Origin of the sequence: Nonomuraea sp. NPDC001636 (assembly GCF_040298265.1) — a bacterium.
Taxonomy (GTDB): domain Bacteria; phylum Actinomycetota; class Actinomycetes; order Streptosporangiales; family Streptosporangiaceae; genus Nonomuraea.
In genome coordinates this window covers 166,521-281,863 of record NZ_JBEOZT010000008.1, presented here as the reverse complement: position 1 = coordinate 281,863, position 115,343 = coordinate 166,521, and the positions used below count along the sequence as shown (strand labels likewise).

General features: G+C 73.4%; 83 protein-coding genes (2 of these 83 cut by a window edge). 38 read left to right on the top strand and 45 right to left on the bottom strand.

The window, feature by feature from the left end; translation table 11 throughout:
• A protein-coding gene (locus ABT158_RS18490) for an MFS transporter (RefSeq protein WP_352354718.1) crosses the window boundary here: on the bottom strand, nucleotides 1–900 show its 5' portion. It extends 363 nt beyond the left edge of the window; only the first 900 of its 1,263 coding nucleotides appear in the window; it begins with the start codon at nucleotides 898–900; its stop codon lies beyond the left edge, outside the window.
• Nucleotides 901–1,083: 183 nt separating this feature from the next.
• On the opposite strand from ABT158_RS18490, the gene ABT158_RS18485 reads away from it, so the two are divergent.
• From ABT158_RS18485 to ABT158_RS18475, 3 genes are all read left to right on the top strand, one after another.
• Nucleotides 1,084–2,472 (top strand): MBL fold metallo-hydrolase, encoded by a 1,389-nt coding sequence (locus ABT158_RS18485; RefSeq protein ID WP_352354716.1) that lies wholly within the window; start codon nucleotides 1,084–1,086, stop codon nucleotides 2,470–2,472.
• A gap of 74 nt (nucleotides 2,473–2,546) precedes the next feature.
• Nucleotides 2,547–3,119 (top strand): rhodanese-like domain-containing protein, encoded by a 573-nt coding sequence (locus tag ABT158_RS18480; RefSeq protein ID WP_352323725.1) that lies wholly within the window; start codon nucleotides 2,547–2,549, stop codon nucleotides 3,117–3,119.
• A complete protein-coding gene (locus ABT158_RS18475) occupies nucleotides 3,116–3,964 on the top strand; it encodes a sulfite exporter TauE/SafE family protein (RefSeq protein ID WP_352354714.1) in 849 nt (282 codons plus the stop codon). Before ABT158_RS18480 ends, ABT158_RS18475 begins: the two co-directional genes overlap by 4 nt.
• On the opposite strand, the gene pta is transcribed toward ABT158_RS18475, so the two are convergent.
• Nucleotides 3,950–6,010: a phosphate acetyltransferase gene (pta, locus tag ABT158_RS18470; protein WP_352354712.1), complete on the bottom strand. Its 2,061-nt coding sequence runs from the start codon at nucleotides 6,008–6,010 to the stop codon at nucleotides 3,950–3,952. The two genes, ABT158_RS18475 and pta, sit on opposite strands and share 15 nt — an antisense overlap.
• 109 nt (nucleotides 6,011–6,119) lie before the next feature.
• On the opposite strand from pta, the gene ABT158_RS18465 reads away from it, so the two are divergent.
• Complete coding sequence (locus ABT158_RS18465; RefSeq protein WP_352354710.1) at nucleotides 6,120–9,044, top strand: pyridoxamine 5'-phosphate oxidase family protein; 2,925 nt, start codon at nucleotides 6,120–6,122, stop codon at nucleotides 9,042–9,044.
• A 25-nt stretch (nucleotides 9,045–9,069) separates the two neighbouring features.
• Here the strand turns inward: ABT158_RS18465 and ABT158_RS18460 are convergent, their stop codons facing one another.
• From ABT158_RS18460 to ABT158_RS18450, 3 genes are read right to left on the bottom strand one after another with little or no spacing between them, the layout of a single operon-like run.
• Nucleotides 9,070–10,194, bottom strand: a complete 1,125-nt coding sequence (locus ABT158_RS18460) for a M50 family metallopeptidase (protein ID WP_352354708.1) — start codon at nucleotides 10,192–10,194, stop codon at nucleotides 9,070–9,072.
• Nucleotides 10,195–10,250: 56 nt separating this feature from the next.
• On the bottom strand, nucleotides 10,251–11,096 hold the full coding sequence (locus tag ABT158_RS18455) for a universal stress protein (protein WP_352354706.1): 846 nt from the start codon (nucleotides 11,094–11,096) through the stop codon (nucleotides 10,251–10,253).
• Between the two features lie 40 nt (nucleotides 11,097–11,136).
• Nucleotides 11,137–11,976 (bottom strand): universal stress protein, encoded by an 840-nt coding sequence (locus ABT158_RS18450; RefSeq protein ID WP_352354704.1) that lies wholly within the window; start codon nucleotides 11,974–11,976, stop codon nucleotides 11,137–11,139.
• 222 nt (nucleotides 11,977–12,198) lie between these two features.
• On the opposite strand from ABT158_RS18450, the gene ABT158_RS18445 reads away from it, so the two are divergent.
• Entirely contained in the window at nucleotides 12,199–13,110 is a 912-nt protein-coding gene (locus ABT158_RS18445) for a universal stress protein (protein WP_352354702.1), read from the top strand.
• A 10-nt stretch (nucleotides 13,111–13,120) separates the two neighbouring features.
• Here ABT158_RS18445 and ABT158_RS18440 read toward each other — a convergent pair whose 3' ends face one another.
• From ABT158_RS18440 to ABT158_RS18425, 4 genes are all read right to left on the bottom strand, one after another.
• Nucleotides 13,121–13,831: a universal stress protein gene (locus ABT158_RS18440; RefSeq protein ID WP_352354700.1), complete on the bottom strand. Its 711-nt coding sequence runs from the start codon at nucleotides 13,829–13,831 to the stop codon at nucleotides 13,121–13,123.
• Between the two features lie 131 nt (nucleotides 13,832–13,962).
• Entirely contained in the window at nucleotides 13,963–16,248 is a 2,286-nt protein-coding gene (locus ABT158_RS18435) for a phosphoketolase family protein (RefSeq protein ID WP_502911550.1), read from the bottom strand.
• A 42-nt stretch (nucleotides 16,249–16,290) separates the two neighbouring features.
• Nucleotides 16,291–19,041, bottom strand: a complete 2,751-nt coding sequence (mgtA, locus tag ABT158_RS18430; RefSeq protein WP_352354696.1) for a magnesium-translocating P-type ATPase — start codon at nucleotides 19,039–19,041, stop codon at nucleotides 16,291–16,293.
• A gap of 73 nt (nucleotides 19,042–19,114) precedes the next feature.
• Nucleotides 19,115–19,963, bottom strand: coding sequence for a universal stress protein (locus ABT158_RS18425; protein WP_352354694.1), 849 nt, complete (start codon nucleotides 19,961–19,963; stop codon nucleotides 19,115–19,117).
• Between the two features lie 313 nt (nucleotides 19,964–20,276).
• On the opposite strand from ABT158_RS18425, the gene ABT158_RS18420 reads away from it, so the two are divergent.
• Complete coding sequence (locus ABT158_RS18420; RefSeq protein ID WP_352354692.1) at nucleotides 20,277–22,790, top strand: cation-translocating P-type ATPase; 2,514 nt, start codon at nucleotides 20,277–20,279, stop codon at nucleotides 22,788–22,790.
• A 45-nt stretch (nucleotides 22,791–22,835) separates the two neighbouring features.
• Here ABT158_RS18420 and ABT158_RS18415 read toward each other — a convergent pair whose 3' ends face one another.
• From ABT158_RS18415 to ABT158_RS18405, 3 genes are read right to left on the bottom strand one after another with little or no spacing between them, the layout of a single operon-like run.
• Nucleotides 22,836–23,354, bottom strand: coding sequence for a flavodoxin family protein (locus ABT158_RS18415; protein ID WP_352354690.1), 519 nt, complete (start codon nucleotides 23,352–23,354; stop codon nucleotides 22,836–22,838).
• A gap of 1 nt (nucleotide 23,355) precedes the next feature.
• On the bottom strand, nucleotides 23,356–23,856 hold the full coding sequence (locus ABT158_RS18410; protein ID WP_352354688.1) for a CBS domain-containing protein: 501 nt from the start codon (nucleotides 23,854–23,856) through the stop codon (nucleotides 23,356–23,358).
• Nucleotides 23,853–24,695 carry a universal stress protein gene (locus ABT158_RS18405; RefSeq protein WP_352354686.1) on the bottom strand — a complete coding sequence of 281 codons (843 nt, stop codon included), beginning with the start codon at nucleotides 24,693–24,695 and terminating at the stop codon, nucleotides 23,853–23,855. Before ABT158_RS18405 ends, ABT158_RS18410 begins: the two co-directional genes overlap by 4 nt.
• A gap of 316 nt (nucleotides 24,696–25,011) precedes the next feature.
• Here ABT158_RS18405 and ABT158_RS18400 point away from each other — a divergent pair, with 316 nt between their 5' ends.
• A complete protein-coding gene (locus ABT158_RS18400; RefSeq protein ID WP_352354684.1) occupies nucleotides 25,012–26,178 on the top strand; it encodes a hypothetical protein in 1,167 nt (388 codons plus the stop codon).
• 14 nt (nucleotides 26,179–26,192) lie between these two features.
• On the opposite strand, the gene ABT158_RS18395 is transcribed toward ABT158_RS18400, so the two are convergent.
• Nucleotides 26,193–27,374 carry an acetate/propionate family kinase gene (locus ABT158_RS18395; protein WP_352354682.1) on the bottom strand — a complete coding sequence of 394 codons (1,182 nt, stop codon included), beginning with the start codon at nucleotides 27,372–27,374 and terminating at the stop codon, nucleotides 26,193–26,195.
• Nucleotides 27,375–27,577: 203 nt separating this feature from the next.
• On the opposite strand from ABT158_RS18395, the gene ABT158_RS18390 reads away from it, so the two are divergent.
• A complete protein-coding gene (locus ABT158_RS18390) occupies nucleotides 27,578–28,183 on the top strand; it encodes a CBS domain-containing protein (protein ID WP_352354680.1) in 606 nt (201 codons plus the stop codon).
• A 42-nt stretch (nucleotides 28,184–28,225) separates the two neighbouring features.
• On the opposite strand, the gene ABT158_RS18385 is transcribed toward ABT158_RS18390, so the two are convergent.
• Nucleotides 28,226–28,348: a hypothetical protein gene (locus ABT158_RS18385; protein WP_352354678.1), complete on the bottom strand. Its 123-nt coding sequence runs from the start codon at nucleotides 28,346–28,348 to the stop codon at nucleotides 28,226–28,228.
• Between the two features lie 411 nt (nucleotides 28,349–28,759).
• On the opposite strand from ABT158_RS18385, the gene ABT158_RS18380 reads away from it, so the two are divergent.
• The 4 genes from ABT158_RS18380 (at nucleotide 28,760) to ABT158_RS18365 (ending at nucleotide 36,911) form a co-directional block, all read left to right on the top strand.
• Entirely contained in the window at nucleotides 28,760–30,220 is a 1,461-nt protein-coding gene (locus ABT158_RS18380; RefSeq protein ID WP_352354676.1) for an endo-1,4-beta-xylanase, read from the top strand.
• Nucleotides 30,221–30,707: 487 nt separating this feature from the next.
• The gene (locus tag ABT158_RS18375) at nucleotides 30,708–33,431 is read left to right on the top strand and encodes a beta-L-arabinofuranosidase domain-containing protein (RefSeq protein ID WP_352354674.1); all 2,724 of its coding nucleotides are present in this window, start codon (nucleotides 30,708–30,710) and stop codon (nucleotides 33,429–33,431) included.
• The gene (locus ABT158_RS18370; protein WP_352354672.1) at nucleotides 33,428–35,446 is read left to right on the top strand and encodes a family 43 glycosylhydrolase; all 2,019 of its coding nucleotides are present in this window, start codon (nucleotides 33,428–33,430) and stop codon (nucleotides 35,444–35,446) included. Before ABT158_RS18375 ends, ABT158_RS18370 begins: the two co-directional genes overlap by 4 nt.
• A gap of 52 nt (nucleotides 35,447–35,498) precedes the next feature.
• Nucleotides 35,499–36,911: a non-reducing end alpha-L-arabinofuranosidase family hydrolase gene (locus tag ABT158_RS18365; protein ID WP_352354670.1), complete on the top strand. Its 1,413-nt coding sequence runs from the start codon at nucleotides 35,499–35,501 to the stop codon at nucleotides 36,909–36,911.
• Nucleotides 36,912–36,999: 88 nt separating this feature from the next.
• On the opposite strand, the gene ABT158_RS18360 is transcribed toward ABT158_RS18365, so the two are convergent.
• Complete coding sequence (locus tag ABT158_RS18360) at nucleotides 37,000–37,527, bottom strand: hypothetical protein (RefSeq protein ID WP_352354668.1); 528 nt, start codon at nucleotides 37,525–37,527, stop codon at nucleotides 37,000–37,002.
• Nucleotides 37,528–37,810: 283 nt separating this feature from the next.
• Here ABT158_RS18360 and ABT158_RS18355 point away from each other — a divergent pair, with 283 nt between their 5' ends.
• Nucleotides 37,811–38,143, top strand: a complete 333-nt coding sequence (locus ABT158_RS18355) for an STAS domain-containing protein (protein ID WP_352354666.1) — start codon at nucleotides 37,811–37,813, stop codon at nucleotides 38,141–38,143.
• Nucleotides 38,144–38,150: 7 nt separating this feature from the next.
• Here ABT158_RS18355 and ABT158_RS18350 read toward each other — a convergent pair whose 3' ends face one another.
• Complete coding sequence (locus tag ABT158_RS18350) at nucleotides 38,151–38,360, bottom strand: hypothetical protein (RefSeq protein WP_502911553.1); 210 nt, start codon at nucleotides 38,358–38,360, stop codon at nucleotides 38,151–38,153.
• A gap of 112 nt (nucleotides 38,361–38,472) precedes the next feature.
• Here ABT158_RS18350 and ABT158_RS18345 point away from each other — a divergent pair, with 112 nt between their 5' ends.
• A complete protein-coding gene (locus tag ABT158_RS18345) occupies nucleotides 38,473–39,057 on the top strand; it encodes a glycosyltransferase (RefSeq protein ID WP_352354662.1) in 585 nt (194 codons plus the stop codon).
• A 39-nt stretch (nucleotides 39,058–39,096) separates the two neighbouring features.
• Nucleotides 39,097–40,398 carry a cation:proton antiporter gene (locus ABT158_RS18340; RefSeq protein ID WP_352354660.1) on the top strand — a complete coding sequence of 434 codons (1,302 nt, stop codon included), beginning with the start codon at nucleotides 39,097–39,099 and terminating at the stop codon, nucleotides 40,396–40,398.
• A gap of 33 nt (nucleotides 40,399–40,431) precedes the next feature.
• Here the strand turns inward: ABT158_RS18340 and ABT158_RS18335 are convergent, their stop codons facing one another.
• Complete coding sequence (locus tag ABT158_RS18335; RefSeq protein ID WP_352354658.1) at nucleotides 40,432–40,980, bottom strand: TetR/AcrR family transcriptional regulator; 549 nt, start codon at nucleotides 40,978–40,980, stop codon at nucleotides 40,432–40,434.
• Between the two features lie 80 nt (nucleotides 40,981–41,060).
• On the opposite strand from ABT158_RS18335, the gene ABT158_RS18330 reads away from it, so the two are divergent.
• Nucleotides 41,061–41,795: an SDR family NAD(P)-dependent oxidoreductase gene (locus ABT158_RS18330; protein ID WP_352354656.1), complete on the top strand. Its 735-nt coding sequence runs from the start codon at nucleotides 41,061–41,063 to the stop codon at nucleotides 41,793–41,795.
• 34 nt (nucleotides 41,796–41,829) lie between these two features.
• Here the strand turns inward: ABT158_RS18330 and ABT158_RS18325 are convergent, their stop codons facing one another.
• Nucleotides 41,830–42,975 carry an alpha/beta hydrolase gene (locus tag ABT158_RS18325; RefSeq protein WP_352354654.1) on the bottom strand — a complete coding sequence of 382 codons (1,146 nt, stop codon included), beginning with the start codon at nucleotides 42,973–42,975 and terminating at the stop codon, nucleotides 41,830–41,832.
• A 151-nt stretch (nucleotides 42,976–43,126) separates the two neighbouring features.
• Here ABT158_RS18325 and ABT158_RS18320 point away from each other — a divergent pair, with 151 nt between their 5' ends.
• On the top strand, nucleotides 43,127–43,996 hold the full coding sequence (locus tag ABT158_RS18320) for a LysR family transcriptional regulator (protein ID WP_352354808.1): 870 nt from the start codon (nucleotides 43,127–43,129) through the stop codon (nucleotides 43,994–43,996).
• 13 nt (nucleotides 43,997–44,009) lie between these two features.
• Here ABT158_RS18320 and ABT158_RS18315 read toward each other — a convergent pair whose 3' ends face one another.
• The 3 genes from ABT158_RS18315 to ABT158_RS18305 all read right to left on the bottom strand — a co-directional run bounded on the left by ABT158_RS18315 (nucleotide 44,010) and on the right by ABT158_RS18305 (nucleotide 47,065).
• Entirely contained in the window at nucleotides 44,010–45,566 is a 1,557-nt protein-coding gene (locus tag ABT158_RS18315; protein WP_352354652.1) for an OmpA family protein, read from the bottom strand.
• Between the two features lie 122 nt (nucleotides 45,567–45,688).
• A complete protein-coding gene (locus ABT158_RS18310; protein WP_352354650.1) occupies nucleotides 45,689–46,345 on the bottom strand; it encodes a CBS domain-containing protein in 657 nt (218 codons plus the stop codon).
• A 192-nt stretch (nucleotides 46,346–46,537) separates the two neighbouring features.
• The gene (locus ABT158_RS18305; RefSeq protein ID WP_352354648.1) at nucleotides 46,538–47,065 is read right to left on the bottom strand and encodes a hypothetical protein; all 528 of its coding nucleotides are present in this window, start codon (nucleotides 47,063–47,065) and stop codon (nucleotides 46,538–46,540) included.
• A 340-nt stretch (nucleotides 47,066–47,405) separates the two neighbouring features.
• Here ABT158_RS18305 and ABT158_RS18300 point away from each other — a divergent pair, with 340 nt between their 5' ends.
• The 7 genes from ABT158_RS18300 (at nucleotide 47,406) to ABT158_RS18270 (ending at nucleotide 51,459) form a co-directional block, all read left to right on the top strand.
• A complete protein-coding gene (locus ABT158_RS18300; RefSeq protein WP_352354646.1) occupies nucleotides 47,406–48,155 on the top strand; it encodes a hypothetical protein in 750 nt (249 codons plus the stop codon).
• Between the two features lies 1 nt (nucleotide 48,156).
• Nucleotides 48,157–48,666, top strand: coding sequence for a hypothetical protein (locus ABT158_RS18295; RefSeq protein WP_352354644.1), 510 nt, complete (start codon nucleotides 48,157–48,159; stop codon nucleotides 48,664–48,666).
• Nucleotides 48,663–49,175 carry a hypothetical protein gene (locus ABT158_RS18290; RefSeq protein ID WP_352354642.1) on the top strand — a complete coding sequence of 171 codons (513 nt, stop codon included), beginning with the start codon at nucleotides 48,663–48,665 and terminating at the stop codon, nucleotides 49,173–49,175. The genes ABT158_RS18295 and ABT158_RS18290 overlap by 4 nt, the downstream gene beginning before the upstream one ends.
• Before the next feature lie 9 nt (nucleotides 49,176–49,184).
• Complete coding sequence (locus tag ABT158_RS18285; protein ID WP_352328893.1) at nucleotides 49,185–49,358, top strand: hypothetical protein; 174 nt, start codon at nucleotides 49,185–49,187, stop codon at nucleotides 49,356–49,358.
• Nucleotides 49,359–49,376: 18 nt separating this feature from the next.
• Entirely contained in the window at nucleotides 49,377–49,919 is a 543-nt protein-coding gene (locus tag ABT158_RS18280) for a hypothetical protein (protein ID WP_352354639.1), read from the top strand.
• The gene (locus ABT158_RS18275) at nucleotides 49,916–50,308 is read left to right on the top strand and encodes a MauE/DoxX family redox-associated membrane protein (RefSeq protein ID WP_352354637.1); all 393 of its coding nucleotides are present in this window, start codon (nucleotides 49,916–49,918) and stop codon (nucleotides 50,306–50,308) included. The genes ABT158_RS18280 and ABT158_RS18275 overlap by 4 nt, the downstream gene beginning before the upstream one ends.
• 71 nt (nucleotides 50,309–50,379) lie before the next feature.
• Complete coding sequence (locus ABT158_RS18270) at nucleotides 50,380–51,459, top strand: hypothetical protein (RefSeq protein ID WP_352354635.1); 1,080 nt, start codon at nucleotides 50,380–50,382, stop codon at nucleotides 51,457–51,459.
• Nucleotides 51,460–51,491: 32 nt separating this feature from the next.
• Here the strand turns inward: ABT158_RS18270 and selD are convergent, their stop codons facing one another.
• Nucleotides 51,492–52,484 carry a selenide, water dikinase SelD gene (gene selD / locus ABT158_RS18265; protein ID WP_352354633.1) on the bottom strand — a complete coding sequence of 331 codons (993 nt, stop codon included), beginning with the start codon at nucleotides 52,482–52,484 and terminating at the stop codon, nucleotides 51,492–51,494.
• 129 nt (nucleotides 52,485–52,613) lie between these two features.
• On the opposite strand from selD, the gene selA reads away from it, so the two are divergent.
• The 12 genes from selA (at nucleotide 52,614) to ABT158_RS18205 (ending at nucleotide 82,406) form a co-directional block, all read left to right on the top strand.
• Nucleotides 52,614–53,924 (top strand): L-seryl-tRNA(Sec) selenium transferase, encoded by a 1,311-nt coding sequence (selA, locus tag ABT158_RS18260; protein WP_352354631.1) that lies wholly within the window; start codon nucleotides 52,614–52,616, stop codon nucleotides 53,922–53,924.
• 78 nt (nucleotides 53,925–54,002) lie between these two features.
• Nucleotides 54,003–54,476: a DUF6463 family protein gene (locus tag ABT158_RS18255; RefSeq protein ID WP_352354629.1), complete on the top strand. Its 474-nt coding sequence runs from the start codon at nucleotides 54,003–54,005 to the stop codon at nucleotides 54,474–54,476.
• A 137-nt stretch (nucleotides 54,477–54,613) separates the two neighbouring features.
• Nucleotides 54,614–55,903 carry a vanadium-dependent haloperoxidase gene (locus ABT158_RS18250; protein ID WP_352354627.1) on the top strand — a complete coding sequence of 430 codons (1,290 nt, stop codon included), beginning with the start codon at nucleotides 54,614–54,616 and terminating at the stop codon, nucleotides 55,901–55,903.
• Between the two features lie 600 nt (nucleotides 55,904–56,503).
• Nucleotides 56,504–58,018 carry a thioesterase domain-containing protein gene (locus ABT158_RS18245; protein WP_352354625.1) on the top strand — a complete coding sequence of 505 codons (1,515 nt, stop codon included), beginning with the start codon at nucleotides 56,504–56,506 and terminating at the stop codon, nucleotides 58,016–58,018.
• Nucleotides 58,015–62,628, top strand: a complete 4,614-nt coding sequence (locus ABT158_RS18240) for a non-ribosomal peptide synthetase (protein ID WP_352354623.1) — start codon at nucleotides 58,015–58,017, stop codon at nucleotides 62,626–62,628. Before ABT158_RS18245 ends, ABT158_RS18240 begins: the two co-directional genes overlap by 4 nt.
• Nucleotides 62,625–68,045 (top strand): type I polyketide synthase, encoded by a 5,421-nt coding sequence (locus tag ABT158_RS18235; protein ID WP_352354621.1) that lies wholly within the window; start codon nucleotides 62,625–62,627, stop codon nucleotides 68,043–68,045. Before ABT158_RS18240 ends, ABT158_RS18235 begins: the two co-directional genes overlap by 4 nt.
• Complete coding sequence (locus ABT158_RS18230) at nucleotides 68,042–68,257, top strand: MbtH family protein (protein WP_352354619.1); 216 nt, start codon at nucleotides 68,042–68,044, stop codon at nucleotides 68,255–68,257. The genes ABT158_RS18235 and ABT158_RS18230 overlap by 4 nt, the downstream gene beginning before the upstream one ends.
• Complete coding sequence (locus ABT158_RS18225; protein ID WP_352354617.1) at nucleotides 68,250–71,390, top strand: non-ribosomal peptide synthetase; 3,141 nt, start codon at nucleotides 68,250–68,252, stop codon at nucleotides 71,388–71,390. The genes ABT158_RS18230 and ABT158_RS18225 overlap by 8 nt, the downstream gene beginning before the upstream one ends.
• Nucleotides 71,387–74,515: a non-ribosomal peptide synthetase gene (locus ABT158_RS18220; protein ID WP_352354615.1), complete on the top strand. Its 3,129-nt coding sequence runs from the start codon at nucleotides 71,387–71,389 to the stop codon at nucleotides 74,513–74,515. The genes ABT158_RS18225 and ABT158_RS18220 overlap by 4 nt, the downstream gene beginning before the upstream one ends.
• A complete protein-coding gene (locus ABT158_RS18215) occupies nucleotides 74,508–77,540 on the top strand; it encodes a non-ribosomal peptide synthetase (RefSeq protein WP_352354613.1) in 3,033 nt (1,010 codons plus the stop codon). The genes ABT158_RS18220 and ABT158_RS18215 overlap by 8 nt, the downstream gene beginning before the upstream one ends.
• Nucleotides 77,537–81,157, top strand: coding sequence for a non-ribosomal peptide synthetase (locus ABT158_RS18210; protein WP_352354611.1), 3,621 nt, complete (start codon nucleotides 77,537–77,539; stop codon nucleotides 81,155–81,157). The genes ABT158_RS18215 and ABT158_RS18210 overlap by 4 nt, the downstream gene beginning before the upstream one ends.
• Nucleotides 81,138–82,406, top strand: coding sequence for an MFS transporter (locus tag ABT158_RS18205; RefSeq protein WP_352354609.1), 1,269 nt, complete (start codon nucleotides 81,138–81,140; stop codon nucleotides 82,404–82,406). Before ABT158_RS18210 ends, ABT158_RS18205 begins: the two co-directional genes overlap by 20 nt.
• Here ABT158_RS18205 and ABT158_RS18200 read toward each other — a convergent pair.
• The 10 genes from ABT158_RS18200 to ABT158_RS18155 all read right to left on the bottom strand — a co-directional run bounded on the left by ABT158_RS18200 (nucleotide 82,375) and on the right by ABT158_RS18155 (nucleotide 97,469).
• Complete coding sequence (locus tag ABT158_RS18200) at nucleotides 82,375–83,394, bottom strand: LLM class F420-dependent oxidoreductase (RefSeq protein ID WP_352354607.1); 1,020 nt, start codon at nucleotides 83,392–83,394, stop codon at nucleotides 82,375–82,377. The genes ABT158_RS18205 and ABT158_RS18200 overlap by 32 nt on opposite strands.
• Complete coding sequence (locus tag ABT158_RS18195; protein WP_352354605.1) at nucleotides 83,373–84,107, bottom strand: thioesterase II family protein; 735 nt, start codon at nucleotides 84,105–84,107, stop codon at nucleotides 83,373–83,375. Before ABT158_RS18195 ends, ABT158_RS18200 begins: the two co-directional genes overlap by 22 nt.
• Nucleotides 84,104–88,063, bottom strand: a complete 3,960-nt coding sequence (locus tag ABT158_RS18190; protein WP_352354603.1) for a non-ribosomal peptide synthetase — start codon at nucleotides 88,061–88,063, stop codon at nucleotides 84,104–84,106. The genes ABT158_RS18195 and ABT158_RS18190 overlap by 4 nt, the downstream gene beginning before the upstream one ends.
• Nucleotides 88,060–88,371 (bottom strand): acyl carrier protein, encoded by a 312-nt coding sequence (locus ABT158_RS18185; RefSeq protein ID WP_352354601.1) that lies wholly within the window; start codon nucleotides 88,369–88,371, stop codon nucleotides 88,060–88,062. The genes ABT158_RS18190 and ABT158_RS18185 overlap by 4 nt, the downstream gene beginning before the upstream one ends.
• Nucleotides 88,372–88,597: 226 nt before the next feature.
• Nucleotides 88,598–90,274 carry a (2,3-dihydroxybenzoyl)adenylate synthase gene (locus tag ABT158_RS18180; RefSeq protein WP_352354599.1) on the bottom strand — a complete coding sequence of 559 codons (1,677 nt, stop codon included), beginning with the start codon at nucleotides 90,272–90,274 and terminating at the stop codon, nucleotides 88,598–88,600.
• Nucleotides 90,255–92,252, bottom strand: coding sequence for an acetate--CoA ligase family protein (locus tag ABT158_RS18175; protein ID WP_352354597.1), 1,998 nt, complete (start codon nucleotides 92,250–92,252; stop codon nucleotides 90,255–90,257). The genes ABT158_RS18180 and ABT158_RS18175 overlap by 20 nt, the downstream gene beginning before the upstream one ends.
• A 137-nt stretch (nucleotides 92,253–92,389) precedes the next feature.
• A complete protein-coding gene (locus ABT158_RS18170; RefSeq protein WP_352354595.1) occupies nucleotides 92,390–93,946 on the bottom strand; it encodes an FAD-dependent monooxygenase in 1,557 nt (518 codons plus the stop codon).
• A 6-nt stretch (nucleotides 93,947–93,952) separates the two neighbouring features.
• Nucleotides 93,953–95,722, bottom strand: coding sequence for an FAD-dependent oxidoreductase (locus tag ABT158_RS18165; RefSeq protein WP_352354593.1), 1,770 nt, complete (start codon nucleotides 95,720–95,722; stop codon nucleotides 93,953–93,955).
• Between the two features lie 27 nt (nucleotides 95,723–95,749).
• A complete protein-coding gene (locus ABT158_RS18160; RefSeq protein WP_352354591.1) occupies nucleotides 95,750–96,610 on the bottom strand; it encodes a VOC family protein in 861 nt (286 codons plus the stop codon).
• 25 nt (nucleotides 96,611–96,635) lie between these two features.
• Nucleotides 96,636–97,469: an alpha/beta fold hydrolase gene (locus ABT158_RS18155; RefSeq protein WP_352354589.1), complete on the bottom strand. Its 834-nt coding sequence runs from the start codon at nucleotides 97,467–97,469 to the stop codon at nucleotides 96,636–96,638.
• A gap of 237 nt (nucleotides 97,470–97,706) precedes the next feature.
• Between ABT158_RS18155 and ABT158_RS18150 the strand changes: the two genes are divergently transcribed.
• Complete coding sequence (locus tag ABT158_RS18150; protein WP_352354587.1) at nucleotides 97,707–98,867, top strand: PucR family transcriptional regulator; 1,161 nt, start codon at nucleotides 97,707–97,709, stop codon at nucleotides 98,865–98,867.
• Between the two features lie 206 nt (nucleotides 98,868–99,073).
• Here the strand turns inward: ABT158_RS18150 and ABT158_RS18145 are convergent, their stop codons facing one another.
• The 3 genes from ABT158_RS18145 to ABT158_RS18135 form a co-directional block, all read right to left on the bottom strand.
• A complete protein-coding gene (locus tag ABT158_RS18145; protein WP_352354585.1) occupies nucleotides 99,074–100,303 on the bottom strand; it encodes a serine hydrolase domain-containing protein in 1,230 nt (409 codons plus the stop codon).
• 168 nt (nucleotides 100,304–100,471) lie between these two features.
• A complete protein-coding gene (locus ABT158_RS18140; RefSeq protein ID WP_352354583.1) occupies nucleotides 100,472–101,731 on the bottom strand; it encodes a serine hydrolase domain-containing protein in 1,260 nt (419 codons plus the stop codon).
• A 97-nt stretch (nucleotides 101,732–101,828) separates the two neighbouring features.
• Nucleotides 101,829–102,992 carry a pyridoxal phosphate-dependent aminotransferase gene (locus ABT158_RS18135; RefSeq protein WP_352354581.1) on the bottom strand — a complete coding sequence of 388 codons (1,164 nt, stop codon included), beginning with the start codon at nucleotides 102,990–102,992 and terminating at the stop codon, nucleotides 101,829–101,831.
• 108 nt (nucleotides 102,993–103,100) lie between these two features.
• Between ABT158_RS18135 and ABT158_RS18130 the strand changes: the two genes are divergently transcribed.
• A complete protein-coding gene (locus ABT158_RS18130; RefSeq protein WP_352354579.1) occupies nucleotides 103,101–103,871 on the top strand; it encodes a GntR family transcriptional regulator in 771 nt (256 codons plus the stop codon).
• Nucleotides 103,872–103,977: 106 nt separating this feature from the next.
• On the opposite strand, the gene ABT158_RS18125 is transcribed toward ABT158_RS18130, so the two are convergent.
• The 10 genes from ABT158_RS18125 to ABT158_RS18080 all read right to left on the bottom strand — a co-directional run.
• Nucleotides 103,978–105,471 (bottom strand): CoA-acylating methylmalonate-semialdehyde dehydrogenase, encoded by a 1,494-nt coding sequence (locus tag ABT158_RS18125; RefSeq protein ID WP_352354806.1) that lies wholly within the window; start codon nucleotides 105,469–105,471, stop codon nucleotides 103,978–103,980.
• Nucleotides 105,472–105,545: 74 nt separating this feature from the next.
• Nucleotides 105,546–106,340 (bottom strand): SDR family NAD(P)-dependent oxidoreductase, encoded by a 795-nt coding sequence (locus ABT158_RS18120; protein WP_352354577.1) that lies wholly within the window; start codon nucleotides 106,338–106,340, stop codon nucleotides 105,546–105,548.
• Complete coding sequence (locus ABT158_RS18115) at nucleotides 106,337–107,521, bottom strand: glycine C-acetyltransferase (RefSeq protein WP_352354575.1); 1,185 nt, start codon at nucleotides 107,519–107,521, stop codon at nucleotides 106,337–106,339. The genes ABT158_RS18120 and ABT158_RS18115 overlap by 4 nt, the downstream gene beginning before the upstream one ends.
• Before the next feature lie 28 nt (nucleotides 107,522–107,549).
• Nucleotides 107,550–108,878, bottom strand: a complete 1,329-nt coding sequence (locus tag ABT158_RS18110; protein ID WP_352354573.1) for an MFS transporter — start codon at nucleotides 108,876–108,878, stop codon at nucleotides 107,550–107,552.
• 36 nt (nucleotides 108,879–108,914) lie between these two features.
• Entirely contained in the window at nucleotides 108,915–110,630 is a 1,716-nt protein-coding gene (locus ABT158_RS18105) for a hydantoinase B/oxoprolinase family protein (RefSeq protein ID WP_352354571.1), read from the bottom strand.
• The gene (locus ABT158_RS18100) at nucleotides 110,627–112,705 is read right to left on the bottom strand and encodes a hydantoinase/oxoprolinase family protein (protein ID WP_352354569.1); all 2,079 of its coding nucleotides are present in this window, start codon (nucleotides 112,703–112,705) and stop codon (nucleotides 110,627–110,629) included. Before ABT158_RS18100 ends, ABT158_RS18105 begins: the two co-directional genes overlap by 4 nt.
• A gap of 114 nt (nucleotides 112,706–112,819) precedes the next feature.
• Entirely contained in the window at nucleotides 112,820–113,689 is an 870-nt protein-coding gene (locus tag ABT158_RS18095) for a hypothetical protein (protein WP_352354567.1), read from the bottom strand.
• Between the two features lie 67 nt (nucleotides 113,690–113,756).
• Nucleotides 113,757–114,164, bottom strand: coding sequence for a hypothetical protein (locus ABT158_RS18090; protein ID WP_352354565.1), 408 nt, complete (start codon nucleotides 114,162–114,164; stop codon nucleotides 113,757–113,759).
• Nucleotides 114,161–115,087 carry an NAD-dependent epimerase/dehydratase family protein gene (locus tag ABT158_RS18085; protein ID WP_352354563.1) on the bottom strand — a complete coding sequence of 309 codons (927 nt, stop codon included), beginning with the start codon at nucleotides 115,085–115,087 and terminating at the stop codon, nucleotides 114,161–114,163. The genes ABT158_RS18090 and ABT158_RS18085 overlap by 4 nt, the downstream gene beginning before the upstream one ends.
• Nucleotides 115,088–115,227: 140 nt before the next feature.
• Nucleotides 115,228–115,343, bottom strand: the end of a protein-coding gene (locus ABT158_RS18080) for an ArsR/SmtB family transcription factor (RefSeq protein ID WP_352354561.1). It continues 241 nt past the right edge of the window; the window shows 116 of its 357 coding nt (coding positions 242–357); its start codon lies beyond the right edge, outside the window; it ends in the stop codon at nucleotides 115,228–115,230.

The window sequence follows — 115,343 nt, the reverse complement described above, 5'->3', positions numbered from 1 at the left end:
GCCCAGGCGGTCGGCGAGGTGCCCGGCGGGGATCTGGCCGACGCCCCACAGCAGCGGGTACAGGCCCTTGATCAGGCCGACGGCGGCCAGGCCCAGGCCGTGGTCGGTGAACAGGAGGGGGAAGACGCCCCAGGTGAGGCCGTCGTTGAGGTTGTTGACCAGCCCGGCCTGGCTGACGCCGCGCAGCGAGCGGTCGCGCCAGGACGTGCGGGCGAACGCGGCCGCCGGACCGGTGTTCCCGCCGGCCGGCCGGGGGTGCCGGTCGAGTTCGAGGGCCACGTGGGCGGCGGTGTCGCGGACGACCAGGGCCAGGGCCAGCCCGGCCGCGACGAAGACGACGCCGACGAGCTCGGGGACGGGCCGCAGGCCGTGCCGGGTGGCGAGATAGCCGGTGAGCAGCGCGGTGGCGCCGACGGCGGTGTACCCGGCGGCCTCGTTGAGGCCGGTGGCCAGCCCCCGCCGGGCTGGCCCGACCAGGTCGATCTTCATGTTGACGGTCATCGACCAGGTCAGGCCCTGGTTGAGGCCGAGCAGGACGTTCGCGGCCACGATCCACCCCCAGGAGGGCGCCCAGGCCAGGACGAACGGGACGGGGATCCCGGCCAGCCAGCCGGCGACCAGGAGCTGCTTGCGGCGGAACCGGGCCGTCAGGGCTCCGGCGGCCAGGTTGGTGACCGCCTTGGTGAGCCCGAAGGCGACGATGAAGGAGAAGACGGCGAGGTCGCTGGTCAGGCCGAAGGCGTGGGTGCCGATGAGCGGCACGGTGGTGCGTTCGAGGCCCACCAGGCCGCCGACGGCGACGTTGACGACGACCAGCAGCGAGAACTGCAGGGCGTTGGCCCGGAGCCCGAGGCGTACGGGGGGCCGGCCGGCCGGGGCGGGCGCGGAGGTGTTCTGCACGGCGGAGGTCCCTTCGCGCCTGGATTGCCGGGTGGATATGGCCAGGTCACCATACCCCCCCAGGTATCGTAGGCAATACCACGGGGGGTATTTGACATCCTCTCCGCGGAGAACCTACTGTCGGGTAGGCGATACCCCCCGGGGTATCAACCCACTGGCCGCGTTCCTCACGAAGGGATTGCCGTGTTCTTCACCCAGTACTACCTGGACTGCCTCTCGCAGGCGTCGTACATGATCGCCGACGAGGGGACCGGCCGCGCGGTGGTCGTCGACCCCCGGCGGGACGTCTCCGAGTACCTGGCCGACGCCCGCGCGCACGGCCTGACCGTCGTCGGCGTCGTCAACACCCACTTCCACGCCGACTTCGTCGCCGGCCACCTGGAGCTGGCCGACAGCACCGGCGCCTGGATCGGCTACGGCCGGCGCGCCGAGACCGAGTACCCCATCCGCAAGCTTCGCGACGGCGAGCGCATCTCCCTCGGCGACGTCACCCTGGAGATCATGGAGACGCCCGGCCACACCCCGGAGTCGATCAGCGTCCTGGTCCACGAGCACGCCGCGGACCCGGTCCCGTACGGGGTGCTGACCGGCGACGCCCTGTTCATCGGCGACGTCGGCCGCCCCGACCTGCTCGCCTCCGTCGGCGTCACCCCCGGCGAACTGGGCGCGATGTTGTACGACAGCGTCCAGAACAAGCTCATGGGCCTGCCCGACGCGGTGCGGGTCTTCCCCGCGCACGGCGCCGGCTCGGCCTGCGGCAAGAACCTCTCGGCCGAGAAGCAGTCGACCATCGGCGAGCAGCGGGCCACCAACTACGCGTGCGCGCCGATGGACCGCGAGACGTTCGTCGCGCTCGTCACCGCTGGACAGCCCGCCGCCCCCGGCTACTTCGCCTACGACGCCGACCTCAACCGCAGGGACCGCGCCCGCTACGACGCCTCGACGGCGCCCGTGCCGCTGACCCTCGACGGGTTCACCGGGCTGCGGGCCGCCGGCACCGTCGTGGTGGACGCCCGTGACCCGCAGGAATTCGCCGCCGGGCACCTGCGCGGCGCGGTGAACGTGCCCGCCGACGGGCGCTTCGCCGAGCAGGCCGGCACCGTGCTCGACCCGGCCGCCGAGCTGGTCGTCATGGCGCCGCAGAACCGCGAGGAGGAGGTCGTCACCCGCCTGGCCCGGATCGGCTTCGACCGCGTCGCGGGCTACCTGCGCAACCCCGACGACGCGCTGGTGGCCCTGGCCGCCGAGGTCACGCCGGCCAGCCGCCTGACCGCCGCGCAGCTGCGCGCCGCGCTCGCCGGCGACGCCCCGCCCGTCGTCGTGGACGTGCGCACCGCGGGCGAGCGCGAGGCGAACGGCTTCATCGACGCCGCGCTGCACATCCCGCTGAGCGAGCTGCCCGCCCGCAGCGGCGAGCTGCCCGCCGACCGGCCCGTCGTCCTGCACTGCGCGGGCGGTCACCGCTCCTCCGTCGCGGCGAGCCTGCTGCGGCACCGCGGCTTCCAGGACGTCTCCGACGTGCTCGGCGGCTACGCCGCGTGGGCCCTGTCGGCCGAGCCGGCCGGCGTCTGACCGGACTGTCCCCTTTCCCCGTCCCACACGTATGTCTACTCGATACCCCCAGGGGTATTGATGAAGGAAGATCCATGAACACCTCCTCCGTCCTCACCCCCACCGTGCTGCAGCGGCTCGTCCAGGAAGGGCGGGCGCCGCGCCTGCTCGACGTGCGCACGCCCGGCGAGTTCCGCACGGCGCACATCCCCGGCTCGTACAACGTGCCGCTGAACACCCTGCGCGAGCACCGGGCCGAGCTGCTGGCCCACCTGGACGAGGACGTCGTGCTCGTCTGCCGCTCCGGGGCGCGGGCCGCGCAGGCCGGGCAGGCCCTCGCCGAGGCCGGGCTGCCGAACCTGCGCGTCCTGGAGGGCGGCATCGTCGCGTGGGAGACGGCCGGCGCGTCCCTGGAGCGGGGGCCCGAGCGATGGGACATCGAGCGCCAGGTGCGGCTCGTGGCCGGTTCCGTCGTCCTGGTCACCGGTCTGGCCGGGATCTTCCTGCCCGGCGCGCACCTGATCGGCACCGCGATCGGCGCGGGCCTGACGTACGCGGCCGTCAGCAACTCCTGTGCCATGGGCGTCCTGCTGTCCAGGCTGCCCTACAACCGCGGGCCGCGCACCGACATCCGCACGGTGCTGGCGGAGCTGCGGAGCACCCCGTGACCGTGCTGATCGTCGCGGCGTCGCTGCTCGTCGGGGTCAGCCTCGGCGTGCTGGGCGGCGGCGGCTCGATCCTGACCGTGCCGATCCTGGTCTACCTGGCCGGGCAGGACACCAAGGAGGCGATCGCCACCTCGCTGTTCGTCGTCGGCGTCACCAGCCTGGCCGCGCTGGTCCCGCACGCGCGGGCCCGGCGGATCCGCTGGCGGACCGGCCTGCTCTTCGGCGCGTTCAGCATGGCCGGCGCGTACGGCGGCGGACGCCTGGCCGAGTACGTCCCCGGCACGGCGCTGCTCGTCGCCTTCGCCCTGATGATGCTGGCCACGGCGGTCGCGATGCTGCGCAGGCCGCGGAACCCCAGGAAGCGGGCGCGGCCCGCCCACGGTGACCTGCCGCTGCCGCACATAGCGGCGGAGGGCCTGGTCGTCGGGGCGGTGACGGGGCTGGTCGGCTCCGGCGGCGGCTTCCTCGTCGTCCCGGCGCTCGCCCTGCTGGGCGGGCTGCCGATGGGCGTCGCGGTCGGCACCTCGCTGCTCGTCATCGCGATGAAGTCGTTCGCCGGGCTCGCCGGGCACCTGGCGGGCGTCGCGATCGACTGGCGGCTCGCCCTGATCGTGACGGCGTCCGCGGTGATCGGCAGCCTGGCCGGCGGCCGGCTCGCGGGCCGTATCCCGCAGGACGCGCTGCGCACGGCGTTCGGCTGGTTCGTCGTCGTCATGGGCGTGTTCGTGCTCGTCCAGCAGGTCGGCGCCGCCGTCTGGAGCCATCCGGCCACGTGGGCGGGGCTCGTGGCCGTGCTGGCCGCCGCTCTCGCCGCCCGCCGGTGGCGCGCCTCAGGCGCCGGCTGACGGTCCGCAGGACGCCGGTTCGTCGCGCACCTGGGCGGCCGTGACCGCCACGGTGGTGACGATGTCGGCCACGGTGGCGCCCCGCGACAGGTCGTTGACCGGCCGGCGCAGCCCCTGCAGCACCGGCCCCACCGCGACCGCCCCCGCGCTGCGCTGGACCGCCTTGTACAGGTTGTTGCCGGTGTTCAGGTCGGGCACCACGAGGACGGTGGCGTGCCCGGCCACCTGGCTGCCGGGCATCTTGGCCCGCGCCACGGCCGGGTCCACCGCGGCGTCGTACTGGATCGGCCCTTCCACCTGGAGGTCCGGGCGGCGCTGACGGACCAGCTCGGTGGCGGCGCGCACCTTGTCGACCTCGGCGCCCGCGCCCGAGGTGCCCGTCGAGTACGACAACATCGCGATCCTGGGCTCGACGCCGAACATCGCCGCGGTGCGGGCCGAGGCGATCGCGATGTCGGCGAGCTGCTCGGCGGTGGGGTCGGGGTTGACCGCGCAGTCGCCGTAGACCAGGACCCGGTCGGCCAGGCACATGAAGAACACGCTGGAGACCAGCCCGAGCCGCAGGATCTCGAACGCCGGCCTGATGGTGTGCGCGGTGGTGTGCGTCGCGCCGGAGACCATGCCGTCGGCCAGGCCGGCGTGGACCATGAGCGTGCCGAAGTAGGAGACGTCGGTGACGGTGTCGCGGGCCAGCTCGACGGTCATCCCCCGGTGCGCCCGCGCCTCGGCGTAGGCGTGCGCGAACCGCTCGCGCAGCTCCGGGTCGAACGGGCTGAGCACCCTGGCCGCGGCCAGGTCGAGGCCGAGCTGGGCGGCCTGGACCCTGATGCGCTCGGCGTCGCCGAGCAGGGTGAGGTCGGCCACGTCCCGGCGCAGCAGGATGTCGGCCGCGCGCAGGATGCGCGGCTCCTCGCCCTCGGGCAGCACGATGTGCCTGCGCCGGGCGCGGGCCCGGTCCAGCAGCTCGTACTCGAACATCAGCGGCGTGACGACGTCGGTCTTGGCGATGTCCAGCCGTTCCAGCAGCAGCGGGCCGTCCACGTGCTCGGCGAACAGGCGCAGCGCCGCGTCGATCTTGCCGCCCGCCTCGGGCGTGAACCGTCCCTCCACGGCCGACAGCCGGGTCGCGGTGTCGAACGTGTCGTGACCGGTGGCGATCACGGGCAGCGGGATCTCCATGCCGCGCAGCAGCCGTTCCACCGAGCCGGGCAGCTCGGTGCCGCCGGTGAGCACGACCGCCGACAGGGCCGGGAAGCCCGGCGAGGTGTGCGCGGCGATCAGGCCGGGCAGCAGCGCGGCGGCCCGGTCGGACGGGATGATCACCGCCGCGCCCTCGGTGAGACGTTCCAGGATGCCGGGCAGCGACATCGCGCCCACCATCAGCGCGCTCGCCTCCCGGCCGAGCCCGTCGCGCTCGCCGAGGAAGAACCAGCCGTCGCAGGCGTCGAGCAGGTCGGCGACCGTCGGCGCGCGCAGCGAAGGGGTCTCCGGCAGCACGAACACGGGTGTCGCGTGGCTGAGCGCGAGCGGCCCGCCGGTCGAGCGGGTGACCACGACCGCGAGCTCCTGGGCGTGATGGTGGGCCAGCTCCCTGGAGGACACCTCGACCGCCGCGGCGGTGCGGGCGGCCGTCCGGTCCCTGCCGCTCACCACGTTGATCACGGGAGTGCCCAGGTCGGCGGCCAGCCGGGCGTTGAACCCGAACTCCGTCGGCGCGCCCACGTCGGTGTAGTCGGTGCCGACCACCACCACCGCGTCGCAGCGCCGGGCCAGCGCGCGGAAGCGGGCCACGATGTCGCCGGCCGCCCGCTCGACGTCGGCGTGCACCTCATCGTAGGTGACCCCCGCGCACGCCTCGTAGGGCAGGGCGAGCTGGAACCGGCTGCGGATGGTGTTGACCAGGCCGTCCTCGCGTCCGGCCCGGACCACGGGGCGGAACACGCCCACGCTTCCCACCTGCCGGGACAGCAGCTCGACCAGCCCCAGGGCGACGGTCCCCTTGTTGCTTCCCGCTTCGCCGGCGGCGACGTACACAGCTCGTGTCATGCCACTCATTCTCGACGCCCTCACCGGGTCCGGAACGCCACGGGGCCCGGATCAGTGTCGTACGCCCCTGGGGGAAGTGACCAACGTCCCTGTCTTGGGGGGAGGGCAGGTGGGTAGCGTCCTCGGCGTGACGAACCCGTGGACGCTCACGTACGAGGGCTTCGCCCCGGCCTCGGCCGGGCTGCGGGAGGCGCTGTGCACGCTCGGCAACGGCCGCTTCGCCACCCGCGGCGCCACGCCCGAGGGCCGGATCCGCACGCCCGGCACCTACCACGCGGGCTGCTACGACCGCCTGGCCTCGCAGGTGGGGGGCCGGACGGTCGTCAACGAGGACCTGGTCAACCTGCCCGACTGGCTGCCGCTCGGCTTCGCCACGCCCGGCCAGGACTGGTTCAGCCCGGAGCTGGCCGACCTGCTCGGCTACACCCAGGAGCTCGACCTGCGCCACGGGGTGCTGCGGCGGGACCTGCGCTGGCGCGACGCGCTGGGCCGGGTCACCCGGGTGCGGCAACGCCGCCTGGTCTCCATGGCCGATCCCGCCCTGGCCGCCCTGGAGACGACCTTCACCGCGGAGAACTGGTCGGGCCCGCTGCGCGTCCGGGCCGGGCTGGACGGGCGCGTCACCAACAGCGGCGTCGAACGCTACCGCGACCTGCGCGGCGACCACCTGACGGAGCACGCCACGGGCCACCGCGACGGGCTGACCTGGCTGACCGCGACCACCCGCTCCTCCCGCGTCACCGTCGCGCTCGCCGCTCGCGCCGACGCCCCCTCCCCCGGCTCGCCCTCCATGGAGCCCGACCACGTCACCAGCGAGCACGTGCTGACGATGGCCGAGGGCACGCCGGTGACGTTCACGAAGGTCGTCGCCCTGCTGACCTCGCGCGATCCCGCCGTGCACGACCCGCTGTCGGCCGCCCTGCGCCGCGCGGCCACGGCCCCGGGCTTCGCCGAGCTGCTGGAGGCGCACGCCGCGGCCTGGGAGCGGCTGTGGGAGCGGGCCGAGCTGAACGTGGACGGGCCGGAGCTGTCGCAGATCGTCCACCTGCACATCTTCCACCTGCTCCAGACCCTGTCGCCGCACACCGCCGACCTCGACGCCGGGGTGCCCGCGCGGGGCCTGCACGGCGAGGCGTACCGGGGGCACGTGTTCTGGGACGAGCTGTTCGTCCTGCCCTGGCTCAACCTGCGCTTCCCCGAGATCTCCCGCGGCCTGCTGCGCTACCGGTGGCGCCGCCTGCCCGAGGCCCGCGCGGCCGCCCGGTCGGCCGGGTACGACGGCGCGATGTTCCCCTGGCAGAGCGGCAGCGACGGCCGCGAGGAGAGCCAGACCTACCACCTCAACCCCGACTCGGGACGCTGGCTGCCGGACGTCTCCCACCTGCAGCGCCACGTCGGCCTCGCCGTCGCCTACAACGTGTGGCAGTACCGCCTGGCCACCGGCTCCATGCCGTCGTGGTGCGCCGACCTGCTGATCGCCGTCGCGCGGTTCTTCGCCTCGCTGGCCGTGCTCGACCCGGTCTCCGGCCGGTACGAGATCCGCGGCGTCATGGGCCCGGACGAGTACCACACCGCCTACCCCGGCGCCGCCGAGCCGGGCCTGGCCAACAACGCCTACACCAACGTCATGACCGTGTGGCTGCTGCGGCACGCCCTGCGGCTCGGCGTGGCCGGGGCGGAGGAGGCGGCGCGGTGGGAGGACATCACCCGCCGCATGCGGGTCGACTTCCACGACGGCGTCATCAGCCAGTTCACCGGCTACGCCGGGCTCGCCGAGCTGGACTGGGAGCGGTACGCGGGCGTCCGCCGCCTCGACCGCGCCCTGGAGGCCGACGGCGACGACGTGAACCGTTACAAGGCGTCCAAGCAGGCCGACACGCTGATGCTGTTCTACCTGCTGGGCGCCGACGAGCTGCTGGCGATCCTCGACCGGCTCGGCTACCCGGCCGACCCCGGCCTGATTCCCCGGACGACCGCCTACTACCTCGACCGCACCAGCCACGGCTCCACGCTGAGCGCGGTCGTGCACGCCTGGGTGTTGTCGCGCTGCGACCGGGCGCGCTCCTGGCAGTTCTTCGCCGAGGCGCTGGTCGGGGACGTGCACGACGTCCAGGGCGGCACCACCGCCGAGGGCGTGCACCTGGGCGCGATGGCCGGGACCGTGGACATGCTGCAACGCTGCTACCTGGGCCTGGAGCCGCGGCCCGAGGGCCTGTTCCTCGACCCTCTGCTGCCCGGACGGCTCGGCACGCTCTCGTTGCCGGTCCTGTTCCGCGGGCGCCGGATCACCATCGAGGCCGGCCGCGACGGCACGCGGGTGGACGGCGTCCCCGTGCCGGGCGGTGCGGGCCTCGTCCTCACGGAGAAGGAGATGATCATGACGAACAGTGGCGACTTCGGACGCCGGGTGGCCCACCACCGCGACCGGCTGGGCCTCACCGTCGACCAGCTGGCCGAGCGCGCCGACATGTCCCCCGGGTACGTCACGTACCTGGAGGGCCACCTCGGCATCCCGGACAGGAACACGGTGACCCGCCTGGCCACCGCCCTGGAGACGACCCCGCAGGACCTGCTGGGCGGTGGCCGCGACCGCCCGCCGGGCCCCGGCCCCGGCCCGGACGAGCCGGTCCTGGAGGTCCTCGACCCCGAGGAGTGCCTGCGCCTGGTCGCGCCGGGCGGGATCGGGCGGATCGCGTTCAACGGCTCGCACGGGCCCACGGTGCTGCCCGTCAACTACCGGCTGCACGAGGGCGCCGTGCTGTTCCGCACGTCCCGCGGCGGGCCCATGGACCAGGACCTGCGCACCGGCCTGGAGGGCGTGGACATCATGATCGGCTTCGAGGTGGACCGGATCGACGAGGTGCGCAAGGAGGGCTGGAGCGTGCTGATCCAGGGGCCCGCCCACCACGTGCCCGAGGACGAGGTCGCCAAGCTGGCCGACGCGGGCGTCACGCCGTGGGCGGGCGGGGAGCGTCATCTCTACATCCGGGTCGTGCCGCACCAGGTCACCGGCCGCCGGATCCACGGCCTGTGAGCCGGCCGCCCGTCGTGGACCCGTGTCACACGGGGGCGGCGGGCCGGAGCAGCGCCTGTTGCAGCGCCCTGCCGAGGTCGGCGTCGGTGATCATGCCGGTGACCACGCCGCCCTCGACGACCACCGCCGACAGGCCGCCCACCCGCGACGGGCGTTCCAGCAGGGCGGCCGCGTCGTCGTCCGGCGACAGGACGCGCGGCGGCTTCTGGGCGGCGACCAGCGTCTCCACCCTGGTGTCCCCCCTGCGCTCGGCGGGCACGGCGAGCAGGGTCTCCAGCGAGACCACGCCGAGCGGCGCCCCGTCGAGCCCCACGACGGGGAAGACGGACTGGTGCGAGCCGAGCACCACCGTGTCGACCAGCCCCTGCACGGTCAGCCAGGCGGGGGCCAGGTCCGGCGTGGGCGTCATGACGTCCCGCACCAGCACTCCGCCGAGGCCGCGCCGGGCCGCCCTGCTCATGATCTCGCCGCGGGCGGCGCCCGCGATGTACCAGCCGGTGATCACCACCCACATCCCGCCCAGCGGGTTCCACACCCAGATCACGACGAACCCGGTGAAGGTCAGCGCCATGCCGATCGCGTAACCGGCCCGCGCGGCGCCGGCGTCGGCGCGGGCGCGGTCGCCGTGGCGGCTCCACATCAGGCCGTGCAGCACCCGCCCGCCGTCGAGCGGGCTGCCGGGCAGCAGGTTGAACACCCCCAGGACGAGGTTCATCATGGCCAGCCACGCCGCGGCGGCCCTGGGCACGCCCGGTGGCAGCACGGCCGTGACGGCGAGGGCCAGACCGCCGAGCAGCAGGCTCGCGGCGGGGCCGGCGGCCGCCGTGACCACCTCGGCCCTGGGCGTCCGCGCCTCGTCGCGGAACTGCGTGACGCCGCCCAGCGCCCAGAGGGTGACGGACTCCACCTCCATGCCGCACCGTTTGGCCACCAGCGCGTGCGCCAGCTCGTGCGCGAGCAGGGACACCATGAGCAACAGCCCCGTGAGCGCGCCGGCGACCCAGTACGCCGTCCTGCCCGCGCCCGGGGCGGCGACGGCCAGGACCCCGGAGCCCAACCCCACCGCCACGAGCAGGACGATGGCCAGCGCGGACCAGTGTGCGCCGACGGGGATGCCCGCCACCCGTCCGAAGCGCAGAGTTTGCCTCATACTTCCAGCTTGCATGCTTCTCAACCCTCCTGACCAGGGACGACCTCCAGGGGCCTCTAGGGGCGGACCACCGCGACGGCGCAGCGGGCGTGGTGCAGCACTCCCCTGCTGACCGAACCGAGCACCAGCGAGCCGAACGCGCCCCGCCCGTGGGAGCCGACCACGATCAGGTCGCAGGGCGCCCCGGTGAGCGCCTCGACCGGATGCGCGCTCTGGACGTCCTCCACGACCGTCACCTCGGGACACCTCTCCCGCCATGCGGCCGTCCGGGCGCGGACCGCCTCGTGCTGGGCGGCGCGGACCTCGTCCAGGTCGTAGGCGATCTCGGGGGCGAAGGCGTGCACCGGGATCTGCCAGGCGCGGATCAGGCGCAGCCGGGCGCCGCGCAGCCTGGCCTGCTCGAAGGCGTAGCCGATGGCCGGCTCGCAGACGTCGGAGTCGCCGATCCCGACGCCGATCTCGGCGACCGGCCCGCCGCCCTCGGCGCGCACCACCACCACGGGACAGGCGGCGTGCCCGGCCACGTGCATGGTCACCGATCCCAGCAGTGCGCCGGCGAACCCGCCGAGCCCCCGGTTGCCGATGACCAGCTCGTCCGCCTGCCGCGCCTGATCCAGCAGGACGGCCGCTGGCGTCCCCTCGACGACCTCGGCGTGCAGCCGCACCGACGGCTGACGGGCGCGCGCGGCGGTCTCGGCCGCCTCCAGCACCTTGGCCGCCGCCATCAGCAGGTAGTTGCCCTGGCCGTAGTCGGGGAACCTGGTGACGGCGTACGGCTGCCGGTCCAGGGCGTGCACGATGCGCAGTTGCGCGCCCGTCCGCGCGGCGTCGTCGGCGGCCCAGCCGACCGCCGCGGCGGCGGGGGCCGAGCCGTCGGTTCCCACCACGATCACACCGGCCATGACGCCCCCTCGTCCGACACTCCGAACACCTCCGGTCCGGTCATCCCTTCTCCCCGCGCGGCCGTACCACCGCCACCGGGCAGACCGCGTGGTGCAGCACGCCGTGGCTCACCGAGCCGAGCACCGCGGAGGAGAAGCCGCCCCGTCCGCGCGAGCCGACCACGACCAGGTCCGCGGCGGCGGCCGCCTCGGTGAGCGCGGCCACGGGGTGCCCGCGCACCTGCTCGTCGGTGATCTCGACGTCGGGGTTCTCGGTCCGGCACGGGTTCACCCGCGCCTGGGCCGCCCTCGCCTCCTCCTGGAAGGAGTCGGCCAGCAGGTGGCTGTAGGCCGCCCAGTACGGCGAGACCGCCGGCGCCTGCCAGGCGTAGACCACGTGCAGGCGGGCGCGGCGCGCACGGGCCTGCTCGACGGCGTACGCCAGGGCCTGCCGCGACCCCGCCGAGCCGTCGTCGCCGGCCACCACCAGGTCGTGCCGGACGGCGACCACCCCGCGGACGACCACGACGGTCCCCGCGGCGTGCCCGGCCACCGCCCTGCCCACCGACCCCAGCACCATGCCGGCGAAGCCGCCCATGCCCCTGCTGCCCAGCACCAGGCTGTCGGCGGTGGCCGATTCGACGATCAGCGCGTCGATCACGTTGCCCGCCAGCATCTCGGCGGTGACCTCGACGCCCCCGCCGATCGCGCGGGCCCGGTCGGCGGCGGCCTCCAGCGCGCCCACGCAGTACCGGGCGCCGTCCACGCCGAGCACCCACTGCTCGCACACGTGCACGAGCCGGAGCGGCAGTCCTCTGCGCTGCGCGTCGCCGGCGGCCCACTCCACCGCGGCGGTCGATGACGCGGAGCCGTCCACCGCGGCCACGATCCGTCCGCGCATCTTCCCTCCTTCGCGCCTTCGACGTCCCCATACCCGCCATAACGGATATTTGGGGCGTAAACACACCAAAAGTCGCCGCTGTCCCCGCCAACTTCGGGACGCTGCGCGCGACGGGCAAGCAGGCTAGGCCAAGAGTTTCCGCGCCTGTGGGGCTCGTCCCGCCGATGGCGGGAAGGCTCATTCGCGCAGGTAACCGGACAGAATTCGCTCCCGGAGGCGGCAGTGATCGACGCCCACGCCGGCCGGCCCGTGCTCGTCGGGTACGACGACTCGACCGAGAGCCGCCACGCGCTGCACTGGGCGGTCGCCGACGCGCGCCTGCGCGGGCTGCCCGTCCTGGTCTGCCACGCCCTGCACTGGCCCTACGCCCCCAGGCCCGTCGCCCAGGAGATCATGCGGCACGTCGAGCCGGTGGCGCTCGGCGTCGTGGACGAGGGCGTCCGGCGGGCCAGGGAGCTGGCGCCGGAGCTGGACGTGCAGCCGCTCCTGGGCCGGGGCACCCCCTCGGCGGTGCTGCTGGAGGCCGCCCGCGAGGCGGAGCTGACAGTGCTCGGCTCCCGCGGGCAGGGCGGGTTCGAGGGGCTTCAGGTGGGGTCGGCCGCCGTCCAGGTGCCCGCGCACAGCGTCACGCCGGTCGTGGTCGTCCGGCCGCCGCTCCAGCCGCCCACCGGCCAGGACGTCAGGATCGTGGCCGGCCTGGACGGCTCACCCGCCAGCCTGGCCGCCTTCGACCTCGCCCTGGACGAGGCCGCCCTGCGCGAGGGCACCGTGACGGCCCTGTGCTGCTGGACCGACTGCGGGTCGTCGTCCTGGCAGGAGCCGCTGCCCTTCGTGGACTCGCACGCGCTGCGCAAGGGCGCGGAGAACCGCTTCCGCGAAGTCGTCTCCCACCTGGCCCGCAGACGCCCCGAGGTGACGGTGGTCACCGAGTTCCTGACCGAACGCCCCCAGCGCGTGCTGATCGAGGCCTCCAAGGACGCCACGCTCCTCGTGCTCGGCAACCGGGGGAACGAGGCCCCTCCCTGCCTGCTGCTCGGAGCGGTGACGCAGGCCGCCCTGCTGGAGTCCAGGTGCCCGGTCGCGGTGGCGCCCGCGGCCGTGCTGAACCCGCGGCTGCCGCCCGCGTCCGGGTGACGCGGGGAGCTCAGGGGCGGTCGCCCGGCACCACCGCGACCGGGCAGGGCGCGTGCTGCGGAAGGGAGCTCGCGGTGCCGAGATGCGCGGCCCGCGTCCGGCCGACCACGACCAGGGTCGCCCGCTCGTGGGGCTCACCCTGCTCCACCTGCACCTCCGGCCGGCGAGCCGCCCACTCCCCCAGGTCGGCGGAGGTCGCGAGCGGCAGCCCGCGCATGGCCGCCTCGGCGAACGCGAACTCGACGACCGCCGCGTCCGGCTCCCGCTCGGCCAGGACGACCGGACCCGGACGGGTGGCCTTGGGCAGCGGCCCCGGGCCGCGTACGACGATCACCGGGCACTCGGCGTGCGCGGCGGCGTACCCGGCCACCGAACCGACCACCACCCTGGGCAGCGCGCTCAGCCCCCGCGAGCCGACCACGACGAGCGTGGCGTCGGCGGACAGCTCCACCAGCCGCTGGGCGGCCGGACCCTCGTACAGGTCGGTCTCCACGCGGACGCCCGAGCTGGTGGAGCGGGCGCACTCGGCGCCGTGCCACAGGACGTGCTCGGCCGCCTTGCGCAGATGGGCCTTGGCCTCCTCCTCCGCCGCGCCGTACGGCCACTGCCAGGCGTGGACGACGGTCAGCGGCAGGTTCCTCAGCTCGGCCTCGTCCAGCGCCCAGTCCAGGGCCTGGACGGAGAAGTCGGAGCCGTCGTAGCCGAGCACGATGCGATCCATGTCCGTGATCCCTTCAGACGTCGCAGGTCTTCAGCCTCGGTCCCGCGAGGCCGGCCGGCCGTGGTGCAGCGGCCGTCTTGACGGGACCTTGGCCCTCCTTTTCCGGCCGCGCGGGACCGGCGTCAGTCGCGTCACCACCTCCAGTCGCGGACTGCGGGGGCGTCCTCGCCGTGCTCGCGGGTGTGCGCGCGGGCCGCCAGCCGGGCGTCGGCCATGCGCTGGCGCAGGTGCGCCTGGGTGGCGCCCAGGCCGGGCACCCGGTCGATGACGTCGATGACCAGGTGGTAGCGGTCGATGTCGTTGAGCATGGCCATGTCGAACGGCGTGGTCGTGGTGCCCTCCTCCTTGTAGCCGCGCACGTGGATGTTGGGGTGACCGGTGCGGCGGTAGGTGAGGCGGTGGATGAGCGAGGGGTAGCCGTGGAAGTTGAAGATGATCGGCCGGTCCACGGTGAACAGCGTGTCGAACTCGGCGTCCGGCATGCCGTGCGGGTGCTCCGACCGCGGCTGCAGCCGCATCAGGTCCACCACGTTGACCACGCGCACCTTCAGCTCGGGCAGGTGCTCGCGCAGCAGCGCCGCGGCGGCCAGCGTCTCCAGGGTGGGCACGTCGCCCGCGCAGGCCAGCACGACGTCCGGCTCGGCCCCCTCGTCCGAGGACGCCCAGGGCAGGACGCCCAGGCCGCGCGTGTTGTGCGCGATCGCCTCCTCCATGGTGAACAGGTCCAGCACCGGCTGCTTGCCCGCCACGATCACGTTGACGTAGTCGCGCGAGCGCAGGCAGTGGTCGGCCACCGACAGCAAGGTGTTGGCGTCCGGCGGCAGGTAGACCCGGACGACCTCGGCCTTCTTGTTGACCACGACGTCCAGGAAGCCGGGGTCCTGGTGGCTGAAGCCGTTGTGGTCCTGCCGCCACACGTGCGACGACAGCAGGTAGTTGAGCGAGGCGACCGGCCGCCGCCACGGGATCCTCTTCGCCGACTGCAGCCATTTGGCGTGCTGGTTGAACATGGCGTCGACGATGTGGATGAACGCCTCGTAGCAGTTGAACAGGCCGTGCCGGCCGGTCAGCAGGTAGCCCTCCAGCCAGCCCTGGCACAGGTGCTCGCTGAGCACCTCCATCACCCGGCCGCCCGGCGCCAGGTCCTCGTCCGTGGGCTCGACCTCGGCGTTCCAGGCCCGCGTGGTCGTCTCGAAGACGTCCTGCAGCCGGTTGGAGGCGGTCTCGTCCGGGCCCATCAGCCGGAAGTCGTGCGGGTTGGCGGCGATCACGTCCCGCAGGAAGGCGCCCAGCACCCTGGTCGGCTCGGTGGACTGGGCCGCGGGCGACTTGACCTCCACCGCGTGGTCGCGGAAGTCGGGCAGCGCCAGCGGGCGCAGCAGCTCGCCGCCGTTGGCGTGCGGGCTCGCGCTCATCCGCAGCGGCCCCTCGGGGACCGTCCCCAGCAGGACGGGCGCCGGACGGCCCGCGGCGTCGAACAGCTCCTGCGGCCGGTACGAGCGCATCCACGCCTCCAGCATGGCCAGGTGCGCCGGGTTGTCGCGGACGCCCGACAACGGCACCTGATGGGCCCGCCAGGTGCCCTCGACCGGCTTGCCGTCCACCTCGCGCGGGCCGGTCCAGCCCTTCGGCGTGCGCAGCACGATCATGGGGAGGCGCGCCAGGCGGCCCTCCTTGTAGGCGGCGATCTCGTCGAAGACGGTGTCGAGCGTGCGCGCCATCTCCTCGTGATCGGGGCCGACGAGGTGGGGGCGGTAGCCGTACCCCTCCATGAGCTTGAACAGGTCCTGCTCGGGGATGCGGGCGAGCACGGTGGGGTTGGCGATCTTGTAGCCGTTCAGGTGCAGGATCGGCAGCACGACGCCGTCGCGGTAGGGGTCGAGGAACTTGTTGGAGTGCCAGCTCGCGGCCAGCGGGCCGGTCTCGGCCTCACCGTCGCCGATGACGCAGGCCACCACCAGGCGCGGGTTGTCGAAGGCCGCGCCGAACGCGTGCGCGAGCGAGTAACCCAGCTCGCCGCCCTCGTGGATGGAGCCGGGCGTCTCGGGCGCGACGTGGCTGGGGATGCCGCCGGGGAAGGAGAACTGCCGGAACAGCCGCCGCATGCCCTCGACGTCCTGCGAGACGTCCGGATAACGCTCGGTGTAGGAGCCTTCCAGCCAGGCGTGCGCGACGGCGGCGGGCCCGCCGTGGCCGGGACCGGCGATGTAGATCATGTCCTGCCGGCGTTCGGCGATGATCCGGTTGAGGTGGGCGAAGCAGAAGTTCAGCCCCGGCGTGGTGCCCCAGTGGCCGAGCAGCCGCGGCTTGACGTGCTCGGGGCGCAGCGGCTCGGTCAGCAGCGGGTTGTCCAGCAGGTAGATCTGCCCGACGGACAGGTAGTTCGCCGCGCGCCAGTAGGCATCGATGTGCTGCATCGTCGTCATGATGACGATGATTTCCGGCTGCGTTCCCGCGCCCTAGGGACCTTGGTCCCCTTCTCGGGGGGCGGAGGGCGGACGTCCGGCGGCGAGGGCGGCGGCCACCGTGCTGAACCGGTGGGCCCTGCGGTGCGTCGGGTGGGCGGCGGTGCGCCCGCCTCCGGCCAGCGCCTCCGGGGCGGCCCGGTAGAAACGCCGCTTGGCCAGCTCGACGAGGGCCAGGTAGGCGACCACCATCAGGCCCAGCACCGCGAAGAACGGGCCGGGCAGCTGCTGGAATCCCAGGGCGCCGGCGAGCGGGGTGAGCGGGATGACCGCGCCGAGCACCACGACGCTCAGGGCGGCGACCGTCAGGGGCAGGCTCGGACGGCTGCGGAAGAACGGCACCCGCCTGGTCCTGATCGCGAAGACCACCAGCACCTGGGTGGCCAGGGACTCGACGAACCAGCCGGTGCGGAACAGCGGCGGCCCGGCGTGCAGGACCCCGAGCATGACGGCGAAGGTGGCGAAGTCGAACAGCGAGCTGACCGGCCCGAAGAACAACATGAACCGCCGGATCGACGACACGTCCCACCGGGACGGGCGCCGCAGCTGCTCGGGATCGACGTTGTCGGTGGGGATGGCGAGCTGGCTGGAGTCGTAGAGCAGGTTGTTGAGCAGGATCTGGGACGGCAGCATCGGCAGGAACGGCAGGAACGCCGACGCCGCGGCGGCGGAGAACATGTTGCCGAAGTTGCTGGACGTCCCCATCAGGACGTACTTCATGGTGTTGGCGAAGATCTGCCGGCCCTGGATGACGCCGTCGGCCAGGATGGCGAGGTCCTTCTCCAGCAGCAGCACGTCGGCGGCGTCCTTGGCGACGTCGGTGGCCGCGTCGACGGAGATGCCGACGTCGGCGGCGTGCAGCGCGAGCGCGTCGTTGACGCCGTCGCCGAGGAAGGCCACGTCCAGGCCGTTGCGCCGCTGGGCCCGCACGATGCGCGCCTTGTGCTCGGGGCTGACCCGGGCGAACACGACGGCCTGTTCGATGAGCGCGGCCAGCCGGGAGTCGTCGGCGGCCTCGACGTCCTGGCCGGTCAGCACCCGTCCGGCGGGCAGGCCGAGATCGGCGCACAGCTTGGCCGCGACCGCGGGGTTGTCCCCGGTGAGCACCTTGACGGTGATGCCGAGGCCGGCCAGGCGGCGCAGCGCCTGCTCGGCGCCGGCCTTGGGCGGGTCGAGGAAGACCAGCAGGCCGCGGAAGGCGAGGTCGTGCTCGTCGGCCTGGCTGAGGGTCGTCCGGCGGGCGGCGTCGCCGGTCAGCCGCCGGGTGGCCACGGCCACCACCCGGTTGCCGGCGGCGAACTCGGCCTCCAGCACGGCCCTGGCCCGGTCGGCGACCGGGGTGCAGCGCGCCAGGACGGCCTCCGGCGCGCCCTTGGTGACGATCATCCGGCCGTCGTCGTCCTCGACCAGGACCGAGGCGGTTCTGCGTTCGTGGTCGAAGGGCACGACGGCCAGCCGCCGGCCGGGCGGCCCGGGCCGGAGCGCGGCGGCGGCGGGCGCGTCCCACAGGGCGACGTCCAGGGGGTTGCCGCTCGCCGAGCGGCCCGCGTCCCCGTCCTGGCCGCTGACGACGGCCTCGTTGCACAGCAGGCCCAGCTCCAGGACGCGCTCGTCGGGGCTGCCGTCCGGCCCGAGTGAGCGCATGAAGCTGATCCGCCCCTCCGTCAGGGTCCCGGTCTTGTCGGTGAACAGCACGTCGATGTCGCCCAGGTCCTCGATACAGACCAGCCGCTTGACCAGCACCCGGTGCCGGGCCAGCCGGTGGGTGCCGGCGGCCAGGCTGGTCGAGACCACGGCGGGCAAGAGCTGCGGGGAGATGCCGACGGCGATCGCCAGCGAGAACAGCAGCGCGTCCAGCACCGGGCGGTGCAGCACCAGGTTGACGACGAAGATCCCGGCGGTGAGCGCGGCGGCGACGCGCACCAGCAGCATGGAGAACCGGCGCAGCCCGATCTGGAACTCGGTGTCCGGATGGCGGTCGCCGAGCCGGAGCGCGATGCGCCCGAACTCGGTCCGTCCGGCGGTGGCCACCACCACGCCGGTGCCGGACCCGGCGTGCACGACGGTGCCCATCAGCGCGCAACTGGCCAGCTCGGCCAGCGGGCGGTCCGGGCCGACGGGCTCGACGGCCTTGGCCACCGGCAGCGACTCGCCGGTCAGCACCGACTCCTCGCACTCCAGCCCCGCCGACGACACCAGCCGCAGATCGGCCGGGACGATGTCGCCCAGCCGCAGCGTGACGACGTCACCCGGGACCAGCGTGACCACGTCCACCAGCCGGGGAGCGCCGTCCCGCAGGGCCAGGCAGCGGTGCCGGATCTGGGAGTGCAGCGCCTCGGCGGCCTTCTCCGCCCGGTACTCGTTGAAGAAGCCCAGCCCGACCGACACCGTCAGGATCACGCCGATGATGATCGCGTCCGTCGACTCGCCGAGGAAGAACGACGCGGCGGCGGTGACCGCCAGCAGGATCAGCAGGGGCGAGCGCAGCTGGCGGGCCAGCACCGCGAGCCGCCGGGCCCGGTGGGTGCGCAGGGAGTTGGGGCCCACGGCGGCCAGGCGGCGCTCCGCCTCGGCCTGGCTCAGGCCGCCGCCGGTGCCGCCCAGCCGGGCCATGACGTCGCCGACCGGCAGCGCGGCCGCGACCGCGACGTCCAGCCCGCCCTCTCCGGTCATGTCACTGTCCGAGCCGTCCCGCTCGGCCTCCTCCTGGTTCTGGTAACCGGCCCGTCGCCAAGACAAAGGCAACGGCGCTCCACGCCCGTCCCAACGCCCGTCCCAACGCCCGTCCCAACGCCCGTGCCGACGCGGCGGCGTGCCGTCAGTCCTGCGGCCGGACGACCGCCACCGGGCAGCGGGCGTGGTGCAGCACGCCGCGGCTGACCGACCCGAGCAGCGCCGACCCCAGCCCGCCGCGCCCGTGCGACCCCACCACCAGCAGGTCGGCGTGGTCGCAGGCCGCGGTGAGCGCGTCCACGGGGTGCGCCGACGGCGTCTCCCGCACGACGACGACCTCGGGGTGGTCGGCGGCGAACACGTTCACCCGATCGTCGACGACCTGCTGCTGCGCGGCGCGGACCTCGTCCATGGCGTAGGCGGCCTCCGGCGCGAACGCGTGCACGGGCAGCTGCCAGGCGTGCAGCACCCGCAGCGTGGCGCCCCGCAGCCGGGCCTGCTCGAAGGCGTAGGCCAGGGCGGGCTCGCACTCCGGCGAGTCGTCCACCCCGGCCACCACCTCGCCGCGCACCTGCTGCCGGTCGCCGCGCACCACCACGACGGGGCAGCGGGCGTGCCCGGCGACGTGCGTGCTCACCGAGCCCAGCAGCGCGCCGGCGAACCCGCCGAGACCGCGGCTGCCGAGCACGATCTCGGCCGCCTCCTTCTCCTGCCCGCGCAGCACGACGGCCGGCAGACCTTCGACGTCCTGCGTCGTGACCTCGACGGACGGCTGCCGTTCCCGGGCCAGCGCCTCGGCCTCCCGCAGGATCCGCTCGCCCTCGTCCGCCGGCAGGTCGGGCGCCCAGCCCGGGGAGAACCGGCGGATCTGGTACGGCGTGCGGTCCACGGCGTGCACGATCCGCAGCGGCAGCCGCATGCGGAAGGCGTCGTCGGCGGCCCATGCGACGGCGGCGCGCGAGGCCACCGAGCCGTCGGCTCCAACAACGATCATGATGTTCCCTCCTTCGTCACCTCCCATGAGACCCGCCCTCCGGCCGTCCCTCGCAGAGCCGAAGGTCGGCCGGGCCAGGGCCGAAGGGCCTTCCCCGATGCCGGCCGGCGAAGGCGGACGGCATCGGGACAGTGCCGAAGGCCCCGCTTCCGGGGACTTTCGGCCCTGCCGCCGTCCGTCCGGGCTCCGGAGGCTGGAGAGGCCGGAAGACCTGCACGTTTACCGCCCTGAGCAGGGCGAAGACTAGATCCTGAAGACACCTCGCAGCTACTCCGCCGGCCCGAGGGCCACGGCGGGCAGGAAGGACACCCACGTGACGCCCTCGTCCTCTGGCCTGTCGTCGGCGGAGGCAGCCGTACGCCTGGAACGCGACGGCCCCAACCTGCTCCCACGCAAACCGCCCACCCCGCTGTGGCGGCGCGTCCTCACCCAGCTCCGCGATCCGCTGATCATCGTGCTGCTGATCGCCGCGGCGCTGACGATCGGCACCGGCGACTGGACGGACGCCGCGGTGATCGCGCTGGTCATCGTGGTCAACACGGCCGTCGGCGTGACCCAGGAGGTGCGCGCCGACCGCGCCATCACGGCCCTGGCCGAGCTGGCCACCCCCGAGGCCCGCGTGGTGCGCGACGGCCACCAGCGGCAGATCCCCGCCGGTGACGTCGTGGTCGGAGACCTGCTGGTGCTCGCCGAGGGCGACATCGTCCCGGCCGACGCCGAGGTGGTGGAGTCGGCGGCGCTGCTGGTCGACGAGTCGGCGCTGACGGGCGAGTCGGTCCCGGTGGACAAGGACGCGGGCGGGTCGGTCTCCTCGGGCACCGTCGTGGCGCGCGGCAGGGGCCGGGCGGTGGTCACCGCGATCGGCGCGGCGAGCGCGAGCGGGCGCATCGCCTCGCTCATGGTCAAGGGCGCCGGGCTCACGCCGCTGCAGCGCCGTCTGGTCGGGGTCGGACGGCTGCTGGCCGCGGTCGCGGTGCTGCTGTCGGCGCTGGTGCTGGCCCTGGGCCTGGTCCGCGGCCAGCCGGTCGAGCTGATGGTGGTGACCGCGATCAGCCTGGTGGTCGCCGCCGTGCCCGAGTCGCTGCCCGCGGTCGTGACCCTGAGCCTGGCCCTGGGCGCCCGCCGGATGGCGGCCCGTGACGCGCTCGTCCGCAACCTGCCCGCCGTGGAGACGCTGGGCTCGGTGACGGTGCTCGCCACCGACAAGACGGGCACCCTCACCGAGGGCCGGATGGTCGCCCGGCACCTGTGGACCCCGGCGGCCGAGGCCGCGGTCACCGGCTCCGGCTACGCGCCCGACGGCGGGCTCGCCCCCGGTCAGGAACCGGACGAGTTCGCCGCGCTGCTGACCGCCGCGGCGCTGTGCAACGACGCCCGCCTGCGCCCGCCCCAGGAGAGCGGGGAGGAATGGACGGCGCTGGGCGACCCCACCGAGGCCGCGCTGCTGGCCGCCGCCGCCCGGATCGGCCTCGACCGCGCGGACCTCCAGGAACGGTTCCCCAGGGTCGCCGAGCTGCCCTTCGACAGCGACCGCAAGCGGATGAGCACGGTGCACCTGCTGCCGGGCGGCGGCGTCCGCCTGATCTGCAAGGGCGCCCCGGAGGCGCTGCTGCGCCCCGACGTGCTGACCGACGACCCGGAGCTGCGGGCCCGCGCCGCCGAACGCGCCGACCGGTTCGCCCGGGACGGCTACCGCGTGCTGGCGGTCGCCGCCGCCGACCTCGACGCCGTCCCGCATCCCGTGCGGGAGGAGGGGCTGAGGCTGCTCGGGCTCGTCGCGATCCTCGACCCGCCGCGGGCGGCGGCGGGCGCGGCCGTGGCCGACTGCGCGCGGGCCGGCATCAGGACGGTCCTCATCACCGGCGACCATCCGGGCACCGCCCGCGCGGTGGCCGCCGACCTGGGCATCATCGGCGCCGCCGACCGGGTCGTCGACTGCCGGGAGCCCGGCGCGCTCGCCGCGGGCCCGGCCGCCGTCTACGCGCGGGCCACCCCCGAGCAGAAACTCGACATCATCGAGGGCCTGCGCGGCCGGGGCGAGGTCCTGGCGATGACCGGCGACGGCGTCAACGACGGCCCGGCGCTGCGCCGCGCCGACATCGGGGTGGCCATGGGCAGGCGTGGCACGGAGGTCGCCCGGCAGGCCGCCGACCTCGTGCTCGCCGACGACAATCTGGACACCGTCGTGGCGGCCGTCGAGGAGGGCCGGCGGGTCTACGCCAACATCCGCCGGTTCCTGGTCTACGGCCTGTCGGGCGGCGCGTCCGAGATCGCGGTGATGGTGCTGGGCCCGTTCCTCGGGTTGCCGCTGCCGCTGCTGCCCGCGCAGATCCTGTGGATCAACCTGCTCACCCACGGCCTGCCCGGCGTGGCGCTGGGCGGGGAGCCGACGGTGCCGGGAACCATGTCGCAGCCGCCGCGCCCGCCGGGGCAGAGCATCATGGGGGCGGGCCTGTGGCAGCGGGTCGTGCGCATCGCCGTGGTGCTCACGGCCGTCACCCTGGGCGTCGCCGTCTGGGGGTCGATGACCGGGCGGCCCTGGCAGAGCATGGCCTTCTTCGCCCTCGGCGCCACCCAGCTCGGCGTGGCGCTGGGCACCCGGACCCGCCCCGGCACCCTGGCCAACCCGATGCTGCTGCTCGCCGTGGGCGGCGCGTTCGTCCTGCAGCTGGCCGGGATCTACCTGCCGCCGCTGCGCGAGCTGCTCGGCACCCGGCCGCTGTCGCCGGGGGATCTGCTGGTCGTCGTCGCGCTGTCCACGCTGGGCTACGCGGCCGCCCGCCTGGACCGGATCCTGCACCCGTCCCCCACTCCCGCGCAGGACTGAGAACGGCGCCCGGCGGAGAACCGCCGGGCGCCGTTCCAACAGTCGTCAGGACGCGGGGACCGGGAAGGACGCCGCCAGGCTCTCGCCCCACTGCCTGGCCCGCTCCAGCTCGCCCGGCACCAGCGGCCCCTGCGTGCCGGTCACGTAGAAGCTGCACGGCGGCGCGGCGAGCCGGACACCGAGGCGGCGCAGCCGCTTGGCGACCGCCCGGCCCGCCGAGCCCGGCAGGCGGGGCTTGGCCACGCGGGTGTCGAACGCCGCCGAGCAGAGCCCGGCCGACGACGTGCTGAGCGTGGCCAGCCACTCGCGCACGCCCCTGCCGCGGGACACCAGCGGCCCGGCGGCCTGCTGGGCGGCCGACTCGCGGGTGGAGGCCCGGCTCATGGAGAAGGCGTGCGTGGGGCCGCCCACCACCAGGAGGGTGACGTCGTCCCCCACGTGCGCGGGGGCCGAGCCGACCTCCGCCGCCTCGGCCCGCATCCGGGTGGCCAGCCCCTCCGCCACGGCCTGGGCGATCCGCTCGGTGTTGCCGTACATGGACTCGTAGACGACCAGTGCCTTCATCTCACGCCTCCGGCCGTTCCGGCAGGATGGGTTCGAGGTGGAACATCCCGGTCACCACCTCGCTCGGCTCGGGCCGCGGCTCGATCCGTCCGGCGACCGCCGACAGCACGTCCCTGGCGGTGATCAGGCCCACCAGGCCGTCGCCGGACAGCACGGGCACGGCGTCCACGTCGGCGTCCAGCATGGCGGCGGCGACCCTGCCCAGCGGGGTGTCCGGCGCCACCCGGGGCGTGCGCGCGCCGCCGAGCAGGTCGCGCACCTCGCGGCCGGCCTGCTCCTGCGGCCCGCCGGACCAGGACGCGGCCAGGCACTCCCTGGTCAGGATGCCCAGCAGGCGCCCTCCGTCGAGGACCGGCAGGTGGTGCACGCCGGCCCGGCGCATCAGCTCCCACGCCATCAGCGGCGACTCCTCGGCCTTGACGGCCACCAGGACGCGGCTCATGACCTGTCCCGCCGTCGGCGACCCGTTCCTGACCTGTCCAGTCGTCGGGAACCCGTTCATGACCGCTCCTCCGCGTCCGGCCGGACCACGGCCACCGGGCAGGTCACGTGGTGCAGCACGCCGTGGCTGACCGAGCCGAGCACGGCGGAGGCGAACCCGCCCCGGCCGCGCGAGCCCACGACGACCAGGTCGGCCGATCCGGCCGCCTGCATCAGGGCGGTGACCGGGTGGGCGCACGGCTGCTCGTCGGTGACGACCAGGTCCGGGTTGGCCTCCCGCCAGGGCACGATCCGCTCGCGCGCCGCGCCGGTCTCCTCGCTCATCAGGTCCTGGATCAGGGTGTTGTACGTGACCGCGTACGGGGAGAAGACGGGCATCTGCCAGGCCGAGACCACGTGCAGCCGGGCGCCGCGGGCCCTGGCCTGCTCGACGGCGTACTCCATGGCCGCCTGCGCGTCCGGCGACCCGTCGTAGCCCACCACCACCCTGCCGTGCTCGGCGGGGGCGGCGGGGGCGCGGACGACCACGACCGGCCCCGACGCGTGCCCGGCCACCGCCAGGCTCACCGAGCCGACCGTCATCCCGGCGAACCCTCCGAGCCCCCGGCTGCCCAGCACCACTCCACGGGCCGTCGCCGACTCGCGGATCAGCTCCCCGGCCACGTTCCCGGACAGCAGCTCGGTCGTCACCTTGACGTCGCCGGCCGACGCGCGGGCCCGGTCGGCGGCCTCCGCCAGCAGGCGGGCGCAGTGCTCGGCGTTCCCTTCGTGCAGCCACTGCGGGCCGACGTGCACGAGACGCAGGTCCAGGCCCCGCCGCCGCGCGTCGGCGGCCGCCCATTCCACCGCTCCGGTCGCCGGGACGGACCCGTCCACACCGACGACGATGTGAGTGCTCATCGCGCATCTCCTTCACCGGTCGAAGCTCTCACCCTCAGGCTCCTCCGGGCGGCGGCGCGGCGCCGGAGGAGGAAGTCCCGCCCGGCAGGGCCCTTGGTCCTCATCGGCATCGCGGGGAGAAGATCTGGCACGATCCGGTCACGCCATCGGCTCGCCCTCCCCACGCTCTGTACTGTCGATGAGCGCCCCCTCCTCGCGCAGTAGCCCGCTCAACGTGAGGACGTCCTCATGACCGAAGAAGCGGTTCCCCCTGTCGCAGCGCCCGCCGCTCCCGCCCGCACCGGCGACCTGCTGGAAAAAACCCCAGCTGGCGGAGATGTTCGCCCTGGCCAAGAAGCTGGACGGCACCTGGCCGGTCTTCGCTCGGAGCCTGGATCCCGCCGACGACCCGGCGCTCCTGCGCGGCCGCTACCGGGCGGTGACCGCGTCCACCGCCCGCTGGTCGGTGCGGCGCAAGCACGTCGAGGACTGCGTGGCCGCCTGGGTCCTGCTGCCCATGCTCGGCGCAGCCGTCGTCTTCGTGGTCTCGGTGTTCTCCGTCACCTCCGTGCAGAAGATCTTCCTGGCCGTCGTGGGTCTCACGGTCTTCATCTGGGTCTCCGTCTGGATCGAGAACCGGCGGCATCGCCCGCTCTTCCGCTACCTTCTCGACCCGCTGATCACCATGCTGGGAATCGGCTGCTTCCCGGCCGCCCTGTACCTCCGCCACGCCACCGGCCCGGCGTGGGCGGTCGACCTGGCGAGCCGGGGATGGATGCCGATCCCCCAGAGCATCGGCACCGTCTGCTGCGCCCTGGTTCTCGGGATGATCCCGGTCAAGGTGGTGATGTGGCAGTGGGACCGCGAGTCCCGCGCCTCGCCCACCGAGCCGCTCTTCGAGCAGCTGGCGGCCATCCTGGCCCGCGCCGAACCCGACCGCCGCGGACAGCTCCCGCCGGGGACGCGCAGGGAGATCCTCGCTCTCCTGGGCAAGGTCTCCTTCCTGCTGCGGGTCGGCATCCCGACCGCCGCCCGGGGCGGGACGCCGCTGACCAGGGCCGTGGTCCGCGCCCGCGCGGTCGAGGCGTCCAGGGCCGTCATCGACCTCCAGTTGTGGGTGGCGCTGCCGTCCAGGACCGCCTACGACGACCTCCGCACCCGCGTCGCCGAGCTGACCCGCACGGTCATCACGGGCGAGTACGACCGGCTCCCCACCCGCGACACCACCCCCGAGGAGACCCGCCGGACGTGGCACGCCCGCGTTCTGGAGACCGTCCGGACCCTGGTCATCGCCCTGCTGCCGGTGGCCGGCCTGGTGACCGCCGACCGGCTGGGCCTCAGGCTCCCGGCCCCCTTCGACGACGGCGCCATGATCGCCGTCGTGGCCTGGGCCGTCGTGCTCCTCCTGGGGTTCCTCGACCCGAACTTCGCCTCCCACCTGGCCGCCGCCCGTGACCTGACCACGCTCCCGACGTTCAACCGGAACACGGACAAAGGCGCGTAGCGCGGCCCGTCCCGTCAGGAGGACGTCAGGCGCGCGAGCGTCTGGTGGGCGATCTCCCACTCCTCGTCGGTGGGGATGACGAGGACGGGCACCTCGGCGCCGGGGACGGACACCGCGCGCTCGCCGGACGTCCCCGCGGCGTTGAGCACGGGGTCCACCGCGACGCCGATCCGCTCCAGCCCCGCCAGGCAGGCGGCGCGGGTGGCGGCGTCGTGCTCGCCGACGCCGCCGGTGAGCACGATCGCGTCCACCCGGCAGCCGAGCAGCGCGTGGTAGGCGCCGACGTACTTGCGGATGCGCCGGGTGTAGATCTCCAGGGCCAGCCTGGCCTCGTCGTCGTCGCGGGCGCGTACCTGGCGCATGTCGCCGGACCCGGTGAGCGCGAGCAGGCCGCCGCGGTGGCTGAGCTCGTGCTCCACCTGCTGGGCGTCCAGGCCGCCGGTGCGGGCCAGGTACGCGGCCAGCGCCGGGTCGACATCGCCCGAGCGGGTGCCCATGACCAGCCCTTCCAGCGGCGTCATGCCCATGGAGGTGTCGACGCTGCGCCCGCCGGAGATCGCGGTGGCGCTGGCGCCGTTGCCGAGGTGGAGCACGATCAGGTTGAGCCCGGCCAGGTCGCGGCCCAGGACGGCCGCGGCGCGGCGGGAGACGTACGCGCACGAGGTGCCGTGGAAGCCGAAGCGCCGCACGCCCTGCGCCCGCCACTCGCGCGGCACCGCGTACGTGTACGCCTCGGGCGGCAGCGTGCGGTGGAACGCGGTGTCGAACACGGCCACCTGCGGCACGTCCGGGAACACCTTGAGCGCCAGCCGGATGCCGGTCAGGTTGACCGGGTTGTGCAGGGGCGCGAGCGGGGCCAGCTCCTCGATCGCGGCGATGACGTCGTCGTCGATGAGCACCGCGTCGGTGAACCGGGTGCCGCCGTGCACCACCCGGTGCCCGACCGCGACCGGCGCCGGCTCGGGCCCGGCGGCGGCGAACGCCGCCAGCATCGCCTCCAGCCCGTCCCCGTGCCCGGGGAAGGGACGTTCCCGGACGTACGGCGGCCCGTCCCCGCCGTGGTGCGTGATTCGCCCGCGGTCCTCCCCGATGCGCTCGACCAGCCCTCGGGCGGCGCGCTCGCGGGTGTGCGGATCGACGAGCTCGTACTTGATGGAGGAGGATCCCGTGTTCAGCACGAGAATGGGGTCGGCCATGCCCCTGACCCTAAGTCCGTTCCGGGGGCCGGGTGGCGGCACGGATGCCGCTCGGGACTTCCGGCCCTACCGGCCCGGCCGCGCCCCGCGTTGTGATGGGAGAGCCACGAGGCCGCCACCCCCGGACGGAGCGGGCCGTGGGACGACCGCCGTGGCAAGCTGACCTGGAAGACCGACGACTCCGAGTGGGAGGCCAGACAGCGATGCTCGTCCGCGAGGTCATGAGCAGCCCGGCCGTCACCGTCCGCGACACCGATCCGGTGCGGCGGGCCGTGCGGGTCCTGCACGGCCACGACATCACCGCCGCGCCGGTCGTCGGCGACGACGGGCGGCTCGTGGGCGTGGTCAGCGAACTGGACCTGCTGCGGGGGGAGTTCGAGCCCGATCCCCGCGCGACCGTCCTTCCGGCCGCGCCGGCCGACGAGCCGCCGCCCCGCCAGGTCATGGACGTCATGAGCCGCGACGTCGTCACGGTCACCGAGACCACCGACGTCACCGTCGCCATCGATCTCATGGTCCGCGAGCGGGTCAAGAGCCTGCCCGTCGTGACCGGCGGCCGGATCGCCGGGATGGTCAGCCGCCGTGACCTGATGGCCATGCTCGCCCGTCCCGACGAAGACCTGCGCCAGGCGGTCGAGGCCGCGCTGCGCGAGCAGTACCCGGCGGGCCCGAGCTGGGACGTCACCGTCCGCGACGGCGTGGCCGAGCTGCGCGGGCCGTCCCGGCAGCAGGCCGACCACATCGCCGGCGTGCTGGCCCGCACGGTGCCCGGCGTCGTGCGGGTCAGACATGTCCGGCCGTCGCCGTGAGGACCGGCCGTCCATGACATGGCCGCTCTCTCCGCCTCGCTGTCAGCCGACCAGGACGTCGTCGCCGAAGCGGCGCCGGTCGACGACGCGGCCCGTGCGGGCGTCGAGCTTGACCAGCGACGAGCCGCCGTCCAGGTCGAAGAAGCGAATGGCGGACGCCGCCATCCCCGGGTGGGGCTTCTTCGCTTCATGGTTCCGCCTGTTCGTGCGTTGGCGCTGACAAGTCGCGGCACTGGCGGGATGGAGCAAATACGAGCCAGACGGCCCCGTCAAGAGCCCCCGAAGCCCGGAGCGGCGGAAAACGCGCTCCACCTCGGACCGGCCGCCGCCCGTCGCCGTGAAACTTTCACGACCAGCCGACCGAAAACTTTCGGCAGCTAGCGCCCCTGGATGACACACCTCTTCAAGCAAGTCGGCTCCGAAAGTTTTACCCGAACCTTGACAACTTTCGGAGAGATCCACACACTGAGTGCCCGAGCCCGGCTCCCCCCACCCGCTCCCGAGCGCACTGGACGCACCCCTCCGAAGTGCGTCCGCACGACCTTCCCCCCATGATTCGCGTACGGAGGCTCCAGCATGCGTGTCACCGCCATGTCCCCACCGACCGCCGGACGGCCCCCCGGCGCCCGCCGCCGGGCGCTGATCACCGGCGCACTCGGCGCGCTCGGCCTGCTCACGGCACTGGCGACGGCGATCCCGGCCGATGCCGCGGCGAGCACGCTCGGCGCGGCCGCCGCGCAGAGCGGCCGCTACTTCGGCACCGCCATCGCCGCGGGCAAACTCGGCGACTCCGCCTACACGACGATCGCCAACCGCGAGTTCACCATGGTGACGGCCGAGAACGAGATGAAGATCGACGCCACCGAGCCCAACCGGGGGCAGTTCACCTTCACCAACGGCGACCGGGTCTACAACTGGGCCGTGCAGAACGGCAAGCGGGTACGCGGCCACACCCTGGCCTGGCACTCCCAGCAGCCCGGCTGGATGCAGTCGTTGTCGGGCAGCTCGCTGCGCCAGGCGATGATCGATCACATCAACGGCGTCATGTCCCACTACAAGGGCAAGATCTACGCCTGGGACGTGGTCAACGAGGCCTACGCCGACAGCGGCGGCGGCCGGCGCGACTCCAACCTCCAGCGCACCGGCAACGACTGGATCGAGGTGGCCTTCCGCACCGCGCGCGCCGCCGACCCGGCCGCCAAGCTCTGCTACAACGACTACAACATCGACAACTGGACCTGGGCCAAGACGCAGGGCGTCTACAACATGGTCAAGGACTTCAAGGCCCGGGGCGTGCCGATCGACTGCGTCGGCCTGCAGTCGCACTTCAACGGCAACAGCCCGTACAACAGCAACTACCGCACGACCATCCAGAGCTTCGCCGCGCTGGGCGTGGACGTGCAGATCACCGAGCTGGACATCCAGGGCGGCTCGGCCACCACGTACGCCAGTGTCGTCAACGACTGCCTGGCGGTGCCTCGGTGCGCCGGCATCACCACCTGGGGCGTGCGCGACACCGACTCCTGGCTCGGTTCCGGCGCCGCCGCGCTGCTCTTCGACGGCAACGGCAACAAGAAGGCCGCCTACACGGCGGTGCTCAACGCACTGAACGGCGGCAGCACGTCGCCGCCGCCCGGCGGCGGTGGCGCGGGCCAGATCAGGAGCACGGCCGCCGGCCGCTGCGTGGACGTGCCCAGCGCCAGCACCACGGACGGCACCGCGGTGCAACTGTGGGACTGCAACGGTCAGAGCAACCAGCAGTGGACCCAGACCTCGGCAGGAGAACTGAAGGTCTACGGCAACAAGTGCCTGGACGCCGGGGGCACGGGCAACGGCGCCAGGATCCAGATCTACTCCTGCTGGGGCGGCGACAACCAGAAGTGGCGCGTCAACTCCGACGGCACGATCGTGGGCGTGCAGTCCGGGCTGTGCCTGGACGCCGTGGGCGGCGGCACCGGCAACGGCACGGGGCTGCAGCTGTACACCTGCTGGGGCGGCAGCAACCAGAAGTGGACCTACAACGCGAGCGCCGCGTGAGCGTCGCCCGTCCGTCGCGCCGGGGCCTGGCGCCCCGGCGCGGCCTCGCCCGCTGACCACGCCCTCCCCCGGCCCCGCGAGGCCGGGGAGCGGCCCGCACCTCATGAAACTTTCATGGTGACGGGCAGCGCGCCGCCGTCTCCGTGGAGACAGAACTCCAGGCGGGAGGGCATGCGCAGGACAAGGCCCGGCTCGGCCGGAGATCCCCTCATTGACGCCGGAACGGACCGTCGGTTGTACTCCCTCACTACGAAGCAGTCCCGTCGGCAGGACGATGTTAGCGCTAACAGCCCCGTACGCCATCCAGCCAAGGAGCCCTGAATGCCACACCCGATGACGCGGGACACGACGGTGACCTGATCGGCCAGTTGTTAGCGCTAACAACGCCGCCGAAAGCCCAGGCACCGGCCCTCGAAGGCCCTGACCTGCCGCCCCCCTCCGTGACCGGCCCCGGCCGTTCACCGCCCCCCATCCCAAGGAGCTCCGCATGTCCTTGAGCCGCCGTCAGCTCTTCCAGGCCACGGGCGCGACCGCCGCGCTCTCCGTCGTCGGTCGGATGGCCGGCGCGTCCCCCGCCCTGGCCGCAGTCCCCTGGAGCAGGCCCGACCTCGGCGTCTCAGCCTACGAGTTCGACCTCGGCCAGGTCCGGCTGACCGCCGGCCGCCTGCTGGACAACCAGAACCGCACCCTCGCCTACCTGCGCTTCGTCGACGTCGACCGGCTGCTGTACGTCTTCCGCGCCAACCACCGGCTGTCCACCGGCGGCGCCGCGCCCAACGGCGGCTGGGACGCGCCCGGCTTCCCCTTCCGGTCGCACGCGCAGGGCCATTTCCTGACGGCGTGGGCGCAGGCGTACGCCGTGCTCGGTGACACCGCCTGCCGCGACAAGGCGCGCTCCATGGTGGCGGAGCTGGCCAAGTGCCAGGCGAACAACCCGGCCGCCGGGTTCGCCGCCGGTTACCTGTCCGGTTTCCCGGAGTCGGACTTCACGGCCCTGGAGAACCGCACGCTGACCAACGGCAACGTGCCCTACTACTGCGTCCACAAGACCCTGGCCGGGCTGCTGGACGTCTGGCGGCTGATCGGCGACACCCAGGCCAGGACCGTGCTGCTCGCCCTGGCGGGCTGGGTGGACGCCCGGACGTCGCGACTGTCCGCCGCCCAGGCGCAGGCCATGCTCGGCACCGAGTTCGGCGGCATGAACGCCGTGCTGACGGACCTGTACCAGGCGACCGGCGACCCCCGCTGGCTGGCCGCCGCCCAGCGGTTCGACCACGCGGCCGTGTTCGACCCGCTGGCCGCGAACCAGGACCGGCTCAACGGCCTGCACGCCAACACCCAGGTGCCCAAGTGGATCGGCGCGGCCCGCGAGTACAAGGCGACGGGCGCCACCCGCTACCGCGACATCGCCGTCAACGCCTGGGCCATCACGGTCGGCGCGCACACGTACGTGAACGGCTCCAACAGCCAGGCCGAGCACTTCCGCGCTCCCGGCGCGATCGCCTCCTACCTGACCCGGGACACCGGCGAGGCGTGCAACACCTACAACATGCTCAAGCTGACCCGGGAGTTGTGGCTGCTGTCCCCCGGCCGCGCCGACTACTTCGACTACTACGAGAACGCCCTGCTCAACCACCTGCTCGGCCAGCAGAACCCGGCCGACGCGCACGGTCACGTCACCTACTTCACCCCGCTCAACCCCGGCGGACGGCGAGGCGTCGGACCGGCCTGGGGCGGCGGCACCTGGAGCACCGACTACGGCACGTTCTGGTGCTGCCAGGGCACCGGGATCGAGACCAACACCAAGCTCATGGACTCGATCTACTTCCACGACGACACCACCCTGTTCGTGAACCTGTTCGTGCCCTCCGTCCTCGACTGGAGCCGGCGCGGCATCACGGTCACCCAGACCACCTCCTATCCGGTCAGCGACACCACGTCGCTCCAGGTCACCGGCAACGTGAGCGGGTCGTGGACGATGCGCGTCCGGATCCCGGCCTGGACGCAGGGCGCGACGATCAGCGTCAACGGTGTCCGGCAGGACGTCACGGCCGCGCCGGGCAGCTACGCCGCCCTCACCCGGTCGTGGTCGTCCGGCGACACCGTGACCGTGCGCCTGCCCATGCGGGTGGTCATGAAGGCCGCCGGCGACAACCCGAACGTGCAGGCCGTGACGTACGGGCCGGTCGTGCTGTCGGGCGACTACGGGGAGACGAGCCTGTCGTCGGCCCCGGTCCTGACCCCGTCCTCGATCACCCGGACCAGCACCACCGCGCTCGCCTTCACGGCGACGGCGAGCGGCGCGCAGGTGCGCCTGGAGCCGTTCCAGGACGCCCACGGCCACAACTACGTCGTCTACTGGAACACCCAGGGCGGCTCGGCGGCGGGGGCCGGTTTCCGGCTGGTCAACGCGGCTAGCGGGCTGGTGCTCGGCATCCAGGACATGTCCACCGCCGACGGCGCCCCCGCCCTGCAGTGGACCGACAACGGCACCGCCGACCACGACTGGGTCCCGATCGTCGACGGCGCCGCGCTGCGCTTCCGCAACGGCAACAGCGGGAAGGTGCTCGGCGTCGAGAACATGTCGGCCGCCGACAACGCGCCGGTGCTCCAATGGGGTGACACGGGCACCGCCGACCACCGGTGGACGATCACCGACGTCGGCGACGGCTCGGTCAAGATCCGCAACGTCAACAGCTCGAAGCTGCTGGCCGTCCAGAACGGCTCGACCGCCAACGGCGCGCGGGTGGTGCAGGCCGCCGACGACGGCAGTCCGGACAACCAGTGGCGGTTCCTGCCGAACGGCGCGCGGCGCCTGCAGAACGTGGGCACCGGGATGGTGCTCGGGGTCACCGGCATGTCCACGGCCGACGGCGCGCTCGTCGTCCAGTGGGGCGACAACGGCACCGCCGACCACCTGTGGACCGCCGTCGCCGACACCGGCGGCTACCTGCGGCTGCGCAACTCCCACAGCCAGAAGGTGCTGGGCGTGGAGAACATGGGCACCGCCGCCGGGTCGCGGGTCGTGCAGTGGGCCGACAACGGCACCGCCGATCATCGCTGGCGGCTGCGCCACGCGTCGGGCGCCGCCTTCCGCGTCCAGTGCGCGGGCGGCGGCCGGGTCCTCGGCGTCGCCGGCGCGTCCCAGGGCGCGCAAATCGTGCTCGCCGACGACGACGGCTCGGACGACAACCTCTGGAGGTTCCTGTGAGACGTGTCCTCGCGGCTCTCTCGGCCCTGCTCCTCGTGGGCGTGCTGCTCACCGCCCAGGAGGCGTCGGCCGCGACGGTCGACACCAACATCTGGTACGTCCTGGTCAACCGCAACAGCGGCAAGGCCCTGGACGTCTACAACCTGTCCACCGCCGACGGCGGCCGCATCACCCAATGGACCAGGAACAACCAGAACCAGCAGCAATGGCAGTTCGTCGACTCCGGCGGCGGCTACTACCGCATCAAGTCCCGCCACTCCGGCAAGGTCCTGGACGTCTACAACTTCTCCACCGCCAACGGCGGCTCCATCGTCCAATGGGCCGACCTCAACGGCACCAACCAGCAATGGAAACTCTCCGACAGCCCCGACGGCTACGTCAGACTCATCTCCCGCCACAGCAACAAGGCCCTGGAGGTCCAAGGAGCCGCCACCGCCGACGGCGCCAACATCGTCCAGTACGACGACTGGGGCGGCGCCAACCAGCAATGGCAGCTCGTCCCGGTCAACGGCACCGGCGGCGGCAATTACGCCAACCCGGTCGTGTGGCAGGACTTCGCCGACGGCGACATCGTCCGGGTGGGAGACGCCTACTACTACTCGGCCTCGACCATGCACTACTCGCCGGGCGCGCCGATCCTGCGCTCCTACAACCTGGTCGACTGGGAGTACGCCGGGCATTCCGTGCCGAGGCTCGACTTCGGCTCCGGCGCCTACGACCTCAACGGCGGCCGGGCGTACGTGAAGGGCATCTGGGCCTCGGCCTTCAACTACCGGCCCGGCAACGGCACCTTCTACTGGCTCGGCTGCGTCGAGTTCAACCGGACCTACGTCTACACCGCCTCCGCCGTGGACGGCACGTGGACCAAACGCTCACAGATCAACAACTGCTACTACGACGCCGGCCTGCTGGTCGACTCCGACGACACCATGTACGTCGCCTACGGCAACAGCACCATCAGCGTGGCCCAGCTCTCGGCCGACGGGCTCAGCCAGGTGCGCGCGCAGCAGGTGTTCCAGACGCCCAGCAACGTCGGCACCCTGGAAGGGTCCCGCTTCTACAAGCGGAACGGCTACTACTACATCTGGCTGACCCGCCCCGCCAACGGCCAGTACGTGCTGCGCTCCACCTCGCCATGGGGCCCGTACGAGATGCGCCAGGTCCTGCTCGACCTGCCCGGCCCCGTCGCCGGCGGCGGCGTCCCGCACCAGGGCGGGCTCGTCCAGACGCAGAACGGCGACTGGTACTACATGGCGTTCGTCGACGCCTACCCCGGCGGACGCGTCCCGGCCCTGGCGCCGATCACCTGGACCGGCGACTGGCCGGTCGTGCAGACCGTCAACGGCGGCTGGGGCGTCAACTACCCGAGGCCGAACATCCAGACCAGCCGGACCGTGACGTCCATGATCGGCCCGGACACCTTCACCTCGGCCACGCTCGGCCCCCGCTGGGAGTGGAACCACAACCCCGACACCAGCCGCTTCTCCACCGGCAACGGCCTGCGCCTGCAGACCGCGACCGTCACCGGCGACCTCTACGCCGCCCGGAACACGCTGACGCACCGCATCCAGGGCCCGTCCTCGACGGCGACGATCGAGCTCGACCCCGCGCAGATGGCCGACGGCGACCGCGCCGGGCTGGCGATGCTGCGCGACCAGTCGGCCTGGATCGGCGTCAAACGCGACAACGGCGTCAGCCGGGTCGTGATGACCAACGGCCTGACCATGAACGGCTCGTGGCAGACCGCCGGCACCGGCGCCGAGGCGGCGAGCGCGAACGTCCCGGGCGGCCGGATCTGGTTGCGGGTCACCGCCGACATCCGGCCCGGGTCCGGCCGTCAGGCCCGTTTCTCCTACAGCACCGACGGCAGCACCTTCGTGGGGCTCGGCCCGGCCTTCACGCTGAACAACGCCTGGCAGTTCTTCATGGGTTACCGCTTCGGGATCTTCAACTACGCCACCAAGTCCCTCGGCGGCGCGGTCACCGTGCGCCGCTTCGACCTGACCACCCCCTGACACGGCATCGGAGCACATGGTGAAACTCAGTCCCCTGACCGTCCTCGCGACAGTGGCCGCGTTACTGGCGAGCCTGCTGGTCGCCGCCCAGCCCGCCGACGCGGCCACCGTCGACACCAACGCCTGGTACGTCCTGGTCAACCGCAACAGCGGCAAGGCCCTGGACGTCTACAACCTGTCCACCGCCGACGGCGGCCGCATCACCCAATGGACCAGGAACAACCAGAACCAGCAGCAATGGCAGTTCGTCGACTCCGGCGGCGGCTACTACCGCATCAAGTCCCGCCACTCCGGCAAAGTCCTGGACGTCTACAACTTCTCCACCGCCAACGGCGGCTCCATCGTCCAATGGGCCGACCTCAACGGCACCAACCAGCAATGGAAACTCTCCGACAGCCCCGACGGCTACGTCAGACTCATCTCCCGCCACAGCAACAAGGCCCTGGAGGTCCAAGGAGCCGCCACCGCCGACGGCGCCAACATCGTCCAGTACGACGACTGGGGCGGCGCCAACCAGCAATGGCAACTCGTGCGGACGGACGGCGGCAACCCCGGCATGTGTGACCTCCCCTCGACCTACCGCTGGACCTCGACCGGCCCGCTGGCCACGCCGAAGGCGGGCTGGGTCTCGCTCAAGGACTTCACCGTCGCCCCCTACAACGGGCGGCATCTGGTCTACGCCACGACCCACGACACGGGGACGAAGTGGGGGTCGATGAACTTCAGCCCGCTCGCCAACTGGTCCGACATGGCCTCGGCCACGCAGAACACGATGTCCTTCTCCGCCGTCGCCCCCACGCTGTTCTTCTTCGCCCCCAAGAACGTCTGGGTGCTCGCCTACCAGTGGGGCGGGCCCGCCTTCTCGTACCGGACCTCCACCGACCCCGCCAACCCCAACAGCTGGTCGGCGCCGCAGACGCTCTTCTCCGGCAGCATCTCGGGCTCCGGGACGGGCCCCATCGACCAGACGGTCATCGGCGACAACACCGACATGTACCTGTTCTTCGCCGGGGACAACGGCAAGATCTACCGGGCGAGCATGCCCATCGGGAACTTCCCCGGCAGCTTCGGCACGGCCTCGACCGTGGTCATGAGCGACACGACGAACAACCTGTTCGAAGCCGTCCAGGTCTACAAGCTCCAGGGCCAGAACCGGTACCTGATGATCGTCGAGGCGATCGGCGCGCAGGGCCGCTACTTCCGCTCGTTCACCGCCACCAGCCTGAACGGTTCCTGGACGCCCCAGGCCGCCACCGAGGGCAACCCGTTCGCCGGCAAGGCCAACAGCGGCGCCACCTGGACGAACGACATCAGCCACGGCGAGCTGGTCCGCACCGGCGCCGACCAGACCATGACCGTCGACCCGTGCAACCTGCAACTCCTCTACCAGGGCCGCAGCCCCAGCTCGGGCGGCGACTACGGCCTCCTGCCCTACCGGCCGGGCGTGCTGACGCTGCAGCGCTGACGCCGTGAGCCGGTGACCCTCGCGGCTCCCACTTGAAATGTCACGGGCCCACCCCTCCGCCGAGGGGTGGGCCCGTGACGGCTCCGAGCTACCTGAGCCAGGCGTTGCGGCGGACGATCGGCAGGTTGCCCAGCCCGAGCGTGCCGCCCGCGCCGGTCATCGCCAGGCCGATCAGGACGATCGCGTAGACGATGTGCTCGTCCAGGAACGGGTTGGTGGCCAGCGGCAGTTCGGCGGCCCACATCAGGGTCAGCATGAGCGTGCCGGCGACCGCCGCGATCCGGGTGCCCACGCCCAGCACCAGCGCCAGGCCGATGCCGGCCAGACCGGCCATGAACAGCCAGTCCACCCACGCCTGACCGGCCAGGGCCGAGAACAGGCCGCCCAGCGCGTTCTCGCCGGCGCCCTTGAGGAAGCCCGTCGTCGGGCTGCCGCCCGCGATCCACGCCTTGCCCGCCGGGGTCGCGAACCCCCACCCGAACGTCTTGTCCAGGAACGCCCACAGGAAGATCCAGCCGATCGCGATCCGGGCGACGGCCCAGACGTAGTCGACCGGGGTACGCGCCGCCTGCACGGGGGCGACGTCCAGCACGGGCCGGTTGATGGTGGTGGCCATGGCGGGCCTCCCTTTCGGTGGGGGGTGTGCGTCCTTGTCTCACCCCCATTCCACTGCGGGCGCCCGCTCCCGGTCAGTGTCGTACGCCCCCCGCTGGAAGGACCTTGGTCCTCAGGGCCGTCCGTCCCGGGGCCGCCCGGCCGGGGCCGGTCCTTCGGCTGCCGGAGGTGGGACTTTGGGCCCTATCCCGGTGGCCGTCGTTCTCGTAGCTTCGCGTCGGGGGCATCGTGCTTCCGCTGACGAACGCCGGCCACCGGCCGTCCGCGAAGGTGAGGAGACGGACATGCATTTTCGGGCGCGGCCTGGCACGGGCAGGCGGGCGGTGCTGAAGGTCTCCGGCGACCTGGACCTGGCCACGCAGGCGGGGTTCCGCGCCCGGATCGCCGCCGCCCTCGCCGAGCAGGGCACGCGGCTCGTCCTCGACCTCAGCGGGGTGACCTTCATGGACGCCCGCGGGCTGGCCGCGCTGGTGGCCGCGCGCGACCTGGCGACCGCCCGCCACGGCAGCCTCCGGCTGAGGGGGGTGACGCCGGCCGTCCTGCGGTTGCTGGAGGTGACCCGGCTCGACCGGACGTTCTCCCCGGTCTCCCTCGCGGACGTGCGCCCCGCCGCGTGACCGGCGCTCAGCGTGTGGTGCGGGTCTGTTCCCAGCGGTGCAGCAGGCCGGGCAGCTCGGCGAGCATGAACTGGTAGAAGTCACGCATCTCGGCCAGCCTGGTGTGGGCCGGGTCGCCGGAGGCGGTGGTGGCGATGCCGGTCGCGGCGGCCTGCAGCAGGACGCGCACCATGGTGTTCTGGGCGGAGAACAGGGTGGGCCAGGCGTTCTCCCGCAGCCGGTAGTGCTCACGGCGCCGCCCGGACGGCCGTCCGGCGACCGTCCTGCACGCCTTCAGCCGTCACCTGCTGCCCCACGACGCGCCGGGCGGTCTGGACTATCCGGCATGGGTGCACACCACCGGCTTCTGGTACCTGCCCGCCCCGCCGGACTGGACGCCCTCGCCGGAGCTGGCCGCCTTCCTGGCCGAGGGCCCGCCCCCGGTGTACGTCGGGTTCGGCAGCATGGCCGGCGCCGATCCGCGGCGGCTCGGCCGGCTCGTCGCCGAGGCCGTCCGGCGGGCGGGGGTGCGGGCCGTGCTGGCCACCGGGTGGGGCGGCATCCAGGCCGCCGACCTGCCCGACGGCGTGCACCTGCTCGACCAGGCGCCGCACGACTGGCTGCTGCCGCGCACGGCCGCGATCGTCCATCACGGCGGCAGCGGCACCACCGCCGCGGCCCTGCTGGCCGGGCGTCCGCAGGTGATCTGCCCGTTCGTCGCCGACCAGCCGTTCTGGGCGTCCCGCGCGCACGCCGCGGGGGTGGCCGTGCCGCCCCGGCCGCAGCGGCGCCTGACCCCGGACGGCCTGGCCGCCGCCATCGGCCTGGCCGCCACCGACGCCCGGATGGCGGCCACGGCCGCCGAGCTCGGGCAGCGCGTACGGGCCGAGAACGGCCTCGGCCGCGCCGTCACGGTCCTGGAATCCCTGCGCTGATCACGTCGCCGGAGAAGCTCCTCCGGCGGAACTGTTAGGGTGATCGCCGGTGCGCCGGGAAGTCTGGTCGGCAACGTGTACGACGACGGCCGGAGCCCTTTCCATGATCACATCTGCGCGGCCCACGTGACGGGCGCCCTGCTGACCGCGTTCGCGGGCCTGCTGCTGCTGGCGGTGCTGCTGTCCAGCCTGGCCCACCGCACCGTGCTGTCCACGGCGGCGCTGTTCCTGGTGGCCGGGTTCGTGCTCGGCGACGGCGTGCTCGGCGTCGTCTCGCTCAAGCCCGGCGACGACCTGGTGGCGACGCTGGCCGAGCTGGCGCTGTTCACGGTGCTGTTCACCGACGGCATGCGGGTGGGCTGGGCCGAGCTGCGCAGCGCGTGGCGCCTGCCGGGGCGGGCGCTCGGCTGGGGCCTGCCGCTCACCCTGGTCATCACCGCCGCCGGCGCGCACTACCTGCTCGGGCTGGGCTGGGTCGAGTCGCTGCTGATCGGCGCGATCCTGGCCCCGACGGATCCGGTGTTCGCCGCCGCCCTGGTCGGCAACGAGAAGGTGCCGCCCCGGCTGCGGCAGCTGCTCAACGTCGAGTCCGGCGTCAACGACGGGCTCGCGCTGCCGTTCGTCATCCTGTTCCTGGCGATCGCCGCCGGCTCGGCCGACCTGCACCTCGGCGAGCTGGGGCTGGAGCTCGGCCTGGGCGTGCTCATCGGCGTGGCGATCCCGTGGGCGGCGATCAGGCTGGAGCAGACCCGCTGGTTCGCCGCCTCCACCGCCTACGAGCCGCTCAACGCCCTGGCCATCGGCCTGCTGGTGCTGGCCGTGGGCAAGGCCACGCACGGCAACCTGTTCCTGGCCGCCTTCTCCGCCGGCATCACGGTGGCGACCTTCGGGCAGCGGCAGCGCGAATCGTTCGAGCACTTCGGCGAGCTCATCGCGGAGATCTTCAAGCTGGCGGCGCTGCTCGTGTTCGGAGCGCTCATCACGCCGTCGCTGCTGGGCTCGGTGGGCTGGCAGGGGTGGCTGTTCGCGATCCTGGCGCTGGCGGTGGCGCGGCCGGCGGCGATCTGGCTGTCGTTCCTGCGCTCCGGGCTGACGGTGCGCGAGCAGGCGGCGGTGGCCTGGTTCGGCCCGAAGGGGTTCGCGTCCGTGGTGTACGGGCTGCTCGTGCTCGCCTCCGGGATCGCCGCCGCGCAGCAGGTGTTCCAGATCGTCGCCGTCACCATCGTGGCCTCGATCCTGCTCCACTCCTCCACCGACATCGTGGTGGCCCGCGGCTTCGACGACGAGCACGACGTCCCGGCCTGGTTCGGACGGCTGCGCAGGCGCGACCGGACGTCCTGAGACGCCTTCGCCCGCAAGAGCAGGAGATCGCCGCTATCGCAGGCCCATGAGCAGCGCGTCGAGGCCCGCCTTCACCGCGGAGGCCGTACGGCCCCGGTGGACGACCAGGTTGGCCGTGAGCGGCGCGAGCAGGGCGTCGGCGAGGAAGCCCGCGTCCGCCTCCGGCCTGATCTGCGCGATCAGCATGACCAGGTGCTGGTGGTACGCCTCGTAGGCCCCGCCGAAACGCGTGAACTCCCCCGCGGTCTCGGCCATCAGCAGCAGGTCGAGCTGGGCGAAGGTGCGATCGGTCAGCGCGTGCAGGAAGGCGCGTAGCCGCTCGATCTCCGGCGCTCCGGGGCCCAGCGGCGGCGGGCCGGTCAGGAACGCCTGCTGGAACTCGCGTTCCTTCTCGTCGATGAGCGCGTACGCCAGGCCCGACCTGTCGCCGAACCGCCGGTACAGCGTGCCGATGCCGACCCCCGAGGCGGCCGCGACGTCGGCCATCGCCAGCCCCTTCATTCCCGCGGTGGCGACGATCTCCGCGGCCGCCGCGAGGATCTTCGACCGGTTCCTGGCGGCGTCGGCCCGTTCCTGTGCCACGGGTTCACCTTATCGACTGGAAAAGCGGAACACGTTCCGGATATGCTCAACCGGAATCAGTTCCGCATAGTGGAGGACACATGCTCGACGGCAAGGGCGTACTCGTCACCGGCGGCAGCAGGGGCATCGGCGCGGCCATCGCGCGCCGCCTGGCCGCGGCGGGCGCCGATGTGGCGATCACCTACGCGACGGCGGCGAACCGCGCGGAGGGCGTGGTGGCGGAGATCGAGGCGCTCGGCCGACGCAGCCTGGCCATGGCCGCCGAGGCGACCGACGCCGAGGCGCTCCAGGCGGCCGTCGCCCGCACCGTCTCCGCCTTCGGCCGGCTCGACATCCTGGTGAACAACGCCGGAATCGCGCCCTTCGGCCCGCTGGAGGACGTCTCCCTGGACGAGCTCGACCGCACCCTGGCCATCCACGCCAGAGCCGCCTTCATCACGTCGCAGGCCGCCGCGCGTCACATGCGGGCCGGCGGGCGGATCGTGAACATCGGCAGCAGCCTGGCCGAACGCGTCCCCTACCCCGGCTGGACCCTGTACTCGATGAGCAAGTCCGCCTTGATCGGCCTGACCAAGGGCCTCGCCCGCGATCTCGGCCCCCGTGACATCACGGCCAACCTCGTCCACCCCGGCTCCACCGACACCGAGATGAACCCCGCCGACGGCCCCGACGCCGACGCCGAACGCTCCTACACCGCCCTCGGCCGCTACAGCACGCCGGACGACATCGCCGCCACCGTCCTCCATCTGGCCGGCCCCGCCGGCCGTACCATCACCGGCACGTCCGTCACCGTGGACGCCGGCGCGACGGCCTGACCCGCGACGGCCACCCGGTCGCAGCGCGGCAGGGCTAAGGCTGCGGGGTCCGCTGCTGCGATCGCACTCGGGCGGTGAAGGCCTCGATGGCGTCGACGAGCGCCTCGAAGCGGACCGAGTGGTACAGGTCGAAGGCGTGGTTGCCGCCACGCAACTCGGCGTAGACGACGGGGGAGGCCGACGTCCGGCGCAGCTGGTCGGCGAAGTGCCTGGCCTCGGCCACCGGCACCAGCGGGTCCAGGTCGCCGTGGGCCACGAAGAACGGCGGCGCGTCCGCGGTGACGTGGGCGGCCGGCGCGGACTCGGGCCCCTGCCCGAAGTAGGCGCCGTACCAGCCGTTCAGGTAGATGGCGCCGGTCACGGAGGTGTCGGCCTGCTCGAAGCCCGGCTGGTAGGCGGGGTCGTTGGGGGTGAGCGCGGCCAGCGCCGCCATGTGGCCGCCCGCCGAGCTGCCCGCGACGAACACTGTCGAGGGGTCGGCGCCGTACTCGTGGCCGTGCTCGCGCACCCAGGCGATGATCTTCTTGAGGTCGATCAGGTGGTCCGGGTGCTGGAACTGGGGCCGCAGCCGGTAGTTGGCGCTGACGCACACCCAGCCCTGGGAGGCGAGCCGGTAGAGCAACGGCAGCGACTGGCTGTTCTTGTGGCCACCGGTGTAACCGCCTCCGTGCAGGTGGATCAGCACGGGCGCGCCGGACGGCCGCGAGCGGTGGTGGTAGACGTCGAGCAGGTTGCGCCGGCCCGCTTCGCCGTAGGAGAGATCGGCCACCCGGCGGACGTCCGCGCGGCGCTTGAGGATGGGCAGGAGCAGGATGCGACCCCACGGCGGGCGACGGCGCAGTCCGGCGGCGAGGTCGGCGTCGATGGCGGCGCGCCAGCCCGCGCCCAGGCCGGCGTCCATCGCGCGCCGGATCCTGGCCCGTTCCCCCAGGCCGCGGCAGGCGATGACGGTGAGCCCGATCGTGGTCACGGCGGCCAGGGCGACGACGGCCCAGCCGCCCGCCGTGTGGATGTCGCCCTCGGCGAACGCCAGCGCCGTCGGGGCCAGCAGCAGCCAGAAGAAGGCCGCGAACGGCAGCTCGTTGGCGGCCAGCCCGAAGAAGTAGCTCACCCGGCCGAGCGCGCTCCACCCTGGCAGCGGCCGCAGCGCGAACAGCGTCCCGACGGCCACGAGTGCCACAGGGATCAGATATCCGACGGGCACCGAACCTCCAAAGCCGCACGTCCTTCGAACGCGCCAAGCCTCTCCCACCCGGCCGCCCCGCATCTACGACGGATCCGATAACGTCCTTTAACCCTGGGATGAAGAATGCGGAGGCCCGCCCGTGGAGATGCGGGAGATCGAGATCTTCCTGACGCTGGCCGAGGAGCTGCACTTCAGCCGTACGGCCGAGCGGCTGGGCATCAGCCCCGCCCGCGTCAGTCAATCGATCAAGAAGCAGGAGCGGCGCATCGGCGCGCCCCTGTTCGACCGCACCACCCGAGCGGTCCGCCTCTCCCCGCTCGGTGGGCAGCTGTATCAGGCGCTCAAGAGTGGCCACCGGCAGATCGTGCAGGGGATCGCGACCGCTCAGGCCACCGCCGACGGCACCGCTGGCACGCTGACCCTCGGCACGATCGGCCCGCTCTCCACGCAGATCAAGGACGTTCTCGACCTGTTCCTCGCCCGCCACCCGAACGCCCGGCTCCAGCACCGCGAGATCCAGCCGGCCTCCCCTCTGGACCTGCTGAAGTCGGGCGAGGTGGACGTGGCGCACCTGTGGCTGCCGATCCGCGAGCCCGATCTGACCGTCAAACCGACCTCGTACGCCTCCGACGTGGTGTTGATGGTCTCCGCCGACCACCCCTACGCGGGACGGGACTCCATCTGCCTGGAGGACCTCGGCGACTGCACCGTGGTCGAGGGCCAGTCGATCCCCTCCTGCATGGAGGAGATCTTCAACCCGTACCACACCCCGTCCGGCCGTCCCGTCCGCCGCGGGCACAAGGTCACCACCTGGCAGGAGACCCTCAGCGCCGTCGCCACGGGCCAGGCCACCGCCGGGGTCACCGCCGAGGCCGCGGCCTTCTACCCCTGGCCCAGCCTCGCCTTCGTCCCGATCCGCGACGCTCCGCCGTGCCGGTGGACGTTCGCCTGGCGTACGGCGGCCGAGACGCCGCTCATCCGCGCCTTCGCCCGAGCGGCGGCCGACGCCTCATGAGGAAGCACGGGCCTCAGGACAGGGGCACCTGCAGGGGACGCCAGGTGGCGACCTTGACGGTCAGCGCGTCGGCCTGGGCGGGCAGGGCGTACAGCGACCAGAACTCCTTCGTCTCCCCCGGCTCGAAGCTCATCGCCGACAAGGCCACCCCGGAGGTGTTCGTGCACGCGCAGTACGTGCCCGGCGCTTCCCCCTCGGCCACGATCACGCGGGCCGGGCGGTACAGGCGGCGCGCGGCGGGGTCGGTCACCTGGATGTTCGTCGCCGCGTGGTGCTTGAAGGCGTTCCAGTCGTCGGCCCAGTTGAGGTCGTGGTACCACGCCTCGCGGTCACCCCGGTTGGTGATCGTGTAGCGGAGCAGGCCCAGGTCACCGGGCATCCGGCGGAAGGACGTCACCTCCAGGTCGAAGGGCACCCCCTTCGCGCGCACCGTCGCCGTCGTCCCCTCGCCCGCGGGCGGCGGGGACGCCGTGGTGCCGGCGGCCGGCACGTCGGCCGGTGCGGGCTTGGCGAACGTGATCGTCACCCGGCGGTTGCGCCGCCGTCCCTCGTCGGAGCTGTTGCTGTACAGCGGGCGGCGGGAGCCGAAACCGCGGGCCCTGAACGTCACGTCGTCGCGCGTGATCAGAGGCATGAGGGCCCGGCGCACCGCCTCCGCGCGGCGGCGGGACAGCGGTTCGTTGACGGCGTCGGTGCCGGAGGAGTCGGCGTGGCCGTCGACCTCGATCGTCGTGTCCGCGGAGGTGTCGATGAGCTTGGCCGCCTTGGCCAGCACCGTGCGGGCGCGCGCCGTGAGCGTCGCCTTGTTCAGCGCGAACAGCACGTCGGAGGAGAGGCTGACTTTGAGGTCGGCGCCGTCGTCGGTCGTCTCCTCGGTGCGGTCGAGCGACTGCGACGGCGTCTCGATGAGGTGGCTGACGGTCTCGACCCCGGACGCGTCGGCGTCGGGCAGTTGCTGGCCGGGCGGCGGCACGGGCGGGTCGTCGCTGATCGGGACGTCGGCCATCGGCGGGCCGATCGGTGTGACGATCGTCGTGGTCGCCGGGTTGCCGGACGGCGCGGGCAGCACGGCGTAGACCGTCAGCGACTCGCCGGGGTCGATGATCGCTCCGAGGTCGTCGCGGTCGGGGTCGCTGCACAGGCATTCGCCGTCGGCAGGCTTGTACGGCATGAGCCATCGATGGGCCGGGGCGTCGAGCACCGCGATGCCGGCGGGCCCGCGCCACTTGAGCGGCCGCATCGGGTCGGCGAGCGGCGCCTGCCAGTGCAGCGGCTTGCCGGCGCCGGCGGACAGGCGCAACTGCACGATCAGGTGCTTGCCGCCGACGCGGTTGAGCCCGACGAGTTCGGCCTTGTAGTTCGGCTCGACGGTGCCCTGGACGGTGGCCAGCGCGGGCCGGGTGTCGCCGCCGCCGGACGTCGCGCTCCCGCTCGCGGAGGGCGAAGGAGCGCTGGTCGAAGGCGCGGGAGGCGGTGCGGTGGTCTCGCTCGCCGAGGGCGCGAGGGGCGGCTGACCACATCCGGCGGCCGTTAGGGCGACGGCGGCCAGGGCCATGATCCGGATACGCATGCCGGGCATTGTGCCATGACCACCTCAAAGGCGATCAGTCAAGGACATCGTGGACGGACGCGCGCTCCTCGCCGAACACCCCAGAGCGCGCCCGCTCATGGGTGGCGCAGCGCTCCCCCGCTCTACCGCGGCGGCGGAACACTGACCAGGTCGTCGTGGTCGGCGGTCACCTCGCCGGTGACGTCGACGACGCCCTCGACGGCGCGCACGGCCTCCACCGCCGCGATCGCCTGCGACCGGCGTTCCACCCGCCCGCCGAGCTGCACCACGCCCTGCTCGATCTCCACGGTGATCGCCCCGGACGCCGGGAGCACGGCTCGGACCTCGGCCTCCAGCTCCGCCCGCGGACGGGCGAAGACGCGCAGCACGTCGCGCTGGTGCAGGGTGCCGACGATGCGCCCGGTCGCCGGGTCGATCACCGGGAGCTGCTTGATGCGCCGGTCGTGCATGATCCGGGCCGCCTCGCGCACGGACGTGCCCGGCGTGACGCTGATCGCCGGGGTGGACATGAGCCGGCCCGCGGTGACGGCCGTCGCCCGGTGGTGCTCGTCCCGCCGGCGGTGGGGTTCGTACATCGACACGCTGTGCCGTACCGGGTCGATCTCCTTGAGCAGCAGGTCGTCCTCGGAGACCACGCCCACCGGGCGCCGGTCGGCGTCTATCACGGTGACCGCGCCCACCGCGTACCGCTTCATCGCGTTGAGGACGTCGGCGAACGACGCGTCCGCCAGCACGGCGATGGCCACCCGGCCCATGACGTCCTTGACCTCGATCGACATGGTGTACCTCCTTGCCACTCTCTCTCCATCCTGCTCCTTGCCGGACCGGTCCACGCAGGAGCGAACGTCCCGGACGGCGGGGCCGAAGGCACTCACGTGACGGGGCTTTCGTCCCTGCGCGTGCCCGGCAGGGCCCACGGTGACGGCGGAACGCCCACCCCGGGGTGCGGGATGGGCGTCTGCCCGCGGGCGCTACCTGAGCCAGGCGGTGCGGCGGACGATCGGCAGGTTGCCCAGCCCGAGCGTGCCGCCCGCGCCGGTCATCGCCAGGCCGATCAGGACGATCGCGTAGACGATGTGCTCGTCCAGGAACGGGTTGGTGGCCAGCGGCAGTTCGGCGGCCCACATCAGGGTCAGCATGAGCGTGCCGGCGACCGCCGCGATCCGGGTGCCCACGCCCAGCACCAGCGCCAGGCCGATGCCGGCCAGACCGGCCATGAACAGCCAGTCCACCCACGCCTGACCGGCCAGGGCCGAGAACAGGCCGCCCAGCGCGTTCTCGCCGGTGCCCTTGAGGAAGCCCGTCGTCGGGCTGCCGCCCGCGATCCACGCCTTGCCCGCCGGGGTCGCGAACCCCCACCCGAACGTCTTGTCCAGGAACGCCCACAGGAAGATCCAGCCGAGCGCGATCCGGGCGACGGCCCAGACGTAGTCGACCGGACGGCGTCCGGCGGCGGTGATGTTCGGGTAGGTGACGGGCCTGTCGATCGTGGCGGCCATGACGATCCCCTTTCAGCGATGGTTCGTCGTTCTCTTCCGCGCCTCCATCGCACCGTTTTCCGCGCGCCGCGGGCAGTGCCCTACGACCGTCGGTCGAAGGACCTTGGTCCTCGCCGCCGTGCCGCCGCGGTGGCCGAGACCCCGTCTTCGGTGACCCGGTAAATGACGAAAATATGGCCATTTACCGACGCCGAAGTGACCGGGCCGTAATGGCACCTTTCTCCCGATTTTTCAGCGGAAAAACGTGCGGATCTTGTGTCTTGACCTGGGTGATGGCGCGTGTAAGGCTTCGAGCCAAATGATCTAGCGCCCGCGATCTGCCACGAAAGGCTGGGGCTTAATGGCGCATTTATCCTCTCTTCGTACCGCCAAGAACTCTCTCCTCCAACTTGAGGTCGAGGACACCGAGGCCGCCTCGCTGGCCTCCTGGACCGGCCACGTCCGTTACACCCCGAAATACGGGTCGCGGAAGACCACCGCGGAGACCTGGGGGCTCGAACTCGCTCCCCTGTCCTCGCTGACGGCAGGCGTCAACTCGGTCCGCGGACGCGAACGAGAGCGCTTCTCCCTGGCGGGCGGCGAGGTCGTCGTCTACGACTGCGAGGACCCGTCCGACGCCAGGTGGGCCGCCTGGCTCGGCCCCTGGCACATGGCGCACGGGCTCTTCTACTCCCCCGAGTGGGAGTCGGCCGACATCGTCGACATGTTCAGCCGCGTGACGTGGCAGGACACCCCCGAAGGCATGATGGCCGACGGCGGCAAGCGGTTCGACGTCTCCATGGAGCTCTACGCGATCTCGATCGCGGGTGTCGGCACCATGACGGTCGAGCCGAAGCAGGCGGGGATCAACCGCATCCCCAAGTGGCGGGGCTTCGGGGCGCCCTCGGGCGAGCTGTGGCGGCTGCCCGCGCCGCCGTCCGACTCGGTGGCCCCCTTCCTGCTGGTCACCGACACCGCCATCGTCACCCTGCATCCCTGGAACGCCCCGAGCTACAACAAGGCGGGCGTGGCGGCCCGATCGGGCGCGGGCACCCCGGAGACCGCCGCCGACTTCCTGAACAAGGTCAAGCGCGTCGAGTGGCGGGCCTGACGTGGAACCGCTGACCGCGGTGGTCATCATCCTGGCCGTCCTGGTCGCTCTGCTGTTCGCGGCGGGCGCCGGTCTCTACCGGCGGGTACGCGAACTGGAACTGGCCACCTACAACGGGGTCGGCGTGCGCTTCGCCGCGGCCGGGCCCGAGGCCCAGGCGAACGGGCTGGCCGTGCCCGGCGCCACGACCATGGTCATCAAGGTCAACCGTCGCTGCCCGATCTGCGACGACGTCCTGGGCGCCGCCGCCGGGATGGCGGCCGGCCTGCCCTCGGACCTGTCGTTCACCGTGTTGTCGGACGACCCCGGGTTCGACAAGTCCCTGCCCGGCTCCATCCGGGTGATCAAGGACCCGGCGATCTGGCGCGCGGCGAGCGTGCCCTACAGCCCGGCCCTGCTCGTCGTGGACGAGAACGGCGTCGTGGTGTTCACGGCTCCGGTGGGGTCGGGAGAGGCGCTCACGGAGATCGTCGACCGGGCGGTCGCGAACAGAAAGGGAGTGAAGCTGTGAAGGCCGAGAAGCGGACCTCGATACTCGACCAGATCCCCAGCGCCGAGGAGATGCCCGCGCAGGCGTTGCCGACGCAGGTCGGCGCCACGCGTGAGGGCTGGAGCAGGCGGCGCGTGCTCGGCATCGCCACCGGCGCCGCCGTGGCGACCGGGCTCGGCGTCCTCGACCTTCTGCCCTGGTCGAAGCCGCGCGGCGCGACGGCCGCCGCCTACACCGCGTGGGAGACCTGCCACGGCTTCGCCGACGCCGGTTCCGTCTGCGTGCCGTCCTCCGCGCTGTACTCGGGCAACTGCTCCGGCTCCTGGCACCGCAACGACGGCGCGTCCGGCACCTGCTACAACCTCCGCTACACCCACAACCCCAACAGCTGTGACGGCAACAACGCCTGGAAGTGGTACGGCGGCGGCACCACCAGCACCCGCCGCATGTGCTCCGACGGCTGGTACGAGTACCACGACTGCGGCGGCGGCAACGTCTCCCGCTTCTCCATCTGCCGTACGGCGATCTGACCCGGGTCCATGAGCGACTCCGCCACCAGAAAATCCGTCCGCCTGCTGGTGCCCGGACTGGCACTGATCGCGGCGGCGGAGGCCCTGGTGCTGTGTTCGAGGGTTGCGGGCGCGGACACGAAGGGCTTCACCTGGCTGGTGGCCGCCCTCGTCGCCGGCTTCTCCCTCTCGGGCTCCGTTTGAAGCCTGAACAGCGCCTGGGTGCTGTCCTCGTCGGTCCGGCGGGGTGCTGATGTCGCCGGCTTCATCGCCGGATTGTTCGTGGGAGCGGGCGCCGTCACGTTCGTGCTGGTGGTCGTCGGCTCCGTGCTGCGGGCTCCGTTCCCGGCAGTGGTTCTGCAGATCATGGTCGGCGCGGTCGCGGTGATCTTCCTGCTGCGCGAGCTGGACGTGCTGTCCTTCCCGTTGCTCCAGAACGCGCGGCTCGTGCCGCAGTTCGTCACCAGGATTCCCTTCTGGGGCGCCGTGCAGTTCGGCGCCGAGATGGGCACGGGGATGCGCACGTACTCGCCGACAGGGCTGCCGCACATCATGGCGGTGGCGATCCTGTTCCTGGCGTCCTGGCAGGAGGCGCTCCTGGCGGGCGCCGGCTTCGCTGCGGCGCGGGCGATGATGCTCCTGACCTTCGTCCTCGCGCGGGACCGGATGGAGGCGGACACGGCGTTCTATTTCACACTGCCGAGGATGAAGGTCCTGTTCGTCGTGCTCGCGGTGCCCGTGGTGGCGATGCTGGTGATCGGATGATCGCCCTCGTCGCCCGCTACGGGCTGGGCCTCGTCCTGGTGCTGGCGGTGCTCGGGAAGGCGCGCAACCTCGGCGCCTTCCGGAGCGGGCTGGCGGCCTTCGGGCTCCATGGACGGGTGGCCCGGGCGGGCGCCTTCACGGTGGTGACCGTGGAGGCGCTCGTCGCCCTCGCCGCCTTCTCTCCCGTCGCCGGCGACGTGCTCGTGGGCGTGGCCGGTACGTGTCTGGGCCTGTCGTTCACGGTGGCGCAGACGTATCTTCTGGTCATGGGCGAGCAAGCGGCTCCCTGCCTGTGCTTCGGCGCCGCGGAGCGGGCCTCGGCCCGCACGTTCGGCCGGGCGGCGCTGGTCCTGCTGATGGGGCTGGCGCTGTGGGGCGCCGCGGTCTGAGAACCGGCTCAACCGTCCGCCGGCCTCGACGGGTGTTGCACGTGAGGCGTCCACGACGGAGGGTTGGGCCGGTGACCGACGACGGGTTCGGCGAGAAGGTCGCGATCGATCGGCTGCGCGCGTGGCGGCGGCCCCGCAGGCCGGCGTCCGTCCCGCTCAGGGTGCTGGTCGCCGGGTCGGCCGCCGCCGTCATGGTGGTTCTCGGCGGTCTCGCCGTCGTCCAGGCGCGTTCGCCCGCCGGTCCGGACGCCGGCGTGACGGTGGCCTCGCCGCCGCACACCGTCCGGCCGCCCGCCCAGGCGCCGGCGCTGCCCGTCACCGGCCCGGCCGGGCGGGGCGTCCTGGTGTACACCGCGTGCCAGTCGCAGTGCCCCACCTTCCTGCTGCTCGCCGACGGCCGGCAGTTCCTGCTGGGCGCGCGGACCGTCAGCCCGCCGGGCAACATCACGCTCTCCCCCGACGGCCGCTGGCTCGGGCAACCCGTCAGGGGCGGGTACGAGGTCAGAGACCTGCTGGGCGTCGCGGTCCACCGGCTCGAACCGCCGGCCGGCGGCGGCGCGGACAGCGCGTACAGCCCATGGGCGTGGTCGGCGGACTCCCGGCGGCTGATCGTCGGCTACCACGACAGCGGGGACGTGCGCTCCTACCGGACGCTGGAGCTCCCGAGCGGCCACGCCCGCGAACTCGGCCTGCCGCCCGGACGGGAGCCGGTCGGCCTGCCGCCGTCGGGCGAGCCGCTCCTCCTCGACACCGGCCGGCACGACAGGCCGCCGCTCGACCGCGTCACACTGGAGCACGCCGGCACCGGCCGCACCCTCACCCTGACGTCCGGCGCGGGTGTGCTCAGCGACGCCGACCACGGGCTGTCCGTCCAGGTGAGCGGCGAGCGGATCTTCACCCTGGAGTACTCCGGCGACCGGATCACGGTCCTGGAGTTCGACGCCATAGGCAGGCAGGTGGCCCGCCTGCCGCTGCCGCCCGGCCGGTTCCCGGTCGGGCCGGTGGACGGCGGCTTCGCCGTCGTCCAGGTGCCCCAGGACCAGGTCCGTGGGCGGCAGGAGCTGGAGGTGCTCTCCGCGTCGGGCGGCCGGCCGCTGTTCGACGTGCCCGGCCTGGCGGCCGTCGTCCTGCCGGGCGGGGCCCGGCACTAGGCGGCCGGTGGCGTCCCGCCCGGCGTCGGCGTTCAGGGACGGATGACGACGGTGTGCCCGATGTGCTCGACCAGCTCGCCGACCACCGGGGCGCCGGGGATCTCCCCGGCGACCAGCAGCCCCCCTGAGGTCTGCGCGTCGGCGAGCAGCAGCAGGGTCTCCTCCGGGACGTCGCCGGGGTCGAGATGCGGGGCCACCCAGTCGAGGTTGCGCCGCGAGCCGCCGGGGACGAACCCCTCCTTCACGGCCTGCGCCGCGCCCTCCAGCAGCGGCACGGCCGAGGCATGCAGCACGGCGGTGACGCCGGAGGCGCGGGCCAGCTTGTGGAGGTGGCCCAGCAGGCCGAAGCCGGTGACGTCGGTGGCGCAGCGGATCCCGGCGGCCACGGCCTGGCGCGAGGCGTCCGCGTTCAGCCGGGTCATGGTCTCCACGGCGTGCGGGAACACCTCGCCGGTGTTCTTGTGCCGGTTGTTGAGCACGCCCAGGCCGAGCGGCTTGGTCAGGGACAGCGGCAGGCCGGGGCGGCCGGCGTCGTTGCGCAGCAGCCGGCCGGGGTCGGCGACGCCGGTGACGGCCAGGCCGTACTTGGGTTCGGCGTCCACGACGCTGTGCCCGCCGGCCAGGTGGCAACCGGCCTGGGCGGCCACCTCCGCGCCGCCCCGCAGCACCTCGGCGGCCAGGTCGTAGGGCAGGAGGTCGGGGGGCCAGCACAGGAGGTTGAGCGCGACCATGGGCCGCCCGCCCATGGCGTAGACGTCGGAGAGGGCGTTCGCCGCGGCGATGCGGCCCCAGTCGTAGGGGTCGTCGACCACCGGGGTGAAGAAGTCGGCCGTGCTGATCAGCACGGATCCGTCCTGGGTGCGGACCACGGCGGCGTCGTCACCGGACTCCAGCCCCACCACGAGCTCCGCCTCGGGATCTCGCGGGAACGGCATGCGTGCGTTGCCGAGCAGCGATTCCAGGTCCGCCGCGGGGATCTTGCAGGCGCAGCCGCCGCCTTGGGCGTACTGCGTGAGCCTCTTCATGATCACACCTTAGGGCGATCACGGCCGTCATGATCGCTTTTCTGGCGGTTGATCATATGATGCCTGATCGGCCCCGGTACGAGACCTGGAGACACACCGTGCTTCTCACGCCGAACGGACGTCCCTAGCATGACCGACCATCGTCGATCCATCCCGCGGACGGACACGCTGCTCGCCGACCCCCGGCTGGTCGAGGCCCGGCGGCGGTTCGGCCACGCGCAGGTCAAGGCCGTGATCGTCGCGGCGCAACGGCGGGCCAGAGAGGGCGAGCTCGCGCCGGAGGACGTCCTGACCGCGGCGCTGGCGGCCCTGCCCGCCTCCGCCGCCGGCCTGCGGCCGGTGATCAACGCCACCGGCGTGCTGCTGCACACCAACCTGGGCCGCGCCCCGCTGTCGGACGCCGCCCGCCAGGCGGTGGAGCTGGCCGCCGGGGTCACCGACGTCGAGCTCGACCTCGACACGGGCGAGCGGGGCAGACGGGGACGCACGGCGCTGGCCGCCCTGGCCGCCGCCGTGCCCGCGGCCGAGGCGGTCCACGTGGTGAACAACAACGCGGCGGCGCTCGTGCTGGCGGCCACCGCGCTGGCGGCGGGCGGCGAGATCGTGGTCAGCCGCGGGGAGCTGATCGAGATCGGGGACGGCTTCCGCCTCCCCGACCTGCTCGTCTCCACGGGGGCGCGGCTGCGCGAGGTCGGCATGACCAACCGCACCGCCCTGGCGGACTACGCCGACGCGATCGGTCCGCGGACGGGCCTGGTGCTGAAGGTGCACCCGTCCAACTACCGGATCGAGGGGTTCACGGCCGACGTCCCGGTGTCGCGGCTGGCGGCGTTGTGCCGCGAGCGGGGCGTCCCCCTCGTCGCCGACGCGGGCTCGGGGCTGCTGGCCCACGAGCCGCTGCTGCCCCGCGAGCCCGACGTCACGAGCTGGTTGACCGAGGGCGCGGACCTCGTCACCACCAGCGGGGACAAACTGCTCGGCGGCCCTCAATGCGGGCTGCTGTTCGGCCGCGCCGACCTCGTGGACCGGCTGCGCCGCCATCCCCTCGCCCGCGCGCTGCGGGTGGACAAGGTCACGCTGGCAGCGCTGGAGGCCACGGTCGCGGGCCCGCCGACGCCGACCTGGGAGAGCCTGCACGCCGATCAGGCCACGCTGCGCTCCCGCGCCGAGGACCTGGCGGCCCGGCTGCGCGACAAGGGGATCGACGCCGAGGCCGTCGACAGCCGGAGCGTGGTCGGGGGCGGGGGCGCGCCCGGGGTGTCCCTGCCGAGCGCGGCCGTCGCGCTGGACCGGCGGGCGGCCGCCGCGCTGCGCCGGGCGCAGCCGCCCGTGCTCGCCCGGGTGGAGAACGGCCGCTGCCTGCTCGACCTGCGCGCGGTGCCGTCCGGCCACGACGGGACGCTGCTGGCCGCCGTCCTCACCGCGTGGCCGCAGGGCTGACCGGTCCGCCCCGGAGGGGGAGCGGCATCCCCCATGCGAGGGAGCACACCGGACGGCTCCCAGGAGAGGCTGGCGGGCATGAGCACTTCCTCCCCGCTCGCGACGGCCACACCGCCGGACCGGCTCACCATCTGGGCCGGGCGAGCCATGATCTTCATCGCCCTGGCGCACACCGCCGTGTTCGCCCCCCTCGCCCCCTGGACGAGCTGGCTCGCGGGGGACCTGCGCAACGGCCTGGCGGACGGCGACTCACAGGCGGTCTTCTGGGCGCTGCCCGGCGGGTTCGTCGTGGTGCTGGCGCTGCTGGGCCTGCTGGTGGCGCGGGCGGGGCGGCAGGGGCAGCAGGTTCCCGGATATGTCGGCTGGGCGATCCTCGTCTGGGGGGCGACAGGTGTCGGCCTGATCGGAATGAGCGGTTTCATTACCGCGATCGTCCCTTCCGGGCTGCTCATCGCGGCCAACGTCGTCGCCGTGCGGGAAAACCGCGGACGGCGTGCCGTGCGCGGCGGCCAGGACCGCGCCGACGGCATCGCTCGACGTCAGACCCCCTGAGAGGGCGCGGCGGCACGAGGGGCGCGGTGCGGCACTCCACCGCGGTGCCAAATGGCCCGTTTTTCGGGTGTGTCGTTATCGGATTTTCGCTCATTCGGCCGCTTAACGGCTGTGAGGCGACATAGTAATTTTCTCGAATGCCTCAATCACGTGGTAGGCGACGGCCGGTCATCGCACGATGGCTGGCCGTCCTCGTCATCGCCGCCGTCGTCCCGGCGGGACCGGGCTCAGCGACCGCGTACGCGTCGGGCTCACCACCGCCCGAGAACGCCGTCGTCGTCTGGGACCGCAACGCCCAGACCGCCATCTGGGACGTCGCCGGCCAGCAGCCGCAGGTCCAGGCGCGCAGCTTCGCCATGGTGCACGGAGCCGTCTACGACGCGGTGAACGCGATCGCCGGCACCCCCTACCAGCCGTACCTGACCGCGCCCCGGGCCGACGGCGGGGAGTCGACGGAGGCCGCCGTCGCCACCGCGGCCTTCCGCGTGCTGAACAAGCTCTTCCCCGCCCAGCAGGCCCGGCTGACGGCCCAGTACGACGAATACCTCGCCACGATCGCGGACGGCGACGCGAGACGACGCGGCGTCGCCGTCGGCGAGCAGGCGGCGGCCGCGATGATCGCCGCCAGGGAGAACGACGGCGCGTTCGGCGACCAGACCTGGCCGATCGGCACCCGGCCCGGCCAGTGGCGGCCGACGCCGCCCACGAACGCCTCGGACGGCGCCTGGGTCGGCGACCTCAAGCCGTTCCTCATCCCCAGCGCGTCGATGTTCCGCACCGCGGGCCCGCCCGCGCTGACCAGCTCCCGATACGCCAAGGACGTCAACGAGCTGAAGCGGATCGGCGGGGCGGACAGCACGGTCAGGACGCAGGACCAGACGCAGGCCGCGATCTGGTGGCACGACCGGCACCTGGCCGAATGGGAGATCAAACGCCAGCTCGCCACGACCCGGCAGCTGAACCCGCTCCAGGCGGCCCGCATGTTCGCCATGGTCGACCTGGCCGAGGCCGACGCCACGACCGCCTGCTACAACGAGAAGGCGGCCTGGGCCTTCTGGCGGCCGGTCACGGCGATCCGCCTGGCCGACACCGACGGCAACCCCCGCACCACGGCCGACCCCGACTGGACGCCGCTGCTCGTCACCCCGCCGCACCCGGACTACACCTCCGGGCACACGTGCTTCACGGCGGCCAGCATGTCGGCGCTGACCCACTTCTTCGGCAGGGACGACATCCCCTTCAGCGGCCACAGCTCCGACTCGGGCACCACCAGGAGCTTCCGCGGCTTCTCCCACGCCCTGGCCGAGGTCATCGAGGCCCGCGTGTGGGGCGGCATCCACACGCGCACGGCGGACGTGCAGGGCGCGAAGATCGGCGCCCAGGTCACCGCCTACATGGTGAGGCACTACTTCCGGCCGAACCGGTGAGGCCGGCGGTAGTAAGGCCGGGCGGCCCGACCGCCCGCCGCTGAGACCGAATCGCGGCGATCCCGAGACCTCCCCGTGCGCGCCGGGCACGGGGAGGTCTTCTGATCCCGGCCCTGACACGGCGGGGGCCGACGGCTGTCAGCATCCCGCGGGGCCGCTGCCAGCGGGATGACCGCCGATCTGACCGATATGGAGAATCGGACCCGACTCAATCAGTCAAAAGGGACAGGGACCCCTTCAAACGACAGGACCGAAACCCTAATTATGGGCATTCCATAGAGGGACAAGATCATCACGCAGGGTGGCAGAACCCCAGGACGCGAGAGCAGGCAGAGATCATCTGCCCAGCCGGGGAGGTCCACCGCCCGTAGACGTACCCGCCGGAAGCGGGTTTGGTCGATGGCCGAAACCAGCATTCCATCATTGGTTTAAATTTCATCCCTTGACTGACTTTCGGACAAAATAATAGGAATGGCGTGGCTTCAGCCGTGAGCCGCCCCTCGCCAGGTCGAACCCTGACGAGCGGCCCATATTTCCTGCTGCCCGCGCGACGACCTCGCCCGGCGCGGCAGACCTGCCGGAGGGTGACTTCGCGTCGCGATGCCAGAAGAACAGCCGCTGTCCGAGACACCGTTCGCCTCGCTGACGCGATACCCGCCCGGCGCTCGGACCCTCTTCTGCCTCCCCTACGCCGGTGGGGACGTCACCGCCTTCTGGGCGTGGCGGCAGGCGTTCGACGGCGTCCTGGACGTGCGGGTGGCCATGCTGCCCGGACGGGAGGGCCGGGTGGCCGAGCCAGGAGCCCTCTCCCCCGAGCTGATCGCCCGGTCCATCGGCTCCGTCGTCGCCCGGCGGCGCACGCCGTACTCGATCTACGGGCACAGCATGGGCGGCCGGGTCGCCTTCGAGGTGGTCCGCGAGCTGCGGCGGCTCGGCGTGCGGGCGCCCGAATGCCTCTACGTCGGCGCCGCGCACCCGCCGGAGCGCCAGGAGACGCTGGGACGGTGGACCGGCCTGGGCGAGGAGGACCTGGTCGACGAGCTGATCCTGCGGCTCGGCGCGCCCGCGGAGTTACGCACGCAGCCCGAGGTCAAGGCCCTGCTCATCCCCGCGCTGCGGACGGACATGGAGTGGCTGCGCCGCTACCGCTTCACCCGCCAGGAGCCCCTGGACGTGCCCATCGTCGCCTTCGCCGGCGCGCACGACCAGGAGGTCGCCCACCCGACCATGCTCGCCTGGGCCCGCCACACCTCCTCGACCTTCCGCCTGCACACGCTCGACGCCGCGCACCTCTTCCTCGCCACGCACGGTGAGCAGGTGGCGCGGACGATCGCGGCCGGCCCGGAGCGGAGCCTGGCCGCGGACGAGGTGCACGTGTGGCTGGCCGACCTCGACGAACTGCCCGAGATGTGCGCGTCCCTGGACGAGCTGTCGCCGCGGGAGGCGGCGCGGGCGGCCAGGTTCCGGCAGGAGGACGGCCGGCGCTGGTTCGTCGGCAGGTCGGTGCTGCTGCGACGGCTGCTCAGGGAGTACGGGGTCGAGCCGGGCCCCGCCGAGCCGCCCGGCCGGTCCGGCGGCCTGCCGTACGGCGGGACCGAGCTGACCTACGGCGTCGCCCAGTCGGGCGGGCTCGTGCTGGTCGCGCTGACGACCGGCCGGGAGGTGGGCGCCGACCTGGAGCGCTTCCGCCCACCGGCCGACGAGCAGACGTTCTTCGAGCGGATGCTGGACGAGCGCGAGCGCGACGAGTTCGCCGCGCTGCCCGAGGAACTGCGGCTGCACAGCGCGTTGCGCACGTGGACGGCCAAGGAGGCGCTGCTGAAGGCGTCCGGTGACGGGCTGCGGGTGGATCCGGCGCGGTTCGGGTTCGCCGGGCAGCGTCCGGGCCGGCCGTGGGTGCCCGAGGCGTCCCCTGAGGTGGGCCCGGAAGTGGGCCCGGAAGCGGACGCTGAGGCGGAGTGGCTGGCGGAGCGGCTGGCGGGGTGGCGGGTGACGCACCTGCCGCTGGGCCGGGCGATCGCCGCGATCGCCGTGCGCGCGCCGAGCTTCCTGCTGCGTTTCGAGACGGTACGGCAAGGCCGGCTGGTACGGCCGGGTGTGGAGGCCGCAGGATGACACTCCTCAGCAGTCTGATCACGGCTCAGGCCGCGCGGACCCCGGACGCCCCGGCGGTCCGGCAGTGGGAGAACGTGCTCACCTACGCCGAGCTGGTCGAGCGGGCGTGGGCGCTGGCGGCCCGGCTGCGCGAGCTCGGCGTCGGGCCGGAGGCGCGGGTGGGGTTGTGCACCCGCCGCACCCCGCTGATGCCGGTGGCGGTGCTGGCCGTGCACCTGGCGGGCGGGGCGTACGTGCCGCTGGACCCGGGGCATCCGCGCCGGCGGCTGGAGGAGGTGCTGGCGGACGCCGGGATCGCGGTGGTCGTCGTGGACGAGCGCGGCCACGAGCTCCTGGACGGCTGCGCCGCCACGCTCGTCGACGCCTTCCAGCCGGGGCCGGCCGAACCCAGGGAGAGCGGCGCCGTCGCGGGCAACGCGGCGTGGGTGATCTACACCTCCGGTTCCACCGGACGGCCCAAGGGCGTGGTGGTGAGCCACGCCAACGCGGTCTTCTTCGTCACCGCGACCGTCGCGCGCTTCGGCCTGGACGCGAGCTGCAGCTCGATGGCCTTCTCCGCGCTGGGCTTCGACGCCTCGATCATGGACATGGTGCTCCCGCTGACCGTCGGCGGCTGCGTGCAGCTCGTGCCGGACGAGGACCGTGTGGACCCGGCCCGGTTGCAGCACTTCCTGGAGGGGCACGACGTCACCTGGGGTTACCTCCCGCCCGCGCTGCTGCCGCTGGTGGACCCGAGCCGGCTGCCGCACCTGCGGGACGTGGTGACGGCGGGCGAGCCGCCCCCGCCCGAGCAGGTGGCGCGCTGGTCGGCGCACACCCGGTTCCACAACCTGTACGGCCCGACCGAGCTGACCGTCGTCGTGGTGGGCGGCGAGTTCCGCGGCGTGTGGGAACGGCCGCTGCCGATCGGCCGGCCGTTGACCGGCTGCCGGGCGTACATCGTGGACGAGGACATGAACGAGTGCCCGCCGGGCGTCCCCGGCGAGCTGCTGGTCGGCGGCCCGCAGGTCAGCCGCGGCTACCTGGACCGGCCGGCGCTGACGGCCGAGCGGTTCGTGCCCGACCCGTTCTCGGACGAGCCGGGTGCGCGGCTGTACCGGACCGGCGACCACGTGGCGTGGCAGGAGGACGGCCAGATCGCGTTCATGGGCCGCCTCGACCGCCAGGTCAAGGTCCAGGGGCAGCGCGTGGAGATCGGCGAGGTGGAGACGACGCTGCGCGCCCACCCCGGGGTGCGGCAGGCGGTGGTGGACCACGCGGGCGAGCTGGTCGCCTACGTGACGCCCGAGGACGCGCCCGACCTGGCCGCCCTGCGCGAGGACCTGGCGGTGCGGCTGCCGCCGTACATGCTGCCGACCAGGCTGGTCCGGCTGCCGCTGCTCCCGCTGAACGCCTCGGGCAAGGTGGACCTGGCCGCCCTGCGGGCGCAGTCGCAGCGGGAGCGGGGAACGGCGAGCGGGCTGGCCGGGATCTGGGCGCGGGTGCTGGAGGCGCCCGTCCCGGACGACGAGGACGACTTCTTCCAGCGCGGCGGCCACTCGCTGCGGGCGATGCGGCTGGTGGCCGCGGTGCGCGCGGAGCTGGGCCGGGCGGTCTCGGTCCAGGACGTGTACGAGGGCCGGACCTACGGCGCGCTGCGCGCGCTCGTGGCGGGCGCGGAGCGGGCGTCCGCCGCCGCGCCGCCCACCGGCAGCCCGGCCGCGTTCTCCCCCGCCCAGCGCCGGATGTGGTTCGTCGAGCAGCTGGCGCCCGAGTCGGCCGCGCACAACATCGCGATGGCCGAACGGATCCGGGGCCCGCTCGACGTCGCCGCGCTCCGCCGGGCGCTCACCTCCGTGGTGGCGGCGCACGAGGCGTTGCGCTGGCGGGTGGCCTCGCGCGACGGGATCCCCGACGTGACGGTCGCGCCGCCGCACGAGGTGCCGCTGCCGATCGACGACCTCTCCCCCGCCGAACTGGACGCGGCGCTGCAGAAGGAGGCGCGGGACCGGTTCGACCTGGCCGCCGGGCCGCTGTTCCGGGCGCGGCTGCTCCGGCTGGCCCCCGACGAGCACGTGCTCTGCCTGACCGCGCACCACCTGGTGTTCGACGGCTGGTCGCAGGACGTGCTCTTCCGTGGCCTGTCGGCCGCCTACCGCGGCGAGCCGGTCGAGGCGGGCGAGCACACGTTCGCCGACTACGTGCGCTGGCTGCGCGCGAACGGCGACGGCCAGGCGCTGGGCTGGTGGCGCGAGCGCCTGCACGACGCCCCGCTGGTGCTGGACCTGCCCAGGGACGCGGCCAGGCCGCCCGCGCAGACCTTCCGCGGCGCCGCCGTCCGGGGCGAGGTGGACGCGGAACTGGCCGGCCGGGTGGCCGGGCTGGCGGCGGAACTCGGCACCACCCCGTACGCGGTGCTGCTGGCCGCCTTCGGACGCCGCCTGGCCACCCTGGCGGGACGGGACGACCTGGTGGTGGGGGCGGCCTACGCCGACCGGCCGCACGTGGCGTTCGAGTCGCTGGTGGGGATGTGCGTGCAGGTCCTGCCGCTGCGGCTGCGCCCCCGGGGCGACTTCGCCGCGCAGGTGACGGCGTGCGCGGCCGAGCTGAACGCCGCGATCAGGCACCGGGACGTGCCGCTCGGGCAGCTGCTGGAGTCGCTGCGCCTGCCGCGCGACCTGAGCCGCAACCCGATCACGCAGGTCATGTTCAACATGTACAACTTCGCGCAGGCCCATCTGGACCTGGACGGCTGCGCGAGCGAGACGCTGCGGCCTGGGTTGCCCGGGGCGCTGTTCGACCTGACGATGTACGTGGGCGAGCAGCGCGGCGGCTACGCGCTGGAGCTGGTCTACAACCCCGACCTGTTCTCCGCCGAGCGCATGACGGCGCTGGTCGAAGGCTATGTCGAGCTGCTCGGCGAGTCGCTGACCGGACGGCTGCGCCCCGATCCCCCCGAGGCCGAGCTGCCCGCCTGGGACGGGCCCGGCCTGCTGGAGCTGGCCGGCGACGCGCACGCCGGGGCGCGGCGGCGGACCGAGGCGGCGCTGCGGAGCGCGGGGGTCGAGCCGGGGGCCGTGGTGGCCGTCGTCGCCTCCCGGGTGCCCGAGCTGCCGGGGATCCTGCTCGGCGTGCTGGCGGCCGGGGCGCGGTGGGTGGTGATCGACTCGGCCTATCCCGCCGCCGTCCAGGAGCGGCAGATCGCCGCCGCGGGAGCGCGGGCGGTCCTGCGGGACGACGCGGTCGAGCTGCGCGAGGGCGGCGCCCTGCTGCCGGGTCCCGGCTACCTCTCGATGACCTCGGGCACCACGGGCGACCCCAAGGCGGTGGTCACCGGCGAACGGCCGCTGGCCCATTTCCTGTCCTGGTACGTCCGCACCTTCGCCGTCGGGCCGCACGACCGGTTCGCGCTGCTGCACGGGCCGGCCCACGATCCGGCGCTGCGCGACATGTTCGTGCCGGCCGTGGCGGGCGCCGAGCTGTTCGTGCCCGAGCACGAGCTGGTCCGCGACCCCGGCAAGCTCGTCACCTGGCTGCGCGAGCACGCGATCACCGTCCTGCACCTGACGCCGCAGCTCGCGGCGATGCTTGCGGGCACCGGCGGCACACTGCCCGACGTGCGGCTGGTCGGCGTGGGCGGCGACCTGTTCACCGGCGTCCAGGCGGCCCGGCTGCGCGCGCTGGTGCCCGATGCCCGGATCGTCGCCTTCTACGGCACGACCGAGACGCCGCAGGCGCACGCGTGGCACGAGCTCGCGGAGCCGTACCCGGAGGTCGTGCCGATCGGGCGGCCCGTCGAGGGCAGCGAGATCATCGTGGTGACGCCGGACGGCAGGCGGGCCGGTGTGGGCGAGCTGGGCGAGGTGGTCGTCCGCAGCCGCCACCTGGCCGACGGCTACCTGGATCCGGCGCTGACCGGCCGGCGCTTCGCCGGCGACCGGTTCCGCACCGGCGACCTCGGCCGGCGCAACCCCGACGGCACGATCACCCCGGCGGGGCGCGCCGACGACCAGGTCAAGGTGCGCGGCTTCCGGGTCGAGCTGGGCGAGGTGGAGGCCGCGCTCGCCGCCTGCCGGGACGTGCGCGCCGCCGCGGCCAGGGTCGAGGACGGCACGCTCATCGGCTACGTGGTGCCCGTCCGGCCTGGCCTGGCGGCGCACCGCCTCCTGGACGAGCTGCGCGGCGCGCTGCCCGAGCACGCCGTCCCCAGCGAGGTGGTGACGCTGCCCGCGCTGCCGCTGACGCCCAACGGCAAGGTGGACCGCGCCGCGCTGCGCGGCCGGCCGGTCGAGCAGCCCAAGGCCGGCGGCGGCGGCCTCGACGGCCCCACCCAGAAGACGGTCGCCCAGGTGTGGCGCGCCGTGCTGGGCGTGCCGCGGCTCGGCCCCGACGACAACTTCTTCGAGATCGGCGGCCATTCGCTGGCCGTGGCGGCGGTGCAGGCCCGGCTGCGGGCGGCGACCGGCCGCGAGATCCCGATCACGGAGCTGTTCAGGCATCCCACGATCCGGACGCTGGCCGCTCATCTCGATGGCGCGGGCGGCAGTCCGGGACTGGACCGGGCGGCACGCCGCCTGGCCTCACGGCGAGACAGGTTGAGGAACCGCAACGAGAAGGGGATTGCCCCATGACGGACGAGCCCACGGCCGAGCCGATCGCGATCATCGGCTTGTCGTGCCGAGTCCCGGGAGCGGGTGACGCGCAGCAGTTCTGGCGCAACCTCGCCGACGGCGTCGAGTCGCTGACCACGTACACCCTGGAGGAGCAACGGGCGCTGGGCACGGCCGAGAGCCTGCTGGCCGACCCGAACTTCGTGCCGGCCGCCATGACGCTGGACGACTACGAGGGCTTCGACGCGGCGTTCTTCGGCATGTCGATCAGGGAGGCCGAGGTCCGCGACCCGCAGCACCGGCTGTTCCTGGAGCTGTCGCACACGGCGCTGGAGGACGCGGGCTACGACCCGTTCCGCTACCCGGGCGAGATCGGCGTCTACGCCGGGACCGGGACGGACACCTACCAGTGGCGCAACATCCGCAGCAACGCCCAGGCCCACAAGAACGCCGGCTGGCTGGCGGTCATGGTGGGCAACCACGTCGACTACTGCGCCACCCTCACCTCCTACAAGCTCGACCTGCGCGGCCCCAGCTACACCGTGCACACCGCGTGCTCGACCGCGCTGGTGGCCTTCCACATCGCGTGCGAGGCGCTGCGCAACGGCGAATGCGACATGGCGCTGGCCGGCGCGGCCATGCTGGACCTGCCGCAGGGCGAGGGCTACATCTACGACCAGGACGGCATCGTCTCCCCCGACGGGCACACCCGCTCCTTCGACGCCGACGCGGGCGGCACGACGTGGGGCAGCGGCGGCGGCGTCCTGGTGCTGAAGCGGCTGTCGGAGGCGATCGAGGACCGCGACAACATCCGCGCGGTGGTCCTGGGCAACGCGATCAACAACGACGGCGCGGGCAAGGTCGGCTTCTCCGCGCCCAGCCTGGACGGCCAGGCCGCGGTGATCGCGCAGGCGCTGGGCGTCGGCGGCGTGGATCCCCGTACGGTCACCTACGTCGAGGCGCACGGCACCGGCACGGCGCTCGGCGACCCGATCGAGGTGGCCGCGCTGTCCAGCGTGTTCGCCCAGCACACGAGCGACACCCAGTGGTGCGGCATCGGCTCGGTCAAGAGCAACATCGGCCACCTCGGCCAGTCGGCCGGCGTCCCCAGCCTGGTCAAGACGGTGCTGGCGCTGGAGAACAAGCTGATCCCGCCGACGTTGCACTTCAAGAGCCCCAACCCCAAGATCGACTTCCCGGCGAGCCCGTTCTACGTCGTCTCCTCGCCGACGAAGTGGGAGCGCGACGAGTTCCCGCGCCGCGCGGGGGTCAGCTCGTTCGGCATCGGCGGCACGAACGCGCACGCCGTGCTGGAGGAGGCCCCGCCGCGCCCGTCGCTGCCCCGTGAGCGGCCCGCGCACCTGCTGAAGCTGTCGGCCAGGACGGAGTCGGCGCTGGCCGCGGCGCGCGAACGGCTGGCCGCGCACCTGGCCGCGCACCCCGAGACGGACCTGGCCGACGCCGCGTTCACGCTGCGCGTGGGCCGCCGGGAGCTCAAGCACCGGGCCGTCGTCGTCGCCACCTCACCGGGCGACGCGGTGGCCGCGCTGTCCGACCCCAGGCGGACCGTCACCGGCGCCAAGCCGAAGCGGCCCGCGCAGGTGGCCTTCCTCTTCTCCGGCCAGGGCGCCCAGTACGGCGGCATGGCCGCGGAGCTGTACCGCAACGAGCCGATCTTCCGCGAGGCGGTCGACGAGTGCGCGGCCGTCCTGGACGTGCGCGACCAGATCTTCGCCACCGGCGAGGAGGCGGACGAGGCGCTGCGGCAGACCTCGCTCACCCAGCCCGCCCTGTTCACCGTCGAGTACGCGCTGGCCAGGCTCTGGCTCTCGCTGGGCGTCGAGCCCGCCGCGATGATCGGCCACAGCATCGGCGAGTACGCGGCGGCCACCATCGCCGGCGTCTTCACCCTGCCCGACGCGATGCGGCTGGTCGCGGCGCGCGGCCGGCTGATCCAGGCGCTGCCGCCGGGCTCCATGCTGGCCGTGCAGCTCATGCCCGACGAGATCGCGCCGATGCTGCCCGACGACGTCTCCGTGGCCACCGTCAACGGCCCCGGCACGTGCGTCGTGTCCGGCCCGTCGGAGTCGATCGCGGAGCTGGCCGAGATGCTGGAGGAGGAGGGCATCGGCTGCACCCGGCTGCGCACCTCGCACGCCTTCCACTCGGCGATGATGGAGCCGATGCTGCGCGAGTTCCGCGAGCTGGTCGCGGCGGCCCGCCCGGCCGCGCCGAGCCTGCCGTTCCTGTCCAACGTGACCGGCACCTGGATCACCGCGGCGGAGGCCACCGACCCGTCCTACTGGGCCAGGCACGTGCGCGAACCGGTCCGCTTCGGCGACTGCGTCTCGACGCTCCTGGCCGACGGCGAATGGATCATGATCGAGTGCGGTCCGGGCCGGCAGCTGTGCGGCCTGGCCGGCACCCAGCTGGCCGCCGGCGCGATCGCCCCGCTGCCGTCGCTGCCCGGCCCGCGCGACCGGGCCGGAGACGTCGCGGTCTTCTCGCAGGCCGTGGGCGCGCTGTGGGTGCACGGCATCGAGCTGAACGACTTCGGCGCCCCCGGCTTCCGCGTCTCGCTGCCGGGTTACCCGTGGGAGCGGCAGCGCGCCTGGATCGACCCCGACCCGCAGGGCGCCTTCGCCGGCGGCGTCGCCCACCCGCAGCAGGCCGACGGCCCCCTGCCGCCCGAGCGGTGGTACGGCGTGCCCGTCTGGCACCAGGCGCCGGCCCGTCCGGGGACGCCGTCGCCGGTCACCCGCTGCCTGGCCTTCGTGGACGAGGACTCCGCCGCGCTGGCCGACGCGCTGCGCGCCTCCGGGGCCGAGGTGCTGGAGGTGCGGCCGGGCGACGCGTTCGGCGCCTTCGGCGGGCACTTCACGGTGCGGCCGGCCGTACGGGAGGACTACGACGCGCTGCTGGAGGCGGTCGGCGAGATCCCCGAGCGGGTCGTGCACGCCTGGGCGCTCACCGGCGGCGGCGAGCAGACGTGGGCGGCGCAGGACCGCGGCTTCTTCGGCGTCCTGGGTCTCGTGCAGGCGCTGTCGGCGGCCCAGCCGCCGGGCGGGGTGCAGCTCGACCTGGTGACCGCGGGCACGATGGACGTCGTCGGCGGCGACCTGACCAGGCCGGAGCACGCCACGCTGGCGGCCTTCGCCCGGGTCGTCCCGCTGGAGACGCCGTGGCTGCGCGTCCGCCACATCGACGCGCCGGACGGGGACGCGAACCGGCCGGCGGCGGTGCGGAGCGTCGCCGCCGAGCTGGGCCGCGCGGCCGAGCCCGGCGAGGCCGGGCTGCTGGCGCCGGTCGCCCTGCGCGGCGGGAAGCGGTGGCTGCTCGGGTACGAGCAGGTGGAGGTGGCGAGCGAGCCGGGCGAGCCGCGCGACGGCCAGGTGTACGTGATCACCGGCGGTCTGGGCGGCATCGGCGTCTCGCTGGCCGAGGACCTGGCGGCGCGGGCCCGCGTCGGCATCGTCCTGCTGTCCAGGAGCGGGCTGCCCGACGGCCCGCCGCGGTCGGCCCGCGAGGCGCGCGCCGCCGAGGCGATCGGCCGGATGGAGGCCGCCGGGGCGCGGGTGCTGACCCTGGCCGCCGACGTGACCGATCCGGCGGACATGCGCCGGGTCAAGGACGAGACGCTCGCCGCCTTCGGCCGGGTGGACGTGCTCGTGCACGCGGCCGGCCTGCCCGGCGGCGGCATGGCCCAGGTCAAGGAGCGGGAGGCGGCCGAGGCCGTGCTCCGGCCCAAGCTGCTCGGCACGCTGGCGCTGCAGGAGGCGTTCGGCGACCTGGAGCTGGAGGCCGTGGTGCTCTGCTCGTCGATCACCGCGGTGGCCGGCGGGTTCGGGCAGATCGACTACTGCGCGGCCAACAACTTCCTCGACGCGCACGCCCGCGCCGGACGAGGCTGGAACGCCGCCCAGGTCGTCAGCGTCAACTGGGGCAGATGGCTGGAAGTCGGCATGGCGGTGGAGACGGCGGCGCCCGCCGGATTCGTCGCGTTGCAGCGCGGCGACCGGATCAAGGCGCTCGACCACCCGGTCCTCGACGCGCGGCACGCCGGGGAGATCGGCGGGCTCGACTGGTGCAGCGGCACGCTCTCGCCCGGCACGCACTGGGTGCTGGACGAGCACCGCATCGCCGGCGTGCCGGTGCTGCCCGGCACCGGCCACGTCGAGCTGGCCAGGACGGCCGCCGAGGCGGTGCTGCCCGGCGGCGGGCTCGTCGAGCTGCGGGACGTGGTGTTCGTCGAACCGCTGTCGGTGGCCGACGGCGCGACCGCCGAGGTACGGGTGCTCTTCACCCCCGAGGCGGACGGCGCCGAGTTCCAGGTGCAGAGCGTCATCGGCGGCTCGCACCGCACCCACGCCAGGGGCACGGCGGCCAAGGTGAGCCCGCCGCCCGCCGACCGCGTGGACCTGCGCGCCATCATGGACCGCTGCGTGTCCTCGGCGGACGAGCAGGGCGGCGTCCCGCTGTCGGGCCTGCTCACGCTGGGCGCGCACTGGCACCGGACGCTGACCGCCACGCATGTCGGCCAGCAGGAGGCGCTCGGCCTGTTCGAGGCCAACGACGCGCTGATGTCCGACCTCGACCGGTGGGGGCTGCACCCGGCCCTGCTCGACGCCGCCACCACCTTCAGCTGGGTCGCGGTCGAGGGCCACTACCTGCCGCTCGGCTACGGCCGCATCACCGTGTTCGGCAGCCTGCCCGAGGCGTTCTGGAGCCATCTGCGCATCACCAGCACCGACACCGACGAGGTGCTGGTCGTCGACGTCACGTTGATCGGGCCCGACGGCACGGTGCTGGTGCAGATCTCCGACTACGTCCTGCGCAGGATCGACACCGAGGCCGTGGTCTCCGGGGTCCGCTCCAGCGCCGGGTCCCAGGTCGCCGCCTCGTCCGCGGCCCCGGTCGCGGCCGACGACGCGGCCGGGATCAGGCCGGCCGACGGGGCTCTCGCCCTGCGCAGGCTGCTCGCCGCCCCGCTCGGCCCCCAGGTCGTGGTGGCGGCCAGTACGGTGGCCGAGCTCGTCGCGGGCGTCGGCTCGCTGACCCAGGAGACCGTCGAGAGCGAGCTCGACCCGGCGGCGGTCGCCGACCGGCAGGACAAGGCGCCCGCCGAGGGCTACGTCGCGCCGCGCAACGACGCCGAGGCCACGATCGCCCGCCTGTGGGGCGAGGTGCTCGGCGGCGACCACATCGGCGTCGACGACGACTTCTTCGAGCTGGGCGGCAACTCGCTCATCGCGGTCCAGCTGATCGCCCTGATCCGCAAGGAGCTGGGGGTCCGGCTGCCGATGCGCAACCTGTTCGAGGAGCCGACCGTGGCCGGGGTCGCGGCCCTGATCGACGCCGCCACGGCCGCCGCCCCCGAGCCCGCTCCTTCCGGGCCCGCCACCCAGACCATCCCCCGTCTTCCCCGGAGTTCCGCATGAGCACCGAGATCAGCCCAGAAACCAGCGCAGACACCAAGGTCGTACGCAACGACGAGGAGCAGTACTCCATCTGGCCCGCCGGCCGGGACAACCCCTCCGGCTGGTACGACGCCGGTTTCTCCGGCACCAAGGACGCCTGTCTGGCGCACATCGAGCAGGTGTGGACCGACATGCGGCCGAAGAGTCTGCGAGAGGCCATGGACAGTGAGTGATGCCTTCCCCGCATCCTCCGGCCAGGAGCGGATGTGGTTCCTTTCGCGCTTCGAGCCCGATCTGGCCGTCTACAACATCGGCATGGTCATGCCGATGGCGGCCAGGCAGCCGGTGGACCCCCGCCGGCTGGAGCGGGCGATCGATCTGGTCGTGCGGCGTCATGAGGCGCTGCGCACCACGTTCGACTTCCGGGACGGGCAGGTCGTGCAGATCGTCCACCCCGGCGCGCCGCCCACGGCGCTGACCGAGACGGACCTGAGCCACCTTCCGCGGGCCGCCGCCGAGGCGGAGCTGGCCCGCCTGGCCAGGGCGGACGCGGTGCTGCCGTTCGACATGGAACGGGCGCCGCTGTACCGCGGCAGGCACGTCAAGCTGGCCGAGGACGACCTGCGGCTGGCCGTCGTCTTCGACCACACGATCTTCGACGGCGTCTCCTCCATGGTCTTCATGGACGAGGTGGAGGAGTGCTACGACGCGCTCGGCGAGGACCGGCCGCCGAAGCTGCCCGAGCTGCCGATCCAGTTCGCCGACTTCGCCGTGTGGCAGCGCGGCAGGCTGTCCGGCGAGTTCCTGGAGACCGAGCTGGTGCACTGGCGCGAGCGGCTGGCCGGGGTGCCCGCCGACCTCGCCCTGCCGGGCGACCGGCCGCGGCCGGCCCGCCGGAGCTACCGGGGCGGGATCCGGCTCGGCGCCTACTCCCCCGAGCTGTCGGCGGGCGTGGAGCGGCTGGCCAAGGAGCTCAACACGACGTTGTTCACGGTGATGCTCACCGCGTACGCCGCCGTGCTGTCGCGCTGGTCGGGGATCGACGACATCGTGGTGGGCACGCCGGTCGCGGGCCGGCTGCTGCCCGAGACCGAGCCGGTCATCGGCATGTTCGTCAACGCGGTGCCGCTGCGCGTGGACCTGTCGGGCGCGCCCAGCTTCCGCGAGGCGGCCGGGCGCGTGCGGGCGACGGTGGCCGAGGCGCTGGACCACCAGGAGCTGCCGTTCGAGCGGCTCGTGGAGGACCTGCAGCCGGCCCGGGACCTGAGCGTGCCGCCGCTCTACCAGGTGATGTTCAACCTGGCGATCCGCACCAACGAGGGGCAGATCGCCAACGGCACCGCCAAGGTGGACCTCCAGCTCGACGTCAACATGCGCGACGGGCTGCTGCACACCCGGCTGGAGTACGCCACCGACCTGTTCGACGCGGAGACGATCGAACGCTTCGAGGCGAACCTGCGCACGCTGGTCGAGTCGGCCGCCGCCGACCCCGGCCGGGCGGTCCCCGAGCTCCCCGTGCTCGCCGCGGACGAGCGGGCGCGCGTGCTGGCCCTCGGGGACGGCGGGCCGCCGGCCGGGCCCGGCACCCTGCACACGTTGATCGAGGCCCGGGCCGCCGCGACCCCCGACGCCCCCGCCGTGGTCTTCGGCGACGTCACGCTCACCTACGCCGAGCTCAACGGCCGCGCCAACCGGCTGGCCCGGCGGTTGCGGCAGATCGGCGTGGAGCGCGGGCGGCCCGTCGCGGTCTGCGCGGAACGCTCGCCCGAGCTGGTCGTCGCGCTGCTCGCGGTGCTCAAGGCGGGCGGGGCGTACGTGCCGCTGGACCCGGAGTACCCGCGGGACCGGCTGGAGTTCATGCTGTCCGACTCCGGCGCGCGGGTGCTGCTCACCCAGCGCCACCTGCCGTCCTTCGGGCCGGTCGAGACGGTGCTGCTGGAGGACGACCACGACCTCGGCTCCGGCGACCTCGACCCGGTGACCGGGCCGGACGACGCCGCGTACCTGATCTACACCTCGGGCTCGACCGGGCGGCCGAAGGCCGTGGTCAACACCCATCGCGGCATCGTCAACCGGCTCGCCTGGATGCAGGAGACGTTCGGCCTGACGGCCGGCGACGTGGTGCTGCAGAAGACGCCGACCAGCTTCGACGTGTCGGTGTGGGAGTTCTTCTGGCCGCTGCTGCAGGGCGCCTGCCTCGTGCCGGTGCGGCCGGGCGGCCACCGCGACCCGGGTCACCAGCGCGACCTGGTCAAGCGGCACGCGGTGACCACGATGCACTTCGTGCCGTCGATGCTCGCCCTCTTCCTGGAGGAGGCGAACATCGAGTCGTGCGCGTCGCTGCGGCGCGTGGTGTGCAGCGGCGAGGAGCTGCCGCCCAGGACGGCGGCCCGCTTCTTCGAGCGCCTGCCCGGCGTGGAGCTGCACAACCTGTACGGCCCCACCGAGGCGGCCGTCGACGTCTCCTGGCACGCCTGCCGGCCGGGCGAGACGGTGATCCCCATCGGCCGCCCGATGCCCGGCTGCCGCCTGCACGTCCTCGACGAGCGCCTGGAGCCGATGCCGGTCGGCGTGCCCGGCCAGCTGCACATCGGCGGCGTCCAGGTGGCCCGCGGCTACGCGGGGCGGCCGGGGCTGACGGCCGAGCGCTTCGTCCCCGACCCGTACGGCCCGCCGGGCGCGCGGCTGTACGCCACCGGCGACCTGGCCCGGCTGCGCGCCGACGGGGAGCTGGAGTTCCTCGGCCGCATCGACGACCAGGTCAAGGTGCACGGCTGGCGGGTCGAGCTGGGCGAGGTCGAGGCGGCGCTGGCCGAGGACCCGCGGGTGCGCGGGGTCGTCGTCGCGCTGCGCGACGACGCGCCGGGCGGTCGCGGGCTGGTGGCCTACGTGGACTGGACGGGCGAGCCGAGCCGGTTGTCGCACGAGCTGCGCACCGGGCCGGCCCGCACGTTGCCGGCGGCGCTGGTGCCGCAGGCGTTCGTGCAGGTCACCGCGTTCCCCTTGGGCCCGAGCGGGAAGCTCGACCGGGCCGCGCTGCCGCCGCCCACCGGGCCCGGCCGCAGCGATCTGGGCACCACCTACGTCGCGCCGGAGACGCCGCTGGAGGAGGAGCTGTGCGCCCTCTGGGGCGAGCTGCTCGGCCGTGACCGGGTGGGCGTCGAGGACGACTTCTTCGCGCTCGGCGGGCACTCGCTGCTGGCCGTCCTGCTGATCACCCGGTACCGGGAGGCGTACGGGATCGAGATGGACCTGCGGGTCTGCTTCGAGCTCACCACGGTGGCCGAGCACGCGCTGGCCGTGCTGGAACTCCAGCTCGGCGACGTCGAGCTGGACGATCTCCTGGCGGAGGACGCGGACGGATGAGCGAGGTGAGAGGGCGGCTGGCCCGCCTCAGCCCGGAGCAGCGCGCGGCGCTGGAGCGCAGGCTCCAGCGGCAGCCGAAGGCCCGGCCCGCCGGGATCCCCCCGCGCAGCGATCCGGACGCGCCGGCGCCGCTCTCCTACGGGCAGGAGCGGCTGTGGTTCCTGCAGCGGCTCGACCCCGCCGACGCCTCCTACAACATGTACATGGTGCAGCGGCTGCGCGGCGAGCTGTCCATCCGCGACCTGGCCGGGGCGCTGGCCACGGTGGCGGCCCGGCATCCGATGCTGCGGGCCCGCTTCCCCGCGGTGGAGGGTGGCCCGGTCCAGGTCGTGGAGCCGGCGCTGAAGCTCGATCCGGTGCTGGTGAACCTCGCGGACCTGCCCGCCGCCGAACGCGAGGCCCGCGCCACGGCCATCGTGGCCGAGCTGACCAACACGCCGTTCGACCTGGCCACCGGGCCGCTGGTACGGGTGCACCTGATCACGCTGTCGGCGACCGATCACGTGCTCTGCCTGGTCCTGCACCACCTGGTGGCCGACGGCTGGTCATTGAAGATCATCTTCTCCGAGCTGGCCGCCTGCTACACCGGGAACGCGGCCGGGCTGGGCGTCCCGTCGATCGACTACCGCGACTTCGCGGCCTGGCAGCGCGGCCGCGAGCCGTCCCGGGAGTCGCTGGACTACTGGCGCGCCAAGCTCGACGGCGTGCAGCCGCTCGACCTGCCCACGGACCGGCCGCGGCCGGCCGTACGGGTGGCCGACGGCGACTACTGCGCGCGGCGCATCGGCCCCGAGCTGACGGCCCGGCTGGAGCAGCTGGCCAGGGACGAGCGCGGCACGCTGTTCATGGTCCTGCTGGCCGCCTACCAGCTCCTGCTGGGCGCGCACTGCGGCACCGACGACCTGACGGTCGGCTCGGTCATCGCCGGCCGCGACCGCCCGGAACTCCAGGACGTCGTCGGCTTCTTCCCCGAGACGCTCGTGCTGCGCGGCGACCTGTCCGGCGACCCGTCCTTCCGCACGCTGCTCGCCCGGACCAGGGCGACGGTGCTGGACGCGTTCGCCCACCAGGACATCCCCTTCGAACGCCTGCTCAACGACCTCGGCATCCGCCGTGACCTGAGCACGACGCCGCTGTTCCAGGCGATGTTCGTGATCCAGGACAAGGAGGCCGGCGCCCTGCCGCTGCCCGGCATAGAGGCGGAGATGTTCGACCCGGGCGCGACCCAGGCGAAGTTCGACCTGATGCTGGACGTCACCCAGTTCGACGGCTCCCTCTGGGCGATGTTGTCCTACGCCCGCGACCTGTTCGAGGAGGAGACCGCGACGCGGTTGCTGCGGCGGTGGGAGCGGGTGCTGGAGGCGGTCGTGCGCGACCCGGGCACGCCGCTGTCCGCGTTGCGCGCGGCCATGCTGCTGCCCGAGGACCGGCCGCCGGTCCTCGACACCCCGCAGCCGCCCACGCGCGACGTGCTCGACCTCTTCCAGGAGCGCGTCCGGCTGGCGCCCGGCGCGACGGCGGTGAGCCACGGCGACCGCCGGGTCACCTACGCCGAGCTGGACGCCATGGCCGCCGCGCTGGCCGGGCGCCTGGCCGCGGCCGGGGTCGGGCCGGACACGGTCGTGGGGCTGCGCGCCGGGCGCTCGGTGGAGCTGATCGCCGGGATGCTCGCCGTCGGCCGGGCGGGCGGCGCCTACCTGCCGCTCGACCCGGCGTACCCGCCGGAGCGGCTGCGGTGGATGGCGGCGGACGCGGGCGCGGCCCTGGTGCTGGACGAGGACGATCTCCGCGAGTCGCCGCGGGCGCCGCACGCCGAGGTCGCGGGGCCGGGCTCGCTGGCCTACGTGATCTACACCTCGGGCTCGACCGGACGTCCCAAGGGCGTGGAGGTGCCGCGCGAGGCGCTGGCGTCGCGGGTGGGCTGGATGCGCGGCCACTACGAGCTCGGGCCGGGCGACCGCGTCCTGCAGTTCGCCTCGCCGAGCTTCGACACGCACGCCGAGGAGATCTACCCGGCGCTGGCCGCCGGCGCGGAGCTCGTCCTGTGCCCGGACGAGCCGCTGCCGGACTTCCTGAAGACGCCGGAGGGCGCCGCGCTCACCGTGCTGGACCTGCCCACGTCGTACTGGCAGGAGCTGGTGGCCATGGGCGTCGAATGGCCGCCCGGCCTGCGGCTGGTCATCCTGGGCGCCGACCCGCTGCCCGGCCCCGCGCTGGCCGCCTGGTACGCCTCCGGCCCCCAGGGCGTGCGCCTGGTCAACAGCTACGGACCCACCGAGGCCACGATCATCGCCGCCACGGCCGACATGGACCCCTCGGAGGCGCTGCGCCGCCCGGCCGTGGGCGTCGCCCTGCCCGGCACCACGCTCCAGGTGCTGGGCCCCGACGGGCTCCCGGTGCCGGCCGGCGTCGCGGGCGAGCTGCACATCGGCGGCAGCGGCCTGGCCCGCGGCTACCGGGGCGCGCCCGCCCGCACGGCCGAGCGTTTCGTCCCCGGCCCCGGCGGTTCGCGCCTCTACCGCACCGGCGACCGGGCCCGCTTCCGCCTGGACGGCGGCCTGGAGATCCTCGGCCGCCTGGACCGGCAGGTGAAGGTGCGCGGTTACCGCGTCGAGCCGGGCGAGGTGGAGGCGGCGCTGCTCGCCCACCCGTCGGTGCGGCAGGCCACGGTGGTGGTCCACGAGGACCGCCTGATCGCCTACGCCGTCCACGACGCCGGGGACGGCTTACGCGACCACCTCGCCGCCGAGCTCCCCCCGCACATGGTGCCCAGCGCGATCGTCTCGCTCGACCGCATCCCGCTGACCCCCGGCGGCAAGGTCGACCGGGACGCCCTGCCCGCGCCGGGCCGGCCGCGCGGCGCCGGCTACGAGCCGCCGGCCGGCGCGGCCGAGGAGCTCGTCTGCCTGGTCTGGGCCGAGGTGCTGGGGCTGGAGCGGGTGGGCGCGCTGGACGACTTCTTCCAGCTCGGCGGCCACTCGCTGCTGGCCACCAGGACCACGGCCCGCATCGCCGCGGCCATCGAGCTGGACGTGCCGCTCAAGCTGGCCTTCACCCACCCGACGCCACGCCTGCTGGCCGCGGCCCTGGAACACCTGGCCGAGGAGGCCGACGAGCGTGGATGAACGTCAGGCGCGCGTGCAGGCCCGCTTCCGCAAGGCGATCGCGGGCCTGGGCGCCGCGGAGCAGATCCCGCGACGCGCCGAGGGCAGCGATCCGCCGCTGTCGTTCGCGCAGGAGCGGCTGTGGTTCATGGAGCAGTTCGCCCCCGGGACGAGCGCGTACGTGCTGCCCGTGTCGGCCAGGCTGCGCGGCCCGCTCGACGCCGACCGGCTGCGGGAGTCGCTGGACGCCGTGGTCGCCCGGCACGAGAGCCTGCGCATGACCTTCCCCGCCGGCCCCGACGGGCGGCCGGAGGCGCGGGTGGCGGACCGGGTGCGGGTGCCGCTGCGCGTCGTGGACGTGCCGGACGAGGCGGCGGCCAGGCAGGTGCTCAGCGCCGACGCCGCGCGCCCCTTCGAGCTGGCGGACGGCCCGCTGCTGCGCGCCACCCTGGTACGGCTCGCGCCCGACGACCACGCGCTGCTGGTGGCGGTCCATCACATCGTCGCCGACGGCTGGTCGGCCGATCTCATCCTCCGCGAGCTGCTGACCCCGCCGCAGAGCGGGCCGCGGCTGGGCTACGGCGACTACGCGTCGTGGCAGCGGGAGCGGCTGAGCGGCGACCGGCTGGCCGGCGACCTGGCGTTCTGGCGCGCCGAGCTGGACGGGTTGCAGGTGCTCGACCTGCCCCTGGACCGGCCGCGCCCGCCCAGGCAGAGCTTCCGGGGCGGCTGGCACGACGTCGAGATCGACGTGGCGGCGTTCGGCGAGCTGTGCCGGGCCGAGGGGGCGACGCTCTACATGGGGCTGCTCGCCGCCTTCCAGGTGCTGCTGGCCCGCTGGTCCGGCACGACCGGCTTCGCGGTCGGGTCGCCGGTGGCCGGACGGACCCGGCCGGAGTTCGAGGACGTGGTCGGGCTGTTCGTCAACCTGCTCCCGCTGCGGGCGCGGCTGGCGGGCGACCCCGGCTTCGCCGAGCTGCTGCGCCGCACGCGGGACGGCGCGATCGAGGTCTACGGCCACCAGGAGCTGCCCTTCGAGAAGCTGGTCGCCGAGCTGGACCCCGAACGCGACGTCAGCCGCCCGCCGCTGGTCCAGGTGCTGTTCGCACTGCAGAGCTACCGCGGCGACGGCGAGGGCTTCGAGCCGGACAGCACGACCACCCGGTTCGACCTGGAGCTCTACGCCGCCGAGCGGGGCGAGCTGCTGGAGGGCCGCTTCGTCTACAACGCCGAGCTGTTCCGGCCGGAGACGATCGAGCGGCTGGCGCAGCGGTTCGCCGCGCTGTTGCGTGCGGTGGTGGCGTCCCCCGACGTGCCGGTGGGGCGTCTGGACATCCTGCCGGACGAGGAGCGGAAGCAGCTCGCGCGGTGGAACGCCACCGAGCGGGAGCACCCGGGCGGCACCCTGCACGAGCTGGTCTTCGAGCAGGCCGAGCGCACCCCCGACGCGACGGCCCTGGTCTTCGAGGGCGACCGGCTGACCTACCGCGAGCTGGCCGAGCGGGCCCGCGCGGTGGCCGCCGGGCTCGACGTGCGGGTGGACCAGCCGGTCGGCGTCTGCATGGAACGCGGGCTGGATCTCCCCGTCGTGCTTCTCGGCGTGCTGGCGGCCGGTGGCGCCTACCTGCCGCTCGACCCGTCCCACCCGGCGGAGCGCACGCGTGGCATGCTGGCCGACGCGGGCGCCGACCTGGTGGTCACGGCGGCGGACGTACGGCCGGCCGCGGCGTCCGTGGTGCGGGTGCGTGCGGACAATCTGGCCTACGTCATCTTCACCTCCGGCTCCACCGGACGGCCCAAGGGCGTGGGCGTCTCCCACCGGGCGATCGTCAACCGGCTGCGCTGGATGCAGGACACCTTCCACCTCACCCCGCACGACCGCGTCCTGCACAAGACACCCACCACCTTCGACGTCTCGGTCTGGGAACTGTTCTGGCCCCTCATCACCGGCGCCACCATGGTCATCGCCCGGCCCGGCGGCCACCGCGACACCGCCTACCTGCGCGACCTCATCAAGACCGAGAACATCACCACGGTGCACTTCGTCCCCTCGATGTTGCAGGCGTTCCTGGAAGAAGAGGACGTCCAACTCCCGCCCCGGATCATCTGCTCCGGCGAAGCCCTCCCACCCGGCCATGACCTCCCAGGACTGCACAACCTCTACGGCCCCACCGAAGCGGCCGTCGACGTCTCCTGGCACGCCTGCCAACCAGGAGAAACCACCGTCCCCATCGGCAGACCCGTCGACAACACCACCCTGCACGTCCTGGACGCACACCTCCAGGACGTCCCCATCGGCACCCCCGGCGAGCTCTACATCGGCGGCATCCAACTCGCCCGCGGCTACCTCGGCAAACCCGCACTCACCGCCGAACGCTTCCTCCCCGCCCCCGACGGCCAGCGCCTCTACAAAACCGGCGACCTCGCCCGCTGGCTGCCTTCGGGGGAACTCGAATACCTCGGCCGCACCGACCACCAGGTCAAGATCCGCGGCATGCGCGTGGAGCTGGGCGAGATCGAGGCCGTGCTGCGCGAGCGACCCGGCGTGACGGCGGCGGCGGCCAAGCTGGTGAACGGCCGCCTGGTCGGCTACGTCGTCGGCGACGTCCCCGACCTGTCCGACGCGCTGCCGGACTTCATGGTCCCGACGGCGTGGGTGCGGCTGGACCGACTGCCCGTCACCGCCAACGGCAAGCTCGACCGCGCCGCCCTCCCCGCGCCCGACCGCCCGGCCGACCTGCCGTGGGAGCCGCCGCGCGGCGCGGCGGAAATCGCCGTCGCGCAGGTCTGGCAGGAGGTGCTCGGCCTCGACCGGCCCGGCCGGCACGACGCCTTCTTCGCCGTGGGCGGCGACTCCATCAGCAGTCTCAAGGTCGTGGCCCGGCTGCGCGCCGCCGGCTACGACGTGGAACTGCAGCAGCTGTTCACCCATCAGGCGGTCGCCGAACTGGCCGCCGTGCTGCGGCCGCGGCAGGCCGTACCGGAGACCACGGCGGGAGCCTTCGACCTGCTCAGCGTGGCGGACAGAGAGAGGCTCACGCGATGATCATCGATGCCTACCCGCTCAGCGCCCTCCAGGCCGGGATGCTGTACCACAGCGAGCTGGACGGCGTGACCTTCCACGACCACACCACGCTCACGCTGCGCGGCAGCTTCGACGAGGCCGCCCTGGTCAGGGCGCTGGACGAGCTGTCGGCCCGGCACGAGGTGCTGCGGACGTCCTTCGACCTGACCGGGTTCAGCGAGCCCGTCCAGCTCGTGCACGACCGGGCGGAGATCCCGCTGACCGTCTCCGGCGGCGAGCCGGAGTACGGGCCGTTCGACTGGACGCGGGCCCCCCTGCTCCGCGTCCACGTGCGGCCCGAGGCCGACCGGTTCGCGCTGACCGTCTACTTCCACCACGCGATCCTCGACGGGTGGAGCGTCGCGAGGCTGGTCAGCGAGCTGCTGGAACGCTATGCGACCCCCGGGCTGCCGGTGGAGCCGCCGGCGGCGCGCTTCCGCGACCTGGTGGCGGCCGAGAAGGCGATGCTCGCCCGGCCGGAGGCGGCGGAGTTCTGGCGGGAGGCGATCGCCGAGGCGCCGGAGGGCCGGTTGCCCCGGATGCCCGGCTACCCCACCGGCGGGCCGCGCGAGGTCGCGGTGCTCGCCACGGCGCTCCCCGCCGAGCTGGCCAAGGCGCTGGCCGAGCAGGCGGCCGCCGCCCGGGTGCCCCTGCGGTCGGTGGTGCTCGCGGCGCACGTGCGCGTCATGGCCCTGCTCACCGGCGATCCCGACGTCCTGACGGGGATGCTCACGCACAGCCGCCCGGAGAGCGAGGCCGGTGACGAGGTGCTCGGCCTGTTCCTCAACACCGTCCCGCTGCGGGTCCGGGCCGACGCGCCCGACCTGGTCCAGCGGGTCTTCCGGGCGGAGGTGGCGGCGCTGCCGTACCGGCACTTCCCGCTCTTCGAGATCCAGCGGGCCAGCGGTCGCGCGCGGCTGCTGGACACGCACGTGGACTTCCGCGACTTCCACGTGAACGGCGCCGCCGCCACGCCCATCGAGGGCCAGGACTTCTTCGAGCAGACCGACTTCGCCTTCAGCACGGCCTTCGTCCGGACGCCGGGCCAGGGGCTGACGCTGACCATCTCCTACGACACCACGCAGTTCCCCGCCGGCCAGATCGCGGCGATCCGGGACCACTACCTCCGCGCCCTGTCCGGAGAGGCCGCCATCTCGCCGCAGGACGCGGCTCAGCTCGCGCGGTGGAACGCCACCGAGCGGGAGCACCCGGGCGGCACCCTGCACGACCTGGTCTTCGCCCAGGCCGAGCGCACCCCGGACGCGACGGCGCTGGTGTTCGAGGGCGACCGGCTGACCTACCGCGAGCTGGCCGAGCGGGCCCGCGCGGTGGCCGCCGGGCTCGACGTGCGGGTGGACCAGCCGGTCGGCGTCTGCATGGAACGCGGCCTGGACCTGCCCGTCGTGCTCCTCGGCGTGCTGGCCGCGGGCGGCGCCTACCTGCCGCTCGACCCGGCCGATCCCGAGGAACGACGGCGCGGCATGCTCGCCGACGCGGGGGCCGCGACCGTCCTCACCGCCGCGGGCTCCGGAGACCGGTTCACGCCGCCGCCGGTGCGCGAGGACAATCTGGCCTACGTCATCTTCACGTCCGGCTCGACCGGGCGGCCCAAGGGCGTGGGCGTCTCGCACCGGGCGATCGTCAACCGGCTGCGCTGGATGCAGGACACCTTCCACCTCACCCCGCACGACCGCGTCCTGCACAAGACGCCCACCACCTTCGACGTCTCGGTCTGGGAACTGTTCTGGCCGCTCATCACCGGCGCCACCATGGTCATCGCCCGGCCCGGCGGCCACCGCGACACCGCCTACCTGCGCGACCTCATCAAGACCGAGAACATCACCACGGCGCACTTCGTCCCCTCGATGCTCCAAGCCTTCCTGGAAGAAGAGGACGTCCAACTCCCGCCCCGGATCATCTGCTCCGGCGAAGCCCTCCCACCCGGCCATGACCTCCCAGGACTGCACAACCTCTACGGCCCCACCGAAGCAGCCGTCGACGTCTCCTGGCACCCCTGCCAACCCGGAGAAACCACCGTCCCCATCGGCAAACCCGTCGACAACACCACCCTGCACGTCCTCGACGCACACCTCCAGGACGTCCCCATCGGCACCCCCGGCGAGCTCTACATCGGCGGCGTCCAACTCGCCCGCGGCTACCTCGGCAAACCCGCACTCACCGCCGAACGCTTCCTCCCCGCCCCCGACGGCCAGCGCCTCTACAAGACCGGCGACCTCGCCCGCTGGCTGCCTTCGGGGGAACTCGAATACCTCGGCCGCACCGACCACCAGGTCAAGATCCGCGGCATGCGCGTCGAACCCGGGGAGATCGAGGCCGTGCTGCGCGCCCAGCCGGGGGTCCGCGACGCGGCCGTCACGGCGCACGGGCACAGCCTGGTCGGCTACGTGGTGGGCGACGTGCCCGACCTCCAGGACGTCCTGCCCGACCACCTGATCCCGCGCCGGTGGGTGAGCCTGGACGCCCTCCCCCTCACCCGCAGCGGCAAGCTGGACCGGGCCGCGCTGCCCGCGCCGGAGACGGCGGGCGGCCGGCCGTACGTGCCGCCCCGCGACGAGGTGGAGGCGCGCCTGGCCACGCTCTACGAAGAGGTGCTGCAGGTGCCCGCGGCCGGGATCCTGGACGACTTCTTCGAGCTCGGCGGCCACTCGCTGAGCGCCCTGCGGCTGGCCGCCCGCATCCGCCAGGAGCTGGGGCGGAGCCTGCCCGTGGGCACCGTGCTGACCGCGCCGACGATCAGCAAGCTGGCCAGGGTGCTCCGCCAGCCCGAGGACCTGGCGCCGCCGAGCCACGTCGTGCCGCTCAACCCGGACGGCGACCGCACGCCGATCTTCTTCATCCACGCGCTCGGCGGCCAGGTCTTCCGCTACCACCCGCTGGCCCGCCGCCTCGGCCCCGACCAGCCGGTGTACGCCATCGCCGCGCGCGGGCTGGCGCCCGGCGAGGAGCCGCACGCCACGCTCGCCGAGATGGCCGACGCCTACGTGGCCGACCTGCTGGAGGTGCGGCCGGCGGGGCCGTACGTGCTGGGCGGGTTCTGCATCGGCGGGAACATCGCCCTGGAGGTGGCCAGGCGGCTGCGCGAGCGCGGCGAGCAGGTGCCGCTCGTCGTGCTCCTCTACGCCAACGCCGAGGAGCCCGTGGCCGAGGCGTCGCTGGAGGACGACACGGTCCTGCTGTTCCACGCGCTGGCCGGCGGCCCCGAGGAGACCCTCGGGCTGGACCTGGCCGAACTCGCCGCCCGTCCGCCGGAGGAGCAACTGCTGACGGTCATGGGCGCCGCCTCCGCCGCCGACCGGCTGGCGCCCGACACGGCCGAGGTCGAGCAGGCGCGCCGCTACCTGGCCGTGTTCCGGGCCAACGCGCACGCGGTCGGCGGCTACCGGCACGAGCCTTACGACGGCGACGTCGCGCTCTTCGCGCCCAGGCGCGAGGACGGCAACTGGCCCTCCGTCGCCAAGGGGCGGCTCGCCCACGTCGCGATCCCCGAGGAACGCGTCCCCATCCTGTACGAACCCCTGGTCGCCGGAGCGGCCACCGAGATCAGAAGGTGGATGGATCATGGCATCCCCGACCAGTGAGCAGACGAGCCTCTGGAAGCACCCCGACTTCCTGCGGCTGTGGGCGGGCCAGAGCCTGTCGCAGTTCGGCTCGGCGATCAGTCTCTTCGCGTTCCCCGTCATCGCAGTCACCGTCCTGAACGCCTCCGAGGCGGAGATGGGCGTCGTCGGCTTCCTGCTGCGGCTGCCGATGGTGTTCTTCCTGCTGTTCGGCGTGCTGGCCGACCGGGTGCGCAAGCGGCCCATCCTGATCTGGACGGACGTGGCGCGGTTCGTGCTGCTGATGCTGATCCCGGTCGCGTGGTTCGCCGACCTGCTCACGCTGACCTGGCTCTACGGCGTCATCTTCGCGCTCGGCCTGCTCAGCACGCTCTTCCAGACGGCCTACCGGAGTTACTTCCCGTTCCTGGTGCCGCGGGAGAACTTCATGGAGGGCAACTCCAAGCTGCAGCTGACCGAGTCGGCCGCCCAGACGTTCGGGCCCGGCCTGGCCGCGGCGCTGCTGAAGGTGCTCGCCGCGCCCGCGCTGCTGATCATCGACGCGGTGTCGTACCTGGCCTCCGCGATCGCGGTGTCCCTGATCAAGCGGCCGGAGGCCCGTCCGGAGCCGGACGACACCACCCCCGGGCAGGTGCACAAGGCGATCTGGCAGGGCATGGGCTGGGTGATGCGGCACGAGCTGATCCGGCCGCTGGCCGTCTCCTCGGCCGTGTACTCGCTGTTCATCCTGGGCTCGATGAACTCGATCTACGCCCTGTACGTGATCCGCGACCTGGGCGTGCCCGCGGGCTGGTTCGGCAGCATCCTGGCCGGCGGCGGCGTGGGCGCGATCATCGGGGCGCTGGTCGCCGTCAAGGTGATGCGGCGCCACGCGATCGGCAAGGTGCTGGTGTGGTCGATGGTGTACGGCAACCTGGCGCTCTTCCTCATTCCGCTGGCCGTCGGGCCGGTCTGGGTCTCGGTGGCGATGCTCGTCGTCGCGCAGCTGGTCAGCGGCGTCAGCTCGCAGATCTTCTTCGTCACCAACACCAGCCTGGTGCAGACGGTCACCCCGCCGCACCTCCAGGGCCGGGTGGTGGCCTCGATCTACTCGCTGGGCCTGATCCCCGCCCCGCTGGGCGCGCTCGGCGCCGGCCTGCTGGCCGGCGCCGTGGGGACGCGGACGACGCTGTGGGTGGTCATCGCCATCGGCGCTCTCGTGCCGATCGCGGCGATGGCCTGGTCGCCGCTGGCCAAGCTCATCGGGATGCCGGAGCCAGACTCGCAATGAGCCGCAGCTGACGGCTGCGCAGCCGCCGGGTGGGCGTGACCAGGCCGACGATCAGCGTGGTCGCGCCCGCCTCCTGGTAGGCCGCCATCCGCTCGCGCACCTTGCCCGCGGGGCCGCACATGGTCATCGCGTCCACGAGCGCGTCGGGCAGCATCGCCATGGCCTCGCCCTGCCGTCCGTCCAGGAAGGCCTCCTGCATGCGGGCGGCCTCCTGCTCGAAGCCGAGCGTGGCGGCCAGGCGGTTGTAGAAGTTCGTCCGGCGCGAGCCCATGCCGCCGAGGTAGAGGGCGAGCATGGGCCGCATCATGTCGTAGGCCAGCTCCTGGTCCTCCTCGACGAGCGTGAGCACCATGGGCGCGACGTCCAGGTCGGTGCCGTTCAGGTGCTTGGCCATGCGGGCCAGGTGGTCGGGCGGGAAGTGGATGGCCAGCCAGCCGTCGGCGAGCTCGCCGGCCAGCGCGACCGTCTTCGGGCCCATCGCGGCCAGGTAGACCGGCAGCCGCTCCTGCACCGGCGCGACGGCCAGCGTCAGCTCCTTGCCCTCGCTGCCGGGCAGCGGCAGCGACATCGTGGGTCCCTCGTGCCGCACCGGCTCGCCGTCCAGCGCCTTGCGCACCACCTGGAGGTAGTCGCGGGCGCGGGCCAGCGGCCGGTCGAAGCGCTCGCCGTGCCAGCCCTCGACCACCTGCGGGCCGGACGGGCCCACGCCCAGCCGGGCGCGGCCGCCGGAGACCTGGTCGAGGGTGGCCGCCGTCATCGCGGCGACCACGGGCTTGCGTCCCGACATCTGCAGCACGCCGGTGCCGAGCGCGATGCGCTCGGTCTGCCCGGCGATCCAGGCCAGCAGGGTCGCCGGGTCGGTCCCGTAGGTCTCGGCCGCCCACACGGACGAATAGCCCAGGGCCTCCGCCTCGCGGACCAGCGCCAGGTGGTCGGCCGGGCCGAGGCCCGCGCCGCCCCAGTAGCTCATGCTGTAACCGAGGCGCATCCCATCTCCTCAACGATCGCGGCGGCCAGGGCGTCGGGGGTCTCCTCGGCCAGCCAGTGGGTGGAGTCGAGCTCCTTCAACGCGGGCCTGTGCACGCTCTGCCGCCGCCAGCCCAGCAGGCCGCCCCTGGTCAGCGAGGCGTCCCTGGCTCCGTACAGGACGGAGATCGGCACCGGCAGCGGCGGCCCCGGCCGGTGGTGATAGCCGGCCAGTAGCCCGAAGTCGGCGCGCAGCGCCGGCTCCAGCACCGGCCAGAGCGCCTCCCGGTCGGCCAGCTCCGGCGGGACGCCGCCGAGCTCGATCAGCTGCTCCCAGAACAGCCACGACGGCAACGACGGCAGGCGGCGCAGCAGCAGGGTCACGTCCGGCGCCGCGAACGAGCCCACGACCAGCCGTTCCGGCCGCCCGCCCAGCTCGACCACGCGCCGGCAGACGAGGAAGGCCAGCAACGCCCCGCTGCAGTAGCCGAACAGCGTGTACGGCTCACGCCATCCGGCCAGGTCGCGCGCCAGGTCGTCGACCAGCCCTTCGAGGTCGGTCCGCGGCTCTTCGGCGAGCCTGGCCTGACGTCCCGGCAGGTTGACCGACCACAGGCCCACCTCGGGCGGGAAGTGCCCGGCGAGCTCGCCGAGCGAGGCCGGACCGCCGCCCGCGTGCGGGAAGGCGACCAGCGCCCGCTCCCCCTCCTTGACCTGGACGTACCACGGCGTCATCGGGCTTCCCCCAGGTGCAGGGCCAGTTCGGCCGGCGTCGGATGGTCGAACACGGCCCGTACCGAGACGGCGCGGCCCGCCAGCTCCTCCAGCGGGCCGATCAGCCGGACGGCCAGCACGGAGTGGCCGCCGTTGAGGAAGAAGTTGTCGTGCGGCCCGAGTCCGGGCCGGTTGAGCGCCTCGCTCCACAGCGCCACCACCTGCCGGACCAGCCCGTCGCCGGCCTCCCGCGCCGGGGCGCGGCCCTCGTCGGGCACCTTCAGCTCACGGTAGGCGATCTTGCCGTTGGCCGTGGTGGGCAGCCTGCCGGTGACGACGTACCGGGTGGGGACGGCGTAGTCGGGCAGCCGCGTCCTGGCGAAGCGCCACAGCTCTTCCTCGGTGGTCTCGGCGGTGACCTCCAGGAAGGCGGCGAGCCGTCCGTCGGTCTGCGGGTCGCCGTCGAGGATCACCGCGGCCGTGCGGACCGCCTCGTGCTCGTGCAGCGCGGCCTCGACCTCGCCGAGCTCGATGCGGTGGCCGCGCAGCTTGATCTGCCGGTCGTCGCGGCCGAGCAGTTCCAGCCCGCCGTCGTGGCGGATGCGCGCGCGGTCGCCGGTCCGGTAGAACCGGCCGTACCGGTCGTGGTGCCCGAAGCGCTGCGCCGTCAGCTCGGGCCGGTCGAGGTAGCCCGCGCTCACCCCCGCGCCGGCGACGCACAGCTCGCCCGGCACGCCCGGCGGCAGCTCGCGGCCCGCGGCGTCGGTGACGAAGATCTGGGTGTTGGCCAGCGGCTCCCCGGCGGGGACCGGGTCGAGCGGCGGCTCGCGCAGCTCGGCGGCGGTGGACCAGATGGTCGTCTCGGTCGGCCCGTAGACGTTGAACACCCGGCAGCCCAGCTCCAGCAGGTCCCTGGCCAGGACGGCGGGCATCGGCTCGCCGCCGCACAGCACCGTGCGCCCGGCCAGCTCGCGCCCGGCCTCCGGCGCGATCAGCCGCCACGCGGTGGGGGTGGCCTGCACGACCTGGACGTCGCTCGCGGCGATCAGCTCCAGGAACCTGCCCGGCTGCAGCTGGTCCTCGTCGGAGGCCACGACCACGGTGCCGCCGGAGGCCAGCGGCAGCAGCAGCTCCAGCCAGGAGATGTCGAAGGAGGTGGTGGTGGACCACAGGACGCTGGTGGGCGCGCCCAGCCGGTCGGCGAAGTCGAGCACGAGGTTCGTCAGGTTCGCGTGCGTGACCTGCACGCCCTTGGGCCGGCCGGTGGAGCCGGAGGTGTAGATGACGTAGGCGATGTCCCCGGTCTCTGCGGGTCCGGGCTCTCCCCGCGTGCCGGGCATCGGCACGACCGGCGTCCCGCCCGCCCAGTGCGGACTGCCCGCCGCGACGACCAGCCGCGCCCCCGAGTCGGCCACCTGGAAGGCCAGGCGCGACTCCGGTTGCCGCACGTCCAGCGGCAGGAACGCGGCTCCCGCCTGCCACACGCCGAGGACCGCCGCCACCAGGTCCGCCGAGCGTCCCAGGGCCAGGGCGACGACGTCGCCGCCGCCCACTCCGCGCTCGCGCAGCAGGTCGCGGACCGCGGCCGCGCGCGCCAGCAGCTCGTCGTAGGTGACCTCGTGCGCGCCCTCGCGCACCGCCACGGCCGGGCCCGGCAGGATGCGCCCGGCCAGCGTCCCCGGCCAGGTGCGGCCCGTGTCGTTGACCCGGTCGAGCAACGCCCGGTCGGCCGGGGAGAACACGTCCGGCACGCCGCCGCGCGCCGCCTGCCGCACCACCGCGCACAGCCTGGCGGTGAACGCCGCGATCTCGTCCTCGTCGTGCACCTCGGTGCTGTGCACCATGCGGACGGTGAGCCGGTCCGGCTCCTGGATGACGTTGCACTGCATGTCCAGGCGGCTGCGGTCGATCAGGTTGTCCACGTATCCGGGCACCTCGCCCTGGATGTGCACCTTCTCGTCGCTCCAGGGCCGGTAGTTGAACATGTGCCGGAACAGCGGGACCCGCCAGTCGTCCGTGCCGTGCCCGCGGCGGGTCAGCACCGCCTCCACCGAGGCCCCGGCGTGCTCGACGCCCTCCGCGAACGCCTCCTCCACGCGCCTGGCGACCTGCTCGAAGTCGTCGTCCAGCTCGACGTGGACGCGCAGCGGCAGGGTGCTCACGGCGTAGCCGACGCGCCGGTGCTGCTCGCCCGTCTTGGTGCTGACCGGCATGCCGATCACCAGGTCCGGCCCGGCGCCGTGCCCGCGCAGCGTCAGCAGGAAGGCGGTGGCCAGCACGATGTTGCCGGTGGTGCGCAGCCGGGCGCGCAGCTCGTCCAGGGCCGCCACCGTCTCGGCGTCCACCTGCCAGGAGCAGGTGTGCCCGGCGAACGTCGGACGGACCGGCGAGGGCCTGCTGCCCGGCAGCACCATGGCGGCCGGGTCGACGCCGTCGAGCCGGTCCAGCCAGTAGCCGATCGACTCCTCCGAGGGCTCCCCCGGCTCCAGCATCGGCGCGGGCCCCGCCAGCTCGGGGGGCAGCGAGCCGTGCCCGGTCTGGCTGTCGTAGAAGCGGCCCAGCTCCTCCACCAGGAGCTGCATGGAGGTGCCGTCGATGATGATGTGGTGGCCGGCCAGGCACACCACGGTTCCCGCGCCGTCGGGCAGGGTGAAGTGTCCCACCCTGATGAGCAGGTCGCGGCCGAGGTCGAAGGGCTCGTCCAGGAAGGACTGCAGGTCCGCGACCAGCGTCTCCTCGGTCGTGGCCCGGGTCTCGACCTTCAGCTGGGCGTCCTGCGGGGCCACCAGGTGCCGGACGGGCGTCCCGTCCACCACGGGGAACCGCAGCCGCAGCGCCGGGTGCCGCTTGACCAGCCGGTTCACCGCGATCTGCAGCGGCAGCCGGCGCAGCGGCGTGTCGAACCTGAGCGCCACCGCCAGGTTGGACACGCCGCTGTCCGGCGCGAGCTGCTCCAGCACCCAGAACGAGTACGGCACGGCCGACAGCGGGCGCGGCTCCTCCACGGGGGCGGGCAGCTCCGGCTGCGGCCTCGGGAGGGGGACGCGTTGCAGCGGATGATCGGGGTCGAGCGCGGCCCAGTCCACCCGGCCGCCGCCCGTCCAGAACCTGGCCACGGCGGCCAGCAGCCCCGCCCGGCCGGGACCTGCCTCGACCTCGGCCCCGGCGTTCGCCCGGGTGAGGGCGGCGAGCGTGTCGTGCGGCGAGGGGTCGTCCGCGAGGGCCGCCGGGTCCGGGACGTCGGGCAGAACGCCCCAGGCGGCGAGGGTGGCGGCCAGCCCGTAGGCGGCGGTGAGAGCGGGTGACGCCTGGACGCCGCGGGCCTCGAAGACCTCTTCGCACACGTCCACGGCCTCGGTGAACACCGGCTCCACGCCGTACAGGCCGGCTGCCTCGGCGGAGAGGGTCAGGCGGACCGGCTCCTGCTCGTAGGCGTGCTCCCGGCCCAGCGCGAGGGCGGCCTCCGCGGCGGTCCGGCAGACCACCGCGCCGCGCACGGGGTGGTGGACGCGTCCCTGCTGCAGGGTGCCCGCCACGTCGGCGTAGCGGTCCTCCGGCAGCCCGGCGAAGAAGCCGGCCAGGCTGCGCCGTGCCGACTCGGCCTCCTCGCGGGTGCGGCCGGACCACACCACGACCCGCGGACGGCCGTCGCCCGGCGCGTGCACCGGCGGGTAGCCCTCCTCGATCTCCAGGTCGTCGGGCCAGATCACCCGGTGCACCAGGTCGCCGTCGAGCAACGCCCGGTCGAGCAGCCGCAGGACCAGGGTGCCGCGCAGCGTTCCTGGCGGCAGCTCGCCGGCGTCGGTCACGGCGAGCTCGCACTCCCCGGCCAGCAGCGCCGCGCAGGCCTTGCCGACCCCGCCGTACAGCCGGACGACCTGCGCTCCGGGATCGTGCCCGGCCTCCTCGGCGGCCCCGGTCTCCAGCGGGAAACGCCCCACCGCGATCACCGCGACGGGCTGTTCGTGCGAGGTCACCGACCTTCCTCGCGGATCCTGGCGCGCACGTCGCGGCGGCTGCCGCCCAGCGGACGGCGGCGGACGCCGTCCTGCCTGGCCGGGGCGGCCGTCTGGCCCTTCGCGATCAGCTGCGAGAGCGCGCGCAGGTTGGGGTGGGTGAACATCGCGGTGACCGGCAGCTTCAGGCCCAGCGCCTCGGTGATCTCCTCGTGCAGCTCGACCAGCGCGAGCGAGTCGAAACCGGCTTCGAAGAAGTTGAGATCGGGATCGAGGGCGCGGCCTAACCTGCGCTCCACGAGTGATGCAACCGCGTCGGCCTGGGTCATCCGGCGTCCTTCGTCTCGCCTGCGATCGGACGGGATCACCGTCCGCCTCCCAGCATCCTTCCCGAGCGCCGTAATCCACCACAAGCCCGTATTTATCGGGATTTCGGTCACGCAAAAAGTCCGTGCAGCCGCCGCGCCGGGCCTGACATGGCGCTACGCCGCCGACGAGCACGCACCGAGCAGGGACGCTCGCCGACCGTACGCGCCGGAGCGGCGGCCGGTTCCGTCACCCCCCGGCAAGCTCGGCCTTGAGGCGGTCGGCGATGTCGGTCCTGAGGGCCTTCTTGTCGATCTTCCCGACCTTGGTCCAGGCGAGCTCCTCGACGACGACGAGCCGTTCGGGCAGCTTGAAGCGGGCGACCTCGGCGCTCTCCATCCGCGCCCGGATCTCCTCCAGCGTGACCGTCGCCCCGGCCCGCGGCACGACGTACACGCACACGCGCTCCCCGAGCACGGGGTCCGGCATGGCCACGGCGGCGACCTGGCTCACGGCGGGAAGCCGGTACACGAGGTTCTCGATCTCCTCGGCGGAGATCTTCTCCCCGCCCCGGTTGATCATGTCCTTGTCGCGGCCGGCCACCACGAGGTTGCCCTCGGGGGTGCGCAGGCAGATGTCGCCCGTGCGGAACCAGCCGTCGCCGGTGAAGGAGCGGGCGTTGTGCTCCGCCGCCCGGTAGTACCCGCGAGGGGTGTACGGCCCGCGGGTGAGCAGCAGCCCCGGCTGGCCGTCCGGCACGTCCCGGTCCTGGTCGTCCACGATCCTGAGCTCGTCGGCGGGGCACAGGGGACGGCCCTGCGTGCCGCACACCGTCTCCACGGGGTCGTCGAGGCGGGTGAAGTTCAGCAGGCCCTCCGCCATGCCGAACACCTGCTGCAGCCGCGCCCCCAGCACCGGCTCGACCTGGCACGCCAGCTCGTCCGCGAGGCGGGCGCCGCCGACCTGGACGACCCGCAGGGTGGCGAGCTGCCCGGCGCCGTGCCGCACGGCCCGCTCCAGCCAGCGGCCGGCGACCGCGGGCACCACCGCGGTGTGCGTGACGCCTTCCGCCTCGATCGTGGCGAAGGCCCGTACCGGCTCGGGCGAGGGCAGCATGACCACCCGGCCCCCGGCGAGCAGGACGCCCAGGATCCCGGGGCAGGCGAGCGGGAAGTTGTGCCCGGCGGGCAGGCTGACCAGGTAGACCGAGTCCTTCGTGACCCCGGCGACCTCGGCGCTGGCCCGGGCGTTGTAGGCGTAGTCGTCGTGGGTGCGGGCGATGAGCTTGGGCAGGCCCGTCGTGCCCCCGGACAGCAGGAAGACGGCCACGTCCCGGGAGGAGGGGGCGGGCAGGTCGAAGCCGGTCCGGCCGGTGGGCGGGCCGCACAGGGCCCGCAGGTCGACGCTCCCCGGCGCGACGTCGTCCCCGGCGACCAGCACCCGCCATCCGGCCCCGGTGGCGGCGCGCACGTCGGCCGCGAGGTCGTGGGCGAGCCGCTGGTGGTCGAAGTCCCTGCTCCGGTCGGGGACGGCGATCGCCACCGCCTCGGCGTGCACGGCCAGATACCTCAGCTCGGCCCGGCGATGGGCGGGCAGCGCCATCACCGGCACGATGCCCGCGCGCAGGCACGCCAGCAGGAGGACGACGAACTCCCACGAGTTGCCCAGCTGCATGACGATCCGCTCGCCCGGCGCGATGCCGAGGTCGCGCAGGCGCACGGCGGCGGCGTCGGCGCGATCGGCCAGCTCGCCGTACGTGAGACGCAGCCCCGGCCCGTCTACCAGCGCGACGGCGTCCGGATGGCGGTCGGCGGCCTCCCGCAGCAGGGTGCCGATCGCGACCCCGGCCCAGTAACCCTGCTCGGTGAAACGGGTGACGTCGGCGTCGGGCCAGGGCACGGTGTGCTCAGTGATCGGGGTGGGCATCGTCGGCCTTCCTGGTGAGGATGACGGCGTCAAGCGCGATCAGACCTCGCTGCGTGAGCCGGAGCGGATTGACCTCGATCTCGTCCAGAAGCGGGTTGGCGGCGAGCAGGTCGCCGAGCCTGGAGACGATCGTGCCGAGGTCGTCGGGGTCGAGGACGGGGCCGCCGCGCCACCCGGCGAGCAGCGCCCGTCCGGCCAGTTCGGCCGCCATGCCGGCGGCTTGGCCGGGAGACAGCGGGGCGAGCCGGACGGCGACGTCGGCCAGGGCCTCGGCCACCGTGCCGCCCAGCCCGGCGAGCACCACGGGCCCGAAGACGGGGTCGCGCCGCGCGCCGACGACCAGATCGATCCCGGCCGGCGCCATGGCCTCCACCAGGTAGCGGCGCGCGCCCGCCGCGTCCAGCGCGTCGAGCGCGGCGTCCAGGCCGGCGGAGGTGGACACGCCCAGGTGCACGCCGCCGATCTCCGTCTTGTGCAGGACGTCGGCGTCCAGCAGTTTCACCGCGACCGCCGTCCCGAGGGAGTCGAAGGCGGCGTGGGCGGCGGCCCGGTCCGCGCAGGCGTGGCGGGGCATGGTCGCCACGCCCAGCCGTCCGAGCAGGTCCTTGCCGGTGTGCTCGTCGTACCGGTCAGCCGGGACGGCCGGCGCCCGCCAGGGGGCGGAGGCGGCCGGGCGGGCCGTCCGCGCGCGGGCGTCGGCCAGCAGCGCGGCGGTGGCGGCGGCGACGCCGCGGGCGTCGGCGGCCACGGGCACGCCCGACTCGCGCAGGGCCGCGCGGTCGCGGACGACGTCGTCGCCCGTGCCCGCCAGCCCGAGGACGACGGGGACGCCGCCGGTCAGGCCCTCGGCGACGGCGGCGACGACGTCGACCGCGTCCGGTTCGTGCAGGACGTACCCGGCGATGACGTCGACGCCGGGGTCGGCGCCGGTGGCGGCGAGCACCGCGCCCAGCTCGGGCCCCGGACGGCCGGTGTCGACCGGGTTGCGCTGGAAGGTCAGCGGCGGCAGCAGCCCGGCCAGGGTCTTCCGGGTGCCGGGAGCGAGCTCGGGCACCCGGATCCCGCGTCCGCGCAGGTCGTCGAGGAGCAGCAGGCCAGGACCCGCCTGGGCGGTCACGACACCCACCCCCGGGTCGGCGCACGGGCGGGCCCGGGTCACCGCGAGCGCGCCGACGGCGTCGACGAGTTCCCGTTCGTCGTCCACGAGGACCGCCCCCGCCTGGGCCAGCGCGGCGCGCGTGGTGCGCCAGGAGGTCGCCAGCGCCCCCGTGTGCGAGGCGGCGAAGGCCCCGACGTCGTGGCGGCCGACGACCAGGGCGACGACCGGCCGGGTGGCGGTGAGGCGGCGCACGCTCTCGACCAGCCGGGGCCCGTCCGCCACCGACTCCACGTGCAGCGCGACGGCGGTGGTGCGGGGGTCGTCGGCGAGGTGGTCGAGGACGTCGGGGGCGGTGACGCCGGCCGCGTTCCCGAGGCCGACGGCGAGGCTGACGCCGTGCCCCGCCTCGGTCAGCGCGAACGCCAGGGCGTGGTTGACGCCGCCGCTGGCGGCCACGACGGCGACGGCGCCCGCCCGCACCCGGTGGGCGCCGGGGACGAAGCTGGCGGTCAGCCGCGCGTGCGGGGCGAGGAAGCCGCTGGTGTTGGGGCCGAGGAGGCGCAGGCCCGAGTCCCGGGCGACGGCGGCCAGGCGTCGCTGGTGCTCGATCCCGGCGCCGCCCGCCTCGGCGAACCCGCCGCCGCACACGACGGCGGCCCGCACGCCCGCCTCCGCCGCCTCGGCGAGCACGCCGGCGCAGGCCGCGGCGGGCACGCAGAGCAGCGCGAGATCGACGGGGCCCGCCGCGGCGGCGGCGCCGACGGACGGGTGCATGGCGTCGTCGCGCGCGTTCACCAGTGCCAGGAACCCGTCGAAACCGGACAGCGAACGGGCCATGGCGGCGCCCAGTTTGCCGGGGTCCCGGGACGCGCCGACCACCGCGACACCCCGCGGCCCGAACAACGGCCCGAGATCACCCGCACGAGCACCCGAACCGGATCCGAGACCGTCCGCACGAGCACCCGAACCGGATCCGAGACCGTTCACGCGAGCACTCCGGTCGGGTCCGAGGCCGGTCATGAGAGCACTCCGACCAGGTCGGCGCGGCCGGAGAGCACCGTGGTCAGGGCCCGGTCGCGGTCGGGGTCCGGATCGATCAGCAGGGCGGGCAGTCCCGCGCGCATCCGTGCCTCCTCGCACAGCCGGGTACGGGTCAGGGCCGTGCCGCCGTGCACGGCGACCAGGGTCGCGCCGGCCGCGGCGAACCCCGACAGGTCGGGCAGCCCGTCCTCGGTGCCCGGCGCCTCCAGCAGGGCGCCCCACGCGCCGGGCAGCGGCGTCGCGGAGAGCGGCAGATCGTTCTTCCCCCGGACGGCGGCGGGCGCGCCGTCCGCGCCGGGCAGGACGTCGAGCAGCCGGCCGGACGCCGACCACCCGGCGGCCTCGAAGCCCGTCTCCAGAGGGGCGGCGCCGTGCAGGTCCCGCCACCGGCGATGGGCCGACGCGACGAACTCCGGCGCACGTCTGGCCAGGCGCGCGTCGGAGATGCTGCGGGACAGGAAGTGGTAGGCGAACTGCCACGGCTCCAGGGCGTCGTGGTAGCCGCCGAAGCTCTCCCACCAGGCGAGGCTGGGCCGCGCCGAGTCCTGGATGTGCCGGACCGGCGGCTGGGCGGCCCGCTCGTAGCCGGCGAGCGCGGCCGCCAGGTCGCCGGGGTGCCCGGTCAGCGCCCGCGCGAGCGCGACGGCGTCCTCCATGGCCATCTTGGTGCCCGAGCCCACGGAGAAGTGCGCGGTGTGCGCGGCGTCGCCGAGCAGCACGACGGGCCGCGGGTCCGTCGTGTGCCAGTGGCGGGTGCGGCGGGTGCGGAAACTGGCCCACCGGGAGTTGTTGGTGAGCAGCCGGCCGCCCTCGATGTGCTCGGCGAACAGCGTCTCCAGGTACGCCTTGGAGCGCAGGTCGCTCACCCCGGGCGGCCGGCTCTCGTCGAACGCGTCGAGACCGGCCCGCCGCCAGGACGCCTCGTCGGTCTCCACGATGAACGTCGACATGGCGCCGGAGATCGGATACCCGTGCACCGCGAAGACGCCGTCGGGGCCGCGTTCGTGGACGAAGGTGAGCCCGTCGAAGAGGTGGTCGGTGCCGAACCAGATGAACTTGGCCGCGGCGGTCTCCACCTGGGAGCCGAGGCCGGGGCCGAGCTCCTCGCGGATCCGCGAGGAGGCCCCGTCGGCGGCCACCACCAGGTCGTAACCGGTCAGGTCGGCGAGCCTCACCTCGGTGGAGAACCGCAGGTCCGCACCGACCGCGCGGGCCCGTTCCTGCAGGAGCAGGAGGAGCGTGCGCCGGACGACCGCGGCCATGCCGTTGCCGCCGCACCTGATCCGCTCGCCCTTCAGCCGGACCTCGATGTCGTCCCAGTGCCTGCCGTGCTCGGCCAGGGCCGCGCGCAGCACGGGGTCCGCCTCGTGGATCGTCTCCAGGGTCCGGTCGGAGAAGACCACGCCGAAGCCGAAGGTGTCGTCGGCGCGGTTGCGCTCGAAGACGGTCACCTCGCACGACGGGTCCGCCTGCCGGATCAGCGCGGCGAAGAACAGCCCGCCGGGCCCGCCACCGGCCACCGCGATGCGCATGGCCCGCTACTCCCTGGTCGCCGGGCCGAGGATCCGGCCGAGCACGGCGCTCAGCGCCGCCTCCGGATCGTCCGCCATCGACGCGGACCGCCAGGCCACCATGTGGTCGGGACGGACCAGGAGCACCCCGTCATCCCCCACCTCGGACAGGGCGCGGTAGTCGCCGTAGCTGTCCTCGTAGTCGCAGCCGCGGCCGATCGACCGCACCCGGACGGGCACGCCCAGCCGCTCGGAGACGCGCTCGGCCGCCTCCCGCCAGGCCGCGCCGCCGATGCCGGTGAGCAGGGTGAACCGGCCCCGGCCGCACAGGTCGAAGGTGGAGACGCGCTGCTGGTCCCTGGTCAGCCACACGTGCGGCAGGTGGCGTCCCGGACGGGTGGAGGCGAAGTGGTAGACCTCCTCGTCCCGCGGCGCGGGCTGCTCGGGCGTGCCGTCGGGCACGATCGCGCCGGACGTGTAGTGCTGGTTGGTCTCGACGCCGTGCGTGTTGAAGCACATGATCGTGGCCTGCATGGCGGCGTCGAACGCCTGCCGCCGCTCGCCGCCCTCGGCCGTCGGCGGCAGCAGGGCGTCGAGGGCGTCGCGCAGTTCCGCCGCGCCGGAGGCGGGCGGCAGCCGCAGCGCCTTGAACAGCTGCGGCATCAGCCCGTCGCTGCGCTTGGCGCGCTGGACGATCTGCCTGGCGACCGGCAGCCGCTCGTCCCGGTAGCTGTCGAGCAGCGCCGGGGCGGCCTGGCCGCGCAGCACCATGGCGAGCTTCCAGCACAGGTTGTAGCTGTCCTGGATGGAGGTGTTGGAGCCGAGGCCGTTCATGGGCGAGTGCCGGTGCACGGCGTCGCCGACGCAGATGACCCGGCCCGCCATGTTGTCGGTGGCGTAGACGTCGTTGACCGCCCAGGTGGAGATCGACTCGACCGTCACCGGCACCTGGTCGTCGCCGATCAGCTGGTGGGCGATGCGGACGCCGTCCTCCTCGGTGAGCGTGGGCTGCCCGGCCTCGACGTCGTAGCCCCACACGCCGACCCATTTGGTCCACGGGCGCACCATGCGCAGCACGCCGATGCCGTTGCCGTCGTGGCCGACGCCCGGCTGGACGAACCAGTACATGTCGCCCGGACGGTGTTCGACGAAGCGGGTGAGGTCCGCCTCGAACACCACGTTGATCGAGCCGCCGAGTCCCATCTTGCCGACCAGCGGCAGGCCCGCCTGCGCGGCGACGGTCGAGTTGCCGCCGTCCGCGCCGATCAGGTACTTGCTGCGGATGCCGTACTCCTGGCCGGTCAGCCGGTCCTTGACCAGGGCGGTCACGCCGTCGTCGTCCTGCGTGAACGTCAGCAGCTCGGTGTTGAAGCGCACGGACGACCCGCGCGCGGCGGCCGCGTTGACCAGGATGGGCTCCAGCACGTGCTGCGGCAGGTCGCACACCGAGCACGGGCTGGCCAGGTCGTGCTCGGCCTTGAAGTGCGGGTGGGTGTACCACGTGCGCAGGCGGCCGAGCTCCTGGCCGGCGAGGCTGGTGGCGTACACGTGCTCGCCCATCAGGTGCTGGGGGGTGGCGTTCTTGGTCACCTCGCCCTCCAGCCCGAGGTCGCGCAGCACCTCGACGCCGCGCTGGTTGGTGATGTGCGCGCGAGGCGTGTTCGAGACCCCGGCGTACTTGTTGAGCACGACGTTGGCGATGCCGTACGTCGAGAGCAGCGCCGCGGCGGTGGCGCCCGCCGGGCCGGCGCCGACGATCAGCACGTCCGTCTCCACGACGGGGGTGCGGGTTTCCATGTCAATGGCTCCTAGAAGGGAGGGACGTCAGTGCCGGTGGCCCCAGAGGTCGGGACCGGGGATCTCGGTGACCTGCCAGGTCGCGTCGTCGATGAGCACGCCGCCGCTGCCGAACTCGGTGTGCACGCCCACCGGGGACTCGGCGTAGAAGGAGAACATCTGGTCGTTGCTGTGCCGGCCGAGCGTCATGGTGACCGGGACGTCGCGGTCCAGCACCAGGTCGTAGGTGCGCCCGACCTGGTCCATGTCGGGCACCTCCAGCATGAAGTGGTGCAGGAACGGCTGGTGGATGCCGAAGAACGGGCCGTCCACGAAGGCGATGCTGTGGTGGCGCGGGTTCGTGTGCAGGAACGTGGCCTGGAACGGCCTGCGCATCGTGTCGCTGATCTTGAACCCCAGGACGTCGGTGTAGAACCGCTGCTGGGCCGCCACGTCCGGGCTCGCCAGCACCACGTGGCCGAGGCCGAGGTCGCCCGTGACGAACCGCTCGATGTCGCGCGCCGAGGTGAACTGCCCCTCGCCCGCCGAGGCCCCGTGGAACAGCTCGACCCGGTTGCCCGCCGGGTCGAGGAAGTGCGCCATGCCGGCCACGCGGCGGATCTCCAGCTCGCGCTGGGTCGCCTGGCGGGCCACGACGCCGTGGTCGCTCAGCTCGTCGAGCGCGGCGCTCAGCGCGCCGGCGTCGGCGACCTCCCAGCCGTAGTAGGCGCCGCCGTCCTGCTCGCCGGCCTCGACGGTGATGCGGTGGTGCACGTCGTCGATGCGGAAGTGGGTGGCGCCGTCCTCCCCCGCGACCCGCTGCATGCCGAGGATGTCCGTGGCGTAGGCGGTGAAGGCGTCCGGCTCGCGCGCGGACAGGCCGAGGTAGCCGAGCTGCTTGATGTCCATGCCTGATGTCTCCTGTCGTACGGGGTCAGAACGCGTCGGTGAGGAAGCCCCGCAGCAGCGCCGCGTACTCGGCGGCGCGCTCGATCTGCACCCAGTGGCCGCAGTGCGGGAAGATGTGCAGCTGCGCGTTGGGCAGGTGCTGCTGGAGGAAGACACTGGAGTCGGGGGTGACGAACCGGTCCTCCCGGCCGTGCACGACGAGGAACGGGTGCGGCATCCGGCGCAGCGCCGACGGCGGCACGGCCATCTCGGCGGGCGAGGAGGAGAAGAAGCGCTCGAAGGAACGCCGCACCTCGGGCCGCATGACCTCCTGGTAACGCGTCCTGGTGATCTCCGAGATCGACGTGCCGAGCGCGTCCTCGTCGTAGACGAACCACTTGGTGAGGTTCTCCAGGGCGCTGATCGTCGGGTCCTTGTAGAAGGACACCATCCGCATGACCTCGGGCGTCGGCTGCGAGTGCCCGCCCGCGCTGCCCATCAGGGAGATCCGGTCGAAGCGCTGCGGCGCCGTCATCACCAGGTGCATGGCCAGGGCGCCGCCCATCGAGTTGCCGACCAGGTGCGCCCGTTCGACGCCGCGGGCGTCCATCAGGGCGAGCACCTGCTCGACCCGCAGGCGCATCCAGCCGGTCAGGCTGCCCGGCATGTCCTCGGGATGGTCGGTGCGGCCGTAGCCGACGAGGTCGGGGGCCAGCACGTGGTAGTCGTCGCTGAGGGCGGGCATGAAGCCGCTCCAGTTGGACATCGCGTTGGCGCCGGGGCCGCCGCCGTGCAGCAGGATCACGGTCTCGCGGTCGTCGTCGCCGCTTTCCAGAAAAAATGTGGAATAGCCGTTGGTCTCGACGGTGCGCTCGGTCACTGGAATGGGTTCCTTCCCGTGCTGTACGGGCATTGCCCGGCATGATCTGTTGATCGGGCGGACGGCTGAGATCGGCCCGCGGGGCGACGGCGGGGCTTGCCACCCGCACCCCTCGCATTGCTAACTTGTGCGCTGTCGCACCACCGTAGACGGACACCACGTTGATGCGCTTCGTACGATCTGTCGTTAGTTGTCGGCGCCGATCCGACGCTGTGTCGCAGGAGAGGAGCAACCCCGGTGAGCCTTGATGACGCCGTGCAAGATCTGGCCGATCGCCTGGGCGTGGCGCTCGTGGTGGTCGATCGTGACCTGAGGACCGCGGCGTTCAGCGTCCACGACACCGACGCGCGGCTCGCCCGGCTGGCCCGGTTGCTCGCCGGCTCGACCGCCCCGCTGACGAAGCCGCTGGTGGAGCAGCATCGGCTGCGCCAGGCCAGGCACGGCGTGCGGGTCCCCCAGGACGACGGCGAGCTGGTCGTGCTGCCGTTGCGCCATGAGCAGCAACTGCTCGGCTACGTCTATTACGTCGAGGACCGGGAGACGCCGCGCGCCGACGACCTCGCGGTGCTGGAATCGGCCGCGCCGGAAATGGGGGCGCTGCTGTCACTGCGCATGTCCGACCGCCGGCACGGCACCGAGAATTCCCGGCAGCTGCTCGCGGAATTGCTCGGAGAATCACCGGAGAAACGCGCGAAGGCGGCCGGGAAACTCGTGCGGGACAATCTCATCGACGATGTCGAGCATTATTCGGTGCTCGTTCTCCGGGCCCCCGAGTCGGCGCCCAGATCCATTACCCGGCTGGCCGTCGAGGCGACCCTTGAATTCACCACCAGATCGACGACGGTGAAAATCGTCGGCGCCGTTCTCGGGGCCGAGGGAATCGTTCTCTTCCCGCGTCCGGTGAATCACGACAGGCTCGAACGCGCGCTCGCCGGGCCCGGCCTGGAGGCGGTCGTGGCGGGCGTGGGCAGCGTGAAGCCGTCGCTGGCGGAGGCGGTCGACTCCTACCACGAGGCCCGGCTCGCCCAGCGCGCCGCGCGCCTCGATCCGCAGCGGTACGGCAAGCGCGTCTTCTGGGCCGAGCTCGGCCTCGACCGCCTGTTCCTGCAGCTGCCGCTCGACCGGCTGACGCCGAGCCAGTTCCCCGACGGCGTGCGGCGCCTGCTGGACGCGCCACACGGCGTCGAGCTCGCGGCGACGCTGGAGGGCTACCTCGACAGCGGCGGCGAGATCCAGAGCGCGGCGCGGCGGCTGCGCATCCACCGCAGCACGCTCTACTACCGGCTCGACCGCATCCGCGAGGTCATCGGCTGCGACATCACGGACGGGTCGATCCGCCTCGAACTGCACGCCGGTCTCCGCATCGCCCGCCTCGCCGGCCTGTGGCCGCACGAGTGAGCCCGGCGGCGCGACGGCCGGCGGCCTCGACACCGGCCTCGACACCGGCCTCGCCGCCCTGGCTCCTCGCGCGGCTGCGCGAGCTGACCGCCGCGGCCCGGCGCAGATGAGCGGTTGGCCCCCTTGTGAGGCTGACGTCGGACGGCCTCAGCAGAGGGGACCGCTGTTGCGCGGAGCTGACCCCGCGGCTTGCACCGCCGTCGGTGTCAGTCGTCGAGGGCCTGGTAGAGGGTGGTCCAGAAGTCGTTCATCAGGTGGGCCGGGTTCGGGACGGTGTAGCCGAGCTGGCAGAGCAGGATGCCGGTGAGCCCGTTGACCGGGTCGGCGTAGGCCGAGGTGCCGCTGCCGCCGTCCCAGCCGAACTGGCCGATCGGGGCGTAGTCACCGCGGTAGGTGCGCACCGCCATGCCCATGCCCCAGCCGCCCTGCTGCCCCTGCCCGAAGGAGATGTGCACGTTGTTCCTGGCCAGGGCGGTACGGGCGTCGTTCTGCCGCGGGGTGAGCCGGTTGGTGGTCATCAGCTCGACGGCGGGCCGGGACAGGACGCGGGTGCCCTGGTGGGTGCCGCCGTTGAGCAACATCCGGAAGTAGGCGTGGTAGTCGTCGGCCGTGGACACCAGGCCGCCGCCGCCTCCCTGGAACGCCGGCGGCTTGCTCCACCGTCCGCCCTCGGGCTCGTCCCAGACGAGGAACTCGCCGGTGGCCGGGTCGGGGGCGTACAGGGCGGGCAGCCGGTCGATCTGGTCGGCGGGCACGTGGAAGCCGGTGTCGGTCATGCCGAGCGGTTCGAAGACGCGCTCACGCAGGAACTCCTCGAACGGCCGGCCGGTGACCCGGGAGACGAGCACGCCGACCAGGTCGCTGCTGATGTGGTACTGCCACTGCTCGCCCGGCTGGTACATCAGCGGCAGCTCGCCCAGGCGGCGCATCCACTCGTCCGGCTCGGGCACCTCGACCGGCAGGTTCGGGGTGAGGCCCCGCTCGAAGATCGCGTTCATGATCGGCTTGCCCAGCGCGGTGAAGTCCATGCCGAGCCCGAAGGTGGAGGTCAGCACGTCCCGCACGGTGATCGGCCGGTGGGCCGGGACGGTGTCGTCCAGCGGCGCGCCGGGGCTGGTGAGCACGCGCCGATCGGCCAGCTCGGGCAGCCACGGGTCGACCACGTCGTCCAGCCGCAGCCGGCACTCGTCCACCAGGACCATGGCCGCCGCGATCGAGACGGGCTTGGACGTGGAGGCCATCCGGAAGACGGTGTCGCGGCGCATGGGGGCGCCGCCGTCGTGCCGCATCGTGCCGATCGCCTCGACGTGCGTCTCCTCGCCGCGGCTCACCAGGGCGACCAGGCCCGGGATCCGCCCCGAGTCGACGTGCCGGGCCAGCACCTCGCGCAGCCTGCGCAGCCCCTGCTCGGAGAAGCCGTTCCCGCCGATTGCCATGATGGTGTCTCCTTGTCGCGGTGGTCGATCCGCCGGATCCGGTCCGGCGGCCATGCGTAGACCCTCGCGGAGAGCCCTGACACCGAGCCGTCACCGCACTGACACCGCCGCTGACACGACCGCTCCCGGCCCGCGGCATCGACGTGGGCCGTGCCGAGCGGTGCGACCCTAGCGCTTGACGGAGACCAGCCGGTCCACGGCGAACGGGACGATCCGCGGCTGCGCCGCCTTCGTGCGCGCCGCGCTCTCACCGCAGAGCCCCAGCAGCAGGTGGTCGACGGTGGCGTAGTCGATCGGGCTGATCACGATGTTGCCGTTCTCGTCCAGGCTCTGGTACTTCGTGCGGTTGACGCCCATGGAGAGCTGGCGGGCGCCGTCCGCGCTGGTGTAGGAGTCGGTGGCCATGCCGAAGACGCCGCCGCTGTGCCCCCAGAACCGTCCGCACGGCAGGTCGGTGGCGTAGATGCCGAGGCCGTAGGCGCCCGACACGCCGGCCACGGGCACGGTCTTCTGCATCTCGGCCAGCTCGGCCGGCCCGAGCAGCCCGCCGCGCAGCAGCACCCGGTAGAACTGGTTGAGGTCCTCCATCGTGGACACGACGGCGCCCGCCGTGGTGATCCACGACATGTTGTAGACGCTGTAGTCCTTGGGCGGGTCGATGAAGCCGAACATCGACTCGTACGCCTTGGAGTGCGGGCCGGGGATGACCGGCGTGCGCGGGAAGGACGTGTGCCGCAGCCCCGCCCTGCGGATGACGTCGCGGGTGATGTACTGCTCGGCGTTCTCGCCCGTCACCTTCTCCAGGAGCAGGCCGGCGATCAGGTAGTTGGTGTTGGAGTAGATCCCCGGCGTGGCGCCCGGCTCGCCGGTGGGCGTGGCGGCCAGGCCCAGCTCGACCAGCTCGCGGCGGGAGAAGGTGCGGAAACGGTTGTCGTCGAGGCTCTCGAACGTGCCCTGGAGCAGCGAGGGGAAGGCCGGGCCCACGTGGTCGGCGATGTGGCTCGTGTGGTTGAGCAACATCCGCACGGTGATCTTCTGGCCGCGCTCGCCCGGCACCACGTCGGGCAGGTAGCGGGCGATGGGGGCGTCCAGCTCGACGGCGCCGCGGGCCACCTGCTGGAGCAGCGCCACCGCGGTGAACGTCTTGGTGATGCTGCCGACCCGGTGCAGCATGCCGGGGCGCACGGGGCGCTTCGTGGCGACGTCGGCCACGCCGGAGGCGCCCCGCCAGCTGCGCTCGCCGTCGCGCACGGTCGAGTAGATGCCGTACATGCCGGCCTCGTGCACGGCGTCCAGCGACTGCCGCAGCGCCTGCCGGTCGAGCCCGTTCTCCCGGGCGGGGGCGGCCTGGGCGGGGCTGGCCGCCAGCACCATTCCGGCGGTCAGGGCGACGGCCGAGGCGTTCTTTCCAAGCGTCCGGAGGTTCATGGCGCAATCATGATCCAATCGCGGGTCCGCGGTCAGTCGCGGCTGTCATCGGCTGCACATGACAGGAGTCATGAACCGTCCCGCCGGGGCGGGCCCGTCAGGACGCTCGGCGGGCCTGTCCGAGGCCGCGGATCAGCTCGGCGAGCGTTCCCTCGTCGGCGCCGAACGTGATGCGGACATGGGTGTCGGGAGCGTGCATGTCGGCGCCGCGCACGGTCGCGATGCCGTTCCGCAGGAGTGCGCGGTCGATGGCGGCCGGGGTGTCGCCGAGGCGTGCGCAGTCGGCGAGCAGGAAGGCGCCGCCGGTGGGCCGGACGGGCCGGGGGAAGCCGCTCGCGGCGAGCCCGTCGCAGACGAGGTCGCGCTTGGCCTGGTAGGTGGAGAGCGCCAGGTCGAGCCAGTCGCGCGGGCCGGTGAGGGCGGCGACCGCGGCCCGCTGCGGAACCACTCCGCAACACACCGCCTCCCACTCGAAGCGGCGGTTGAGCGCGTCGATGATGGGTGGCGGCGCCAGGACGTAGCCGAGCCGCCAGCTGGCCAGCGCGTAGTACTTGCTGAGGCTGGTGACGGTGACCAGGTGCGGCCAGCGGCCGGCGAACGCCTCCACCGGGTGGTAGCGGTGGCCGTCGTAGGTGAAGTGCTGCCATGAGTCGTCGGAGATGACGAGGAGCCCGTGGCGGGCGGCGAGGTCGACCACGGCCGCCAGGGTCGCGGCGTCGGGGAGATAGCCCGTCGGATTGGTCGGATTGCACAGCAGCACGGCCCGGCTGCGGCTCGTGACGGCGGCCTCCAGGCCGGCCAGGTCGAGCGCCCAGCCGTCGCTCTCGCGGGACGGGACGGCGACGGGCGTCGCGCCGGCCTCGCGGATGGCGCCGTCGAAGAAGTAGGTGGGGGTCGGCACGATCACCTCGTCGCCCGGTGCGAGCACCGTGCGCAGCACGAGGGAGAGCCCCTGCATCGCTCCGTGGGTGATCAGCAGGCGGCGCTCGGGATCGACGCGCAGGCCGTGCTCGCGCTCCAGTTCGGCGGCGATCGCGGCGCGCAGTTCCGGCAGGCCACGGGTGTCGCGCGGGTCGGGCAGGTCCATCGCGCCCGCCACCGCCCGCCGTACGTGCTCGGGCATGGGCAGGATCGGGGCGCCGACGAGCGGGAGCATCCGCACACCGTCGCGTGCGCCGCGCTCCGCGCGGGCGCGGGTGCTCATCGCCCCCAGCGCCGGGAAGTCGCTCGCGGCGGGAAGGGACCAGGAGTTTCGCTGCATGGGACGAAGCATCGCATACTGAGATATCAACAACAAGAACAAATATCTCTAGTCGCTGCACGACGGCCGAACTGCTGTATCAACGCTGTGAATTGGTATTCTGGCGCGATGTCCGACATCCATGGCGTGGTCCGCGGAACGCCGCACATCCCCGCGCTGCTGCTGGTCGGCACGGACGAGACCGGCCTCGACCGCACGAGCCAGGCCTACCGGGCGATCAGGCGCCAGATCATCGACCTGACGCTACCGCCCGGCAGCAGTTTCACCGAGACGTCGCTCGCGGAGCAATGGCGTATCAGCAAGACGCCGGTGCGCGAGGCGCTGGCCCGGTTGCGGCGCGACGGGCTCGTGACCGCGCTCCCGCGCGCGGGCTACGTCGTCAGCCCGATCACGTTGCAGGACACCGACGCTCTGTGCGCGCTGCGGACGCTGCTGTCCGGCGAGGCGGCCGCCGCCGCGGCGCGCCTCGGAGTCACGGCGCCGGCGCTCGAACGGCTCGAAGCGCTGTCCCAGGTGCCCGTCGCGCTCGCGGCGGGCGAGGTGGAACAGGAGGAGTCGCTGCGGGCCGGCATCGAGTTCGAGGGCATCATCGCCAACTTCAGCGGCAACCCTCGCCTCGGCAAGGCGATCGTGGACGTGCTCGACGAGCTGGAACGGGTTCTGCGCATGGCCGCGTTGATCGATCCCGGCATCGCGAGCCCGCCCGGCGAGCTGGGAGCCGTCTACGAGGGGCTGCACGCGCGTGACGCGGACGCCGCCCGGGACGCTATGCGCGCGCGGTGCGAGCGCGTGCGCCGCGACCTGCTGGAGGTTCTGGCGAAGAGCACGTCGGTGAGCCGGGCGCACATCGAGCTGCCCGCCTCGCGCCCGCCGGCCTAGCCGGCGCCGGACGGGGGCCGGGCCTCCGGGGTGCGGCGCGAGGCCGGTCGGCGGCCGGGCCGTCCGACCGGGCCTCCGGGGTGCGGCGCGAGGCCGGGCCGTCCGGTCAGACCGCCGTCGGGAAGGAGAGGTCGCCGCGGTGGCGCGGGCCGTCCTCCCGCTCCTCCGGCCACCGGCTGGTGACGGCCTTCGCACGCGTGTAGAACGCGACGCCCTCCGGACCGTGCATGTGGTGGGCGCCGAACAGCGACTGCTTCCAGCCGCCGAACGAGTGGAACGCCATGGGCACCGGGATCGGCACGTTGACGCCGATCATCCCGACCTGCACGGAGCGCTGGAAGAGGCGCGCCGCGTGGCCGCCCCTGGTGAAGATCGCCGTGCCGTTGGCCAGGTTGTTGCCGTTGATCAGGTCGATCGCCTCCTCCAGCGAGCCGACCCGCACGACGACGAGCACCGGGCCGAAGATCTCGTCGCGGTAGACGTCCATCTCGGGCGTGACGTGATCGAACAGCGTCGGCCCGACGAAGAAGCCCTCGCCCCCGAGGTCGAGCGCGCGCCCGTCGAGGACGAGGTCGGCGCCCGCGGCGACGCCGGAGTCGATGTGGCCTCTGATCCGTTCGAGCGCCTCCGCCGACACGACCGGCCCCATCTCGGACCCGGCCGCCAGCCCCGGTCCGACCTTGATCGCCTGCGCCTTCTCGCGCATCAGCTCGACGAGCGGCCCGGCCACGTCGCCGACCGCGACGGCGACCGAGATCGCCATGCAGCGCTGGCCCGCCGAGCCGTACCCGGCCGCCACCAGATGGTCGGCGGCGTGGTCGAGGTCGGCGTCGGGCAGCACGACGGCGTGGTTCTTGGCGCCGCCGAGCGCCTGGACGCGCTTGCCCGCCGCGGTCGCGCGCTCGTACACGTACCGCGCGACCGGCGTCGAGCCGACGAACGACACGCCGGCGATGTCCGGGTGGTCGAGGATCGCGTCGACCGCGACCTTGTCGCCGTGGACGACGTTGAAGACGCCGTCGGGCAGACCGGCCTCGGCGTAGAGGTCGGCGATGAGGTTGGCCGCCGACGGGTCGCGTTCGGAGGGCTTGAGCACGAACGTGTTGCCGGTCGCGATCGCGATCGGATGCATCCACAGCGGGACCATGGCGGGAAAGTTGAACGGCGTGATCCCGGCGCAGACGCCGAGCGGCTGCCGGAACGAGAACAGGTCGACGTCGGTCGAGACCTGGTCGGAGTACTCGCCTTTGAGCAGGTGCGGGATCCCGCAGGCGAAGTCGATCACCTCCAGGCCGCGGACGAGCTCGCCTCTGGCGTCGTCGAGGACCTTGCCGTGCTCGGCGGAGACCAGCCGCGCCAGGTCGTCGAGGTGCTTGTCGACCAGCTCGCGGAAGGCGAACATCAAGCGCGAGCGCCGCATGACCGAGGTGTCGGCCCAGCCCGGCAGGGCGGCACGCGCGGCCCGTACCGCGGCGTCGACGTCGGCGGGCTCGGCCAGCAGCACGTCGGCCTGATGCGCGCCGGTCGCGGGGTTCCATACCGGGGCGGTCCGGCTCGACCGGCCGGCGGTCTCGCGGCCGTCGATCCGGTGCCGGATCATCCTGACTGTCCCTGTGCTCACAGAAAGCTCACCTTCTCGTGGGGTGCTGGTTGCGGGTGTTCGGCGGCGCCGCGTCAGACGATCAGGTCGCCGCCGTTGATGTCGATGGCGGCCCCGGTGATGTACGCCGCGCGGTCCGAGGCGAGGAAGGCGACGAGCTCGGCGACCTCCCAGGGCTGCCCGACGCGGGGCACCGGGAACGACCGGGTGGCGCGTTCGAGTGCCGCTCCTGGCAGCAGCGCGCGGGCCATCGGGGTGTCGATGAGTCCCGGGCAGACGGCGTTCACGGTGATCCCGTCGGGTCCGTAGTCCTTCGCCAGGTGCCGGGTGAGCCCGAGGACGCCGTGCTTCGCCGTCGTGTAATGGGCGCCGCCCGCGGTGCTGATGGTCTTGCCGGCGGTGGAGGAGAAGTTGACGATGCGGCCCCAGCTCCGGGCGCGCATCGCGGGAAGCGCCTGCCGGCAGCACAGGACCGTCCCGAGCACGTTGACCGCCAGCACCTGGTTCCACTCGGCCCGGGTGATCTCCTCGAACGGCGTCGGCGGTGCGACGCCCGCGGCGTTGACCAGGATGTCCACCCGCGACAGCGCCGCCAGCAGCGCGGCGAACGCCCGCTCGACCTGGTCGCCGTCCGTGACGTCCACCGCGAGCGACCGGACGCGGTCCGCCGGCACGGCCAGCGTCGCCGCCAGCTCTCCGGGGCCGGGCGCGGCCAGGTCGAACACCGCGACGGTGGCGCCGCGGCGGGCCAGCGCGTGTGCCGCGGCCAGGCCCATGCCGCCGGCCCCGCCGGTCACGATCGCGACCCGGCCCGCCAGCTCGCGCTCGTCGGCGCCGGTCGGCGCCCGCAGCCCCTCGGCGGTGCTCATGAGCCCGCCAGGACGGCACGCGCCCGGCCGAAGGCGGCTGCGGCCCGTTCGAGCTGGCCGGCGGTGTGCGCGGCCGAGACCTGCACCCTGATCCGCTCCTCGCCGGCCGGGACGACCGGGTGGGAGAGCGCGAAGGCGAGCACGCCCTCGCGGCGGAGCGCCGCCGCCACGTCGAGGGCCAGCGTGCCGCCGCGCAGCATCACGGGGATGATCGGATGCTCCCCCGGCGGCACCTCGTAGCCGAGGTCGTGCAACGCCCGGCGCAGCCAGGCGGTGTTGGCGGCCAGGCGTTCCCGCAGGTCGGGACGGCGTCGTGCGATGCGGATCGCCGCCAGCGCCGCCCCGGCCAGCGCGGGGGCCATGGCGTTGGTGAAGATGTAGGGCCGCGAGACCTGGCGCAGCGTCTCGACCAGCGCGCGGTCGCCCGCGACGAAGCCGCCGGCCGCGCCGCCCAGTGCCTTGCCGAGCGTCCCCGTCAGCACGTCGACGCGTCCCTTCAGGCCGAAGTGCTCGGCGGTGCCCCCGCCGGTCGTGCCCAGCACCCCGGTGGCGTGCGAGTCGTCGACCACGAGCACCGCGTCGTGGCGTTCGGCCAGCTCGCAGAGCCGGGGCAGGGCGGCGACGTCGCCGTCCATGCTGAAGACGCCGTCGGTGACGATGAGGCGGTGGCGCGCGCCGGCGAACTCGGTGAGGTGGCGTTCGAGCTCGTCGAGGTCGCCGTGGGCGAAGACGCGCCGCCGGGCCCGGCTGAGGCGGATGCCGTCGATCAGGCTGGCGTGGTTGAGCGCGTCGCTGAGGACGACGTCCTGCGGGCCGAGCAGGGCGTCGAAGAGGCCGAGGTTCGCGTCGAAGCACGAGGTGTACAGCACGGCGTCCTCGGCGCCGACCAGCTCGGCGATGCCGGCCTCCAGCTCGCCGTGGACGGCCCGGGTGCCGCAGAGCACGCGGCCGGCCGCCACCCCGAGCCCCGTCTCGCGCAGCGCCCGCCGGGCCGCGTCGAGGACCTCCGGGTCGCCGGCGAGCCCGAGGTAGTCGTTGGAGGCGAAGTTCACCAGCCACTCCCCTCCCACGCCGAGCGCCGGCCCCTGGGCGCCGGAGACCACGAGGTCGCGGCGCAGCCCGGTGGTCGCCCGGCGTTCGTCGAGCTCGGCCCGGAGCCGGTGCAGCAGCGCGGCGTTCACGCCCCGCCTCCCTGCCGGTCGGCGGCGGTCATGACAGGCTCCCGTCCAGCCGCTCCATCCGGCGTCCCGCGGTGAGCAGGACGGCCAGCCCGGCGGCCATGATGATCGCGATGGCCAGCAGCGCGTACGTGAAGCTGCCGGTCGCGGACGCGATCGTGCCGGTGAAGTAGGGACCGATGAATCCGCTGACGTTGCTGACGGAGTTGATCAGCGCGATGCCGGAGGCGGCGGCCGCCTCGGTCAGGCCGATCGCCGGGATCCGCCAGAACTGCGGCATCGCGGTGATGATCCCGGCGACGCTCAGGCAGACGGCGAGCACGAACAGCGTGCCGCTGCTGGTGAAGGTCGCCAGCAGCAGCCCCGCCGCGCCGAGGGCCATCGGCACGGCCGTGGCCGTCACCGCCGTCCAGCGCGCGGCGAGGCGAGCCCAGGTCAGAAGGGTGACCGCGGCCACCACGTAGGGGATCGCGGACAGCAGCACGCTGCTGACGTCGGCGGAGTCACCGACGCTCCGCGTGATGGACCTGATCATCGTGGGCAGGAAGAACTGCAGCGGATAGAGCCCGAACGCGATCGCGAACCACGTCACGGCCATCGCCCACACCCGGCCGCTGGTCAGCGCCTGGCGCAGCCCGGTGAGCGCCCCGCGGGCGCGCTGTTCGGCGGCTTCGGCGGCCAGGACGTTCTCGATGGTGGCCTTCTCCTCGTCGTCAAGCCAGCGCGCGTCGGCAGGGCGGTTCGGCAGGAAGACGAAGATCAGGACGCTGACGACGACCGTCAGGATGCCCTCGACGAGGAACAGCGCCCGCCAGCCCGCGACGCCGAACAGGCTCTGGCCCCACTCCAGCAGCGCGGCGGCCAGCGGAGAGCCGATGATCGAGGACAGCGGGATCATCACGATGAAGGTGGACAGCGCCCAGGACCGCTGGCGGCGCGGGAACCAGAACGTCAGGTAGAGCAGGATCCCGGCGGCCAGACCGGCTTCGGCGAACCCGAGGAGGAGCCGCGCGGCGAACAGTGCGGCCGGGGAGTTCACGGCCGCGGTCGCCGCCGTGACCAGCCCCCACGTGATCATGATGCGGGCGATCCACTTCCGCGCGCCGAACCGGCTCAGCATCATGTTGCTCGGCACTTCGAACAGGACGTAGCCGATGAAAAACAGTCCGGCGGCCAGGCCGATCTGGCCGCTGCCGAGGCCCAGGTCACGGGACATGGGCGCGGCGATGTATCCGACGTTGGCGCGGTCGATGTAGCTGGCCACGTAGGCGAGGCCGACCAGGGGCATGATCCGGACACCCACCTTGCGCCAGGTGCGCGGTGAGACGGTGCTCGGTGGGGTCGCGACGGGTGAACTCATGGGGGGTTCCATTCGGTCTGGGGGGTGTGCGGCGGCTTAGCGCGCCCGGCCTCGCAGCCTGGCGGTGGCGTCCCGGTCGATCACGCCGTCCGCGGTGATCACGACGCCGTAGTCCCGTTCGGCTCCCTCGTGGGTCACCTTGCCGTCGAGGACGTCTTCGAGGACGAGTTCGGGGACGCGTTCGAAGGGGACGCCGTGCCCGCCGCCGCCGGCGGTCACGTGCCGGTGGCGGGTCCCCGCGGTCATCTCGAAGTGCGGTTTGGACTCCAGCACCCGTTCACCGGGACCGCCGGGGTCGAGCATGTTGAGCGAGGGCGTTCCCGGCGCGCCGCCGGCCAGCCCGTACGGCAGGAACCTGCGCCGGTCGGACCTGATCTGCACCTTGGCCTCGGCCGCCAGCAGCGTCATGTCGCGGAAGGTCGCCAGGCCACCGCGCCAGCGGCCCGCTCCGCCGCTGTCGGGGAGGTAGCCGTACCCGTCGATCCGGAGGTGACCGGAGCGTTCCAGCTCCTCGACCGGCGTGTTGGTCAGGTTCGCGCCCAGGGAGCTGATCCCGTCCACGCCGTCGCGGTCGGGACGCGCGCCCCACGCGCCCGCCAGCGGGTCCCACAGCACCATGGACTCCCCGTCCGGCCCGACGAGGCCGATCGCGATCCCGTCGGGTCCGCCTTCCCCGGCGGCCGGCACCCGGGCGGGGAACACCGGGGCGAGCGCCCCGAGCACGGCGTCGATGATCCGGAACCCGACGAGCCCGCGGGCGCCGCGCGCGGCCGGCCGCCGGCCGTTGAGGATGGAGGCTTCCGGGATGACGAAACTGAACGGCCGGTAGAAGCCGCTGTTGGCCGGGATGTCGGAGGCGAGGACGCCCTGCAGGGCGGCGTAGGCGGCGGAGCGGGTGAAGGAGGCCGTCGCGTTGAGCGCTGAGTCCACCTGCGGCGAGGAGCCGGTGAAGTCGAGCTCGATCCCCGACGCCGACAGCGTGACCTTGACGCGGATCGGGATCGGCCCGGACCCCAGGCCGTCGTCGTCGATGTGGTCGAGAAACTCGTAGGCGCCCGGGACGGCCTCGGCGAGCGCGGCGCGCAGCAGGGTCTCGGAGTAGTCGAGCAGCTCGTCGACGAGGGCGGCGAGCCCGTGGACGCCGTGCCGCGCCGCGAGGGCGCGCAGCCCCTCGGCCCCGGTGTGGCAGGCCGCGAGCTGGGATTCGAGGTCGCCGCGCAGCAGCTCGGGCTCGCGGACGTTGCGCAGGATCAGCCGCAGGAACGTCTCGTTCACGGTGCCGGCCTCGACCAGGCACGACGGCGGGATCTGCACCCCTTCGGCGAAGATGCTGGTCGACTGCACGGCCATCGAACCGGCGGCCCACCCGCCGACGTCGGTGTGGTTGACGACCGTGACCGCGAAGCCCAGGAGGTCCTCCCCGGCGAACACCGGGGCGACCGCGAAGATGTCGGGCAGGTGCATGCCGCCCAGGGACGGGTCGTTGAGCAGGTAGACGTCTCCCGGACGGATCCGGTCGCCGAACTCGTCGAGGATCGCCTCCATGGCGTCCGGGATGGAGCCGAGGTGCACCGGCAGGGTGTTGGCCTGGGCGATCACCCGGCCCCGCGCGTCGCACAGGGCGGCGGAGAAGTCCATGCTGGAGGCCACGAGCTGCGAGTGAGCCGTGCGCAGGATCGTGATCGCCATCTCGTCGGCGATCCCGGTGACGGCGTTGCGGAAGACCTCGAAGGTCACGGCGTCGCGGATCATGAGGAGCTCCAGGTGATGACGATGTTGTTGAGCCGGTCGCGGTGCACCCGGGCGCCGGGCGGTACGAGGGTGGTGGCGTCCATGTCCTCGATGACCATCGGTCCCTCGACCGGTTCCGTACCGAGCTCCGACCGGCCCACGACGGGCGTGGGCACGGTCCGGTCGAACCGGCATTCGCGGACGGCGGGCTCGCCGCCGGGGGCGAGGGGCAGGCTCAGCACGTCCGCGATGGACACCGGGGTGGGCAGCCGGCCGCGTACCCGGAGGTTGACCAGCTCGACCAGCTCGTCGGTGCCGGCCCGGCCGTAGGTGCGCCGGTGCTCGGCGTGGAAGCGGGACCGCGTCTCGGCGAGCAGGTCCTCGGTGAGGTCGCCGTCGGGCACCCGGATCCGCAGATCGAACCGCTGGCCGCGGTAGCGCATGTCCAGGAGCCGGTCCACGACGGCGTCGGCGCCCAGCTGGTCGCGTACGTGGGCGGACAGCCGCGCGAACTCCGCGGCGAGCGCGGCCACGTCGGCGAAGCCGGCCCGGTACGGGGTGAGCTCCTGGCGTTCGGTGTCGGCCACGAGCAGGCCCAGGCTGCTGAACAGTCCCGGGTGCACGGGCACGATCACGGTCGAGATCCCCAGCTCGCGGGCCAGCGCGGCGGCGTAGAGAGGGCCCGCGCCGCCGAAGGCGACCATGGTGGCCTCCCGCGGGTCACGCCCTCGTTCGCTGGTCACCGCCTTGACCGCGGTCGTCATGCTCGACACCGCCACCTGGTACGCGCCGCGCGCGGCGCCCGCCACGTCGGCGCCGAGCCGCTCGGCCACCGGTGACAACGCCTTCACGGCCAGCTCCGGGTGGATCGCCACCCGGCCGCCGGCCAGCGCGTCGGGGCTGAGGTAGCCGAGCGTCACGTTGGCGTCGGTCAGGGTCGGCAGCTCGCCGCCCTGGCCGTAGCAGGCGGGACCGGGACGCGAGCCGGCGCTGACGGGCCCCACGTGCAGGGCGCCCGCCGCGTCGACGGAGATGATGCTGCCGCCGCCGGACCCGACCTCGGCGATGTCGATCGACGGCGCCCGCACCGGGTACCCGGCGCCGGAGCTGAGCCCGCGGGCGCCGTTCATGCCGCCGCCGACCTCGTAGTCGGCCGAGACGAACGGTTCGCCGTGCTCGATCAGGGACGCCTTCGCCGTGGTCCCGCCCATGTCGAACGCGACCACCGTGGACAGGCCGATCAGCTGGGCGAGCTTCTGCACGGCGGTGACACCGGCCGCCGGACCGGACTCGATGATCTGCACCGGCCGCCGCGCGACGGAGGCCGCGTCGAGCAGTCCGCCGCTGGACTGCATGACCAGCAGGGGCGCGCGCACCCTCGCCGAGCGCAGCCCCGCCTCCAGCCGGGTCAGGTAGCCGTGCACGGTGGGGCCGACGTAGGCGTTGACCGTGGCGGTGCTCATGCGCTCGAACTCGTGGGGCTGCGGGGAGACGTCGACCGACGCCGTGACGTACACGCCGGGCAGTTCGGCTCGCAGCAGTGCGGCGACCCGCCGTTCCTCGTCGGGGCGGACGTAGGAGTTGATCAGGCACACGGCCACCGCTTCGATGCCGTCCGCGCGCAGGCGTCCGGCCAGCGCGCGGATCTCGTCCTCGCTCGCCGGTGGGCCGAGCCGGCCGTCGGCCGTGATCCGCTGGTCGAGTTCGTGCCGGTCGCGGCGCCGGGCGAGGGGTTCGGGCTTGGACCATGACAGGTCGTAGAGCACCGGCCGGCGCAGCCGCCCGATCTCCAGCACGTCGCGGAAGCCGCGGGTGGTGACCACCGCGGTGCGCACGCCGTTCATCGACAGGATCGCGTTGGTGGCGACGGTCGTGCCGTGCAGCATCGCGACCACGGCCTCGGGCCGGGCCCCGGCCAGGGAGAGCACGGCGGTGGTCGCCGTCACCACGCCGGCGCCGTAGTCCGGCGGGGTGGACAGCACCTTCATGGGGACGACCTGGCCGTCCGGCCCCAGCGCGATGACGTCGGTGAAGGTGCCGCCGATGTCGGCGCCTACTCGCCAGCCGGCCGGTCGAGGATCGTGACTGGGGGGCACTGGATCTCCTTCGTTCTACGGAGCGACTGGGATCACAGTACGAGTGGGTTGAGATATCAGCAATGCCTAGTTGTCATTTTTATGCGAGTCAGGTGATATGACTTGCTTAGGTCGTCAGCGTGCTTCCCGCTGGTCCGGCAGGCGCACGACGGCGGTGCCGGCCTGGGACTCGCCGAACCCCCAGCCCGCGACCAGCGAGCAGCCGACCGCCTCCAGGACGTCGGTCCACGGCCAGGGGCCGTCGCCGCAGTAGAAGCCGCCCTCGCTGCGCGCGTCGTCCCTGGCGAGACAGAGCATGCGCAGATGGTCGCGGAGCGCGGGATGCGCGACCGCGCCCAGGCGCTCTTCCCAGGGCTCGACGGCGGAGCGGGCGTACCGCAGGTCGGAGACGGAAACCAGGTGGCCGGGGCCACGTTCGGTGAACGTGGCGGCCCGCATCGCGTCGGTGAGGGTGCCGTCGGTGGCGACGCGCAGCAGCACGGTCAGCCAGCCGTTCAGTCTCTCGCACTCCCCGCCGGTCAGATCGACGCCGTGGCGGCCCAGTAGCGGCCCCAGCTGTGCGCCGTGCACCAGGACCTCACCGGCTTCGTCGGCCGCGGACACGGCCCGCAGGTCGGCGACGAAGGCGTCGCCGAACGGCCGCGGGCCCTTGTGCCCGCCCTCGCCCCACGGCCCTGTTCCCGCCAGCAGATCGGGGTCGAACCAGAACAGCGACCCGCCCAGGTCGAACCGCCAGGCCCAAGGAGAGAAGGGGTGTTCACCGTCCGGATCCGGGAGGGTCCTCGCCGCCCGGCCGGACAGCGCGTCGGCGGTGGCCCAGGCGTTCGGGAACAGGAACTCGTCGAAGGTGTCCGAGGCGTAGTACACGCCGTACCCGGCGGCAGGGTGCACGGCCGGCTCTCCGCCGAGCAGGATCTCGAACGCACCGGCCAGCGCGGCATCCCACTCGCTCAAGTCAGCCGCCGGGTCCGTCTCGGATGTCACGATGAGCACCCCTTCATGTCGCGTCACGCGGATTGTCGCAAGCTATCGGACACCCACCACCCTTGACCTACCTCTGCGCCCGTGACCGGCGGCTGAGCTGCCCGCGGTGCACCACGAGCGCGGCCAGCGTCAGCAGGGAGAGGAGGGCGAGCTGCCACCAGTTGTCCGGGTTGCCGCCGAGGTCCAGGTCGGCCGCGTGGTTCACCACGTGCAGCGTGTTGGCGACGAGGAACCCGACCAGCACGACCGACAGCACGTCGCGCCACACCAGCGCGCTCAGCATCATCAGCCCGATGCCGATCTGGAAGACCCCGGCGTCGTGCAGGAAGTGCACGTGATTGGGGAAGCGGGCGAAGACCGCGAAACCCGCCGGGTCGAGGCGCATCCACACGCCGAAGCCCAGCATCATCAGCGCGCCGACCGCCACGGCCGCCTGGACGAAGATCCTGGCCGGCCTGCTGTAGCCGTTCGTCATCGCATGTCCTCCAGTCCGTCGGGAACGCTCGGGTGCACCGGGGTCCAGCCCAGGTCGCGGGTGGCCTTGGCGTGCGAGACCCGCATCGTGGTGTCCATCAGCAGGCAGCCCAGGTACGGCACGGCCAGCCTGACCAGCCACCTCGGAATCGCGACGGGACGCGGCGTGCCGTGCGCGCGGGCGACCGCGGTCAGGAAGTCGCGCCAGCTCATCGGCCGGTCGTCCACGATGTTGTACGCCTGCCCCGCGCCGCCGCGTTCCATGGCCGCGACCGCGGCCGCCGCCGCGTCGTCCACGTGGACGAAGGACGTGGTGCCCGTCCGGCCGCGCGGCAGCACGGGCGCCCGTTTGCGCATCAGGTCGGCGAACAGGTCGCTGAAGGCGTTCCTGCCGTAGAACATGCCGTAGCGCAGGGCGACGCCCTCGATGCCTTCGGCGGCGAACACCTGGCTCTCGGTCGCCACGCTGGAGTCGGTCACCAGGTCGGCGACGGTGCCGACGTGCACGCCGAACTCGTCGTCCTCGGTCAGCACGCGGTCGCCGTGGTCGCGGTAGCCGTACCCGGTGATCAGCGACTGGGTGACGAACCGGCGCGCGCCGACGGCCCGCGCGGCGTCGAGCAGGTGCGCGGTCCCCCGACCGCGCAGGGCGAGGGTGGGGTCGTCGGGGCGCAGCCTGCGCGAGGCGCCGCGCAGCGCCGTGGCCTGGTGCATGACGACGTCGGCGGCGTGCCCGTCGAGCGCGCGCAGCAGCGCGTCCCGGTCGAGCACGTCGGCGACGACCGCGTCCGCGCCGCGATCGGCAACGAGCCGCCGCTTGGCGGGATCGCGGACGACGGCGACCACCTCGTGCCCCGCCGCGGCCAGCGCCGACAGCAGCGGAAGCCCGATCGCGCCGGTCGCCCCGGCCAGCAGTACCTTCATCGCCCCTGCTCCTTCACCCGTCGCCCGTGGGGGTGTGTCACGGGAACCTCCTCAGCTGGATGGACAGCACTGCGAGGACGGGACAGCCGGTCCCGATGTGACAGACCGGGACGGGAAGGCGCGCGGGCGGCCGTCGGTCTCTAGTGGCCGTCCGGCTGTTCGCCGAGGCCGGAGGCGCACGAGATGATCATCGTGATGAGGTCGCGCAGGGGCGTCAGCAGCTCCGGATAGGCGTCGGCGTTGAGGTCGTACAGGC

What these genes read in the sequence shown, in the direction of transcription:
- ABT158_RS18140 (WP_352354583.1), bottom strand. Translation starts at nt 101,731, where the DNA reads ATGAACCTCCGGACGCTTGGAAAGAACGCCTCGGCCGTCGCCCTGACC.
- pta (WP_352354712.1), bottom strand. Translation starts at nt 6,010, where the DNA reads ATGACACGAGCTGTGTACGTCGCCGCCGGCGAAGCGGGAAGCAACAAG.
- ABT158_RS18435 (WP_502911550.1), bottom strand. Translation starts at nt 16,248, where the DNA reads ATGCAGCACATCGATGCCTACTGGCGCGCGGCGAACTACCTGTCCGTC.
- ABT158_RS18405 (WP_352354686.1), bottom strand. Translation starts at nt 24,695, where the DNA reads ATGAGCACTCACATCGTCGTCGGTGTGGACGGGTCCGTCCCGGCGACC.
- ABT158_RS18165 (WP_352354593.1), bottom strand. Translation starts at nt 95,722, where the DNA reads ATGGAAACCCGCACCCCCGTCGTGGAGACGGACGTGCTGATCGTCGGC.
- ABT158_RS18130 (WP_352354579.1), top strand. Translation starts at nt 103,101, where the DNA reads ATGTCCGACATCCATGGCGTGGTCCGCGGAACGCCGCACATCCCCGCG.
- ABT158_RS18200 (WP_352354607.1), bottom strand. Translation starts at nt 83,394, where the DNA reads ATGCGCCTCGGTTACAGCATGAGCTACTGGGGCGGCGCGGGCCTCGGC.
- ABT158_RS18245 (WP_352354625.1), top strand. Translation starts at nt 56,504, where the DNA reads ATGCCAGAAGAACAGCCGCTGTCCGAGACACCGTTCGCCTCGCTGACG.
- ABT158_RS18145 (WP_352354585.1), bottom strand. Translation starts at nt 100,303, where the DNA reads ATGGCAATCGGCGGGAACGGCTTCTCCGAGCAGGGGCTGCGCAGGCTG.
- ABT158_RS18285 (WP_352328893.1), top strand. Translation starts at nt 49,185, where the DNA reads ATGAGCGACTCCGCCACCAGAAAATCCGTCCGCCTGCTGGTGCCCGGA.
- ABT158_RS18110 (WP_352354573.1), bottom strand. Translation starts at nt 108,878, where the DNA reads ATGAGTTCACCCGTCGCGACCCCACCGAGCACCGTCTCACCGCGCACC.
- ABT158_RS18180 (WP_352354599.1), bottom strand. Translation starts at nt 90,274, where the DNA reads ATGCCCACCCCGATCACTGAGCACACCGTGCCCTGGCCCGACGCCGAC.
- ABT158_RS18460 (WP_352354708.1), bottom strand. Translation starts at nt 10,194, where the DNA reads ATGAGGCAAACTCTGCGCTTCGGACGGGTGGCGGGCATCCCCGTCGGC.
- ABT158_RS18135 (WP_352354581.1), bottom strand. Translation starts at nt 102,992, where the DNA reads ATGCAGCGAAACTCCTGGTCCCTTCCCGCCGCGAGCGACTTCCCGGCG.
- ABT158_RS18355 (WP_352354666.1), top strand. Translation starts at nt 37,811, where the DNA reads ATGCATTTTCGGGCGCGGCCTGGCACGGGCAGGCGGGCGGTGCTGAAG.
- ABT158_RS18105 (WP_352354571.1), bottom strand. Translation starts at nt 110,630, where the DNA reads ATGATCCGCGACGCCGTGACCTTCGAGGTCTTCCGCAACGCCGTCACC.
- ABT158_RS18440 (WP_352354700.1), bottom strand. Translation starts at nt 13,831, where the DNA reads ATGGATCGCATCGTGCTCGGCTACGACGGCTCCGACTTCTCCGTCCAG.
- ABT158_RS18390 (WP_352354680.1), top strand. Translation starts at nt 27,578, where the DNA reads ATGCTCGTCCGCGAGGTCATGAGCAGCCCGGCCGTCACCGTCCGCGAC.
- ABT158_RS18305 (WP_352354648.1), bottom strand. Translation starts at nt 47,065, where the DNA reads ATGGCCGCCACGATCGACAGGCCCGTCACCTACCCGAACATCACCGCC.
- ABT158_RS18395 (WP_352354682.1), bottom strand. Translation starts at nt 27,374, where the DNA reads ATGGCCGACCCCATTCTCGTGCTGAACACGGGATCCTCCTCCATCAAG.
- ABT158_RS18230 (WP_352354619.1), top strand. Translation starts at nt 68,042, where the DNA reads ATGAGCACCGAGATCAGCCCAGAAACCAGCGCAGACACCAAGGTCGTA.
- ABT158_RS18240 (WP_352354623.1), top strand. Translation starts at nt 58,015, where the DNA reads ATGACACTCCTCAGCAGTCTGATCACGGCTCAGGCCGCGCGGACCCCG.
- ABT158_RS18310 (WP_352354650.1), bottom strand. Translation starts at nt 46,345, where the DNA reads ATGTCGATCGAGGTCAAGGACGTCATGGGCCGGGTGGCCATCGCCGTG.
- ABT158_RS18250 (WP_352354627.1), top strand. Translation starts at nt 54,614, where the DNA reads ATGCCTCAATCACGTGGTAGGCGACGGCCGGTCATCGCACGATGGCTG.
- ABT158_RS18360 (WP_352354668.1), bottom strand. Translation starts at nt 37,527, where the DNA reads ATGGCCACCACCATCAACCGGCCCGTGCTGGACGTCGCCCCCGTGCAG.
- ABT158_RS18205 (WP_352354609.1), top strand. Translation starts at nt 81,138, where the DNA reads ATGGCATCCCCGACCAGTGAGCAGACGAGCCTCTGGAAGCACCCCGAC.
- selD (WP_352354633.1), bottom strand. Translation starts at nt 52,484, where the DNA reads ATGAAGAGGCTCACGCAGTACGCCCAAGGCGGCGGCTGCGCCTGCAAG.
- ABT158_RS18090 (WP_352354565.1), bottom strand. Translation starts at nt 114,164, where the DNA reads ATGACGAACGGCTACAGCAGGCCGGCCAGGATCTTCGTCCAGGCGGCC.
- ABT158_RS18170 (WP_352354595.1), bottom strand. Translation starts at nt 93,946, where the DNA reads ATGCGCATCGCGGTGGCCGGTGGCGGGCCCGGCGGGCTGTTCTTCGCC.
- ABT158_RS18185 (WP_352354601.1), bottom strand. Translation starts at nt 88,371, where the DNA reads ATGACCCAGGCCGACGCGGTTGCATCACTCGTGGAGCGCAGGTTAGGC.
- ABT158_RS18330 (WP_352354656.1), top strand. Translation starts at nt 41,061, where the DNA reads ATGCTCGACGGCAAGGGCGTACTCGTCACCGGCGGCAGCAGGGGCATC.
- ABT158_RS18385 (WP_352354678.1), bottom strand. Translation starts at nt 28,348, where the DNA reads ATGGCGGCGTCCGCCATTCGCTTCTTCGACCTGGACGGCGGCTCGTCG.
- ABT158_RS18410 (WP_352354688.1), bottom strand. Translation starts at nt 23,856, where the DNA reads ATGAACGGGTTCCCGACGACTGGACAGGTCAGGAACGGGTCGCCGACG.
- ABT158_RS18160 (WP_352354591.1), bottom strand. Translation starts at nt 96,610, where the DNA reads ATGGACATCAAGCAGCTCGGCTACCTCGGCCTGTCCGCGCGCGAGCCG.
- selA (WP_352354631.1), top strand. Translation starts at nt 52,614, where the DNA reads ATGACCGACCATCGTCGATCCATCCCGCGGACGGACACGCTGCTCGCC.
- ABT158_RS18120 (WP_352354577.1), bottom strand. Translation starts at nt 106,340, where the DNA reads ATGAGCACCGCCGAGGGGCTGCGGGCGCCGACCGGCGCCGACGAGCGC.
- ABT158_RS18400 (WP_352354684.1), top strand. Translation starts at nt 25,012, where the DNA reads ATGTTCGCCCTGGCCAAGAAGCTGGACGGCACCTGGCCGGTCTTCGCT.
- ABT158_RS18210 (WP_352354611.1), top strand. Translation starts at nt 77,537, where the DNA reads ATGATCATCGATGCCTACCCGCTCAGCGCCCTCCAGGCCGGGATGCTG.
- ABT158_RS18275 (WP_352354637.1), top strand. Translation starts at nt 49,916, where the DNA reads ATGATCGCCCTCGTCGCCCGCTACGGGCTGGGCCTCGTCCTGGTGCTG.
- ABT158_RS18195 (WP_352354605.1), bottom strand. Translation starts at nt 84,107, where the DNA reads ATGACGCCGTGGTACGTCCAGGTCAAGGAGGGGGAGCGGGCGCTGGTC.
- ABT158_RS18300 (WP_352354646.1), top strand. Translation starts at nt 47,406, where the DNA reads ATGGCGCATTTATCCTCTCTTCGTACCGCCAAGAACTCTCTCCTCCAA.
- ABT158_RS18315 (WP_352354652.1), bottom strand. Translation starts at nt 45,566, where the DNA reads ATGCGTATCCGGATCATGGCCCTGGCCGCCGTCGCCCTAACGGCCGCC.
- ABT158_RS18480 (WP_352323725.1), top strand. Translation starts at nt 2,547, where the DNA reads ATGAACACCTCCTCCGTCCTCACCCCCACCGTGCTGCAGCGGCTCGTC.
- ABT158_RS18425 (WP_352354694.1), bottom strand. Translation starts at nt 19,963, where the DNA reads ATGATCGTTGTTGGAGCCGACGGCTCGGTGGCCTCGCGCGCCGCCGTC.
- ABT158_RS18085 (WP_352354563.1), bottom strand. Translation starts at nt 115,087, where the DNA reads ATGAAGGTACTGCTGGCCGGGGCGACCGGCGCGATCGGGCTTCCGCTG.
- ABT158_RS18450 (WP_352354704.1), bottom strand. Translation starts at nt 11,976, where the DNA reads ATGCGCGGACGGATCGTGGCCGCGGTGGACGGCTCCGCGTCATCGACC.
- ABT158_RS18220 (WP_352354615.1), top strand. Translation starts at nt 71,387, where the DNA reads ATGAGCGAGGTGAGAGGGCGGCTGGCCCGCCTCAGCCCGGAGCAGCGC.
- ABT158_RS18375 (WP_352354674.1), top strand. Translation starts at nt 30,708, where the DNA reads ATGTCCTTGAGCCGCCGTCAGCTCTTCCAGGCCACGGGCGCGACCGCC.
- ABT158_RS18235 (WP_352354621.1), top strand. Translation starts at nt 62,625, where the DNA reads ATGACGGACGAGCCCACGGCCGAGCCGATCGCGATCATCGGCTTGTCG.
- ABT158_RS18125 (WP_352354806.1), bottom strand. Translation starts at nt 105,471, where the DNA reads ATGATCCGGCACCGGATCGACGGCCGCGAGACCGCCGGCCGGTCGAGC.
- ABT158_RS18415 (WP_352354690.1), bottom strand. Translation starts at nt 23,354, where the DNA reads ATGAAGGCACTGGTCGTCTACGAGTCCATGTACGGCAACACCGAGCGG.
- ABT158_RS18255 (WP_352354629.1), top strand. Translation starts at nt 54,003, where the DNA reads ATGAGCACTTCCTCCCCGCTCGCGACGGCCACACCGCCGGACCGGCTC.
- ABT158_RS18455 (WP_352354706.1), bottom strand. Translation starts at nt 11,096, where the DNA reads ATGGCCGGTGTGATCGTGGTGGGAACCGACGGCTCGGCCCCCGCCGCC.
- ABT158_RS18320 (WP_352354808.1), top strand. Translation starts at nt 43,127, where the DNA reads ATGCGGGAGATCGAGATCTTCCTGACGCTGGCCGAGGAGCTGCACTTC.
- ABT158_RS18380 (WP_352354676.1), top strand. Translation starts at nt 28,760, where the DNA reads ATGCGTGTCACCGCCATGTCCCCACCGACCGCCGGACGGCCCCCCGGC.